Here is a 115,343-nt window from a genome sequence, read left to right as displayed (position 1 = left end):
TACCTATCAAACTACACTTATGAAGGAGCTTCTTATGCAAGTATCGAGCCTCTGACAGGGTTAGAGCCACTAGCAATAGTACATCGCTTTTTCAATCGCGATTCGGGAACGCATTTATACACTACCGATGAAAACGAACGTAACATCGTACAGCAAACCCTAAGTAACTTTAACTATGAAGGAGAAGCTTTTTACGCCTACAACATTCCAATAGAAGGAGCAACTCCTATTTATCGTTTTTATAATCCTTCTACTGGCGCACATTTTTACACACCTTCAACCATTGAAAGGGACTATGTAACCAACGAATTATCCAACTTTCAATCAGAGGGAATTGCATATTATGCCTTACCTGTAGATTCTTCTGCTGTGGTGTAGATAATTTGGATAGAAGCGATCGCAATGGCTTCTAATTAATTGAACTAAGAATTTGACTGAATTTTCTGGCGATCGCTTTGCATAATATACTCTTTCAAAGCTTCTAAAATATTATTTGTACTTGTCGTCCAACCCACAATTCCTCCTTGAGCGCGAACCATTTCTAAGGTGGCTTGTTTGAATTTAGGAAAATAACTGGCGGTGGCATCTTCTACCAGTAAACATTCATAACCGCGATCGTTGGCTTCGCGCATGGTTGTCTGCACGCAAACTTCAGTAGTAACTCCAGTAATAATTAGGTGAGTTATACTCTGTTTTTGCAGCAAAGTTTCTAAATCGGTATTATAAAAAGCTCCTTTACCTGGTTTGAAGATTACTGTTTCATTATCGCGGGGATGTAGTTCGGGAATAATCTCGTTGCCTGGTTCGCCTAAAATTAAGATTCGTCCCATTGTACCTTTGTCGCCTATTTTTAAATTACCTTTGCCACGTCGTAGTTTGGCTGGCGGACAATCCGATAAGTCGGAACGATGTCCTTCTATCGTATAAATAATCGGTAAGTTGCGAGCGCGAAATGTATCTAATAACTGCTTTAATGCTGGTACGATCGCCCGAAGTTGACTGACATCATTACCCAAAGCTTCTCCAAAACCACCCGATTCTAAAAAATCTCGCTGCATATCGATAATTACTAACGCCATGCGATCGCGACTTGGTAGTTCGTAGTCATAAGGTTGTGCGGAGATCGAAACCATAGCTTACTTATTACCTATTACTTATTACTTCACTAAACCAGGGGATTGATAACCTTTGCCTACTAATGTCCCGCCATGCGTTGACCGATAATATTCAAGTCGGCTTCGGCAGTTAGACTTTGATAGACTAATTCTCCCTCACTGATGACAACTAGGCGATCGCTGAGTTCCATCAGTTCGTCTAAATCTTCGCTAACTAGAAGCACTGCTACACCTCTGTTTCTCGCTTCAATAATCGAGCGATGAATAAAATCAACCGCGCCAAAATCCAAACCAAAACAGGGATTTGCGGCAATTAGTAACTCTATTTTATTAGAAGATAATTCTCTGGCTAACACTGCCCGTTGAATATTGCCTCCCGAAAGATTTTCTATTGGAGTTTCGGGAGCAGGTGTACGTACTGAGAAGGTTTCAATTAGTTTTTTAGCAGCATTGCGAATGGCACTTAAAATTAAAAACCCTTTTTGTGACTGAGGATGGCGATCGAAGGTTCGCAGTGCCATATTTTCGGCTACGCTCATGTTGGGAACACAAGCATTTCGTAGTGGTTCTTCTGGCAATGAAAAAACTCGATGGCGATCCATTTCCTGGCGAGTTGCACGATAGATTTCACCATTAACTAATATTTCTCCCGACGTAGGCGATCGCTGTCCCGATAAGACTTCTACTAGTTCTTTTTGCCCGTTACCAGATATACCTGCAATACCTACAATTTCACCGCTATTAACTGTCAGATTAACCTCTTTGACTGCTGGCAGTCCGTTATCTTTATCGGCACAAACATTTTTAATTTGCAAAACGGATTTACTAGCAGGTGTTTGACTCTTTTCTATTTTGTGGAGTTCGCGTTTTTCTCCCATCATCATTTCAGCTAAGTCGGAAATTTCTAAATCTCTAACCAAACCATTTCCAGCTAGCTTACCTTTACGCAAGACGGTAATTTCATCGCAAAAAGCCATTACTTCTCGAAACTTATGACTAATTAGCAAAATACTTAACTTACCAGCAGCTACTTCTTCTTGCAACAAACCTAATACCTCATCGGCTTCTTGGGGAGTTAGTACCGAAGTAGGTTCGTCTAAAATCAAAATGCGACTCTTTAGATAAATCTGTTTGAGAATTTCTAGTTTCTGTTTTTGTCCCGCTGCTAGTTGGGCGACGGGAATATCTAAAGGCACCTGAAACGGTGCAGTTGCCATGAACTCTGTCAAACGTTCTGTTTCTAGTTTCCAGTTAATCACGTTGGTTTTGTCGAAACGGGAAAGTACGAGGTTTTCCGCTACGGTCATGGCGGGAACGGAGGTAAAGTGTTGGTAAACCATACCGATCCCGTGTTTATGGGCATCGCGAGGACTAGCAATCTGCTGCGATCGCTCGTCGATAACTACTTTGCCCTCTGTAGGCTGATAAAAACCCATCACACACTTAACCAAAGTGCTTTTACCCGCACCGTTTTCTCCTAATAAAGCGTGAACGGTTCCTGGTTTGACCGTCAGCGAAACGCGATCGAGAGCTACTAAACTGCCAAACCGCTTAGACATATTAACTACTGATAGTTCTGGCGGTAGCTTGGCAGAAATTTGGTTACTTATGGTTATGGTATCCATTAACTTACCTCGATCGCTAACTGTAATCGGATAAACTTAGATTGACAAAGTCGGGCTAACAATTAAGTATTTAAAATTACTTTTTGAGGCGATCGATGTATTAAACTTAATTGTTTAAATCACATACTCTCGATCGCCTCAATTAAAGCTTGAGAATCTGCTACCGTTCCAAATACACCACCCTGCATTTTAACCATCTTCAACGCTGCTAAATAATTATCGTAATCCGTCGCCCCCGTACAATCAGACAGCAGCAAACATTCATAACCGCGATCGTTTGCGTCTCGCATGGTGGTATGAACGCAGACATCGGTAGTAATTCCCGTCAAAATAATATTTTGAACGCCTTTGCCTTTTAAAATTAAGTCTAAATCGGTGGCATAAAATGAACCTTTTCCTGGCTTATCGATAACGGTTTCTTCTGGCAGCGGTGCAAGTTCGGGAATAATTTCCCATCCAGGTTCGCCCCGTACTAAAATTTTGCCACAGGGTCCAGGATCGCCAATCCCCGCCCCAATTTGACGACTGCGCCAGCGTTTGTTTGCTGGTAAATCTGCTAGATCGGCTCGATGTCCCTCGCGAGTGTGCATAATGTGAAAATCTTTCTCTCGCATGATTTCTAAAACTTTAGCAATTGGCGCGATCGGCGCACGGGTTAGAGATAAGTCATAGCCCATCTTATCGACATAGCCCCCAATACCGCAGAAGTCTGTCTGCATATCGATAATTAGCAACACGGTATTGTCGGGTCGCAAGTCGCCATTATAGGGATAGGGATAGGGGTCTGCTGAAATAAACATAAGTAATATGAGTTTGACGAATTGAAACAGTTGAAATTTAGAAGATTACTATAGATGAAGTTACAATAAGTCCGAGTTTTTTTGACTTCTTCTCTAAAGATTATGCAGGTTAGCGATCTAAGCAGAAAAGTCTTGTCTTATTATATTTTTTATATGTAACAATCTTCTGCAATATTATTGAGGTATGATTAAATCATTCCGTCATGTGCTTGTGTTGAGCATAATGATGGGGATGGGCGTAAGCCTATCGATGCTCGCTTCGTTTTGGGTTTATCGCTGGGAAATTTCTCAACAACAAAACCGTTTTCAACAGCGAATTGACAACTTAGCGATCGCGCTCCAACGTAGTTTGAATCGCTATACAAACGTGCTTACTTTTTTAGGCGACTATTATGCAGTAACCCAAGATCGAGTGCAGCGTCAAGAGTTTGCTAATTTTGTGGCGCGTTCTCTCGCAACCTATCCAGGAATTAAAGCTTTGGAGTGGGCACCCGTAGTCCAAAACCACCAGCGGGTTACTTACGAACGAGCGATTCGAGCCGAAGGCTATCCAACTTTTCAAATTACTGAGTTAACAGATAACTATCGCTTAATTCCAGCAAAAAATCGCCCTTACTATATTCCCGTTACCTATATCGCTCCTTTTGTCGGCAACGAAGTAGCATTAGGGTTCGACCTCAACTCCAGTAACGCTAGAGTTGCCGCCATAGAACCCTCTAGAGAAACGGGTAAGGTGCAGGCTACAGGTCGGATTCGCCTGGTACAAGAACAGCGCGACCAATATGGATTTTTGATGGTCTTGCCTCTCTATCAAACCGCTGAAGTGCCGATAGAAATAGCAGCCCGACAAACTCAGTTTGAGGGGGTGTTGCTTGGTGTTTTTCGCATTTCGGATGTCGTAGAAGAATCGCTTCAAGGTTTGAGTTATGCGGTTAACTTTACCCTTTACGATCTAGATGCACCTTCAGATAAACAATTTTTGGGTCGCTACTATGCAGACAAACGAACGGTAATGGCGACCGAGAATAGATCTTTAAGACGGGTTCGGCAACCGCAATCCCTTTGTCCGAAACCAACACACTGTACCCGTACTCTAGAGATTGGGCAACGACAATGGCTAATTGATTTTTTACCCTGGGAAAACCGTCCTTTCAGGATCGGCTACCGCACTTTAATCGTCTTGTTAACGGGATTGTTTCTGACAGGCAGTTTAGTACTGTTTTTACATAACTTGCAACGAGAGTTGAGCCGCACTAAAGCTTTGAACGACCTAAAACAGAGGTTTTTTTCTATTGCCTCCCACGAACTACGCACCCCCCTAAGCACCATTCTTTTGTCGACAGAATCACTGCAAGCCAATCATCATCAGCTTTCTGAAGTCCAAAAGCAAACCAATATTCAGCGTATTCATCGGACTGCCAGACAAATGAGCCAACAAATTACCGATCTACTTACCCTGGCACGGGCAGAGGCAGGAAAGTTAGAGTTTCATCCAGAATTGTTGGATGTCGCTATTTTTTGTCAAACGGTAATTGATGAGGTGCAAGGAGGAATTAGCCAATCGATTGTTTTCACAAGTTCCAACTCGGCTCCTAAAGCGTTTTGGGATAAGAAATTAGTGCGATCGCTCCTGAGCAACTTATTGAGCAATGCTGCCAAATATTCCCCAAAAGATACCACAATTGAGGTTATGCTAAGTAGCAATGTTTATACGGCAACATTCGAGATTCGCGATCGCGGTAAGGGCATTCCCGTCTCAGAGCTAGCCCATGTTAGAGAGGCTTTTCAACGAGGTAGTAATGTAGGAAACATTGCGGGTACGGGATTGGGGTTAACGATTGTCAAAGTCTGTGTGGATCTGCATCGAGGAGAATGGCACATCAAGAGCATAGAGGGTCGAGGTACTACAGTTATCGTAAGTTTGCCCCTAGAGTAATCGCCATCTTACGGACTACAAACTCTCTACTCTCGACTGCCAGGCACGACTATATTGAGAATGAGGGCTGCTATGCCTCCAGTAGCAATGCCAGAAGAGAAAACGCTGTTAATTAAATAGGGCGTATTTTCTAAAATTTCTGGTACGAACGAAACTCCCATACCGAGTCCTAGAGAAACAATTAAGATTAGCGTATTGCGCTGACTCAGATTTACACCATGTAGAATCTTGATACCAGATGCTACTACCGAGCTAAACATCAGCAAGGTTGCGCCTCCTAAAACGGGTTGAGGCATAGCTTGAAACAATCCCCCAACGATCGGAAATACTCCTAGCAACACCAAAATTCCCGCAATAAAATATCCCACATAGCGACTTCCCACACCCGTCAATTGAATCACCCCGTTATTTTGACTGAAAGTCGTGTTGGGAAAGGTGTTAAAACAAGCTGCAATTAAAGAATTTACTCCATCTCCTAAAATTCCACCCTTAACTCTCCTTAAATAAATTTCTCCCTCGATGGGTTCTCCCACTAACATTGAAGTTGCAGTCAAATCGCCAATGGATTCAATAGTCGTAATTACATATAAAAAAGCTAAAGGAATAAATCCAGCAAAGCCAAAGTCAAATCCGTATCGAAATGGAATTGGCACGGTGACAAAAGAAAGCTGACCTATTCCTTCAAAGTTCAACATACCTAGGGGCAATGCTACGAGATAGCCTACTACTAAGCCAATTAAAATTGCTGACATACGGAGCAAGTTACTGCCAGTACAGTTGAGAACGACAATCACGGTTAAGACCAGTAGGGAGACACCAAGGTTTTCTAGGCTGGCAAAAGTACCCGCTTCCTGTGAACCAGGACCACCTGCCATTGCTGTAACTGCAACCCGAATTAAAACCAACCCAATCAACACAACAACAATACCGCTCACTAGGGGAGTCATGACTTTTTTTAGGGGTTTAATAAACTGGCTGAGAATAATTTCAATAAACGAACCCAACAGACAGATAGTCAGTAAGTAAGCAAGAGTTTGTGTTGGCGAACGCCCCGACTCAATTGCTGCGGTGCCAACCGTTACAATTGTCCCCACAAAGGCAAAACTAGTTCCTTGAATACTTAACAGTCCCGACCCAATTGGACCGATACGATGAATTTGAATAAATGTGGCAATACCAGAGATAAACAGGGACATGCTAATTAAAAAGCTAATATCATTAGCTTCTAATCCGATACTGTTTCCGACTACAAGGGCAGGGGCGATAATATTGACAAAGGCTGCCAGCACGTGTTGTAGAGCAGCAGCAAGGGTTTCCTGTAGGGCAGGTCTAGCCTCCAATCCATAAATCATATCTGTGGGTTGAGATCCTGTCAGTGGAGATTCAGGTACGCCAGCAGTTTCAGCAGAGGTAGTTAATGGCAATGGATTTCGATCGCTCATTGGAGTTTAACTCATTTTAATTAACATTAAGATAGTGACCGCATTCGCTCTTAACTACACTCATTACAAGGCAGCGATCGGCAAATACGCTTCTTAGTTCAAAATTAAGTTTGCGCTAAAATTGCATCAAAAGTTACAATTAGTTTTGAATTTTTGTGCGCTAAAAATATAATTTATTTTTGAACTTTAAAATCTAAGTTACACAAGAGAAGTGTTAATTTTAGAGATGAAATTGTAGAGAAATCGTGCAAAATGTCATCTTTTCTTAATTTTAAAACGAGTTTTGCTAGCGTTTAATCTAAAGCTTTCAAACGATATCCCACTCCATGAACCGTTTCGATTAAATCTCTGGGTGCGCCAACTGCTTTGAGTTTAGCTCGAAGGTTTTTAATATAGCTTTTAATGGTCTTTTGTTCGGGTGCTTCTCGAACGTGCCAAACCTGTTCGATGATAGCGTTGCAGCTTAACACTCGTCTACCCGAGCTTAACAAGGCTTCTATCATGACGAATTCTTTGGGAGTTAGATGAATGGGTAAGCGCTCATAACTGACTTCATAAGTAATAGGATTTAGTTGTAATTTACCCCAAGTTAGTACGGGCATGGGTTTAGCCTGACCTCTCCGCAGTAAGGCTCGAATTTGTGCTAAGAGTTCTTGAAGATTAAACGGCTTAACCATGTAAGCATCGGCACCAGAATCAAGACCCGCAATTTTATCCAAGCTGGTATCGCGAGCGGTAAGCATCAATACGGGGATGAAATAGTTGCAAGCGCGCAGTCTTTGACAAAAACGAATACCATCTAACTTCGGCAGAGTTACATCTAATAGCACCAGGTCGTAGGAAAATAGGCTAATACGCTCCCATGCTGATTCTCCATCCCAGACCCAATCGACTGAATAATGCTGTGCTATTAGTGCTTCAGTCAGAGATTCTGACAAGTATGTATCGTCTTCTACCAGCAAAATTTGCATTACTTCAATCGTGACTTACTTTACTGATGTTAGGCACAAGCTCTATTTGTGATTAGCCTTTCGACTTCTCTCAGGGCTAACGTTGAGCATAGTCGAAACGTTAGCGGGTAGTGGTTAATGGTTACTGGTTAGCAGATATTCAACCAATAACAACTAACAACTAACAAACAACAATTTTCGATACGTACTGCGTAAGGTCAGTTACTTTAGCTTAAAGCTTACTTTGAGAAGTCAATATAATTGCGCCAACCGCCATACTGGGTAATGTCTTTACTGTTTTCGCAACAAATTGACTCACCAACTACGCCGAGAACTTCAGCACCGTCAGCGAGTCGTACTTTCCCAATACATAAGCCAGGGGGTTCTTGTAGCAGAATTGTTGCCAAGCCTGCGGGGGGAACCGCCCAAACCTCAACGGCGATCGCCCTACCGCCAGTCTCTACCCGCATCATCGCAGGATGGATATCGTTAATGGAAAACAGACGATAAATTGGTTTTGTTTTTGCTTCTTTGACGAAGGTGGCATTGACATCAAGAAGATTTTTATTATCTTTAAAACCTCGCATCAAGCCCCCATTTACCGCTAAATTTAGAGTTTTATCCATAACAATTAGGTAAACAAAAATATTTTTAGATCGACCAATTACATTTGGAGTTGTCTTACCTGCTCTGCCTCCTCTGCTTCACTTCGTTCAAACTAGAGTTTTTAAATAGTTTCGCCAACCGCCGTATTGAGTAATTTCTTTACCGCGATCGCAGCAAATCGACTCGCCGACAACGCCGAGAACCTCAGCACCGTCAGCGAGTCKTACTTTMCCAATACAYAAGCCAGGGGGTTCTTGTAGCAGAATTKTTGCCAARCCTGCGGGRGGAACAGCCCAAACCTCAACGGCGATCGCCTCTCCCCCAGTTGTTACCCGCATCATCGCTGGATGGATATCATCGAGCGAAAATAACCGATAGGTTGGTTCGGTAGTTGCTTCACGGACAAAAGTTGCTCCTACTGCTAAAAGATTGTTATTGAGTTCCAATCCCCGCATCAAAGTTCCATTGACAGCTAGAGCGATAGTTTCGCTCATGACTCTACTGGCGTAGAAATAGGTGACTGTTGGTATTCTCTAGTCGGTGCGGCAAAACCACAGGATGTACCATCTTTATGAACTACCTCATCTTCCCAGGGTAGGCGATAATTGCCATCAACCATATCTTGCATATAGGTGTAGGGACAATCTTGGGCACCGCCTTTGACCGCCACATAACCTCGATGTCCGAACTGATAGATATTGTTTTCTACCGCCCAGTGGAGGCGTGCTTCTCGTACTAAATCGGGTCGAACTTCGGCGGTGATAATTTCATTGGGACGATTGCTGCCCGTAACCAAAGGTACGCCATCGAAGTTAACAATAGAACCCTCTCCCATCGAGTCAAAAGTGCCATCCGTACCGCACATACAAACCGAAGCGGTATACATCAAATTGCAAAAAGCATTGGCTTGGTTGGTAATGCGCCAGGAATGCCGAATGGGAGCGGTATAACCTGCGGTACGCAGCATAATTTCTGCCCCCTTGTAGGCACATTCTCGCGCCATTTCGGGAAACATGCCATCGTGACAGATAATGAGGGCTATGGTGCTGCCGTTTGGTCCTTCACAGACGGGAATGCCTAAATTTCCAGGTTCCCAAGGTTCTACTGGCACCCAGGGATGCAGCTTGCGATAGTAAAGCTTTAATTCGCCGCGATCGTCGATAATAATGCCACTGTTGTAAGGATTACCATGAGGATTGTATTCCATAATCGAAAAGCAGCCCCAGATTTTATGCTCCCGACAAGCCGCACTAAAAGCCGCTACTTCTTTACCATCCAAGCGACACATAATTTCGGAATTGGTATCCATCGATAAGCCATGTAAGGCATATTCAGGAAACACTACTAAATCCATAGTTGGCATATTGCGTCTGGCTTTACCCACTAAATCACAAATTCTCTGAGTCTGCGCCGCCAAATCGTCGGGCGTTACCACGTTGGGTAGCTGAAGCTGTACCATACCGAGGACGACTCCAGCAGGAGATTTATTTAAGCCACCAAGTCCATTCATAGTTAGTCATAGGTTATTAGTTTTTGCTTCCCCCCTGCTGCTTTTTTTGCTCTTTCTGTTCCTATTACAGAGATTAAATTTAGATCGATATCTCGAATGGAAACAAGCGATCGGTCAAAGAGCCTTAAATCTCAGTTTACCGCAAGATTATTGATTGATTTAGTTAACGAGCGGCTATTTAATGAAACAATTTGCTGCGATCGCGCTTTCGTAGCTAAGTAAAAGGCGATCGCCATTCACCGTAGACTTAAAATTAAAATTGAGAAAAGCAAGTATATTTTTGAACAAAACAATAACAGAAAATGTCTCAGATAATTAAAGCAATTAAGCGAATAGGAATTGTTGCACAAAAACGAAATAGGAAAAATTTACCAGCAACGTTAGTCAGTTATTTTCCTCCTTATGAATCCGTTCGTGATGCCACGCCTGAAAATCTTACACCCAAACAATTAAAACTAGTTAACCAATATTGAGGTAACTATCAACCTCGATTAAATCTCGAACAAATTGAAGAAATTATTAAACCTTACCGATTTCAGCTTCCGCAAGAATTTTATGATTTATATCTAATGGGTAATGGCTGTTTACCAATTGGAATACTTCAAGAAAACGAATTAAATTCAATTTATAATTATTGTTATTTTCCCGATTATCCTGCCAGATTTTCCACTTTACAAGAAGCGATCGCTTGTTACCAAAATCTTTTGATTGATGATAACCCTCATGTGTTACCATTTTGTTCTTCTTATAGAGAAGACATCGTTCTATCAATAGTTGGTAGCAAAGAACAACAAGAAACGTCTCCCGTATATGTAACTTATAGCGATTATTTGTGTGAAGAAGATCCATCCGGAATGAACGTGTTATTCCCTAGTCTCACGAATATGATGCTTGCTTACGCTGAGTTGTACGAATACAAAGGAAGATCGACAGAAACCTGGTTGAAAGACATTATTTCAAAGTATGGTGGAAATTATAAATGGTTTTATTGGTAGATTTAATAGGATACAGCAGTTTGCGTATTAATCCTATGATTATGATTAGTAAGACTACTTGTTAGCAAGAGCGATGATAGAAATTGTTTTTTTGGTAGAAGACGATCCAGATGGTGGCTATACAGCAAGAGCTTTAGGTGAGTTTATATTTACTCAAGCAGACGATCTAGAAGATCTTAAAGAAATGATTCGTGATGCAGTTAATTGTCATTTTACAGAAGAACAAAAACCCAAAGTTATTCGATTACACATCGTACGCGACGAGGTTATTGCTTCGTGAAGTTACCGCGAGACATATCGGGAAAAGATTTAATTAAGGCTCTTTCTCGTTTGGACTATGAGGCAACTCGCCAAACAGGTAGTCATATTAGACTGACAAGTCAACGTAACGGAGAACATAACATTACAATACCCGCACACGACCCAATTAAGGTAGGAACTCTAAACGTTATTCTCAGAGTAGTTGGCGAACACGTTAATATGAGCCGTAATGAACTAATCAAATTTTTGTTTGACTGAATTATTTATGATTTTTAATTGGTTCATTTTAATGGGCAACAAGCTATTTCCGAAACGATTTGCTTCGATCGCTTTTTGCCTACTCTATAAAGGCGCAATCGCTCTATTTACCAATACTAATAATTTCATACTGTTTATAAATTTCAAAAAGCTTCTGTCTACAATATTCCCAAATCAAAAGGCAAATTATCAGCATCGGAAATATGCAGATCCGCTTATTTATCCGTTCCTAATGCCCCTGGTGCGCCTGTTAACCTACGTTTGGGAGAGCAGGTAATAATCATAATTGCCAAGGTTAAGACATAGGGAACCGCGTTAAAGAGATAGTAGCCCCAATCGATACCTACCGATTGTAGGGCAGGTCCTAGAGATTGCGCGCCGCCAAATAAGAGCGCGGCATAGAGACACTGAATGGGATTCCAGCGAGCGAAGATTACTAAGGCTACTGCTATTAACCCTTGTCCGCTAGAAATTCTCTCCGTCCAGACTCCAGGATAGTAAAGTGACAGGGAAGCACCGCCAATTCCCGCCAAAAAACTGCCGATAGTAATACTCAGCATTCTAACTTTAAACACTGAAATTCCCATCGCTCTAGCAGCATCGGGATTATCTCCTACCGCACGAATGTATAGTCCCCAACGAGTAGCTTTTAAAAACCACTGCATCAGAAAAGCGATCGCAATGCCTAAAATAAATAAAGGACTAATTTCTAGTGCTGCTCTAATTTGAGGAATACTACTCCAATTGCCTAAGTCAATAGTTGAAAGTTGAGGGGCGGCAGGTTTGATAAAAGGTTTGCCCAAAAAAAAAGCCACTCCACTACCAAAGATAATCATGGCGATGCCGACAGCAACATCATTAACTCGCGGTTGTTGGGCAAGCCAACCGTGAATTACACCCAAAGCCATTCCCGCCAGTCCTGCTGCTAATACTCCCAGCCAAGGCAAACCCGTGAGATAAGAAATAGCATAGGAACTCATTGCCCCTGTTAAGAGAGTTCCTTCTAGTCCCAAATTAATTTTGCCGCTTTTTTCGGTAAGGCATTCTCCCAAGCTGACAAATAAAAAGGGTACGCTACCCCTAAATGTGCCTGCAATAATGCCTAACGGTACGCCCCACCAACCTAATGCTCCTGTTGCCATTTTTTATTGTTAGTCGTTAGTTGTTAATAATTTGTTATTAGGTAGGGGCAATTTGCGAATTGCCCTTACTAGAAAGTGTTTCTCGCTCTTGAAAGAAAGCAAAACGTCCATAAAGTGAATCGCCATACAGTACCATCAAGAAAACCAAGCCCTGAAAAACTAAAACTGTAGCATCAGGCAAATTATGCGATCGCTGGAGAATGCCGCCACTAGCTAAAATACCGCCTAGCAAAGTTGCCACTAATGCCGCCGCTAAAGGATTTTGGCGAGCTACAAAAGCCACCAGAATTCCTCCATAGCCATAGCCGACATTGAGAGATTCATTGGCAACTCCATGAACTGCTGCTACTTCTACCATACCTGCCAAACCAGCACAAGAACCTGCCAGAAAACAGATGATAATAGTCAATTTACCCACTGGAAGTCCTGCTATCTGTGCGGCGCGAACATTTCCACCAGCAGTACGGGCAGCAAAACCAAAGGTAGTACGCTGAATCAAAATATAGGAAATAATACAGGCAATTAGCCCATAGAGTAAGCCATAGTGAATGCGAGTTCCAGGGATATCTCCCAGGCGGTTGATTTCGGCAATGGGAAAAGTTGAAGGTTTATTAAGGGAACTGGGATCGCGCATGGGACCTCCGACTAGATGATTGAGTAGAGCGATCGCGATATAGTTTAATAACAAACTGCTAATGGTTTCATTTACCCCCCGATAATGGCGCAAGGCTCCTGCTAAGGCAATCCACACCCCCCCAAACACTATTCCTCCAAGTGCCATACCGATTTGAACTAACAAGGGGGGTAAAGATTCACCCAAAGAAAGCCCGACGATAACTGCACCCAACCCCCCTATGACTAATGCCCCTTCATTACCAATAATTACCAAACCCAAACGGGCTGGCAGGACAGTACATAAAGCAGTCAGCATCAAAGGTGAAGCCTGAATTAAAGTCCTCTGCCACGCACTCCAACCATCAAAAGCTGCCTTGTAAATCGAGCCATATACGCTCAGAGGATTTGCTCCCACTATCCCACAAAAGATCCCAAAGATAATCAGTGCCACCAAGACTGCACCTACGGGAATACAAATTGCTTCTAGAGTTTTACGCCAGTTATATCGACCAGTCATTCTTTATAGTTTATAAGTATTATTATTTACGAATTTAGTTTTTGATTGAGACTGAAACAAAGTATAAAAAATTAGGGTTAAAGGATTTATTTTTTCCCCTGCTACCTTACACCCTGCCCCCTGCCTGGAAAAATTCTACTTTTCCTATTCTGCTTGGCTTCAAACGCTACCCTGTACTCCTTCTACCAGCCAATCTGTTTTTTCTAGCTCGATCGCGGACTGTTTATAAGTTTCGCCTTCAGCCAGAATAGTGTCTCCCTGATTATTTTTAAGTTCGCCCGTATAAATTACCATCGAGGCATCAGCAAATTTATCTTTTACCGCTTCGGCATCGGATTGGGTTTGTTCGCTTACAGCAGGTCCATAGGGAGATAGTTTCCAAAATTTTTCTTCATAGCCGCCGCGAACGATGTGAGGGATCTCGCCGTTCATTAAAGTTTTGCCTTCTTTGACCCAGTTGGCATATTGCGTATAAATACTTTCCCAATCCCACTCGGCTCCAGTAAGATAGGCTTCGGGAGCTAATGCCGACTGATCCGTATGGTATCCCGAACAGTAGACACCACGTTTGGCTGCGGTTTCCATGACCACTTTGGGACTATCGACATGGCAGGTAATTACATCGGCTCCCTGATTGACCATACTGTTGACCGCTTCTGCTTCTTTTACAGGTGCCGCCCAGTCTCCCGTAAACACCACTTGAGTAGTGATGTCGGGTTTGATACTTTTTGCTCCTAACGTAAAACCATTGATGTTGCGTAACACTTGGGGAATTGGTTTGGCAGCTACAAAACCCAATTTTCCTGTTTTGGTGTTGTGTGCGGCAACAATTCCTGCAACGTACTGTCCTTCGTCTATGTAGCCAAAGTAACTCCCAACATTGGCTGGCATTCCCTCTTGATAGAGTCCTCCAGCATGAAAAAACTGCACGTCGGGAAATTCCTCTGCTATTTCCAGAATGTGAGGATCGAAATAGCCAAATGAAGTAGGAAACAATATCGTCGCCCCGTCGATCTCGATCATTTCTCGCATCGTCTCTTGTACGGCTTGAGTTTCTGGAACGTTAGCCTGTTCGACGATTTTAAACCCAGGCAGTTTGGCAACTGCTGCTGCACCTTCAGCATGAGATTGATTGTAGCCAAAATCATCTTTAGGACCGACATAAATAAAGCCGACAATAATAGGATCTGATTCAGAAGCGGTTTCATTTGATGCGGTACGATCGCTACATCCAGTGCCAAATTTTGAGGTTAAGCCAAAGGCTGTAGTTGCCAAGGCACCTCTAATGATTTGACGGCGGGATAGTTTAAAACCTTTTTTATTCATTATTTATTCTTACTCCCGAGCCTAAAATTACTAAAAATAATTCTGTTAGCAGAGTCGCTCGCGGTTTGCATCTTAATCAAAAACCACACCAAATTCTGAGTATTTTCATACATAAAAAGCGATCGCGCTTTTGGTATAGAGCAATATTTATAAAATGCAAAATGCAGCCAAAAGAATAAGGGCGATCGCGCGATCGCCCCTTAATAAATAAAAATAAAGTTTGCTAATTGAAATTTTAGCCAGCGTTTAATGCCGCATCTTTCTGATCGTAAGCTTCTAAGGAAATTTGTACGGGGTCGATATCCCAAATTTCATCGCAGTATTCTTGAATGCTGCGATCGCTAGAAAATTTGCCCATACGCGCGGAATTGAGAATTGACATCCGCGTCCATTTATCTACGTCTTTATAGGTTTGTGAAACTTCTTCCTGGCATTCACTATATGACTGGAAGTCTGCCATTAGCATATAGGTATCTTCATACAGCAAGTAGTTCACAATTGGTTTGAACAGTTCGGTGTCGCCATGACTAAAATCGCCTTTGGCAATGCGATCGATTACTGCTTTAAGTTCGCGATTGCTTTGGTAATACTTAATCGGTTTGTAGCCTTGAGTTCTATTTTGATAGACTTCTTCAGCCGTCAGACCGAATAAAAAGAAGTTTTCTGCCCCTGCTTCTTCGCGAATTTCGATATTTGCCCCATCTAAAGTACCGATAGTCAATGCGCCGTTCATGGCAAATTTCATATTACCAGTACCAGAAGCTTCCTTCCCTGCGGTAGAAATCTGTTCGGACAAGTCCGCAGCAGGATAGATTCTTTGACCCAAAGATACGTTAAAGTTTGGTAAAAAGACAACTTTAAGGCGATTTCTCACATCGGGATCTTTGTTGACTACTTCACCGACGGCGTTAATCAGTTTGATAATTAACTTAGCCATAAAGTAACCAGGTGCAGCCTTACCACCAAAAATAAAAGTACGCGGCACGATATCGACACTGGGATTTTCTTTGATGCGGTTGTAAAGAGCGACAATATACAGTGCCATCAAGTGTTGGCGTTTGTATTCATGAATGCGCTTTACCTGAACGTCAAAGATCGAATCTACGCTTACATTAATATTACGAGTCTTTTTAATGTATTTAGCCAGTTCGCTTTTGTTTTGTCGTTTAATTTTGCGCCAACGCTGGCAAAATTCGGGATCGTCAACAAATTTTTCGATCGCCCGCATTTCGTTTAAATGCTTTAACCAGCTAGTATTTCCCGTTTTTTCGGTAACTAGTTTTGCCAGTTCGGGGTTGCTTAACAAAATCCAGCGACGGGGTGTAACGCCATTGGTTTTGTTGTAGAATTTTTCGGGCCAGAGTTTGGCAAAGGCTTTAAGAGTATCTTGCTTGAGAAGTTTGGTATGCAGTGCTGCTACCCCATTGATGGCATGGCTGCCAACGCAGGCTAAATGTGCCATTCTAACCTTTTTCTCGTTTCCTTCTTCAATAATAGAAAGTTCGGCAGCTAATTCATCATCGTCGGGAAACCAGGTGCGAACGTCTTCTAGAAAGCGGTGATTGATTTCGTAAATAATTTCCAAATGTCTGGGCAGCATTTTACCAAACAAACTTACCGACCATCTTTCTAAAGCTTCTGGGAGCAAGGTATGGTTGGTGTATGCCAGGGTTTTTTGGGTAATATCCCAGGCTGTGTCCCAATACATACCGTGTATGTCTACAAATAGTCGCATTAGTTCTGCTACGGCTACTGCGGGGTGAGTATCGTTAAGCTGAATGGCTGCGCGTTCGTGGAAGTTGTTTAAGGTGGGGTGAGTATGCAGATGGATGCGAATTAAATCCTGTAAGGATGCAGATACAAAGAAATATTGTTGAGCCAGACGTAGTTCTTTACCTTGAGGGGTATTGTCGTTGGGATAGAGAACTTTAGAAATTGTCTCCGAACTCATTTTTTCGGCGACAGCGCGATCGTAATTACCAGCATTAAACGCTTCAAAGTTAAATACTTCACTAGCTTCGGCTTTCCATAATCGCAAGGCGTTTACGGTATTGGTTTGATATCCAGGTACGGGAGTGTCGTAAGGTACGGCTTTTACCTGGCGATCGCAAATCCAGCTAACGCGAAAATTACCTTCGGCATCGCGATATTCTTCGGTGTGTCCGCCCAACTTAACTATAACCGAATCTTCGGGACGAATTATTTCCCAGGGATTGCGATACATCAGCCAGTTGTCGGGAACCTCAGCTTGCCAACCATCTTTTAAAGCCTGATGGAAAATACCAAATTCATAGCGAATCCCGTAACCAATTGCGGGCATTTCTAAGTTGGCTAGAGAGTCGAGAAAACAGGCGGCAAGTCTGCCCAAACCGCCATTGCCCAAACCAGGATCTGGTTCTTGTTCGATTAAGTCTTGAATATCCAAACCAGACTCGGCAACTACCTGACGCATTTTGTCATAGATTCCCAGGCTAACCATATTGTTTGCCAGGTGGCGACCCATTAGAAATTCGGCTGAAAGGTAACTGACTACTTTGACGTCTTCTTCGTAATAGGTACGACCCGTTTTGATAAAGCGATGCAGCAGGCGATCGCGAACTGTATATGCTAGTGCCTGATAGTAATCTTTTAAAGTAGCATTAGATTCGTCTTTGCCTTGAAGATAAAACAGGTTATCGGCGAAAGCTCGTTTGAGAGTTTCCAGTCCCATTCCCGTGCGATCGTCTTCAATTTGAACGTTGCTTTCAATACCAGAGTTTGTTATCTGACTATTATTTTCTACAGATTTTTCTTCTGGTGTCTGTTGTAAAACTTTGATGTCCATATTTACTCTTGTTTGGGATGTTAACGTCTAATTGAATACATTTAGGGTGGAACGACAAGTTTATTTTAACTGTGTCTTTGAATGAGGCTGTTGTCTCAAACACCTCAAGGATTCCAATAAATGCTCGTTTTTTTTATTTACACTGCGGACAAAGACCAATTTTGCTGGCAAAAATGGCACTTTTGCCTAATTCTTCTTCGATTCTAAGCAAGCGATTGTATTTGGCTACTCGTTCGCTCCGACAAAGCGAACCTGTTTTAATTTGTCCCGCACGAGTGGCTACAGCCAGATCGGCAATGGTAGTGTCTTCGGTTTCTCCCGAACGGTGACTGATAACGGAACGATAGCCGCTCCGAGTTGCCAGATCGATAGTTTCTAAAGTTTCGCTCAGGGTTCCAATCTGATTGAGCTTAATTAAAATGGCATTTCCTACCCCTAGTTCGATGCCTTTTTTCAGGCGAGTGGGATTGGTGACAAACAAATCGTCTCCTACTAACTGAATGCGCTTGCCTAGCTTTTCTGTGAGGGTTTTCCAGCTACTCCAGTCTTCTTCATGGAGTCCGTCTTCAATCGAAACAATAGGATAATCGCCAACTAGCTTATCGAGATAACTAATAAACTCTTCTGGTGCATGAGCCGCGCCGTCATAGTGATATTGTCCGTCTTGATAGAATTCACTGGCAGCTACGTCCATTGCCAGTGCTACTTGCTGTCCTGGCATATATCCCGCCTTTTCAATCGCTACCATTAACAGATCTAAAGCTTCCTGGTTAGAACCCAGGTTAGGCGCGTAACCTCCTTCATCTCCTACCCCAGACAGCAGATTTTTGTCTTTTAAAACTTTACTTAAAGAGGCAAAAATTTCTGCACCCCAACGTAAAGCTTCTTTAAAAGAGTCCGCACCTACGGGCATAATCATAAATTCTTGAAAATCGACGTTATTATCCGCATGAGAACCACCATTGATCACGTTCATCATCGGTACTGGCAAAACGTTAGATAGCGGTCCTCCTAAGTAGCGATATAGAGGCAATTCTAGTTCTTCTGCTGCCGCTTTTGCCGTTGCCAGAGAAACTGCCAAAATTGCGTTGGCACCCAAATTCTTCTTGTTGGGCGAACCGTCGCGATCGAGCATGATGCGGTCGATGGTTGCTTGATCTAAAGCATCCATTTCTAACAGTTCGGGGGTGATTTTTTCTTTGATGTTGCGAACTGCTGTCAATACCCCTTTGCCGTTGTAGCGATGTCGGTCGTCATCTCGTAGTTCGTGCGCTTCAAAACTACCAGTAGAAGCACCGCTAGGCACTTGCGCCAATCCTACCGTACCGCTTTCCAAGCGTACTTCGGCTTCAACTGTGGGACGACCGCGAGAATCTAAGATTTCTCTAGCGGCGATCGCTTCAATAGCTGCTTCTGTTTGATTTAACATCGATTCTCCTCTTGAACTCCTGAAATTTTGTGACGCGTTTGCAATGATATATCTTTTCGCGACATTGTATTGTTTATTGATAACCAGCAAAGGTATTTTTTGTACATTCAGTGCAGCATAAGAATGTTATACGGTTGCTGGCACTTGAGATTCTTTAGCTGCCATCGCCAAAACTAAATCGATCGCTCGATTGGAATAACCCCATTCATTGTCATACCAGGCTACTACTTTAAAAAAGTTAGCATTTAATTCCATTCCCGCACCAGCATCAAAAATACTGGAGTGGGGATCGCCTGTAAAATCAGTAGAAACTACGGGATCTTCTGTATAACCTAAAACTCCTTTCATTTCCCCTGTAGCAGCTTGCTTCATTGCGGCGCATATTTCTTCATAGCTGGTGGCTTTTTCGGTACGAAAGGTCAGATCGACTACGGAAACATCGGGTGTAGGTACGCGCAGAGCCATTCCCGTTAATTTACCTTCAAGTTCTGGCAACACCAATGTAACGGCTTTAGCGGCTCCCGTAGAAGCAGGAATGATATTTTGGGTCGCGCTGCGTCCAGCGCGTAAATCTTTTTTACTCGGTCCGTCTACAGTCGGTTGGGTAGCGGTCATAGCGTGTACGGTAGTCATTAAGCCTTCTACCAAACCAAAATTATCGTTAATGACTTTGGCAATGGGTGCCAAACAGTTTGTCGTACAGCTAGCATTAGAAACTATGCGATCTTGGCTGGGATCGAAGCGGTCGTGATTGACTCCTACCAACAGGGTTTTTACTCGATCGGGATCTTTAGTTGGTGCAGAAATGACTACTCTTTTAGCTCCTGCGGTGAGATGTTTGCTCGCACCTTCGTAATTAGTAAAAATGCCTGTAGATTCGATAACATAATCTACGCCATATTTTTGCCAGGGTAATTCTTCGGGATTTTTTACCGAAACACAGGGAATTTGTTTGTCGTCAACTATAATGCTATCTTCTGTAGCTTCTACCTTGCCAGCAAAGCGTCCGTGTGTAGAATCGTATTTTAGTAAATAGGCGATCGCTTTAGGGGCTACAAGATCGTTAATGCAGACAAATTCAATATTGGGGTTATTTAAACCGACGCGAAATACAAGTCTGCCAATACGTCCAAAACCGTTGATAGCTACTTTGACAGTTGCCATAAATACTACTCCTTGTAAAAAATATCGTTTCGCCCTTTAGTATCTTTTTACCTCGTAGTTAGTTTTTGGGGCTTTATCTTAATTAAATCTGCAACTTCTCTGTTGTCACCAGCTAAAAAGTTAAAAAAGGCTTAAAAAAAATCAATCTCACTTTAAATGTTTATAGTTGACAGTAAAGCTAGTTGAAAATGTTTGTAGTATAGAGCTTATTCGTATAGAAATATAGTGAGACTACTTTCAAAGTGTCTGAATCTTCGCATTCTCAGACCACCTGAACCACTGAAAAATGCAAGATTTTTTAAATCGATATTCATGATACCTTAGTTTTGTTTTATTTCAAACATTACTATGTTTTTTAGAGAAATAGATCGCGAGCTTAAGTTGAGTTTGTCTATACCACAGTATGCTGAAGAACTGTTTGAACTTACAAACAAAAACAGAGATTTTCTCAAACAATGGCTTCCTTGGTTAGATAATGTTCGAGAAATATCGGATACTAAAGAATTTATCGAATCACAGCTACTTAGATTTCAAAAAGCAGAAGCATTACACATTACTATTTTCTATCGAGAGCGAATTTCGGGAGTATTGGGCTATAACCAGATCGAGCGCGTTAATAATATTGGACATATAGGTTATTGGTTAGGACAGGAATATAACGGTAAAGGAATTATGACTAAAAGTGTAAGAGAGTTAATTGAAATTGGTCATAAATATTATTCGCTTCATCGCTTTGATATTCGATGTGCAGTTGAAAATAGTCGTAGTCGCGCTATTCCCGAACGTCTAGGTTTCAAAAATGAAGGAACTATTCGTCAGGCTGAAAAAGTGTACGATAATTATTTCGACCATGTTGTTTATGGGTTATTAAAAAGTAATAGCTTGTATAATGATTGAGCGTTCGCTATTGCATTTATTATTGATGTTCTGTTAACTAACACAATGCTCTATAATCTAATATTTTAATTAAACCCTTTTTAAATAATGCAGATTACTCTCGATCTTTCTGAAGAACTAGTATTTCGTCTTAATTCTCTTGAAGATAAACTACCACAGGTTATAGAATTAGGATTGCGAGAGCTAAATGCTAGTTCTAAAGAAGGATTTAATGGGATTGCTGAAGTTTTGAAGTTTTTGGCTACTTTACCCACACCAGAGGAAATTATTGCTTTACGTCCTTCAGAAGCATTGCAAAACCAAATTAGTGATTTGTTGAAAAAGCATCGCGATCGCAATTTAACAGATGCAAAAGTTCAAATATGGGAACAATATCAATATCTCGAACATTTAATCCGCAAAGCTAAAGCTAAAGCCTATTTAAAACTAAAAGAAACAGAAAATGAGCAGTAGTTATATTTCTACTGCATTAAGGCGTGTAGTGTGCGGTGCGAACGTGCTAATGATTGTTGTGAATATTGTTTAGTCCCTGAAGCTTTTACTTTTGCTTCCCACGAAATCGACCATATTATTGCTAGAAAACACGGAGGAAAAACTAAAGCAGAAAATTTAGCTCTCAGTTGCACAAATTGCAATCGACATAAAGGCAGTGATATAGCTTCTATCGATCCAGAAATGAATGAACTTACTCCTTTATACCATCCTCGCAAACATAGGTGGCAAAAGCATTTTAGGATACAAGATAATCAAATTATTCCTTTGACTTCCAAAGGTAGAGTAACAGTTCTTTTGCTACAGTTTAATCTTCAAGAAAGAATTGAAGAACGGAAGTTATTGATAGAAGCGGATATTTTGAAATTATCAGATACATAATAACGCGATATAAAGCGATCGCCCTTCACCACATAATTATAAAAAACTAATCAAAAAGCGATCGCTAATACACTTTTGTATCTTTTACCCTCTTTAGCTCTGTAGTAAGCGCAATTTACTATTGCCCAACTGTATTTAAACTACCTGAGAAACAGGCGGTTCTACTGGCTTATTTGCCAAATATTCTGCTAATTGCGTTTCAATTTGTTCGCGGACGATCGAGCGATATTCGGTAAAGTGTTCGAGATAGGCACAAAGGGTTATATAGCGGCTGAGTTGGTCTGGTTTGTGTCGAATTACCCGTGCTAAGTTACGCCAAAATAGCCAACGAGTTTCGGGTAATACTCCTTGTCGCCAAAGAATGATTGATAAAGCGCGGATGCTAATCCACAAAGTACGAGATGACTGAGCTTTTTTAGCTTTACCTAATTTCATAAAATAGCGAAAGACGCGATCTAAATAAGCAGCAGGATCGTATAGTTGCCAAAACGCATCGACGTATTCGCGAGCAATATCTTCAATATCTCTAGTAGGGACAAAATTCATCAAGCTAGTCTGGTTGATGTTGGCACTTTTGTCTGCATTGAGCAATCTTCCTTCTTTTTCTAATCTGTCCCATAGAGCAGTTTTCGGTAAAGCTTGCAGCATACTAAACATTGCCAAAGGAATTTCGGTTTGTTCGACAAAGCGCACGATGCGATCGCCCGCACCAGATTTTTCGCCGTCAAAACCAATAATAAAGCCTGCCATAACCATCAATCCCGCTTTGGTGATTTTATCGATCGATTCAGTTAGAGGATCGCGAGTGTTTTGAAATTTCTGGGTTAGAGTCAGGCTGTCTTCATCAGGTGTTTCTATACCCAGAAAAACCTTATTAAAACCACACTCGATCATTAATTCCATCAATTCTTCATCTTGAGCCAGATCTACGGAAGCTTCAGTAGTAAAACCAAAAGGATAATTCTTCTCTGCTACCCAGCCTTTTAATTCTTTTAATAGCAGCTTGACGTTGCGCTTGTTGCCGATAAAGTTATCGTCCACCATAAAGACTGCGCCGCGCCAGCCCAAATCGTATAAGCATTCTAGTTCTTTAATCAGTTGCTGCGGCGTTTTAGTTCGAGGTTTGCGTCCGTAAAGAACGATGATATCGCAAAATTCACACTGAAAAGGACAACCGCGAGAAAACTGAATCGACATATTGTCATAGTCAGCAAAATTCAATAAGTCGTAGCGAGGAATAGGAGTTTCGGTAACGGCTGGTTTTTCTGTAGCTCTAAAAATGCCGCTAGTGCTACCGTTTTGTATAGCTTCGACGAATTGGGGTAGAGTAATTTCTCCTTCATCGAGAATTAAAAAGTCTGCCCCTGCATCGAGGGGTTCGTTAGGAGAAGTAGTAGCATAAGGACCACCTACAGCCACCAATTTATTTCTGCTTTTGGCTGCTGTAATTAAACTCAAAAAGTCATCACTTTGGACGATCATACCCGACAGTAGTACGAGTTCTGCCCAATCCCATTCCGATTCTGTAACTTGACGCACGTTGCAATCGACTAGCTTAAATTCCCAATCTTGGGGCAAAATAGCCGCTACGGTAATCAAGCCTAAAGGAGGCATTAGAGACTTGCACTTTACTAGAGAGATCGTTTTATCGAAAGACCAGAAGCTTTGGGGAAACCGAGGATAGAGTAATAAAACTCGCATTTAAAAAAATCGCTCCTCACACTAAAAATTCAAAGTTATTTAAGCTTACCGTGTTATTGAGAATTTATAGCTAAAGTAAGTGTTTGGTTTGGTTGAATTATTTCTATTGACATAAATCTTTAGACCAATTGCTGTGACCGCGATTAGACCGACATTTATATTGTTCTCCCGCCCAGACTAGTCGCCATAGTTGCTTTTCAACTTCACCATACGGTGCAAATTCTGCTCGGTAGCGTCTACCAAACACCGAATCATCGGCTAAATTGGTTTGCGTAAGGGTTACTATAGCTAAATTTTCATCAGGATAGTTTACTGATACGGTTTCTCGTTCTGATTCTGTTGTCTCCGTCAAACCAAATGCTTCTAAGGAAATAATTAGAGGATTTTCTCCTATGGGAGACACTTTATTCGCAGCGATCGCTTTTTCTCCGTCAACCTGTCTCTTGTTCCAAAAGTTTTTTAGATTCAAAAACACATATTCGTTTCTTGCTGTTCTCAACGGCGATGACTGCAAATTTTTTACTCCCTCAGGCTGCCATAAAAAAATAACGGGATTGGGATAAGTAGGTGGCTGTCCAGCCCAGGCTAAAACTGCTTCTTGTGGACTAAAGGCAATCGCGCTAGCTTGTTCTTGCTGGGGTAAAGATACCGAAGTTTCTAGAGGTAAACCAGTAGTTAAATTAGCGATCGCCGAATTAGGAAAGTTACTGGCAATTAGATTGCCGTTTGCATTAAGACTAAAGGCACTAGTTTGGCTATTTAAAGATACGGCTGCTGTATTGACTTCAGTTTGCCAATTCCAAACTTTAATTTTGCCGTCATAACTACTACTTACTAGCTTGCGATCGTCAGTAGTAAATGCGAGTTGGGCAATCGGGTTATGATGCTCTAAGACTTTGTTTGTTGGAGTAGCCCGATTTTCATCTAGCTGCCATAGCTGAATTTTGTAACTATTGTCCGATTTTTGGGCAACATTAGAACTTGCTGTAGCCATAACTTTACCATCATGACTTAAAGCGATCGCACCGATGGGATATTCACCAGCAAAACTAAATAATTTTTTACTTGTTGCCAAATCCCAAACTTCTACTCCCGAATCACAAGCTCCATACAATTTATTACCTTCAGAACCAAATAAAATTTGTTGACAACCTGTAGCTTCTTTGAGACTAGTAACTTCTTCTCCTGTCTCTATGTCCCAAATTACAATTGCTTTGTCTGGAATTAAACCACCTTCACTCCAGGTAGTAGTAGCTAAATAATTACCGTCTAAGCTAAAAGCAACGTCTGTAGGAGCAAGATTAATTGATGAAGTGCTGCTATTATGCCCTGGTAAAATACGCAGTAATCGACCTGTTTTTACTTGCCAAATTGCGATCGCTTCTGGTTCGACACTGGCAAGCAAACGTCCGTCAGGACTAAAACGCAGTAAACTAATCGGTCGGTGATGGGCTTCTAAAACGTTGACTCGTTCGGCATTTGTCCAAGGCGATCTACTTTCTGAGTTAATTTTCTGCGTAGTGTCAATAGCTTGAGAGTGCAAAACATTAGAGTTAAGGCGATCGCTAGCTGCCGATGGTAAACTAAACCCGATAGCTATAGTGCATATACAGGAATATTTTAATAAGCGGTTGAATATTATCTTGTCCATTTAAAAGAGGTTGACAAAAGGATTTAACTTAGCTAACTAACTCAAACTTACAACTAAGCAATTTATCAAGAGACTATATTAAACCAAACCTGCTTGCTGAAAAATTTGTTGGGAAGATAATTTTCTATTTAGTTAACTAATTTTGGATTACTGATTTGTTTACATTTTTTAAACCGTGTTCTTGGCGTTATCGTCGAACATCGAGAAAATTAATTAAATTATTTATCGTTAATTTTAATTCGTTCAGTCTAATTAAGCTATTTAATTCTTGTAAAATATCGTCAATATTGTCTTTTGTTTGCTTATCAAAAATTTTATTTTTCTATCTTGCTTGTTTAGTTGCAATTGTAATTTTCCTAGTTCTTTGTTAGTGCCATCGCTATACGACCAAAGTAAACACTTCATTTAAAAATGACGTATTGCCAAAAAAATTAATTGAGTTAAAATCGAGTAAGCAAATTTTGTTTTTTTGATATTTTAGCTTTTATTTAGTCAAACCGAGATTTTCTTTTACTGTAGTGTTTAGTTTTTCTAATATTAAAGTTGAGCGATCGGCTGGTGACGAGCTAGTTATAAAAATCAGATCGCTCATTTTTTGTTTTTTTATAATGATCCCAATAGGGCTAGCATGTCTTTTTCTTTTAGTTTCGCTTTATGCTCCTTTTTCAATAAATTTCACTTGTAATAAAAATTTATCACAGGCATCTAGCGTTATCAGTTGTAGACTAGTTAAATATTATTGTTGGGGAATGCTGAAAAAAGAGAGGACAACATTTACTAATTCTTTGCAATCGGTCATAGAAGAAACTAACGTTGAGTTTTTGAAAAACCCAGATTATGAAGTATTAGTGTTAGCTAATCAAGAAAAAATAAAGATAGCCAATAACAATAATTATAATTATGAACTATGGAAAAGACAAAGTCAGCAAATTAATGATTTTGTGGAAAATGATAAATTAACCAGTATATCAGTAGGCGAAAATAATGCTTCTTTTATTTGTACAACAATTTATTATATTGTCATTCTTATTGCAATTATTGCAATAATTTGGAGTGTCAAAATTAATTTGAAATATACGCTGACAAAAAAAACAAATACGCTATCGATCGCCCGATACAATCGTTTCACTCAAACAACGCGAGAAATTTCTTTAGATGAAATTAAAAACGTAGTCTTAGAAAAGAGCGAGGGAATTGAGGACATGACATCTAGAATTGTTTTTAAGCTAAAGTCTGGTGAGGATATACCACTGACTTCATGGTTAGATTCTTTTGATGGCAAGGATGAAGTTACTAAGTGTATTAGACAGTTTTTGAAATAATTTTTATGTTGACAAGCTACATAAAAAAAAGCTCTACCAAATCTATATAGTATTTATCTATTATCAAAATCACCAACTTCGATTTCGTTTCAGTCAATAGTTAGATATTGTACTAGATACGGATAGTAAGGAAATTTAGATTGATGTCGGATAATCGTAGAAGTAAAGTAGTTACTCAAGGCAACCAGCGATCGCCAAATCGCGCTATGTTACGGGCGGTGGGTTTTAGAGATGATGACTTTAATAAACCCATAGTAGGACTGGCGAATGGCTACAGTACCATTACCCCCTGCAATATGGGAATCAATACCCTGGCGCAACGTGCCGAAACCGCTTTAAAACAAGCGGGGGCAATGCCGCAGATGTTTGGCACTATTACCATTAGCGACGGTATCTCTATGGGAACCGAAGGAATGAAATATTCTTTGGTATCTCGTGAAGTAATTGCCGACTCAATTGAAACCGTCTGTAACGGACAGAGTATGGATGGGGTGTTAGCAATTGGCGGTTGTGATAAAAATATGCCTGGGGCGATGATTGCCATGGCGCGTCTGAACATCCCTGCAATCTTTGTTTATGGGGGTACGATTAAGCCAGGAAAATATAACGGTGAAGATTTAACCGTAGTTAGTTCCTTTGAAGCTGTGGGACAGTTTAGTGCGGGCAAAATCGATAAGGAAAGGTTGGAAGCAATCGAACATAATGCCTGTCCTGGTGCTGGTTCCTGTGGCGGTATGTTTACTGCTAATACCATGTCCTCGGCTTTTGAAGCGATGGGGATGAGTTTGCCCTACTCCTCGACAATGGCGGCAGAAGACACGGAAAAAGCTAACAGTACCGAAAAATCGGCTTTTGCTTTAGTTGAAGCAATTCGCCAGCAAATTTTACCCAAAGATTTGTTAACTCGTAAGGCGTTTGAAAATGCCATTAGTGTGATTATGGCGGTAGGTGGTTCTACTAATGCCGTACTGCACTTACTAGCGATCGCTAATACCATCGGCGTAAAACTAACCCTAGATGACTTTGAAGAGATTCGTAAGCGGGTACCAGTATTTTGCGACCTCAAGCCTTCTGGTAAATATGTCACTGTAGATTTACATCAGGCTGGCGGCATTCCCCAGGTTATGAAGATGCTGTTAGTCAACGGTTTACTACATGGCGACGCTCTAACGATTACTGGTAAAACTCTTGCCGAAGTCCTCGCCGAGGTTCCCGATACTCCTCCAGCTAACCAAGACGTAATTCGTACCTGGGATAATCCATTATACAAACAGGGACATTTAGCCATTCTCAAAGGTAACTTAGCTGAAGAAGGAGCCGTTGCTAAGATTACGGGAGTCAAAAAACCTCAAATTACTGGTTCTGCAAGAGTATTTGAATCGGAAGAAGACTGTCTCGATGCGATTCTTTCAGGCAAAATTAAACCGGGAGATATTATCGTCGTGCGCTACGAAGGACCCAAAGGAGGTCCAGGTATGCGAGAAATGCTCGCGCCTACTTCGGCAATTATTGGTGCGGGGTTGGGGGACTCTGTCGGCTTGATTACCGATGGTAGATTTTCTGGCGGTACCTATGGTATGGTTGTCGGTCACGTGGCACCAGAAGCAGCAGTTGGTGGCGCGATCGCATTAGTTAAAGAAGGGGATAGTATTACAATTGATGCCCAGCAAAAATTATTACATCTCGACGTTTCCAATGAAGAATTAGCTAAAAGAAAAGCAGCGTGGCAACCCATTCCCCCACGCTATCGACGGGGGATGCTGGCAAAATACGCTAAATTGGTTTCTTCTAGTAGTTTGGGTGCAGTTACCGATCTCGATCTATTTGAATAGACTAAGCTGTAAGTTAAGTTTTGAGGATATGCGGTGTCATATTCTCAAACCCTAGCTACGAATACCTAGTTCACGTTGGATAAATATTTTTTCCCACCAAAGAGCGAGGGGATAACACAAAATTGGACTCCAGAGACTACTGAGAATTGCTGAGGCGATCGCAATTTGCTGATAATTATGCCAAACTTCTGTCAGGGGAAGAATTCTCATCCAGGCATATTGCAGGGCAAATACAGTTTCTGCCACAATTGTCATAAAAAAAACAATTAACGCTATTGAGATAAAATCTTCTTTAATATACTTCTGTTTTTGCAGGCTCGATGTCAATACACCGACGATAACCAAGCTGAGAATATGAGAGGGAGAAGCTACAGTAAGACTATCGTAAATGCAGCCCATTGCCACTCCAGCGATCGCACCCTGCCAGATACCACGTTTGCTACTCCAGGCAACTACCCAAATCAACAGCCAGTTAGGACTTATTCCCAATAGTTCCATCCCAGGAAGTCTCAAGAACATTAATATACTGCATAGAGCGACAGAAACAACAATTACTAAAATGTCTAATAACTTTAGCCTACTCATATATGTTTCTTAAGTAATTCCACTTTATTAAATGTTAAATATTTAGGTAAGGTAAAAGGCAAAAGCATACTAATTCTCGAAACTAGCTATATAGATAAGTACATTTTTCCCGTTCCCCGTTCCCTATTCTTTATTTTCTAATACCTAAAACTATTGATTTTTGGATTAACTGCGTAAGTCCTATTACTTTGTTTTGAGAGAAAGAGATTGAGACTCGTCTTCAACTGGTTTAGCTTCAAAGGGTATGACAGTTACCCACTCCAAAAGATCGATCGGTGCGGACAATTCGATTTCTGCTTCTGGTGCGGGAGTGCTTTCGAGGTTTAGCGATTTGACTTTACCTATCGGCAAACCAGCAGGATAGAGATTGCTAAGAGGAGAAGTTGCAATACTATCTCCAGGCTTGATATCGACAACTTTAGTAAAAAAGCGCATGACTACAGTTTGAGTGTCTTTGCCGCGAATCGAACCCAGCTTACGATTGCGACTGACAACTGCACCAACGCCACTGCTAGGATCGCTAATTAATAAAACTCTACTGGTATGAGGAGTGACAAAGACAACTCTACCAACCACTCCCCCGATACCCATAACCACGTATCCTTGTTCGATTCCATCTAAGCTGCCTTTACCAAGAGTTACCTGATTCCACCAGCGATCGGCACTACGTCCAATAACTGGTGCGGTAATTCCTGCTGAATCCTGAGAATGCGAAAAATCTAAAAGTTGCTTGAGATTTTGATTTTGTCGTTCTAACTCTAGAACTCGCTGTTCTAACTCTAGAATACGGGCATTAGTTAGTTTGTTTTGTATTTTTAGCTGTTGTTGGGATTGAAATGGTCTGATTAGAAAGTAATATGCTTCGGCAATCGTGCCTCCCTGTGTTTCTTTAATTGCAATTGTAGTACTCAAGGCTAAAATCGTCAGAGTCGCCGAAAAGCTATTTTTTGACCACCATCGATACATATTTTTAAAATATTGTTTAGCTGCAACTCAGTTATAAATTATTTTTTCTAATAATTAATCGTTTCTTGTCGATTGAGTTAAGTCAACAGGGAGCGATCGCAAAATACCCGATCTAGCTCTTTGTCTTCTAAAACCCTGCCAGTACCCAGAACGACGCATTTTAAAGGCTCTGCCGCAATATGAGTGACAACTCCCGTTTCATGGGCGATTAAAGTATCCAAGCCTCTTAACATTGCCCCTCCTCCTGCTAGCATAATGCCGCGATCGATAATATCTGCTGCCAGATCGGGAGGAGTTTGTTCTAAAGTGCGTTTTACGGCATCGACAATATTATTTATCGGTTCGGCGATAAATCCCCGAACTTCTGATTCGCTAATGTTTATCGTTTTGGGTAATCCCGATAGAATGTGTAAGCCTCTAACTTCCATAGTTTGTTCCTGGCGATCGGAACTATAAAGGGAAGCCAGCCTGAATTTAATGTTTTCGGCGGTAACTTCTCCAATTGATAGCTTGTGTTCTTTCTTAATCCGATTGACGATCGCTTGAGTAAGTTCGTCTCCCGCAATTCTCACCGACTCGCTGAGTACCTTGCCTTGGGAACTAATTACCGCTACTTCTGTGGTTCCTCCGCCAATATCAACGATCATATTGCCCGTTGGTTCGGCTACGGGTAAACCCGCACCAATTGCTGCCGCGATTGGTTCTTCAATTAAGTCTACTTCTCTAGCACCAGCCTGTACTGCCGCCTCCATAACGGCGCGACGCTCTACCTTAGTTACGCCACTGGGAATGCCGATTACCATACGCGGATGTACTAAAGGACTGCCTTCATAGACTCGCCGTACGAATTCTTTGAGCATTGCTTCGGTTGCTTCAAAATCGGCAATAACGCCATCTTTAAGCGGACGTAAAGCTTCAATGTTTTCAGGTGCGCGTCCGAGCAACAGTTTTGCTTCTTTGCCTACCGCTATAACTTCTTCTGTGTGGCGTTCTAGTGCTACTACAGAAGGTTCCTCTAAAACAATTCCTTTGCCAGAGACATATACTAAGGTATTTGCCGTTCCCAAATCTATACCCATATCCCTTGAAAGGGAAAAACGATTAAAAAAACGCACTTTATTTTACTGCTCCTCAAAGAATACCGCTGCTTTAACAAAGCGATCGAATAGTTGCGTTTTCTTTGGCGATCTATAGACTGCAAAAACTACAGTATATTTTCACCGTTTTTACGTCAACCAAACAACTCTAACTAAAGCCGATTCTAATTTACTCTTAATATAGCAATTGTGTCGAAGCGGATTATACTTAGTCTGTTCTTATGCTCTTACACCTTTCTCAGTACAACTACTGTTTGAAAGTTTAAATATTATTACCGATCGCGAGCATAAACTTTCAACTGGAGGCTTTTAAATAATAACCTTCAGATGTTGTTTGGCATTTTTGCAGTTGACCTAGTAACAAAACTATCTCATCGATCGCCTGTCGTAGTTCTTTACTCGCTCGCTCGGAATTGTTAACAATAATAGTAAATACTAAAGGTTGGTATCGAGAAAGATATAAATAACCAGACAGTGCGGCAACTCCCGATAGAGTACCCGTTTTACCCCAGAGCTTATTTTGGATTGGGGTATGTTGAAAACGCCGTTTTAAAGTGCCATTAGTTCCTGCTACAGCTAAAGAATTTTTATAGGAAGTAAATAAATGCGATCGCGACATGACGAACAAAACATCAACTACAGCTTGCGGCGTAATCAAATTGTGGCGAGACAAACCAGAACCATCTATTAGTTGATAGTTGTGAGGCTCGATCCCCAATTTATTTAGACCAAATTCTATAGGGTTTGTCTTTAGATTGTGGTGACGACGCTCTAAAATTCTCCAAAGACTTTCGGCATAAAGATTATTACTTTCTCGGTTTATCGTCGTAATTATTTCGGTTAGAGGCGGCGAAACAATTGCCGTTATTTCTCTCTCCAAAATATTTTTAGCTCGACTATTACTAACTGTAGTTTTAGCGACATCAATACCTTCAACAGTCAGTAAGTGTCGCCATGTTTCTAAAAAATATTGCGGCGGATCGGCTATGGCTAAATCCCAAACATCTGGTGGTTCGTCTATGGCTAACTCTCCGCGAACGTTGAGTACTGGCTTGCCTAAAACTCCTGCAATGTTTATGTTATATGGTGTATCTTTAGGTGCGGTTACGGCATTATTTTCTACTTGCCATTGTCTAGCGGCGATCGCATCGCTCCATCTCAGTTTTACTTTTTGCCCCACATGTTGGGGTAATAGGGTTAGAGTAACGCTATTTTCATTCAAAATCGCACTATTAACGGCTGTACCGTAATAACTATATACATCCGACCATTCCCAGGTAGGATTAATCGCCTCAAGTGTGAAATAACTGTCTTCTAAAATTAAGTTTTCTATACGTTCGATCCCTCTAGCTCGCAACAGGTGTACTATCTTTTTTAAAGATATAGATGATATGGTGGGATCTCCTCTGCCTTCTAGCCGTAAGTAAGTCAAATTTGGCGGGTTGCCCAAACCAAAAATGGGAGTGTGAATTCGATAATTAACACCCAATTCGATTAAGGCTGCGGCAGTAGTAAACAGCTTGGTAGTAGAAGCAGGAATAAAAAATTTGTTGGCGTGGCGACTATAAAGAGTATGTTGAGAATCTAGAGTTTGTACGATAATTCCCCAGTGCGATCGCGCTATTTTTGGTCGAGCGATGATTTTATTTATAGCTGCGCTCAAGTTTTGGGGACAAACGCGACCGCGATCGGCAGCAAGTAAAACTTGTGTATCTGTAAGTGCGGCTACTGGTACGCTAATTAAGCTCAGTAATAAGTAGATCGCTCCTAAAGTAAACCAGCGCAATATTTATTATTTTCTAATCTCAATTCAATTTTTTTAGTATAAACTGCGAAATAGCCAAATGACCCAATCCTCGATCGATTAAGATGTCGTCCTCTATTAAAAATGCTCTTGGTATAGAAGCCATCGTTCCCACGCAGCTAGATTTATCAATAGTCGTACCGATATACAATGAAGCAGAAAGCATCTCGACCTTAATTGAAGCGATCGCCAAAGCTGCTGCCGCCACTCAACTCAATTACGAAATTGTCTGTGTCGATGACGGTTCGCGAGATGGTTCGACTCAGATTTTAAGCGATCTTGCCCGACAGCGTAGAGATCTTAAAGCAGTAATTTTGCGACGCAACTATGGTCAAACTCCAGCGATGGCGGCTGGTTTTGAGTGCGCCGCAGGCAAAACCATTGTTACTCTCGATGGCGATTTACAAAACGACCCCGCAGATATTCCCTTATTATTAGCCAAATTAGCCGAAGGATACGACTTAGTAAGCGGTTGGCGACAGCAAAGACATGATAAAGCTCTAACTAGACTGCTGCCTTCTAAAATTGCCAACTGGCTGATCGGTAAAGTAACGGGAGTTAAAATTCACGATTACGGCTGTTCTCTCAAAGCCTATCGTGGCGAATTGCTTGCAGACATGAACCTATATGGCGAACTACATCGCTTTTTACCCGCACTAGCCTATATTGAAGGAGCGAGAATCACTGAAATCCCCGTCAGACACCATCCGCGTCGCTTTGGACGGAGTAAGTATGGTCTGGGTAGAACCATCCGAGTAGTGATGGATTTGCTAACGGTCTTCTTTATGAAGAAGTTCTTGACTCGCCCGATGCACGTATTTGGCTTATGGGGTTTGATTTCTTTAGTGGCTGGTGTGGCAATGGGCTTGTATTTAACAATCGTTAAATTGGTCTTTCAGCAAAACATAGGCGATCGCCCCCTGTTAATTCTGGCAGTTTTATTAGTAATTACGGGGATACAGTTATTTTCTTTTGGTTTGGTAACGGAATTATTAATGCGAACCTATCACGAATCGCAAAAAAGACCTATTTATAGAATTAGAGATGTTATTAAACATTGAACAATGAACAGTGAGCAATGAACAATGCTAAATGCTAAATGTCTTTTAAACTACGCTGCTAAATGTTGTCGAACTACGCTAACTAAGTTATTCGTCCAGTAATTGGTTAACTCTAAATTAATTGCTTCGACCATAACTCGAATTACGGGTTCGGTTCCAGAGGCGCGAACTAAAACTCTGCCCTGTTTTCCCATAGCAGTTTCGGCTTGAGATATTGCCTGTTGCAAAGGTTCGCATTCTTGCCAGCAACTGCGGCGATCGCTATCTTCGACTCTAACATTTTGCAGAATTTGGGGATAGGTTTGAAAACTACCGTCAACTAATTCTGTTAGAGAAACTTTAGACTGGCGCACCAATGCAGATAGATGCAGCGCGGTTTGAATGCCGTCTCCCGTAACGCCATGATGGTGACAGAGAATATGTCCCGATTGTTCTCCTCCCAACATAGCTCCCGTACGCCACATAGCCGCTTGTACGTGGCGATCGCCAACAGAAGTTCTTTGTAGTTTACCACCAGAACCCAGCCAGGCTCTTTCAAAACCTAAGTTTGCCATTACCGTAGCAATAATTAAATTATCTGGTAGCTGCTGCTGCTGTTTGAGACAATTGCCCCAAAGATAGAGAATATAATCGCCGTCTACGACCCTACCGCAACCATCTACCGCAATAACGCGATCGGCATCTCCATCAAAGGCAAATCCCAAATCTGCCTGATATGCTGTTACTGCCTGCTGAAGCAAATCGAGATGAGTCGAGCCACAGCCAACGTTGATACAGTCGCCATCGGGTAATTGATGCAGGCTAATAACTTCTGCTCCTAGCTGTTTAAACATAGCTGGTGCGATATTTACCGCCGCACCCCAAGCCAAATCTAAAACCACTCGCATTCCCGTCAGATCGAGGGCAGCAGGCAGAGATTGTCTGAGGATTTGACTGTAGTTTTCCAATAATTTTGGGCGATAGTAGTGTTTGCCCCAACTGCGATCGCTATTTTCTGGCTCTGTTGCTCTCAGTTGCTGTTCGATTTTTTGAGTTAGTAGATCGTCAAGTTTGGTGCCTTTGCTGCTAAAAAATTTAATGCCGTTATCTTCTGGAGGATTGTGACTGGCAGAAATCATAATTCCCCCTGCTGCCCCACTATCTTTGGTTAGAGTAGCAACGCCAGGAGTGGGGCATAAACCCAAGTGCCAGACATCCAAACCTGCCGCAGTCAAACCCGCCGAGATCGCCATAGCTAGAGTATCGCTGGAGTTACGAGAATCTTGCCCGATAATTACGGGCGCATCATCGGCAGTGGTTTCTCGTAAAACTTTGCCCGCACAGTAACCCAAATGTAAAGCAAAAGGAGCAGTGAGCAGTTTCCCTGCTTTGCCCCGAATACCATCAGTACCAAATAAAGGTGTTTTGGGTAATAAATTAGTATCTACGTCCGCTCTGACAAATAACTGCATTGAATCACTCACACCTACAGACTCCTCATTTAAAAAAATCAGTTTAATCGAACAATACCTTATATCGCCTAAGCGAAAAAAATTTAAAAATCGAACTACGTACCATAGTTTATCAGCAGGAATAGACCAAGGATAACGAATAGATCGGAAATTCGTCTAGCATTAAATATTGTTTACCTGTCTGCAAGTCCAATCTAGTTATGTCAAAAAAAATGTTTGTAGACCGCCTGATCGAGCAAATTAAAGCCAAAAATACTCCTTTTATCGTAGGTTTAGATCCATCTCTAAGCAAAATGCCTCCTTGGTTTCTTACCCAACAGCAAATCGATCGCTACAGCACCGCTGCTCAATGCGCCGAAGCAATTTATCAGTACAATTTAATGGTTTTAGAGGCAGTTGCCGATCTCGTACCTGCGGTCAAACCTCAGTGTGCTTATTACGAGCTTTTTGGGGCTGAAGGATTTCGGGCATTAGAAAAAACTATCGTGGCAGCACGCGAGCGAGGATTACTAATAATATTGGATGCCAAACGTGGTGATATTGCTTCTACAGCCGAAGCTTACGCTAAAAGCTATCTTCCCAGTCAGCCGTCACCACCCTTAGAAGCAGACGCTTTGACTATCGTGCCTTATTTGGGAACCGATTGCCTGGAGCCATTTATCTCCGAAGCGAATAACTGGGGGAAAGGAATTTTTGTCTGTGTAAAAACATCTAATCCTGGCGGAGCGGTAGTTCAAGATTGTACGATTGGCGATCGCTATTTATATGAAATTGTTGGCGATTTAGTACGAGATGAAGCAGAAAAAAGTCTGGGAAGTAACGGCTATAGCAGTATTGGGGCTGTCGTAGGCGCGACTCATCCCGATGCCGCCTGTCGCTTGCGATCGCAACTGCCCAATAGCTTTTTTCTCGTTCCTGGTATAGGTGCTCAAGGTGGAAGTAAAGCTGGAATTCAGGCTTGTTTTAACTCCGATGGTTTGGGAGCGGTTATTAACAGTTCTAGAGCTATTATGTATCCTCATTTATATGGCGAACGAGAATCCAATCTAGCTTCTATTAGAGATGCAGCCCAACGTGCGATCGCTCAAATCCGTGACAGTCTGTAAAATGATTTTTTTGGACTTTATAGTTGACAATTTTCCCTATATTATTGTTAATATATTTAAGGCAGATATTGGGGTGTCGCCAAGCGGTAAGGCAGCGGGTTTTGGTCTCGCCATTCCTAGGTTCGAATCCTAGCACCCCAGTTAACATAGTCTATTGGCATTGCATTATCATAGAATGGTTTAGGCTGACTAGGGGACGGTAGCAAGCTTCTGCCTGGCATCGCTTAATCGAAGCAGGCTTCAAAGAAGCCAAGTCGCGCCGCAGAAGCGATGCGGCACAGTTCTGCGCCCTGTAGAGTAAAATCTTTTCAGTCTCCCCGTCTTCTTTTCGCCTTATTAGCCCGCAACTATACAATGCCCATTTATTTATTTATTAGATCTCATATCCTCTAAGTGGCAATTCAACAATAAAAGTCGCTCCTCTGTCCATTCCTTCGCTGCGAGCTACAATTATGCCGCCATGAAGTTCTACTAAGTAACGTGCGACTACTAGTCCAAAACCCAAACTTGACTCCGATTCTGTTTCTGTAAACTCGAACTGAGTTTTACCAAAGCGAACGAAAATGTAAGGTAGATCGTCAGGTGAAATTCCCTTACCAGAATCAGATACGCTAACCCGAACGCGATCGCTAAGTTTTTTGAGAGTTATACTAACTTTGCTTCCAGGAGGGCTAAATTTAATTGCATTAGTCAACAAATTCCAGAACACTTGCTGTAGGCGTTGCGGATCGCCATCAATTTCTGCTGAATCTTGCTTTAAGTCTGGCTGTAATTCGATTTGTTTTGCCTCAGCTAGCAGTCTAACGCTATCGATCGCCATAGATATTGTTGCTGAGAGTGGCACTGGCAACCAGATTAATTTTAAATCGCCGCGAATGACTCTAGCCACGTCTAGCGAACGCTCGATTAGTTGATGTTGAGTTTTAGCATTACGTTCGATGATTTTTATTGCCTTTTGCGTTTGCTCGCCAGCAAGCTGACCACTACTTAATAGCTGTACCCAACCCAATACAGCATTTAAGGGAGTTCGCAACTCGCGAGAAAGAGTAGCAAAAAGTTTGTTTTTTAGGGAGTTAGCAATTTCGGCTTCTTCTCTAGCTTGGCGTTCGCGCTGTAATAATTCTGCCCGCTCGCGCTCTGCTTGGTGGTAAATGGTTATGTCTTCAACCGCGCCTTCATAATAAATGATTTCACCAGTCAAATTTTTGACAGCGATAGCATTATGTCTCAATAAAATAGTTTTGCCATTTTGACAGCGAGCCTGGACTTCAAAATTTTCAATTGCGACATCTTCTTCTAACTGTTTTTGCCAATCTCGTTCTTGTTGGTAATTTAAATAAAACTTAGATAAATTGCAGTTTAATAATTCTTCTCGACTTTTATAGCCAAACATTTTGACTAAGGTTGAATTAGCTTCTAAAATTTCTCCTTGAGGATTGAGGCGATATAGTCCTACTGGTGCGCGCTCGAAAAGGCGATCGTATCGCTGCTTTAGTTCTGATAGAGCTTGTTGCTGGTTTATTTTATTCCAAATAGAGCCGACTGCGGCCGCTAACTTAGCATAGTGTAAAGAAGTCTTGATTATGTAATCATCAAGTCCAGCTTTCATAGCTCGAACCGCAACTTCTTCGCTACCAGTTCCAGTAAACATAATTACAGGACACTCTGGTTGTTGCTGTTTGATAGTGTGTAAAATATCTATTCCCGTCGTCCAGCAAAGTTGATAATCGGTGACGACAAAATTGAAGTCATTTGCCTGTAGTGCTAGAGCCAGGCTAGCATTTTCATTAATTTCCCAATATTTAAGCTCAGGAAAAATGCGCTTCAGTTCTCGTAGAACTAATAAGCGGTCGTCGGGATTATCATCAATTATCAGTATTCGTAGCTCAGACATTATTAATAGAGAATGAAGCTTATGCTATTTACGATATCCCTGATTTTAATCTCCTACTAAATGATAGTTTAGCAAACGTAGAGCGATCGCAGCTAAAATGTCAATCAATCCAGATTATTTCCGTTTCTTCAAAAGATTCTGTTAGAGAAATATTTTCTTGGTTCTCATAAATATTCTCAAAGCCTTTGAGATTTGAATTTTCTCTAGTAGATTGCTGCTCTATGTTGTAGTTGGGCTGGTGTTTGCTTAACAAAGGTGAGGCATTGACTTCTTGAGGAAATAAATAGGTTAAAAAGAAATCGAGTGTTTTAGATTTAAGTAATCCTTGAAGAACGGCAACGGTACCAAAGCGAACTCCCGTATGTTTGTGTTCTTTTAATATGGTTTCTATGTGTTTGGTTTCTAAGAGTGCCGACTTTTGTAAATAGTAACCGAGAGGCTTTCTAATTTGTTTTCTCGTTAATTCCAACCAGTCTTCAGCAAAAAAGTCAGCAGTTTCGGACTTGAGCCAACCTCGCATAGCCAAAATTTCTCCCAAACGAAAATCGGGATAGGCAAGGCGATCGTGTAATGCCACATCGAGTTGAGGAGGGGAAACTAAATCGGCTTCTAGCAAAACCCGTCCAATAAGTTTGGGTCGAACAATAAAAGAACGATCTTGAGTCATAGCGTTTTGGTAATAAAGAATAAACTATGATTTTTACTTGGTTCTTTTATGATGTAGCCTAAGTTAAAGTTTCAGGTTTATTTTATGTAAATTCTCGGAAATGAAATTTAAATAATAGATGAAAATTAGCGATCGCATAGAAAAAATTACTAGTTGGCAACCCGTTCGGTATTGCCATTTTTAACCCACCCTTCTTGTTCATTCCAGGGAAGAAGCACTCTTTGCCAATTACTATCTGCCGATACTTCTAAAACTATAATTTCAGCATCATAGCCAATACCACCAATCCTTTCAGCATCGAGACTGGGTTCGGCTCGCAAGCTCAAACCTTCCGACCAAGTTACTTTAGCTTTATAGGCATTTGGTGGTAATTCTGGCTCTGGCTCTGGTTCTGGCTCTGGTTCTGATGCTACCGCTTCCTCTTTAGAGTTGCTTTTAGCAGCAGCGGCATTTTGTTGCTGTATTTCTTTTTGTCCTTCAGCAGTTTCTTCGTAAAAAATGGGTTTTTTGGGACGTACTGACATACTTTTAAAGTATAAGTAACCAACACCTCCGATCGCTCCAGTAATTAGAGCGACTCCCAAAAAAAAGCCGAGAATTAATTGAGCGGCAACCGATAAACGGCTAGTCCAGATATTTTTAGTCATGGTTTAATTTAAGTGACTTTGAATGCGATCGCTCAAGCTAGTATTTTTTGAAGCCAGACGCGCTTTTCCTGCCTCTACCCACTGTTGCAAAAACTGAATCTGCTCTTGAGCGGTTTTGGCAAGCGGGATAATCTGACTGGCTGCCTCAAGAATATCATCGGTAACAAAGTCACGGTTTTGACTAAAGCCGATGTGCATCGCTTCAATAATAGTTTGTTCGATTTCGGCACCAGAAAATTCTGGAGTTTCATATGCCAGTCGCTGAATATCGTAACTTCCCAAATTGTGGGGACGCAACCTGGCTAAATGAACTTTAAAGATTGCCTCTCTTTCTTCGCGACTTGGTAAGCCGACAAAAAATACTTCGTCAAATCTGCCTTTACGCAGCATTTCGGGAGGTAAAGCACGAATATTGTTGGCTGTGGCAACTACAAACACGGGAGATTGTTTTTCTGCCAACCAGTTAATAAACGTACCAAAAACGCGGCTGGTAGTACCAGAATCGCCCTTCCCATCGATACCCGCAAATCCTTTATCGATTTCATCAATCCATAAAATACAGGGAGAGAGTGCCTCTGCTAGTTCTACAGTTTGTCTGGTACGCGATTCCGACTCGCCAACCAAGCCACCAAACAAGCGCCCAACATCCAAGCGCAGTAAGGGTAAATGCCAGTGGTGAGCGATCGCTTTAGCCGTTAGAGATTTACCCGTACCCTGGATTCCTACCAGTAATAAACCTCTGGGATGGGGCAACCCATAGGCTCTGGCACGTTCGCCAAATGCCCCACCCCGTCTGAGCAACCAATCTTTGAGATTGTCCAAACCGCCAATGTCGGAAATTTGTTCGGTAGCGGGATAAAAATCGAGAATTTGTGTTTGGCGAATTGACTGACGTTTTTCTTCTAAAATTAGTTCGGCATCTTCGGGTTCGAGTCTACCATGAGTGGCGATCGCCATAGTTAAAACTCTTCTAATTCTTTCTAAAGATAGTCCCCGAGCCGATCGCACCAGTTCATCCAAGAGTTGTTCCGAGAGATTTTGCTCTGTCGCCCCAATCAATCTTTGAATTTCGGTTCTAATTTCTGGTGCTGTAGGCAAAGGAAAATCGACCACGGTTAAAACTTCAGTTAGTTCGGCAGGGATTTCAATCTGTGGCGCGACGATAACAATATTTTTGGGTTGGGATTTTAGGTTACGCGCTAAGTTTCTCAACTGACGAGAAACCGAAATATCTTCTAGAAAGCGGTGAAAATCTCTGAGAATAAAAATACCGCCTGCCCTTTCTGGAACTTTATCGGTGATAAATTCTAATGCCTGTAGGGGGTTGCGTTTGCCAAAACCCTTAAAGTTAGGATTATCCTGATAACCGCTTACGAAATCCCAAACATAAACATTGCGGTTGCCTAATTTTTGTGCCACTGTGGCGATCGCTTTTTCTAATCTTTCTTCTTCCGTAGTAGGAATATAAATTAGCGGATAACAGGCTCTTAGTAGTAAACCAAACTCTTTGTAAAAATTCATGGTTAAAGTTGGGGAACGGGGAACAGGGAATAGCGATTTGCAGCTAGTTTGTCTAAATCCTAGTGACTAGTGCTTAGTGCCTCTTTGTTAAAAATCAGCATTGAGAGGAGTTCTAGGAAAAGGAATAACATCGCGAATATTGGTCATGCCCGTCATAAACTGAACTAGTCTTTCAAACCCCAAACCAAAACCAGCATGAGGTACGCTACCGTAGCGGCGCAAGTCTAAATACCACCAGAGATCGTCGGCAATAATATTAGCTTCCGCGATGCGTTTTTCTAAAATATCCAGTCTTTCTTCCCGTTGGGAACCGCCGATGATTTCGCCAATACCAGGGGCGATAACGTCCATTGCAGCAACAGTTTTCTCATCATCGTCCAAACGCATATAAAAAGCTTTGATTTCTTTGGGATAGTTGGTAATAATTGCGGGTTTGTGAAACAGTTCTTCTGCTAAATAGCGTTCGTGTTCTGACTGGAGATCGATACCCCAGGAAACGGGAAATTCAAACTTTTTCTTAGCTTTTTCTAATAAAGCAACAGCTTCGGTGTAGGTAACGCGCTCGAACTCGCTGTTAATAATATTTTCGGCTTTAGCCAGTAGAGTTTTATCGACCCACTTGTTAAAAAACTCCATATCTTCGGGACAGTTATCTAAGACATATTTAAAAATATATTTGAGAAACTCCTCTGCCAGGTTTTGGTCGCCTTCTAAGTCACAAAAAGCCATTTCTGGTTCTACCATCCAAAACTCTGCTAAATGTCTGGAGGTGTTAGAATTTTCGGCGCGAAACGTAGGACCAAAAGTATAGACATTTTGAAACGCTAACGCCATTACTTCAGCCTGTAACTGTCCGCTAACAGTAAGATAGGCAGGCTTGCCAAAAAAGTCCTGGGTGTAGTCTACTTCTCCCGACTCGGTCTTGGGTACGTCTTTTAAATTTAAATTGGTGACGGTAAATAGTTCTCCCGCCCCCTCACAGTCACTGGCGGTAATAATTGGGCTATGTATCCATAAAAAATGCCGTTCTTGAAAAAACTGATGGATGGCGTTAGCACAGGCATTTCTAACACGAAACACCGCACCTAAAGTATTGGTACGCGATCGCAAATGGCTAATAGTACGTAAAAACTCAAACGAGTGACGTTTTTTTTGTAAAGGATAGGTTTCAGGATCGGCTTCGCCATAGACGGTGACGGAATTAGCTTTAAGCTCGATTTTTTGTCCTTTTCCTGGCGACTCTACCAGCGTTCCCGTAACTTCAACCGCAGCACCAGTAGCTAACTGTTTGAGAATAGTGTCATAGTTTGGCAAGTCGGCATCGAGAACTACCTGCAAACCTGCTAGAGACGAACCATCGTTAATTTCGCTAAAGGCAAAGTTTTTTAGTTCTCGCTTGGTTCTTACCCAACCTTTAATAGTTGCGGTTTCATCTGGTTGTCCGTGTTTGAGTATTTCTGCAATGCGTCTGGTTGCCATATCTTACTGTTAGTTAAGAGCAATTTAAAATTGAAGGTTAGTCCGATCTGATACCTAAATATTTGTTTATAAGGGTTTTCAAAGAGAGCGAGAACCAAATTAAAACATAGAAAAAGTTCTCAAGCGATCGATCTATATTTATAGTGCTTAGTGTCTATAAAGAACTACACAGCTCTCGTTCGATCGAAAACTACCGTATTTAAATTATTTTATAGTGGTTCCTCGGTTAAATGTGCTTCAAAATCGATTAACTCGTGACCAAAGTAAAGCGCGAACTAAAGCAATTGTAAAAAAAATCAACCTCACTAAAGCTCGACTTAATTAGTCAAAACCGCCATAAAAGCGAAATTACGCCCAAATTTGCTAATATTCAAATATTTTTAAGTTTTGCCAGGGAACAATGGTTTGCTTGTCTAGTCTACACACACAGTTAGTTTTATATCAAACAGGGGTAAATGAACCAAGAATATCAACAAGAATTTATGCGGTATGAAAGTACTAAAGAACAGGCAACCAAGCTACTTTGCAATTATCTCAACCCCAGACGTGATATAGATTGCGATGAGGAAATTATTGAAATAATCGATTTATTCTTTGAGGCGATCGCCAGTCGTATTAAATGTATAAATCTTTTATCTCAGCTAGAAATAGAAGAGTGTATGGAACACGAAGAAAACGAATTAGAATGAATATTATTTTTATGTAACTATAGTAGAATTTTTGCCTAAATTTGGCGATGCTAGTATGTAGCGATCGCCAAATTTGAAATAAGAAATAGATATTATTTGTTATCTACATAGGAGTAGCTGAAAAAAGAAGAAAGCGCACCAATTTACAGAGACAAACCCGTTTGCAGCCAAAAAAGATTGCAAAACACTCAAGCAATTTGAGACTTTATTTGCTATTTTTTCTACCGAAAAACAACGTTTTGTGTTATTCTTACTTAGTACGAACAAATTGGGATTGTAGTTCAGCTGGTTAGAATGCCTGCCTGTCACGCAGGAGGTCGCGGGTTCGAGTCCCGTCAGTCCCGTTTTAGCACTACTGTATAAACTAGCATTTACAAACAAAAATTTTAGACATCTGAGAATGAGAGCTTTCTATTATTTTTCTAGTAAAAGTGCTGGTTCTATACGAACACATTCTTATTGTCCACTGTTCGCTGTTTACCCGTCTTATGAATCTAACAAACTTTCTTTGGTATTACGGCGAGTGAAAGGATTCCAAGTGTTCAACTCATTACCAGGATAGTTTAATAAGGCGGCGCGATCGCCTTCGCTCAATCCCTGCACCATGCCAAAATCGGCTCCAGCAATATTTTGCAAATTGTCTAGATTGGCATTAGTAAGATCGGCAGCGCGAAGATCTGCACCTTTTAATTCTGCACCACCTAAGAAAGCACTACGCAGACTCGCGCCAGTCAAAAAAGCTTTTTGTAAGTTAGCACTACCCAAAGCAACATCATCTAGAATTGCTTCGGTCAAGTCTGCACCGCTGAGATATGCCGCAATCATTTTAGCTCCCGACAGATCCACACCTCGCAGGTTAGCAGTGTTGAGATAAGCTCCATTGAGCATTGCACCAGGTCCGATAGCTCCCGAATTTTTGTAGTCAAATCCTTCAGGGAAAACAGTTTCTCTGTCGTATAAAGCGAGTTTGAGATTTATATTTTCTAGATTGGTTTGACTTAAATTGGCTCTACGAAGATCGGCACGATAGAGATAAGCTTCTTTTAAATTAGCTTCTGTCAGATTTGCCCCTTTCAAATCTGCATTACGCAAATCGGCTTTTTCTAAATTTCCTTTACTAAGATTGATCTCTCTTAGATCTGCATTAGTTAAAATAGTTCGAGCTAAATTAACCTCGATCAAATTCGCTCCTTTTAACGCGATCGCATATAAATCTTGTTGGCTGAAATCGGCTGCTACTAAACTATCTCCTGACTTCAGTTTGGTCAGAATTACAGTAGATGCAGAAGCAGAAGTTGTCATTTCATTTATCATTGGTTTGGAAGCAAGCTTTTCACTGTTCAATCTTCGGCGATCGGTCGTAATCTCTTATACTTACCTTATCGATCGTTTATTATTTATTTTTATCGCTGAATGTTCGTTTGGTTTCATTCTTAGATAGTGATTTTGCTAATTTACAATTTTGCACGGCGTTTAGCAATACCAATCTCTCAATCGAAAAAGTGTGTCTGTTAGTTTATAGCTCGAACTTACTGCGTTTTCACATAAGTAAACCCCATATAGATCTGACTCAAAAGAGCTTAAAGCTTATGGCTACACCGCTTCGCGGAAGCGCGCTACGAATAAGCTAATTTTAAACGTAGTCCATACAACTAAAAACGGCTGTAAAATCTTTCCTATTTACTTATCTCAGTCTGCTAAACATCTTTAGAGTAGCTATACCCGATAAACCAATCAAAGAGATACCGCCGAAAAAAAACACCAAATGAGCAATTGGTCCCAAACCCAAATGCAGCGTAAACAGCCAGCAAAATAAGCTCGTGGATACTAGTAGAACTAAAATTGAGATAATAAAATTCATGACTAAAAAATGTTATTTTATATACAAACAATAGCGGAATTGACATACGTTTGTAAAAAAATAGTTGGTTTGTTTGGTCAAAAATTATTACGAAAAGTTACTAATACGCTAAATTAAGTAGGGCAAAACAGAAACTAAAACAGCAGCAATTATTTAAGCTGCTTCAGTTGAAGAAAATGCGGGAACGATTCTAGCTCAAACATGGATTTGAGCTTTTTAGCACTTGTAGGTTTGGCAAATAAGTATCCCTGTGCGTATTTACAATCTAAATTTCTCAGTCGGTTGAATTGTTGGATAGTTTCTACTCCTTCAGCGATCGTATCCATACCAAGAGTATGCGCCAAGGTGATAATAGTTTTAATAATCTCGAAGCTTTCGCGATCGCTATTGAGTTTGCTGACAAAAGAGCGATCGATTTTTAGATTGTCTATTGGCAAACGCTGTAAATAACTTAGAGATGAATAACCAGTACCAAAATCATCGATACTAAGCTTAACTTGACGGCGTTTAATTTCTGTCAAAATCTTGTAGGTTTTTTTGCCCGAATCTACTAATGCTCTTTCAATAATTTCCAATCTCAAACACCTACCATCTAAACCCGTTTCGGCTAAAATTCGCTCTAACTTTTTGACGAAGTTAGGTTCTTGTATTTGTTGACTGGCTACATTGACGTTTATTTTTAATGAATCGATTCGAGGAAGATGGGCAAAATTTTGCTGCCAAATACGGAGTTGCCGACAGGCTTCTGTCATGACCCAATCGCCAATCGCTACTATCAGACCCGTATCTTCGGCAACGGAGACAAAATCTACAGGATGAATTAAACCTTTTTCTGGATGTCGCCAACGAATTAAAGCTTCAAAACCCGCTAATGCTCCATCTGTTAGAGACACGATTGGTTGATAGAACATGGTAAATTCATTTCGTTCCAAAGCTAGATGGAGATCGCGCTCTAGATCGATCGCCTTAAGCGTTTCCAGGTACATAACTCGATCGAATACTTCATAACAGGCTTTTCCTTTAGCTTTGGCTCGATACATAGCAATATCGGCATCGCGTAAAATATCGGAACTATTCTCATAACCCGTAGAACTAAGAGCAATGCCAATACTGGCACTGGTAAAAACCGTTTGACCCTGTAAGTTAAAAGTCGATTGCAGTTGCTGATTGATGCGATCGCCAACAATAGTAGCATCTTTTAGGTGTGTGATGTTATCGAGTAAAATGACAAACTCATCGCCGCCTAGACGCGCTAAAGTATCGGTATCGCGTAGATTTTTGGTTAATAATTTAGAGATGGCAACTAGCAAGCGATCTCCTACTAGATGACCCTGACTGTCGTTAATAATTTTAAAGCGATCGAGATCGATAAACAGCAAGGCGAAAAGATAATCGGGATTGCGTTTGGCAATTTGCAAAGAACGCTCGATGCGATCCATTAACAGGCTGCGATTGGGTAGTCCTGTCAATCCATCATACAGAGCATCTTGCATTAGCTTTTGTTCGGCTTTTTGGCGTTCTTTAATTTCTTGCTGTAGTTCGCGATTGATAAGTTCTAACTTTTGATTTGCCGCTCGTAATTCAGCAGTGCGATCGCTTATTTTTTGTTCTAGTTGCTGATTTAACTGCGTTATTTCTGCTTTGGCTGACTGGAGAGCGAGTTGATTTTTGACTCTAGCCAAAACTTCTTCGATTTGAAAAGGTTTGGTAACATAGTCTACGCCTCCAACTTCAAAAGCTCTAACTTTATCCAAAACATCATCTAAAGCACTGAGAAAGATTACGGGAATATCTTTGGTGGCAGCATTGGCTTTGAGTTTTTGACATACCGTATAGCCATCCATATCTGGCATTTTAATATCTAGCAAAATTAAATCGGGAGTAATTTTCTGTGCCACTTTCAAAGCTACAGCACCGTTTTTAGCACAGCGAACTTTATAACCTCGTTCGTTGAGGGTGTCAGATAGAACTCGTAAATTATCCGCGATATCGTCTACAACTAGAATATTGTTCATTATTAATTCTTAATTTTGACTGTTTGCTCCACGAGTTTGACAATGTCATCAAAATCAAAATCATTAACTTTGTCTTGCAGTGCCCTTGCTAGTAAAGCGTGTTTGTCTGGTATTTGCTGAAGTAATTCTGCAACGATCTCTTCGTCCAGTTCGGCAGCGGCTTGCTCTAGCCGAGCCAACCAGTCACCAGGCATAATTGTTAACGCCGCAGGTTCGAGAACGAAATTGGAGTTGAGATTGGTTAGAATGTCTTCCGATTCGGTATTTTCGGCGTAGATATAGCGAACCCCCAAATATTCCGCCATCTTGTCGAATAAAACTTCCTCTCGAAATGGTTTGCGAACAAAGTCATCACATCCTGCCGATAGCACGATGGCTTGCTCTTCCTCAAAGGTAGATGCGGTTAGAGCGATAATATAGGTAGCCTGACCTTTGAGGTGTGATTTGATGTATTCGGTGGTTTCATAACCGTTCATGACGGGCATCCGCATATCCATCCAAATTAGATGGGGCTGCCACTGTTCCCATATAGCGATCGCTTCTTTACCATTAACGGCTTCTCTAACTTCAAAGCCAATCGGTTTGAGAAGTTTTAAGACTATTTGGCGATTTTCCCAGCGATCGTCTACAACTAAAATGCGATAATTGGGCTGGTTGGGTTCTAGAGCGATAACTTTTTGGTAGCGTTTTTGCGGCTGAAGTTCTTCTGTAAGAGCGGGTTTGGCGATGATATTGAATCTAAATACCGTTCCCATTCCCAATTGACTGCTAACGACAATATCTCCCCCCATCAACTGCACGAATTTACGACTGATAGGTAAACCCAAACCCGTTCCTTCTTCTGATTGTCTGCCCGTTTCGGTTTGGGTAAAAGTTTCAAAGAGAGTATCTAATTCTTCAGGGGCAATACCCGCGCCAGTGTCTTCAATTTCAAACAATAAAGTATAGGTATCTACTAGATCTGGTTTGACCCGCAGAGTTACGCCACCTTCGGAGGTGAATTTAAGAGCGTTGTTGAGTAAATTAATTAATACCTGACGTAGTTTGCGTTCGTCGGTACGAATATATCGTGGTGTATCGGGATGCTTATCGAATAAAAGCTGTAAATTTTGAGCGTCGGCTTTAAACTCTAGCATTTCTTGAGTAGTGTCGAGCAGTCGATATAAGTCGAAGCTGTGGGGATTGAGAGTAATACGTCCCGCTTCGATTTTTGACATATCTAAAACATCGTTGATTAGAGCTAGCAAATGTTCGCCACTGCGATTGACAATGGCTAAATTTTCTAACTGCGATCGCGATGCGGTTTTGTCTCGCTGCATAATTTGAGTAAAGCCGAGAATAGCGTTGAGAGGAGTCCGCAATTCGTGACTCATGTTTGCCAGAAAAGTGCTTTTAGCTTTATTGGCTACTTCGGCTTTTTCTTTGGCTACCTGTAGTTCGTGAGTACGTTCGTCAACACGATTTTCTAATTGTTGATTATTTTTTTCTAACTCTTTATTGGCTGTATCTAATTGAGCGAAGGAATATCGTAATTGCTCTGTCATACTATTGAAAGATTGGGCTAGAACGTTGAGTTCGTTGACTCCTCTGACTTTTACAGCTCGCTCGAAATCTCCGTTGGCGATCGCACTACTGGCAGCACTCAAGCGACGAATGGGTTTGGTTATCCAACGAGAGGTACTACTGCCTATTAAAATTGCTACTAACAAAGAGGCGATGCAAAGCAAAACTGTAGTGCGGTTGTTGGCGTGAATTTTTGCCATAAAGTCAGATTCTGGCACGGTCACTACTACTAGCCAATCTAAACCCAGTTCATCTCGCCAGGGGGTTACTTGGGTAAAATGACGTTCGCCTTCAATCTCAAACTCAAGCTGTTGTGAAGCATCGATGTTTTGGAAACTACCAAATTTAGTTTTTAAAAATTTAGCCGTGGATTTAACTATAGAATCGCTACTGTTTTCTACATTAAGTCGCTGTGCTTCTTCTGCCACCATTTTGTATGGTAGTTCGTCGATAGAGCTAGCAACCACCGCACCATTCCGCTCGAAAATAACTACTTCAGCCGCAGGACTAATTTCAATATCGCGTAAAAACTCGCTAATACCTTTTAGCTGCAAATCGGCTCCCGTGGTAGCAACTAACTCATTGGTTCGATTGTAAATAGGAAAAGTGATCGCAACGGATAAAATATCGGGAAAGCCATCCCAGGCATAAATCTCATTCCAAATTGGTTTTTTGGCTTTTACTACTTCTGCATACCAAGATTCCTCAAACGGATTGTATTCAGCCTCATCCACAACTTCTAGGCGATTTCCTCTATCATCGGTAGAAAAAGTGTCGGCTTGCCAATTAGTTTCTGGTGAAATTTCGTCGATAGTTACGCCAGCACCTTCTAACCAACGTCCCGCACCAACATACTCTCCTGTAGATACGATGAGATAATCGATATATCCTACATTTTGGTGTACCTGTAATTGATTCCAAAAATAGCGTCCAGAGGTTTTGTAATCGTATAGGTCGATTATGCCTAGCTCGATCGCTCTAGCATTAATTCGAGCAATATTTTCTGCCGTCGCCAAATAATTATCTAAATGTAGAGATACGCGATCGCTTACTTCTTCCTGTAAGTCTGTAGCTAGATCGTTGACTGCTTTTTGTCCGTTACGAAACGATAGATAACCAGTAATACTTACGGCAGCCACAATTTGCAATACAAACGGCACTACTAAAACTAAAGGCAAAGAAATCCCTTTTATGGCTTTAGATAGAGAACCGCTGTCAGTGACAGATATTTTTTTTTCTCGATTTGAGTTCATAAAGAATCTAACTTTTAGGCTTTGGCAGAAAACTTTTAAGATCGAGCCACTATTTTACTGTTCCCTTTTATTGCCTAAAAATTCAACCTCAATATCTTAATAGTTGAGAAATATTTTTCTAGCATTGGCAAATAATTTGAATACATCCTCAAACACATTAATTTTTTAAATGCTCAAATTTGATGACTTAATCAATTAAAAATGACAAAAAACGTTTTAACTACTTCAGTATATTTACTGAATTTAACAGCAATGTGTTAGCAAGTAAAAATTAAAAATTATCGTTGACAAAAAACTTTAAAACAACTTACTTTTTAAAAAAATTAGGTTGATGAAGACTAGGCTTATTACCAGAAAATTGTCGCCGTATTGTAGTTAATGCAACCACAAAGATCTTGAGTTTTTAACGAGCATTTGAAGTAATGCTATAAAAATGCAACAAGAATAACTTTAATGTATCGATCTTGTTTCGTTAGATAGAGTACGACAAGTTTTAATTCTGCTATTTATTTACATAGTTGATAATTGCGGTAATTTTTAAACATTTTTCTGTTATTAGCAATTACGACATAAGATGAAACACAATTTTCGATAATATAATATGGCTAACAAACAACCCAACTACATAAATCGCGAAAAAGACGAATTTGATAAAGACCTCAATCCTCAGCCAATGGCTGGTCAGAACGTCGGTGCAGAAGCCAACCAGCCAGGAAGATTTGAGAGAACGGCTATGGATGTTGATGGGTTACAGCAAAAGTTGGAAGGTTTTAGTAATGACGAGCTAAGTCAAATTCCGATATTAAAACCAGGGACTCGCCTCAAACAGGGTGCTACCTATATCAATCTTAACGATCCTGCCCGTCAAGAATTTACGGCAATGGGAGACATGGAAGCCGACGACAATAACTTGTTCGTACCTAAAGACGAAGTAGGTTATTTAATTTGGAATCGTTTGACAGGGGTGGAAAGGTAGTTTCAAATTGCAATGAGCAATGAGCAATGAGCAATGAATTTTGACTGCTGAGTTTAAAAATTAGTAAATGAAAAATTGTTCACTGTTCATTGTTGTGAAGGTTCTAGTCTGAATGTTTGTGGAAACTCGGTTTGAGAACACAGGCACAATTAGAATCCTCAGTTTCTATCTGTATAGTGGCGTGTTCGATCGCAAAATGTTCGTGTAGTCTGTAGCGAATATCATTTAAGAAGCGATCGCCAGGAAAACCATCGGGCATTACTAAATGTGCGGTAAGCGCGATTTCAGTAGTACTCATCGCCCAAATATGCAGATCGTGGACTCGAATGACTCCAGGTAGTTCTGTTAAAAATGTTTCTACCGCTCGTGGTTCGATTGCTTGAGGTACGGCATCAAGTGATAGTTTCAGCGAATCTAAAAATAGTTGCCAGGTACTAACAATTACTACCACGACAATAATTAGACTAATGACGGGATCGAACCAGGTCCAACCCGTAACCAGAATGGCAATACCTGCCAAAACCACTCCCAAAGACACCAGTGCGTCTGCTGCCATGTGCAGAAACGCCCCACGAATGTTGAGATTTTCTCGACGACCAGACATAAACAATAGGGCAGTTACGGTATTAATTACCACTCCTATTGCCGCTACTACGATAATTGTCGTACCCGCAACCGAACTAGGATTGGCAAAACGTCGAATAGCCTCAGTTGCAATACCTCCCATCGCCAACAGCAGAATAGAAGCATTTAACAATGCCGCCAAAATAGAAGAACGCCGCCAGCCATAGGTAAAACGTTTTGATGGCGGACGCTGCGCCAACCAGCTAGCACCCCAAGCAATTAAAAGTCCTAAAACATCGCTAAGATTGTGTCCCGCATCGGCAAGTAGTGCCAAAGACTGAGTTAAAAATCCAAACCCGCCTTCAATTATTACGAATGCTACATTGAGCAAAGTGCCGATAATAAAAGCGCGATTGTAATTATCGGGCTGATGATGGTGATGGTGATGATTATGGCTGTGACCGTGATGGTGCGTCATGTCGATATTTATACTAAATCCTGTTTAGATATGCCACTTATAAATTATGTAAGGTAAAAGGATTTTAAACTGTTTTTACGTTTATGTTTATCAAGCATTTTTTGCAAATTAACTTGAGTATTATAGGCGCGATCGCGCTTTGTCTGAGTTAATTATAAATAAGTTTGATGAGAATAAAATTAGCTGGAGACATCCATCGAGCTATTGGCTATTATTGGATTTCTCATGTCAGACAGTAAAGTAAGATGCTATTATTCTTGGAAAAATGGCGATCGCAAATTTACTAAAACGCACATGTTGAAGATAACTTCCTGGTTATAAGTTTATAATTGTCTAGCTAATTTTTATCTGGTGAATCGCAATCTTGCTATTTTTATTTCAATCTTAATTATCGTTCCTTTAGGTTTATTCTCTAAAGTTTATACGGGAATCGGTCAAACCTGGGTTCGTGATTATTCAGGGGATATTTTATACGAAGTCCTCTGGTGTTTGGTATTTTTCTGGTTTTTTTCTAGTAAACGAGCTACTGTGATAATTCCTATTTGGGTCTTTATCGTTACTAGCATCATTGAAGTATCGCAGTTATTCTTTCACCACGTACCTGTTGCCCTACGCAAGACAATTACCTGGAAGTTATTATTAGGCTCTAGTTTTGTTTGGTGGGATTTTCTTTATTATGCGATCGGCTGTTTGTTGGGTTGGTTAATATTAAACAGGATTTACAGGCTTACAAACAAAATTTAGCTCGACATATTGTTTTTTACTGAAAATATTTTCAAATTCAATCTTATTAATGTAGTGTAATATCTTACTATTTTGATTAATGCCTAATATTCCAAATTTGAACGATTAACGAGATTAATCCAAATACCAATCCTATTAGCCCAAAAGGAATTGAAACCAACATAAACCAGCCAGATACTGCCATACTATAAAGAAGACCACCTAGATCGACCGAACCTATTTTACAGGGATTGACGTTTCCTTCGTGAAGTATGCAGTCATTGGCATTAGCGATAATACTAGCTATCAATACAGATAATACTGGAGCAAGTCCTAGTGTCAGGCTAAAAATAATTATTAATAATGATAATTTGTAGCGACGAAAAAATTGTTTCATTCAAACATCCAATCTTCACCTTTTTATATATAGAACGGTCGCAAATTAAACAATAAGAAACATTAAAAGTTCGTGCTACAGAAAGACTTAAATACAACTTATTGTTATATCAAAGAACTCAAACGCTGCACCAACTGAGGTGCTTGCAATACGCCTTCAATACGCTCTACTGGTTGACCGTTTTTAAACAAAACCAAAGTAGGCAAGGCTTCAATGCGATACTGTGAAGCCAGTTTCGGATATTTGTCCGTATCAATCTTAACTACTTGCAGGCGATCGCGTAATTGCGTTCCTACCTGTTCTAAAATCGGACTCATCATCTGACAGGGACCGCACCAAGTAGCATAAAAGTCTACCAATACTGGTTTGGGTGAATTATCTAACAGCTCTTGGAAACTAGAGAATTGCTTTTTAACTGCCATAGTGATTTGTAGTTACTAATTTGTAAATGACTGATGCTCAACCTAGTCTTAGGTACCGATCGAACTATATGATAGCTAAGTTGCAGTGCGATCGACCAAAGATAATTTATTGATGAGGGGCAAGTTATGAAATTATTACCAGAAAATTTACAACATCTCAAAGACAAAGTTGCCATTGTTACTGGTGCTTCACGAGGTATTGGTAAGGCAGCGGCTTTAGCTTTAGCCAGTCAGGGAGCTAAAGTGGTAGTAAACTATGCTCGTTCTAGCGATGCAGCAGAAGCAGTAGTCAGTGCGATCGCTGAAGCTGGAGGAGAAGCAATTGCTTTACAGGCAGATGTTTCCCAAAGCGAAGCTGTCGATAATTTAATTAAGCAAACCCAAGATAAATTCGGGCGTATCGATATTTTAGTCAACAATGCAGGTATTACTAAAGACACTCTTTTATTACGAATGAAGCCCGAACAGTGGCAAGCCGTGATCGATCTCAATCTTACGGGGGTTTTTCTCTGTACCAAAGCCGTCAGTAAAATTATGCTCAAACAGCGTAGCGGCAGAATAATTAATATTGCCTCGGTAGCAGGGCAAATGGGCAACCCAGGACAAGCCAACTACAGTGCGGCTAAAGCGGGTGTAATTGGCTTTACCAAAACCGTTGCTAAAGAACTAGCCAATCGTGGCGTTACGGTTAATGCGGTGGCACCAGGGTTTATCGAAACCGATATGACTGAAGATCTTAAGTCAGATGAGATAATCAAATTCATTCCTCTAGGTCGCTATGGCAAACCAGAGGAGGTAGCAGGCACGATTCGCTTTCTCGCTGCCGATCCTGCCGCAGCATATATTACAGGACAGGTATTTAATGTAGATGGTGGTATGGTAATGGCGTAAAAAAACGCAAGGTAGCATCTTGCTTCTACTGGGGATTGGAAAAGTCTTTGAACCAACCACGCTGCCAAAAGAAATAAATTAATCCTACAGAGATCGCTACCATCAACAACCAACAAAGCGGATAGCCCCAATACCAGTCTAATTCTGGCATATTCCAGGGAGAAACCTGAGTGTTAAAATTCATGCCGTAGATACCAGCAATAAATGTTAGGGGTATAAAAATACTGGAAATTACCGTCAGCAACTTCATGATTTCATTCATTTTATTGCTAATGGACGAGAGATAGATATCGGTCAAACTCGATGCCAGTTCGCGATAGGTTTCAATGATATCGATAATTTGGACGCTGCGATCGTAACAGTCTCTAAGATAGACTAATATTTCTGGGTCGAGCAGTTCGCTACCATCTCGAATTAAGGTATTTAAGGCACTTCTTTGAGGCCAGATAGCGCGGCGTAAAGCCAGTAGTTCCCGTTTGATCTTATAGATTTCCGACAAGTTGCGATTGCTAGGATTAAAAATAACCTCATCTTCTAAATCTTCGATTTTTTCGCCATATACTTCTAAAACGGGGAAAAAACCATCAATAATTGCATCCCATAGGGCATAGGCTAAATATCCGCTTCCTTCATTTCTAATATTGCCTTTTTTAAATCTGATGCGCTGACGTACTCCCTGAAAACAGTCTCGATTTGGTTCTTCCTGTACGGTGAGTAGATAATTTTTGCCGACAATTAAACTAACCTGTTCCAGCCAAAAACTGGTTTTTTTGGGTTTGGGAAGCACCATTTGAGCGATAATTACCAGTTGTTCGGGATATTCTTCTACCTTTGGGCGTTGGGGAACGTTGACAATATCTTCTAATACCAGAGGGTGTAAGTTAAATACCGCACCCAGTCTTTGTAGAACATCTTCACTACCCAAACCACCGACATCGACCCAGGATACAGAAGCTGTGGTCAAATGTTTGGCACAGGCCTCGGGAGTCAAATTTTCTTGACGATGAGCGCGATCGCGATTATAGTCGATTAAAACAATTTGCGGATGTTTGGCATCTGGCTTGATATTAAGCGTACCTGGCATACTACCAGGCTTTTCGTAAGCGTAGTCAAACAACTCTTCTATATCTATATCTTCATCGGAGAGCGATCGCACATTGGTATTTAAATCGTTTTCGTAGCTCATCTAGAAAAAATTTTCCTGGCGGTGGGAGTATTTATCCTAATTATTCTAGCCGTACGGTTTTAAATTTTGCCCACACCAATTTCAGCTAAAAAAAATATCGGTAGTGCGTTACCGATATTAAGCTAAATAATGTTGTTGTTTATTTGTGGAAAATCTTAGTTGCGCGTTCCCTGGCACTACAACTCTCGATTACCTTACTAAGAATTGTAACAGACGATACGGCTTATTTGTAAACAAAAAATAAAAATATCAAATCTTTTACTCTTTTTTCATGCTTTTTCGCTATCATTACATATTTTTATTTGCCATATAGATAACAGTAGCTTAAACTTTAAACTTTTTGAGAACGTTTGCCCGGTCTGATATCCGAGCCATACATTCTGGCATAGACCTGAGTAAATTCTGCTCCAATTAAAATAATTAGTGCCGAGTAATAAACCCAGGCTAAAAAGACAGCCAGAGAACCTGCCGCACCATAAGCCGAACCAAGACTACCAGTAGAAAAATACAGTCCTAATAAAAATTTACCAAAGATAAATAATAAGGCTGTAATTAAAGCTCCGACAAAAACATCTTTCCAAACAATTTTGGCATCGGGAACGTATTTGAACATCAAGCCAAATAAAAAAGTCAACAAACCCAATGACACGATAAAGTCTAAATTTTCCCAAAGCACTGCCGATCCTGGTAAAAAATCAGTTCTGTAATTGCTCATGGTAGAAACAACCGTACTAATTATTAAAGACAGCATCAATAAAACTCCGATCGCCAGTACCATAAAGAAACAAAACAACCGTTTGCGAATAAATAGCCCGATTCCTTGTCCTGGCTTGGGTTTTACACTCCAGACAGTGTTGAGGGCATCTTGCAGCTGCACGAAAATTCCCGAAGCACCAATTAACAATACGCCAATACTTATTAAAGAAGCCATTCCTCTTATTTGGGGTTCGGTAATATTATCCAGGGCGAGAATAATTGGTTGAATGGCATCTTCGCTGACAAAGGCACTAATCTGATTGACAAGTTCTTCTTTAGCAGCATCTTCTCCAAAAAACCTGCCAGCGATCGCTATAACAATTACTAATAAAGGTGAAATCGAAAATACAGTATAATACGCTAAAGCTGCTGCCAAACGCGGGGCGTTATCTTGCTGCCATTCCTGGAATGTTCCCTTTAATAGCTGAAAAATTTTTTTAACGTTCATTGGTTCGCTACACTAAGATTTTGCCGATGCTCGAAGAAACAATTGCTGTAGATAGTATATCTACCAATTTATATTTGAGCAGTGGCAGAATAGATTATCTTTCAATCGCGATAATTTTGTCTCGGTTGAGGCGATTTTGCTCGATACAATTGCCAACCCAGTCAAACCATACAGGCAATCCTTCCCCAGTCTTAGCAGATAAAAGAATAATGCTGACATGGGGATTCATTTGCCGTACGTTGTCGCTGAGGCGATCTAAGTCTATATCTAAATAGGGTGCCAGATCGGTTTTAGTAACCAATAAGCAATCTGCTTCTTGAAACATCACGGGATATTTCAAGGGTTTGTCTTCTCCTTCGGTGAGGCTAAGTAAAGCTACTTTAGCGTGTTCTCCTACCTCAAATTCGGCAGGACAGACCAAATTGCCTACGTTTTCTACTAAAACTAAGTCCAGATCTGTAGGATTATACTGATGTTCTAAAGTATGAATACCTCCTGCAACCATCTTGGAATCTAAATGGCAAGAACGCCCTGTATTAATTGGGATTACAGGCACATCGTATTGACGCAGGCGATCGGCATCGAGTTCTGTAGTCATATCTCCCTCAATCACTGCCATTTTGAATTTAGCTTTTAAAGCTTTTAGAGTTTGTTCGAGCAGAACAGTTTTACCTGCCCCAGGACTACTCATAATATTGAGACAGGTAATTCCCCAGCGATCGAAATGCTGGCGATTGTGGTCTGCGCCTTCTTGATTGGCATGGAGTAAATTGAGTTCTAAAGCTGCGTCAAATGTTTGGTGCATTGTTTCAGTTATCAGTAAACAGTCATCAATTATCAATGATTGGTAAGGGCGATTCGCGAATCGCCCTTACAGTTATCAGTTATGGGTAGGGGCTGTACGAGAAGAATATTCGATGCGATCGATTTTGAGTTCTCGACCCGATTTGATATCTTCCATTGGCGAGTTACAGTCGGGACAGCTATATTGCAATCCGATTTCTGGCTTGTATTCCTGTTGGCAACGATGGCAAAAAGCAATTAAAGGAATATCTCTAATTACTAGTTCTACTCCTTCTAAAAAAGTGTTGCGGGTTTGAACTTCAAAGGCAAATTGTAAGCTTACTGGTTCGACACAGGTAAACTGACCGACTACTAGATGAATTTTTTCGATCTTGGGTTGTTCTGGTTGTGAGTAATACCAATTCCTAATCGTTACGATTAAAGCTTTGGTCATATCGGTTTCGTGCATTTTTCATTTAGCATTTAGCATTAAACATTTATCAGAAAAAATTTCAATCATCTTTGACAATCAAAATGAATCGGTAATTTTAATATGTCTGGGTTGAGATTCAATTCTTTTTAACCAAGCATTAATAGCGGTAAACTTAGTTAGATCGAAGCCTCCTTCTTCGGCAACATGGGTATAGGCATAAAGAGCAATATCGGCAATGGTATATTTATCTGCTACGAAAAAATTATGGTTTTTAAGATGCTGTTCCATAACATTTAAAGCGGCATAACCTAGTTTTCGCTTTTGTTCGATCTGTTTCGAATACTTATCGGCTTGTTTGAGTTCGGTAATCCAAAAACGAGGCGTAGCAATATTAGGTTCGTGACTGTATTGTTCAAAAAATAGCCACTGCATCACTTTTGCTTGCTGGTATTTATCTTGAGGGAAATATTCTGTTCCTTGACTGAGATAGTACAAAATCGCATTAGATTCAGAAATGAATTTATTTGGTTCGATTTCTAATAAAGGGATTTTACCATTAGGGTTTTTGGCTAAAAATTCAGGACTGTGAGTAATTCCCTCTAAAATATTTAGCTCGACTCTTTCAAAAGAAATTTGCAATTGAGTCAACAATAAACGAACTTTGTAACCATTACCTGAAGGCAGAAAGTCGTAAAGTTTGTACATCTCAATCCTTGATGAAGATTTATTTGGTACACATCGCCAAACGGCAATGCTATCTCGTTTATTTTAAGGGCGTTACATAGTTACGGAATGATTTTGAGAAAATAGTAGAATTGTTCATCTACTTACTAGTAATATTTACCAGGCAAGTAAGTAAGAATAAAATTTGCTACTCGCTACTTCCGCTTTACCATTCCATAATGATGCAACACCATTTTAAGTAATAGTTAATTCCAAGGTTCGTCTACAACTTGGGCTTCTTCGTGGATGTAAGCTGGTTTTTCTTGTCGTGGTAATTGACCCGACAACACCAAATGCGCCATCGTGTCGCAAATTACGCGAGTTGCCATCAAAGCCGTCATATCGCTAACGTCATAAGGGGGGGAAACTTCTACAACCTCTATGCCGCAAACGGTAGTGTTTTGCACGATTTTTTTAAGTAAATACAAAACTTCACGGGGTAATAAACCACCTGGTTCGGGCCAGCCAGTACCTGGAACAAATCCCGCATCAATGCAGTCGATATCAAAACTGATCCAAACGCAATCAGTGCCGTCGGTGGCTTTTTCTATGGCAAAATCTGCGGCAGCATCTAGTCCCATTTCGGTAATATCGGTTACGGTCAAAATGTTAGTGGCGCGTTCGCGACAGACCTTGACTCCAGGACGGGGAACCTGCCAGCCACCAATGCCCATTTGTACTAAATTTTTAGCCTGAGCGTTAGCCATATTAGTGGCGTGAAACCAAGGACAAGTGTGCATCCTTTCGTCTAAGTCGGTTTCTTGAGTGTCGGCGTGGCGATCGAAGTGAATAATGCCGACTTTTTTATCTCCTAAGTGACGGCAAATTCCTCTAACGGTAGGAAAACCAATGGAATGATCGCCACCTAAAATGATGGGAAAAGCACCCGAACTAAAAACGTGGGCAATTCCTTTAGAAATTTGATCGAAGGACTTTTCGTTATTGCCAGGAATAGTAAAGATATCTCCCACATCGCAAAGGGTAATTTGTTCGCGCAAATCTACGCCAAATTCAAAGTTGTAGGGCGTGTATAAAGCCGAAATTTTGCGAATGCCCTGGGGACCAAAACGGGTACCAGGACGATAGGTAGTGCCAGAGTCGTGAGGAACGCCTATAATCGCTACGTCATAATTACCTACTTCCTTAACATCTTCGAGATAGGGAGCTTTCAAAAAAGTATTAATACCTGCGTAGTGGGGTAGCTCTCCGCGAGAAAAAGTAGAAATAGTGCGATCGCGGATGCTTTCTGCTGCTTCTAAACCGCGATCTAAACCGAGATCTACTTCTTGTTGCCATCCTGTGAGAGGAAGCTCTCGTTCTCGTTCTAAAGCTCGTTGTGCCTCACTAGAATTATCATTATTATCTGGCGATCGCCTTGGAGATTGACTCATGGTTATTTCCTGTATAAATTGCCCTAAAATTTTGGGGAATTAACGAAGTCAGAGGAAGCTTCGTCGTATTACAGCGTGGTCTTTCTAACCAACGCACATAGATTACTCCGTCGTAAAATAACGCAGCAATCTGACATTTCATTTAACCATCAAATCGCCTTTTGTTTAAGTATTAAAATATTGCCAACCACGAACAAATAGCTCGTTAACTGGTTTTTCTGCTTACTGTTGTCAAGGTTTAATTAAAGCACAATTGTCAATTTGCAAGCTCGGACAATCGCCAAAACATTTCCTGGTGTTGCTTTTTAGAAAGGTAAGAGTTTATTACCCGTACATTTTTAGATTTTGTAGCTAGCGTAGCAGATTGCATCTTTGCTTGTTAGCTATATCTATGTGATCCCAATAATTTTAGGGAGCGAAAATAACAATGAAATGGCGTTCGCTTTTACCCTACTGTATTGTTTTTATCGTTACACTGACACTCACTCTCAGCTGCACTAATCCGGCAGTCTATATTCAAACCAAAAACGAAGCCGATACTGCTACCTCACCGATAGCTGGTGCAGTTAGCATTGGCTACAGTGCCTGGCCTGGTTGGTTGCCATGGAAAATTACTCAAGAGCAAAACATCTTTGCTACCAAAAATGTTCCTGTAGAGTTGAAGTGGTTCGATGGCTATTTAGAATCGATTAGCACTTTGACTGCAGGACAAATTAATGCCAACAGCCAAACCTTGGGAGATACCGTAAATTCTGTATCTGGTGGTGCAGAGCAAGTGATTGTTTTAGTTAACGATAACTCTACAGGCAATGACAAAGTGATTGTTGCCAAAGAAATAAATTCAGTTGCAGATCTAAAAGGGAAAAAAGTAGCCGCCGAAGAAGGCACAGTAGACCATTTTCTGTTGCTTCAGGGATTAAAACGAGCAGGCTTATCACCTGAGGATATTCAGTTCGTGCCGTTAGAAACGGGTCAAGCAGCAGCAGCGTTTGTAGGCGAACAAGTAGATGCGGTAGCCGTGTTTGCACCTTTTACTACTCAGGCATTAAAGCGTCAGGGGAGTAAGGAACTTTTTAGTTCTAAAGAGTTTCCAGGTGCAATTTCAGATCACCTGGTTTTCTCACGCCAATTTATCGAGGAAAATCCCGCTAAGGTGCAAGAAATTGTAAATTCTTGGTTTGCTACGCTCGACTACATGAAAGCTAACCCAGGCAAGGCTTATGAAATCATGGCACAACGGGCAGGTGTTAGCGTTGATGAATACAAAGACTATGCCGATGGTACTCAGATCTTTTCGATTGAGGAGAACTTAAAAGCCTTTCAACCAGGCAACGATATGACCTCATTAATATTTGCGGCAAATAAAATGGCTGATTTTCTTGTAGAAACTGGTTTAACTGCTCAAAAACCAGATACCAGTCAATTATTTGACGATCGCTTTGTCAAAGCCTATGCCGAGACAAAAACTTAGCCGCAATAATTTTATTTTTAAGCAACTATACTTTTTTAAACTGTTGCATCAACTATGAGCCAAAGCAATACTTCTTTTCAATCTATTCAGTCCCATATCAAGCCAAAAACGATTCGTCCAACTGTTTTTTGGCGGCTGGCTGAAGATATTCCCAAACCGCTTTATACGGCATTAGTAATTACTTCAATCGCATTTCCCTTACTGATATGGTGGGCAGTAACAGCATTTGGGAACGTAGATCCTAAATTTTTACCCTCACCGAGCCAGGTAATTGAAGCCTTCGCACGATTGTGGGGTACTCGCGAACTTCTTAAAGATACGGTAGCAAGCCTTTGGCGAGTTGGCGTTGGCTTCCTGCTTGCTGTCGCCCTGTCAATTCCCATTGGTGTGCTGATGGGCAGTTTTCCAAGTATTCGCGCTCTATTGGAACCACTCTTTGGCTTAATGCGCTATATGCCCGCACCTGCCTTCATTCCCCTGTTAATTTTGTATTTAGGAATTGGTGAAGAACCTAAAATTACTCTTATTTTTATCGGAGTATTTTTCTTTAACTCTCTAATGGTCATGGATACAGTTAAATTTGTGCCCAAAGATCTGATCGAAGCTACCTATATGTTGGGCGGTAATCGCTGGGAAACTCTGACTCAGGTAATTTTACCCTACGTTTTGCCAGGAATCATTGATGCCTGCCGCATTAACTTAGCGGCAGCTTGGCAGTTAGTAATTGTTTCAGAATTGATTGCCGCCACAGAAGGTTTGGGTCGTCGAATTAGCGTTGCAGGTCGTTTTCTCAAAACAGACGAAATCTTTGTGGGCTTGATTGTCATTGGCGCGATCGGACTGTTGTTTGACTTGTTTTTTCAGTATCTTTTAAAAGTTTCCTGTAAGTGGGCAAGTCAGAAGCGTTGAAAAAAGTTAACTAAATCCTTAAGTGGAGGTTTCGAGCAATGTTTCTAGAAATTAATAAACTCAATAAACATTTCAATACCAAGAAAGGAAACTTGGTAGTTCTCAAAGATATCAACATTTCCATCGATAAAAGCGAATTTGTTTGTGCTGTAGGAGCATCTGGTTCTGGCAAATCTACCTTATTGCGACAGATTGCTGGCTTAGATAGTCCAACCAGCGGCGAGGTCAAGCTTGATGGCAAAACCATCAAAGGACCTGGACCCGATCGCGGCATGGTGTTTCAACACTACACCCTTTATCCCTGGATGAGCGTACAGGAAAATACCGAATTTGGACTCAAGCTACAAAGCGTCCCTGGCAAGATTCGTAGAGAGCAAGCTAGCTATTATTTGAGCGTCGTGGGACTCGCTAAATTTGCTCAATCCTTGCCGAATGAGCTATCGGGTGGAATGAAACAACGAGTGGCGATCGCTCGCGCCCTAGTCTCCGAACCAAAAGTACTGTTGATGGACGAACCGTTTGGTGCTTTGGATATCCATACTAAAGAATCGATGCACGAATTCATGCTCGATCTTTGGCAGCGCACGGGCATTACTATTTTTATGATTACCCATGATGTCGAGGAAGCCGTTTTTCTCTCAAATCGGATCTTTGCCTTGGGTTCTCGTCCCGGTACGGTAAGAAAGGTAGTTACTGTTAATCTGCCCAATCGCACTCCCATCGTCAAACGTCATTCTATTTTTCACGACTACCGCGACGAAATGATGGAGCTGTTGCGACAGCACGGGAAAGAAGCTTTAGCAGTAGTTTAGATACCAAAAATTACTCGACTTTGGTTGCATATATCAACAGTAACTCGTTAAAATCAATGACTCTGGTTCATTTTACAGCCATACGACGCTAGTAATCTTATTCAGATACGCCAAAGGCATAGTAAGCAATTCCCTCAGAGTCATAGTTAAGTAAATTTTCTCTAACAAAATCTCGTTCTACAACTGAGGGGGTGTAAAAATGCGCTCCCGTCTCGGTATTATAAAAACGATAGACTGGAATCGTTCCTGGCTGCTGTTCTTCGTAAGCAGCAAATGATTCACTTTCTAGATTGAAGTTGCTTAAGTTCTCTTCTACTGACTCTTTTTCTACTTCAGAAGTAGTATATAAATGAGTACCCGTATCCCGATTGAGAAAGCGATATACTGTTTGGGGTTCTGGATCTCCTGTTAGAGGATCGACGCTAACATAAGATTTTCCTTCGGAAGTATAGTTAGGCAAGTTGTCTATTATATTTTGTCGTTCCGCTTCAGAAGTAGTATACAGATGGGTTCCCGTATCTTGATTGAGAAAGCGATATACTGTCGAACCCAAGTTTGGAGTTACCGTCACTTCAAAAGTTTCTTCCACAGAATCTCCAAGCAAATCCGTAGCTCGAATTATAATTTCTGCTTCACCAGCAATATCTTCGGCATAATCGAGATCGAGTTTGCCTTCATCAACCGTTACGTTTACTAAGTCGGGATTGGAGTTACTGACGACCTCAAATTCAAGTTCATCTTCTTGTCGTAGAGTAACATTATTAAAGCGTACTAAATCGCTGTCATCATCTACAGTAGGATTATCTGTATCTTCTATATTTAGAGGTAAATCGGTTAGAGCGGGCTGACCAAAAAAACTGCTGCCGTCAAACACAGGGAGTTCGGCTATAGCATCGACGGTAGCTAAATATTCTTCACTCAGTACCTCGCCAAAAACGGTAAATCCACTATTTTGACTGTCAAGATTAGCTGAATTATCTGCTAGATTAAAAAACCATTGGCTGGTAGCACTATTGGGATCGCTGCCCAATTTTGCCATTGCAATAGTTCCTCTGACATTAGACCTATCGGCACTAAATTCATTGGCTACAGGGGGATCGGTGGGAATTGGTTCTATTGCCAGATTTTCAACTGTAAATCCTCCCCCCTGAATTACAAAGTCGGGAATAGAACGATGGATGATGGAATTGGCATAATCACCATCGTTGACGTAGTTAATAAAGTTTTCTACTGTCTGAGGCGCACCCTCATCAGCTTGGTCGAACAATAGTACATCGGTTACGCCATTATTGCCTAAAGAGCGATCGCCAAGTACAAAACGTGCTACCTGACCTGTAGTAAAAGGATCGTCAAAATACTGTAATAGATTGAGCGTGGTATTGGCAGCGTTTTCAGCAACAACCAGATCTTTAAGAGGTTGGGTAACTATTGGGTTGGTAGCCATGAAAGTTTTTTCACCAAAACAAATTTATCGCTACCAATTTATACGAGTAAATTAAGAATGGGTAGATCTAAGCGGTAAAAATGCTTTTTAGTTTCTTATAAGGGCTATCATCAAAACAGGACATAAAAGCTAATTGAACATATTCTCCGTTTTTTTGGCGATCGCTATGTAATTAATTTCCCATAAGTACTTAAAAAAACATCTAACAAGTTTATAGCGGACAATCGATGAACCAGGATTTGATATTGTTTTTTGCAGGCGTAGCCGTTCTGATTCTCTATCTCGTATTCTCGGCACTTACAGAAATGGGAACCAAATTACCCTGGAAAAAGTAGTATCTATATTTTTTTTAGGCGATCGCATTTTGTATTGATTTAGCCAGTTCTTTTATAGCCATACAAAGTCGAACACCTCAATCTATCGTTCGCAATACTGCGCGATTGCGTCCGCGTTCTTTTGCTTCGTAAAGACAGCGATCGGCAGCTTCTAAAAGCTGTACTCGGTTGTAGCTCGGACTGGGAACGACACTTGCTACTCCCAAACTAAGAGAGACATATTGACTGGCAGAAGATTGAGGATGGTTTAACTTTAGTTTTTCAACACTTAAACGAATTTTTTCTGCTACATTCAGAGCATTTTTACCTATTGTCTTGGGTAGAATTACCACAAATTCTTCTCCCCCGTAGCGAGCAACTAAATCGGCAGGACGATTGACTGCATTAAATATAGTGCGAGCAACTTGCTTCAAACATTCATCTCCTGCTTGATGACCGAAATAGTCATTGTATCGTTTGAAATGATCGATGTCACAAAGAATTATAGCGAGAGGCAGTTTTTCTCTTTGCAAACGCCGCCATTCTCGCTCGAAAAACTCATCAAAACGACGACGGTTAGCTACTTGAGTCAAACCATCGAGAGTAGCCAAAGCACTCAATTTTTGATTTAATTCTAATAATTTACTTTCAACTGCTTGTCGCTGACGAATTTCGTGTTCTAAACTTGAATTTTTTACTTTTAGTTCTGTTTGTAAGCGATATAGTTCTAATTGATTTTTAACTCTGGCGATAACTTCTTCTACTTGAAAAGGCTTGGTAATATAATCGCTACCACCAGACTCAAAAGCTTCTATTTTGTCTAGAGCTTCGGTCGATGCACTAATAAAAATTACGGGAATATTGTTAGTATGGGGATTGTTTTTAAGTAGTCTACATACTTCATAGCCGCTCATTTCAGGCATACTTATATCTAGCAAAATGAGGTCGGGTGGTGCTATCTTAATCTGTTCGAGAGCCAGGCTACCGCTACTTACTAACTTGACTTGGTATCCATATAAGTCAAGTAACATTGAAAGCAATTGTAAATTATCTTCTCGATCGTCAATTACTAAAATCTTTTCATGATGGGATTGCAAGCTCTGTGACATTTAAGTAAGACGGTATGGTAGTTATAATATAAGAAGTATGTTTGCTTTTCAATGTTAATGCTACTAAATAAACTGCTTTTCTCTCCTCTATCTTAAGTTAGCAACGGCAATATTTTACACGAGTCTTAGTTTGCAAACAAAACTAGTGTTCCGTTAAATCTAGATATCTGTTGGAATTTTTTAGCTTCTTATTTAGAAAATTAGCTTCGATCTTTTGTGTTATATTGAATGACCATTTCTAAACGGGATAAGGCACTAGTAGCAGACTCACGGATATAAGTATCGGCAGTTTCGTCTTGACTTAAATTACTCAACACTTCAATGGCACGGCTATCTCCCATAGAACCAAGAGCATTGAGAATGGCTACGGCTACTGCTAAATTGTCGGTAGTGTTGAGAGTCTCAACTAAAATCTCAAAAGCAGTAGTGCCAATTTCTCCTAGTGCCATTACAGCAGGAATATTAACTATAGGGTTGGGATCGTCAAGTGCCTGTTTTAAACCTATAATACCTTCCTCGGGAAAAGGCAGATCGGGATGATGTGCGGATATTTGAGCTAGAGCTTTAGCACAGCTAGACTTTACCGTAACATTATCACTATTCAATAAAGATTTTACAACAAAAGGTACTGCGTCAGTACCAATTACTCCCAAAGTCTTGACCGCCGTACGACGATAGGTGACATCTTCCTCACTTAAAATACTCATCAGGCGAGGTATGGTATTTTCGTCACGAGCCGCAGCTAATTCCCTCATTGCTTTTTTTCTCAAATTAGGATTGGGATGTTTTAATCTTTCAAATAGAGAGTCGGTGGTCATAAAAAATGTGGGTGAGTTTAAATCTTACTGGAGCCAGAACTTTATTCCATTTAAAGCTATTAAATACTAGCAAAAAATAATGAAGGCTCTCAGGCTGCAACTCAAACCGTTGTTAGGTTATAAACTATTTCGTTGAAAACAACGAATTTAGCCACAACTAGCGGTCAAAGCAACAGATCGAGAGCCTTCATTGACATGAATCAATTATTCGATCGCACTAAAAATAATGCTTTTAGCACGTTACTTTTATCTTTTAAGATAAAGACTCGATTACATAGTCTAGGTAGTAGCGGAATTCTACTAAAGCCTGCTCTGATAAGTCGCGAGGAGCGCAAGCGCGATCGCGAGTATAGCGCATAGCTTCGACGTAAGGACCTGTAGGAAGGTTCAAAGAGCGATATACTTCGCGCTGTCCTGCAATACCCCATTCGTCTAAAGGACCAGTACCACCGACAATTAGACAGTAGTTAATTAGACGCATGTAGTGCTTGATATCGCGCATGCACTTATCTTTTTTAACTTGAGTATCTCCTGCTTCACCCGAATCGGTGAGGTAGGAATATTTTTTAAATACTACGTCGTAAGCTTCTTGAGCGACTTTGTCGATACCGCTTGCAAGCTTTTCAGCAGCCTCCATACGGGCGGCAGAACGCTGTAAGCTTCCTTGAACTGACTGTAGGTCAGAGGAACTGGGGAAGCGTCCTGCGGCATCAGCAGCAGATACGACTGTGGTAACAACAGATTTCATAATCTAGATTTCTCCATCAATAACTTTTTAACAAAATTAAACTGGCAATTGGCAATTAGGTATATCTTTTGCAGATCGTTCCCATAGCCTCCACAAACTAGCTAAGACCAGAAATTACGCGATCGAAATAGCTAGCAGCTTCAGAACTGATTGCCGAACAATCGCCGTCCTTCATTTCCATTCTGCGGAATCTTTTACCAGCTTGCTCTTCAGTGTTGGTGTTGTTGATGTGAGCGATCGCAGATGCTTTCATAATTGCCACAGCGCGACCAGAAGACTGAAGGGGTACGCCAAGAGCAGTGTAGGTTTCTTTTAAACCATTCAAACAACGATCTTCTAACACAGAAGCATCACCAGCTAGCAAAGCGTAAGTGATATAGCGAAGAATGATTTCGCCATCGCGCAAGCAAGCAGCCATGCGACGGTTGGGATAGCAGTTTCCGCCTGGTTGAATCAAACCCTGGTTTTCGCAAACGATTCCTGCTACAGCATCGGAAACGATACAGCTAGCATTACTAGCAATAGTATTAACTGCGTCTAAACGTTTGTTACCTTCGGAAATAAAGTTTTTTAGAGATTGTAGTTCTTCACCACCAATGCAAGCAGTTTTGCTATCAGCACTAACTACGGATCTGGAAAAAGCGTCAAGCATTGAGCTCTCCTTTGTTGACAACAATATTTTTGTATTATCTAGTTTGGTGGATGCGAAAATGCATCAACCAAGATAAAACATAAAAGATGAACGTCACCACAGTCTCTTTTATTAAAAACAAAGTAATAATCTGTAACTTTTAACTAAATTTCGTTACATCCAGAGTCGATCCTACTGTGTTTTTTAGCCGAAGTCAGCCCGAAGGAAAAGCGATCGCTACATAATATTATCTATTTTTAAGTGGGTTTAAAGATTGTGGTTTGACCTGACAATAGTTACTCAACCAGGACAAACCTTCTAGAGAACGTAGCGGTACGACAAATAGATCGTCAGTTGTGGCAGTTTGAAGTTGTAATGGTTGTGATGGTAAATTCACGCCAAGCAACTGTAAAAAAGGTCGCCAGTCATCGGGATTGAGATTAAATTGACAAAAACTGCCAAGCCATGCCAGCTGATTTTGTAGGGGATTTATCGCTTCAGCACGAATTGCTTCAATAGTCGCTCGTACTTCTGGAGATTCTCGATCGAGCGCGTTTTCTTGCCCCGTTGCCAACCCTACCGCCAATTCTGTAGTTTCATAAAACATGGGCAAGACAAAATACTCGACCAAACCAATTACTCCATTGACAATGGAAACAAACTGACCTGCTTGCAGTTCGATCGCTATTTCGCCATTAGCATTTTTAACTTTGACCAAACCTGCGGGACTTTCGGTTAAAACCCCAACCAGAGAAGCGTTACGTTGGCGATCGTGTCGGACAAATAAAGCTGTTCCCTGAGTAACTATTCTGGCTTCGGGAGTAACAATAGTACTTTCTCCTTGTTGGGGACGGATCATAATCAAAGCTGCGCCGCTGGTTAATTCAAAACGGCGTTTTCCTAGAGGAAACCGAAAAACTGTTCCCGCAGCAGTTCGAACTAAAGTTCCCTCATTAAACAGCAGTTCGGCACGAGAATTAGCCCCAGTTTTAACACTGTCTTGAGGAACGACAGTATCGCCAGTCTGAGCGGGTTTCCAGTTGGTATTGCCACGGTTGAGTTCTACTTGATTGCGTACCCGATAGATTTCGGCACTGTCGATCGCAGAATCGGCAAAAGCGCGTTCGCAGCTTAAGCAAACTGCCACAATGCTAATCGCTAGCTTCTGCCAGAAAACAATTTTTTGTGGAGTGATTGGCATAGACTCATTAATAAATAGACAAAACGCTAGATAGTAATTTCACTTTTTTATATTTTATACTACAGGCGTAGCTAAATATATAATGACACCCACATACACAAAGCTGGAAACCTCGAACCTTCATAAGCCCTGTCCTTATTAAAGCGCTTTACTTTGCGTTTAACGAAAATTTATTTAATGGGAACTTATAATCTCCCAATTAAATTTTTGCTGCTTTCTGCCTTTTGCCTTCGTTAATGGTATAAGTGTCAAAAAAATTACTATTCTCTTTTCGCTCTATATATACGATCGAAAGTAAATTAAGGTTGTTTTAACGATTGTCCTGTAACTTACTAAGAAAATATTTAAAATTAGTCAGATTGAGATCGAATATATGAATTCAAACTGGATAGATTTGCTTCAAACTCAAACAATATTTGCTTTTACCTATTTAAAAGCCGAAGATATAGTTGCACTATTACACCCTTTGCTTGCCGTTGTTTTTGTTTTTCCATTAATTGGTATGGTTGCTAACTTTGCCTGGCAAACCCGCCAACGTAGATTGCAAACTAAAAATGGTAAAAGCAAAATTCCTCCAGTAGTCGGACGCGAACACGTCCAAATTGGACGCTGGCTAACTTCGGGTGTAGTGGGAGTTACGCTAGTAGCACTAGCGTATTCTGTAGTGTTTGGCAGTGGTGGCTTCGCCGAACAAAAAGCCTTAAATTGGTTTCAGGTTGCCTTAGTTACTTTATTGTTTATTGTCACCATTGCCTCGATGATTTTGCTATATCGCGCTAGAACTAAGCTCGGACGAGGAGTATTTGCCACGCTAGCAGGAATGGGTTTGGTAATCTTGGGCTGTCAAAACGGGGTCTATCGTCTGGGTAACGAGTGGTATTGGTCGCATTACTATATAGGAATTACGGCGGCATTATTAATGATTTTTTCGGTGGCGATTGTCGAAGATATTTATAAAGACCGTAAAAATCGTTGGCGTTATGCCCATGTAGCTTTAAACTGCTTTGCTCTGCTGCTGTTTATCGGACAGGGAATAACAGGCACTAGGGATTTATTAGAAGTTCCTTTGAGTTGGCAAAAACCAGCGGTGTATGGCTGCAATTTTCAAAAAAGATCTTGCAAAGCCTCAAATATTGATGAAACGACTGTAGGAGTGATGTACGAATCACCCCTACAGAGTTTAACCAATTTTCAATAGTTCCACATCAAAAATTAAGGTTGCGTTGGGAGGAATTACCCCACCAGCACCTCTTTCACCATAGCCCAATTCGGGAGGAATAATTAGAGTGCGTCTTTCTCCTACTTGCATATCGGCAACTCCTTCATCCCAACCTTTAATAACTTGACCGACACCAATTTTAAAAGAAAAAGGACGATTGCGATCGCGCGAACTATCAAATTTGGTACCGTCTTCTAAAGTACCCGTATAGTGTACGGTTACTTTTTGTCCCGTTTCGGGACTCGCACCATTACCTTCTTCCAGGACGATATATTTTAGTCCCGAATCAGTAGTAACGGCATTGGACATATCCATATTGTTTTCCTCTAGTGAACTAGCATTTTGAGTAGCGCTCGTTCGCATGCGCTGGAGATCTCCTCCAGCGACCGAACGAGCAATTAACTGAGGAGAATTATAAGTAGACTGTCGTTGGTCTGCAAGTGCCTGTTGCGAAGAACTATTGCCAACTAAAACAGAAACTATTAGCACTACTCCACAAATTACGACTACAGCCAGACTGACTAAGATTTCGTTACTCAACTTTTTAACCACCTTAACTAATCCCTATGAATTTCTCCAGAGTTATTGTAAAAGAAAGTGGCGCAATGATAAATTAATCCTCGCTATCGATCGCCTGCTGTTGTCTGTAGATAATAGCGCGATCGCCGACTACGGGACTGCGGGCAATCAGATTATCGTCAGCATCTTTAAGTTCTAATTTTTGAAAATCTAATTTGCGCGATCGCTCCAATATTTCATCTGCTAGTTTACTCTGACGAGAATCGCTAAGTTCGTACCAGTCATTACCAACATTGATTAATAACTTACTGTCGATAAAATCGGCTCGCACTGATAAAATCAGGTTTTCTGAATAGTCTTGAGTTATTTCGGTAACTCTTTCTCTTACCGCAGCAACCAAACTTTGCTCTGGCGTTAACTGTAGCTGCGGTTCGACAGTTTTAAGCAATAGTTCTTCTGAATCTCCAGGGGCAGTTAGTTCTAAAGGAATAGTAGTGTTAGGAATTTCTGGTTCGCGTTCTTCAATAGGTTCTGTAGCAGGAGGGGGTTCTGGGGTTGGAACAACAGGATTTTCGGCAATTTCTGGAGCGGGTACAGTTGCTTCGGGAAGATCTTTAACTTCCTCGATAATTTCTGGCTGTGGAGACTGCCGAGTTAAAAACCCGAGGGGTTCTGGCGATAGCCAAAACCAAAACCCTGCCACGATAATGATAACTACACCAGACAAAATTGCAATGTTACGCCGATTATTTCTTGCATGCTTACGAGACGGTAGTGGTTTTTGCTTTGACACCCGCGACTGAGGTGGCGGTGCAACCCTATTAGCAAGTTCGGGGTTTTGAGGATTTTTAACCGCAACTTCAAAATTTTCAATAGTTTGCGCCAAAGTTTTTACCGATGCCAAATTTGGTAACTCTTCAGAAGATTTGGTTTCGATCTCTCTGGCAATAGTTTGTAAGCGATCGATTGTATCGTTTAATAGACTGAGCGTTTCTATTTTAGACATAGAGCGATCGTTCTGATATTCTTCTGATTCCATAACCCCAAAACTCGATTGAATAACTAAATTTCTAACATATTGAATAATAATCTTTTATCATCTATATAAAAATTCTCAGCTAAAGCGAGTGAATAAAATTCCACCTGTCGATTTAACCAGACAACATCAGTTAATTAGTGAAGAAGCTACGGAAGCTGTATTAAAAATTCTTAGTTCGGGGCGTTATATTGGCGGAGAGGCGATAACTACTTTTGAATCACAATTTGCCCAATATTTGGGCGTAAACGAATGTGTGGGCTGTAATTCTGGTACCGACGCACTTTATATGGCATTGAGAGCCTTAAATATAGGTGCGGGAGATGAAGTAATAACTACATCTTTTACTTTTATCGCCACCTCAGAAGTAATTGTTCGAGTTGGTGCCAAACCCGTATTTGTCGATATCGACAATACGTTTAACTTTAATTTAAATTTGGTGCGACAGGCAATTACCAAAAAGACTAAAGCTATTATTGCCGTTCATTTATTCGGACAGCCAGTCGATATGACTGGTTTAATGAAGATTGCCAGAGAATACAATCTTAAAGTTATTGAAGACTGCGCTCAGGCGACAGGAGCAGAATGGCAGCAGCAAAAAGTAGGTAGTATTGGCGATGTGGGCTGCTTTAGCTTTTTCCCTACTAAAAATTTGGGTGCTTGTGGTGACGCTGGGGCATTGACTACTAACGATGGTGCGATCTCCCGACAGGTAAAAGTTCTTAGAGAACATGGCTGTCATACACGCTATCTTCACGAAGTTACGGGAATCAATAGCCGCCTCGATGCCCTACAGGCTGCGATTCTAAGTATTAAATTACGCTATTTAGATAATTGGAACCAACAGCGTATTACCGCCGCTGCTTACTATCAGAAGTTGTTACAGCCTGTTACTGAAATCAAACTACCCTCTGCCCTGCCAGAAGGTAAAAACGTCTGGAATCAATATACAATTTGTGTCGCAGTTAGAGGAGAAGACAGCAGACGCGATCGCCTGCGAGAACTGCTACAAAATAAGGGCGTAACTGCAATGGTTTATTATCCCCTACCCCTACATTTACAGCCCGTCTATCAAAATTTGGGCTACAAAGAAGGGCAACTGTCCGTTAGCGAACGAGCTGCCCGTGAAGTATTATCTTTACCGCTGTTCCCTGGTATTACCCCCGAAGAACAACAGCAGGTTGCTTATAGTTTGAAAGATTGTTTGTTAGAAATAGGCTCTAGGCTCTAAGCTTTAGGAAAATAGTAAAGTCAAGATAATTACTTATTACCTATTACCCATTACCCATTACCTTTTAATTACTAGCAACAGAAACAGGAGTTTGTCGGAGTGCTTCAACCAAACTGCGAACTGCGGCAATCATTGCCACTTCGCTATTTAGCTGGTTAATTGCCGAACCAACACCAACGCCAGAAGCACCTGCGGCGATCGCCATAGGTACGGTAACGCTAGACAAACCCGAAGCACAAAGTACGGGTACTTCTACAGCGTGAGAGATGCTGTGAGCCGCTGCCAGAGTTGGGGCAGCTTTTTCTATTAACCCCCTAACCCCTGGATGAACGGGTTTAATACTCGTACCGCCTTCAGTTTGGATTAGATCTGCACCAGCTTTTACTAAATCTTCTGCTAATTTTACCTGTTCGTCTAAAGCTAAAATGTGAGGCACCGTAACTGAAAGAGTAATTTCGGGTAGTAAGGCGCGAGTTTTTTGGGTTAACTCTAATACTTCTGGGGCTTCAAAACGTCTTCCCGACGCATAAAAGCTATCAAAATTACCAATTTCAATTAAATCAGCCCCCGCTGCTACTGCACCGACAAATAGTTCTGGTTCGACGGCGGATACACAAATCGGTAAATCGGTTAAACCGCGAATATATTTTACTAGAGTAGGTTCGGCAGCAATATCGACAAAAGTTGCTCCTCCTGCTGTTGCCGCGCTAACAACTGCTGCTACTCGTTGGCGATCGAAGTTATTTAAACCGCTAATTACTTTGAGGGCTTTTTTTTGTTTGAAAGCTGATGCTAGTTGAGAATTAACAATCATGTTTGTTTCCTTTTAAAATCTCATAGGGCTGCGAATGCAATTATTTTAAAGCTTACTTAGCTTTCAGTATCGCTCGATTCATGAGACTTAGCCGCCAACTGTGCTTCTAAAGATTGTTTCTGCTGCTTGAGAGTTTTTAGTTTTTCCCAGAGTAGATCGACTTCTGTTTTTAAATGTAGATATTTAATTTCTCGGTCTGCTCGATCGCTTTGACTCACTTTCGAGTCGAGCCGCTCTCTTTCGGTAGTAGTGAAGCTAGAACGTTGTTCGGATGGCAAAAGAGTTGTCATAAAATGTTGGTTATAAATTGTTGTAAATATTATCAATTTGACATCTTAGCTCAAACTAAGACAAACAGATTGTAGCCAATATTTTTATTGGCAGATAATTTTACTTGTAAAAATAGCTAAAACTATTGCTAGATGCAAGCTTGACATTTATGTTCAAAAATTGTTTTTACAACTATTGGTTTTTTCAATCAATAATATAAATTGTGTAAGTTTTTCTTGTGTAAATAGTCAGAGATTACTCCGTCGTTTCGCGACCTAGCCGTTCTGCTCTGACTGTCAATCGAGAAGCAAACGACATAGTAATAAGCGATCGGAACAAAGTATGGTGACACTATCTAAAGGTTTTGAAATAGAAATGTACACTGGCACGCCTCAAGGTGATGTCGTAGGTTTGTCAGATAAAATAGTTAGAGCTTTAGATGGCTTCGTACGCGAACCTGATAGCCGTAATGTCGAATATACTACCGCTCCTTTTTGTAGTTACGATCGCCTGTTATGTGCCTTACTCAAACCAAGGCAAAAATTAAGAGCTTATTTACAAAGTTTGGGCGACTATACTTTGATTCCAGGCAGTACTTTATCTCTGGCTAAAAGCGATCGCTTCTATCGTTCCGATCCCAATAATCCCTATCACGACTACATCGAACAGACTTACGGCATTAAAGTCGTCACCGCAAGCGTTCATATCAATCTGGGTATTAGCGATCCCGATCTGCTAATTAGAGCTTGCCGTTTAATTCGAGTTGAAGCTCCACTATATTTGGCTTTGAGTGCTTCTTCCCCCTTTCTTTTAGGTCGGGCTACTGGCTACCATTCGACTCGCTGGCAGATGTTTCCTAAAACTCCCGACAACGTACCATTATTTGAAAGCCACGCTCATTTTATACGCTGGACGGAAGAACAGTTAGCCGCGAAAACCATGCAAAATGTTCGCCATCTATGGAGTTCCGTACGTCCTAATGGCGATCGTCGTCCCTACAAGCTCAATCGTTTGGAATTAAGAATTTGCGATCTCATCGTCGATCCACTGGCATTATTAGCAGTTACCGCACTTTTAGAAGCCAGATTGTTGCAAATGTTTGGCGATCCCTCCCTCGAACCGCTTGCCGTCAGTCACGAGCGCGATTTAGTTGCTCTTACCGATGCTAATGAAGCTGCTGCTGCCAAATCTAGCTTAGATGCCGAGTTACACCATTGGCAAGACGGCAGCAAAATTATTGCTAGAGATTGGATCGAGCAGATTTATAAAGAGGTTTATCCTGTAGCTAAAGCAAACGGTATTAGCTGTTTTCTCTCTCCGTTGAAAAAAATCTTGCGATCGGGTAACAAAGCTCAACAGTGGCTCAAACTTCATCAACAGGGAATGGATGTTCGTACTATAATTCAGCAGGACATTCAAGATATTGCTAGACAGGAAAAAGATTTAGAAGATGCCGTCTGCCGAGAAATTTTAGTAGCCTAACTATATTTATTTATTTGATTGTATGCCTCGCGTCGTACTCGTTCACCCTCAAATACCTCCCAATACTGGTAATATTGCCCGCACCTGTGCCGCTACCAAAACCGAACTACATTTAGTCGCTCCTTTAGGATTTGAAATTAGCGATCGCTATCTAAAAAGAGCGGGTCTAGATTATTGGCCCCATGTCAATTTACACTACCATCAAGACTTAGTCGCGTTCAAACAAACTTGCCAACAACGAGGTGGCAGATTAATCGGCTTTAGCGTAAGAGGTCAAAGTAATTATTTAGACTGTCAGTATCGAGACGATGACTGGTTATTGTTTGGTTGTGAAACGGCAGGTTTACCCAAAGAGTTACTTCAAACTTGCGATCTTACTCTCCAAATTGCGATCGCCCAACCTGAAGTACGCAGTCTCAATCTCTCTGTTAGCGTTGCCGTTGGTTTGTTTGAATCACTGCGACAGTTAGGGAACATAAAAGGATAAGTTTTTTCTGTACTCGTACATTTCTGTCTGAATGATTTAGTAACTTTTGCCTTTTGCCTCTCACTTTACTGACTCAAGGCTTTCAAAAAACTCTGCAAATTACTCAAAATCCCCGATTTTTTGGGTTTAGTTGAAGCTTTATCTCCATCTGGTTGTGAACTAGTCAGTTTTGTCAACAATAATTCTAAATCTTCTCCAATTGGTTTGTTATTTAACTCTGTAGCTAGTTCGTAGCCCGTTTCTGTTTCCAACCAAACTTGCCATTTAGCAGGATAGCAGCGCAAAATTGCCGCTCCATCTAAAAGACGAAAGTAATAGCTCGTATGAATCGTACTAATAAAACGCTCGCGAATTTGTCTGGCTGCATAGCCAATTCCTACTACAGATACGTCTTCTAATTGGGGAATCAAAAAAACTACGGGGCGATCGCCTGCTAAATTACAGAGTTTTTCTGCCCGTCCGACTTCCACTGCTGAAGGCGCAACGACAATAAACAGCTTATCTTCTGGACTAACTTGCGTCTCGATATCGGTAAAGCGGCTACCCATATCGGTTACTTGAAAAGGTTTGTCTCCCCAGTCACGCCTTGCTAACATCGCTGCCCCCGTATCGGGAAACATTACTTTGACACCAGTACCATATTCTTCAAACATCTCAGCAAATTCGATTGCTAATAACTGAGCCTTAAGAGCAATTTCGGCGACTACCAATTCTACTTGAATGCGTTGATAACCGTCGGCGATCGCACTTTTAGTCGCTGCTTTAGCTTGTTTTACTACTTCGTCTAAATTTTGGGGAAATGTATTCATAAACAAATATTAATTAAGAAGTCGAGCGATCGAACATAAAACTTTTATTGAAGATGTTACCAATAAGCTAGCTGATTTCGTAAATAACCGTAGAATGATATACATAAAATTTATTGGTAAAAAGAGGAGGCTGAACCTTGAAAAAAATTGAAGCTATTATTAGACCATTCAAATTAGATGAAGTCAAAATTGCTCTAGTCAATGCAGGTGTAGTTGGAATGACCGTTTCTGAGGTTAGAGGCTTTGGTCGCCAAAAAGGACAAACAGAACGTTATCGAGGTTCTGAATATACCGTAGAATTTCTACAAAAACTCAAAATTGAAATTGTTATTGAAGATGCTCAAGTAGATATGGTAGTAGATAAAATTATCGCTGCGGCTAGAACGGGCGAAATTGGAGATGGCAAAATTTTTGTCCATCCCGTAGACCAAATTGTGCGAATTCGTACGGGCGAAAAAAATCTAGAGGCTGTCTAATTTAGCCTATTGTATTGGGAGTAAGGAACAAAATACTATCCTTGTCTCCCTTTATTTCAGAACCAAGTACTATCCAAAGACTATTTATGTTAGAATAATTTTTGCTAAGTGCATACACTTTAACGCTGCGGGCGAATGGCGAAATTGGTAGACGCACCACACTCAAAATGTGGCGTAGCAATACGTGTCGGTTCGAGTCCGACTTTGCCCATACATTAAGTTATAGCGATTCCTGATTTGACTGATTAAAGTCTAAGCTACCAAAACGCTACCAAATAAGCAAGCAAACCATTAGGTTGTATTTAGCGAGTTAAGTTTCCTAACTAACTTAGTCTTGTCTCTGCTCGACACTGCTGTAAATTCGATACTTATTTTTGTGCTTACCACATCTTTTAAGATTAAAACCCAATTCCTGTTTTAACATTTGCCAAAACCAACGCTCATCTTTAGCTTCTTCTTTATTCATTTCTTGTTTTATTTGAGCAAAAAGTGGATGAGAGTATACATCACTTTTAACTAATTCAAAAGGCTTATTTACTGAGTCAAACTCTCTACTTGACAAATCTTTTAGCAAATTTCTTATCAGCGATCAATTAATGTAGGCATCTTTAGTGTTAGGCTGAGGTGCTTTATTAACTCTTCTTAGCGTGCTGAATTGAAAATGTACGTTCAATAGCTCGTCAAAAGTAAAAGCAAACCATTCACGGTTTTTATCAACTCTGTTTCTGTCGAATAATTTGTGTAAATAAAGCTCGGCATCAAACTTGAGTTGATTAAGTATACGGTATTCAAATATGTTTCCTTGACTGAGTTGATTGAGTCTATTAAAAATATTTACCGAACGCCCTATTTTATAAAGTGGTTGAGTTAAAAAATCACTGCTTATTTCTATTAAATAAGTGTGTATGGTGGTCATAAATACAGATGAAGCTATTAAATTATTATATTACTATTATAAATTTTAAATACTACAATGTAAATGAATTTAGATAGCCGTAACTATTGCTATTTATTGCTCGTAGCCATTGACATTAGTTTTGGTGTATTCTACCATAATTATAGAAAAAGTATTATACAAAACTACATTTTTAGATAATTACATGGCTAAGAAAATTACACCAGAACAAATAGGACTAGCTAATGATGCTATAGCCAATGGAAGAAGTATTCCAGAAGCGGCAGAAATAGCAAAAATGAGTGTGTCATCGGTAAAAAAATATTGTAAAGATGCGATCGCTTCAATGCTAGCTTCAATCAATAATGAGCTAGCTTGCCCAACACCGATTGAGAAGGGTCAGCAAGAAGCATTAACGTTCGCTCAATTTTTGACTTATATCGAGCATGAGTTCTCAGAATGTGAACGAGATGTATTAGCTCTTAAAGAATTATTTTATGAACTCAGAGCCGAATATGAAGGCGATTATGACTACGTAATAGCTATAAGAAATGCTTACGAAAAAGCTTTAAATAATCTAAGTAGGCCAACCAAGGTAGTTGTCACTAACAAAGATGTTATTAAAAGTTACAGAGACAAATTTAAATGCCGAATGACAGTATCACGTAATGCTAATGAATGGAGCGAACAACAACTATACGGCTTCATAACATTTCACGTAGTAATGTTTCATCTCAAGAAAAGCTTTGTAGATGTACTGGCTACTCTCGACCAGTACCACACGATAGAGCAGAGAAAACATTACTTAGAATCGCTGTAATTAGCTCTACACAAGGATTTAACCGTAGACAACTATTGTGTAGTATGAGATAATAGAGATAACTACAAATCTAAAAGGCTCATACTACAACATGAATTCTAACACTATTAATAATGGACAGCAAACAAATACTTGGGAACACCCACAAAGAGTAAAAATAATTAGGTGGACTAAAGCAAGACCCAATCGTGATGGCAATGGCTCTAATCGTGGAGTAGAAATACAAGCTCAAAATAGTGAAACAAGATGGGTTAGCGAATGGTCTAACTCAGAAATTTTCAGATTGGCTCAATGGGGACATGAGGTGTGGTACTACGGTAAAAACCAACAACCAAGTATTGGCTTACACTCTCCAGCCAAACAAGCAGGTATAGAACCACAAATTAATCTCAGTCAAGCTCAAGCCGATTACTATTCGAGAGTGGCTGAAAAACCACTCTATGACCAAATAGAAAACAACATAAACAATACTAGACCTCATGGCTATCAGCCAGAATTACAACCAATAGCAGAATCCAATATTGACATAGATGAAGAACTTATTAACAGGCTTGCCTTGGTAATGAGTAATTGTATGAATATGGCTGAAGAAATTTGCCCTCAGACATACACGACTGAAGATCGTAGAGCGATAGCCATCTCAATGGCTATTACCTATCACAAACAAAAAAACGATATACCTTACTAAAAATGAATAAAGAACAACAAAAGCGATTTTACCAACATTGGTTTGACAATGCCTTTGCTATAAAGATAGTAAAACCTGATGATGTAAAGCAAAAAGACCGCGATCGCAAACCTAACTAATACCTCAACCAGCCTAAAAAGCTGGTATTTTTACATTTGACATACTACAAAGCATAAATACAATAGTACTATAGATAGAAAAAGAACACTACAGAAAACTATCTACAGCACCACAAAAATGAATAGCATACAAGCTTTAGAAATTACTCTCTACATTTTAATTTCTGCTTTCTTTCTACCACTAATTCTCCAATCAATAGCTCTAGCAGTTACAAGCCATATTGAGAAATGTAAGAGGATTAATAGCATACCTACAATGACTGTAAAACAGCTACGAGAACTAGCAAAAGATTACAAAATCAAAAACTATTCACGATTGAATAAATACGATTTAGCAAATGTGCTTATCTCTCATATTTAGCTGACTCTATAAAGTAGCAAAGCTCTTTTGCTTACTCTTACGATAAGCTCTCATCTGCTTTCTGGCTTGCTCTGTTGGTCTATGGCGGAGCAATTCTTTAAAATAATATAACTGTATTAATGCTTGCTCGTCTAAATCAAAACAAATAATTTTTAACGGCACATCGCTAACAAACTCAGTAGCAGTCTCGTATTCTACAAATAATTCTTGATTGTGTGGGTAATAACGAATTGGTACGACTAATCCCAAACTATTAATGCTTCTAATTTCATATTCTAATGATTTATCGATAAGTGTTTTTACATCATCACTTACCGATTCATAGAAAGTATCAATAAAAATTACACCAATGCCAGCAAGTATTTCATCATCTTTTAAATTGAGATTGAAGCTATGGTTGACAGATTGAGTAGATAAAGCACACAGTATACTATCATCTGAAAATCTACATTTGATAGCGTTAAGCTTGCTGGTATCAATTGTAATAGTTGTACGTATTAGCTCTAGTAAAGTTAATTGGGAGCATCCCATTTTGGAAGAAAAACAGAAGAAGTAGAGAAATAGAAGCAATGGCGGTCAAACTATAAGAAGACTTGAGTAGATAAAAAGATTAATGACTCCATCAGAAAAAGCTCGTGTTCAAGAGTGCGTTCAAGAACTATCAGAGATTTTGTATCGTAATACTCCATCAGACAATCGCGCTTCGCGATTCGCCGTTCCTTTGGAACGTCGGCGGACTCCAGTCCGCGCCAAACTTTGGAGGATATAGAAAAATCAGTCAGAGAACATCTCTTGGAATCAGTTGGACCTAAAATGGCATTTGTCTTGGTGCGCGTTCCCTAGCTGCGGAAACCGCAGCGGGGTCGCACCGCTTTTTTGTCAAACAAAAAACTCAAACAAACATCGGGAAAGAGCGAATAATTAAAAGCTCTGTAGGAAAACTACGTCTACGTCACAGACAATTAGAAAAGCAAGCTGTAGAAGCAAGAACTCGTATTAGTCCTTTACTTCAAAAATGTTGTCTATGTTTGAGTGCTAATGAATCGTTCTCTCAAGCAGAACAAGATCTATTTTTGCTGACAGGAATGAAAGTAGGACATAGCACCTTACAAAGACAAGTTTATACAAAACAAAAGCATTTAGATTTTCCCGATAGCCCAATAGCCATTCATGAGGTATGTCTTGATGGAGGTAAAGTAAGATTGAGAACTCAACGCCGAGGAGAAAAATGTGAATGGCGAGACTATCAAGCAGCGCGTTTGTCGGGAGTATATTACGGGGCAACATTCCGAAGGAAAGAAGAGTTAACTGCATGGATTAATTCTCAAGTATTAACAAATCCCCTAATCTGTCTGGGAGATGGACATTCAGGAGTGTGGAATCTTTTTAGTCAAATTTCTACCACACAACAACGATATGAAATTCTAGATTGGTTTCATCTCAAAGAAAACTTGTTCAAAGTTGGTGGTTCATTAAAACGCCTGAGACAGGCAGAAACATTTTTATGGCAAGGAGAAGTCGAGCAAGCGATCTCTTTATTTCAACAAGAATGTCCTAAACGAGCGCGGAAATTTATTGCTTATGTTGAAAAACACCGTCATCGTCTAGTTAATTACGAGCTATTACAAGCTGAAGATTATATTTCAATTGGTTCTGGGGCAGTCGAATCAGCTATTAAACAACTCGATCGCCGTTTAAAAATTTCAGGAGCGCAATGGAATTTTAATTCAGTCAGTCCAATGTTGCGATTGCGCTGTGCTTATCTTAATAGACAAATTGCTGCTTAGTCTATTTGCCAAAATGGGATGCTCCCAAGCTTCTTCCAGATAATCTTTACAGTTTATTTGTCTTTTCTAACAAAACGCGACCGCAATGGCATTTCCTCAACGTAAAATACGAAGATTCGCCACAAAAGAGAAAACTATTTCGCCGTATTAAAGTTGAAGCTGGCGACAATCAATTAAGAACTGCTACAGAACAACTAAGTTTATTAGACCTCGAATCATTTGATTCCAACTCGCCTTTAGAAATACAAAAACATCATGACGAAGCTTTTGATGTTGAAGTAGTTACAGATAAGTTTTTTAGAAAATATCGCCAAGTATTTGAAGAAGTCGAAGGATTAATTGAGGGTATTGGTGAGAGCGATCGCAAACGATTATTTACTCAAAAGTTATTTAACCGTTTGATGTTCGTTTATTTCGTTCAGAAAAAAGGTTGGCTGCAATATAACGACGAGACTGATTATCTCTCAGCTTTATGGAAAGCTTACTGCAATGAACGAACTAAAAAAAGCAATTTCTATCGCGATCGCCTTTCTCATTTGTTTTTTGCTGGACTTAACAACCCACAGCAGCAAGATGTTATTGGCATTAATAACGGCGGTTATCTCAAAGATTTAATCGGAACTGTTCCTTATCTTAATGGTGGTTTGTTTGAACAGGATGATGAAAATAAAAACTCAAAGATAGTCATTCCCGATGATTGTATAGATTCAATCCTGCACGATTTGTTTCAAAGTTTTGCTTTTACGGTTACTGAGAGTACGCCGCTAGATGTTGAAGTGGCTGTCGATCCTGAGATGCTAGGTAAGGTGTTCGAGGAGTTGGTAACAGGAAGACACGAAAGTGGTAGTTACTATACTCCCAACCCGATTGTGTCTTTCATGTGTCGGGAGTCTTTGAAAGGATATCTTAAAACTCAAAACTTTGCTCAAACCCTTCCAAATAAAGAGAAAGAAAATGCTATTGCAAAATTCGTGGACGATCGCGATCCATCGGATTTAACTAATTCTGAAGCTGTACTAGAAGCGTTAAAGAAAGTCAGAGCTTGCGATTTGGCTTGTGGAAGCGGTGCGTATCTTTTAGGAATGCTGCACGAGTTACTAGATTTACGAGAGTGTTTGTTTAGGGCTGAAGGAATTGATTCTAATACAATTTACCAGCGCAAACTAGAAATTATTGAAAACAATCTTTATGGCGTAGATATAGATGTTTTTGCCGTTAACATCGCAAGGTTGAGACTTTGGCTGTCTTTGGCAGTAGATTATGAAGGAGAAAAACCAAATCCACTACCAAATTTAAAATACAAGATTGAAGTAGGCGATAGTTTAATTTCGCCCAATCCTTCAGAAATCAAGCTTTCTAATGTTTTAATCGAGCAGTTTAGAGACGTTAAAGCTCAATATATTAGAACTCATGAAGGTAATCAAAAGAAAAAGTTAGAAGCAGAAATTACCAGATTGAAGAAAGAAATTTCTTTACTGACTTATGGCAGTGATGAAGTAGACAAGTTCGATTGGAGTTTAGATTTTGCTGAAGTTTTTGCTGATGGAGGTTTTGACATTGTAGTTGCCAATTCTCCTTACGTGGTAGTTGCCAATTCTCCTTACGTGCGTCAAGAACTAATTAAGCATTTAAAACCAACCCTTAAGAAAGTTTATCCAGAAATTTATACAGGAACAGCTGATTTGTATTGTTTCTTCTATGCTCGTGCTTTAGAGTTACTAAAAATATGGCTTGTGATAGAAGTAAAAGAGATAATGCAATAAATAGATAACCAAGTAGAATCCTACTATGCAACCAGCTTTACACCTGACAACCAAAGTTTTACCAGGAAACAAGATTGAAATAGAAATTCCCGAAAGTGAGATTGGCGATACTGTTGACGTATTCGTTGTTTTACCAGAAAAAAATAAGCCTCAAAAACGTTCTGTATTGGAATTAATAGAAGAAAGTCGTAGTAGACATGCTTGTAGAAGTGCAGAAGATATAGATCGACAATTACGAGAGGAAAGAGAATCATGGGACAGTTAGCGATCCCATCTGATAGCAAAGTTTATGTAGATACTGCGGTGCTAATTTACACGCTTGAGGAGAATACAGATTACTTTTCCTTATTACAACCGTTATGGACTAAGTTTCAAGCGCAAGAAATAGATCTTATTAGCAGCGATCTAATTTTAATGGAAGTGTTAGTTTTACCTCTACGAAGTAATAATCAATCTTTGGTTTCCGATTACGAACAACTGTTACTAAATTCAGCAATGCAACTCGTTCCGATAAGTCAGTCTATACTTCGGCAAGCAGCCAATTTACGGGCAAATACTAACCTCAAAACGCCTGACGCTATTCATGCTGCTTCAGCTATATCTGTCAATTGCGATCTTTTTATAACTAACGATCTAGGCTTCCGAAATTTATCCAATTTATCTGCAGTTATTCTCAGCGAAGTCTTAGCTTCTTAATAATTTAAATATTTATTACTTATTTTCATGCCTAGCCACGACATTATTGATAATCGTAATCAAAAATTAGTAGACAAAATCAACTGTATTCTCGAAACCTCTGAAGCCGCCCATTTTGCTGTCGGTTACTTCTTCATTTCTGGCTTTACAGCAATTGGCGATCGCCTGAACCATGTCAAACAACTGCGCTTATTAATTGGCAATACTTCCAATCGCGAAACTATCGAACAAATCGCCCAAGGATATAAAAGATTAGAGCTAATTAGCGATCGCCTCGAAGCCGAAAGTTATCCTAAACGCAGCGAAAGACGGCAAATAACAGAAGAAACTGCTGCTAATGTTCGTTCTAGTATCGAACTTATCGACCAAACAGATGAAGCACAGACACTAATTAATAATCTGGTGCGGATGATTAAAGAAAAGCGGCTTGAAGTGAAAGTTTACACCAAAGGGATACTACACGCTAAAGCCTATATTTTTGACTACGGCAAAGTTTATGACGATCGAGGTAGAGAAGTAGCAAGAACCGAAAATGGTATTGCTGTAGTTGGTTCGTCTAATCTCAGTCTCTCTGGAATCGAACACAATACAGAACTCAATGTGATGGTTCATGGCAATGATAATCACGAAGCATTAACCAACTGGTTTGAAGAACTTTGGGATGAAGCAGAGGACTTCGACGAAGCTTTAATGGAAGAGATGAAGCAGTCTTGGGCAGTTTCTCTAGCTACTCCCTACGATATCTACATGAAAACGCTCTACACATTGGTACGCGATCGCCTCGAAGATGTCACGCCAAAAGATTTAATTGTAGATAACGAAATCAGCCAACAATTAGCAGACTTTCAAAAAATTGCAGTCAAACACGCGATTCAGAACATTCGCGATTATGATGGTACATTTGTCGCCGACGTAGTAGGACTCGGAAAAAGTTTTATCGGCGCGGCGATCGTCAAGCATTTTGAACAAATAGAAAATGCTCGTCCCTTGATTGTCTGTCCTCCACCACTAATAGATATGTGGGAACGCTATAACGAAATTTATCATTTAAATGCTCGCGTTCTCTCAATGGGAATGTTAAGGCAAGATGACGACAATACTTTTAGAACTTTATTAGAGAATTATCGCTACAAAGATCGAGATTTTATATTATAGGACTTACGCAAAAGAAAAATTTGAGCGGGGAAGTGCAAACGAGTTAAGGTCAGAGTATGGCAAATAAAATGACTTGTTTGGACTACTGCCAATATCTTCTAGTAAGTCAGATTAACTATACGCTGACTAACTTCGCAGACCATAGTCATGAGTTCAGTCATGACAAAATAAATCGTTTTCTCAAAGGAGAAAAAATTACACCAAGACTGATCTGGGAAAATGTCAAATCACAACTGATAACTAGTGAGTCAGGATATTTAATATTTGATGATACGGTACTAGACAAAAATTTTTCAGATCGTATCGAGCTAGTCCGAAGACAGTATAGTGGTAATGCCAAGAAGGTAATTAAAGGTATTGGAGTAGTTACCTGTATTTACGTGAATCCAGCTATCGACCAGTTTTGGCTAATTGATTATCGTGTTTACGACTGTCCTCTTAAAAATAATCGTCAAGTAGATGATGCGAGCGATCTTCAGTCATATCAAAGAGTTGATAGTTTGGAGTGGAACAATGAAGAATTAGACCAGGGTAAAATAATTAAAATCAAGGGTTTTCCTAAAGAACACAAGGTGAAACTGTTTCGGGTTGAGGTGTCTACCCACCGCACGGATTATGTCGTCACCAACGATTTTACTCAAGACTCTACTGAGGCAACACATCAAACGTGTGGCTTTCGATGGAAAATTGAGCAGCTACACCGTGAAGGAAAACAATTAACTGGGTGGGAAAAATGCCAGTGTCGTAAGGCTAGAATTCAGCGTAATGCAGCGCGTACGCGCAGACCGCCGCAAGGCGGCTGGGAAGCTTTGCTTCCGCTTGGTTGTTCATTGCTTGTTTGGGTTCGTTTGAAATATTTAGCGATCGCCAATAATTCTACTGTCTATCAACTGAAAAATGATCTTCTCGATCGCTACTTGATTCAGCAGCTTAAAAATCCTTCTCTAAAGATGGCTCTTGCGTAAGTCCTAAAATTCAGAAAAAACACAGAGGTACTTAATAATGTTCCTACTTAACTTTGCTACCAATGGTAGTATAGTTTTGTAGCAATTATTGGAAACGGTCTCGTGAGTAAAATTTCAATCAACTTAGACGATTCTTCACTTGAATTTCTAGACAGAGTAACGAAAAATCGGAGCCAATACATTAACGAACTTATTCAACAACAGAGAAGAAAAGCGTTTGAGGCCAAGCTTGAGGCTGACTATCGAGAACAAAGTAACGACCCAGAATGGCAAGCAGAGATAGAGCTTTGGGATTCTACTGCTGGTGATGGGTTAGACGATTCTGTTGAAGGGATGGTCGCTGATGAATAGCACTTCATCAAATTATCGGCGAGGAGATATTTGGTGGGTGAAGCTAGATCCTGGTGTGGGAGTGGAAGCTAGGAAGACTAGAGCCTGTCTAATTTTACAAAACGATTTAGGTAATAGAGCTAGTAAAATCACAACTATAGTTCCCTTTTTAGCCAAGAGGAATTACTCATTTGTAGTCAATGTTTTACCGACACCCGAAAATGGCTTGGACAAGGAAAGAGGATTGCACTTCAATCAAATCCGCAGCGTCGATCGCTACAGACTTACCTCTAAGATAGGTAAACTAGAAGAGCTTTACTGGAACGATATTAAAGCTGCAATAGACGTTCAGCTAGGTTTTTACTGATTTACAGGCTAATGAAACTAACCTTTCCCGAACTATCTTTAATCGTCTTAATTGGCGCATCGGGTTCTGGTAAGTCCACCTTTGCCCGTACTCATTTTAAAGAAACGGAAATTCTTTCTTCAGACTATTTTCGCGGTGTAGTCTCCGATGACGAAACCAATCAAGCCGCTACTAAAATTAGCCAAACAATTTCACTGCTTTGCGGTAGCCATAGTTTTAGATTTACCAGAGTCTATTTGTCACCAACGAAATCGACAAAGAGCAGACCGTCAGTTTGGCTCTCATGTAGTTCGCAATCAGGTTAGTAGTTTGAAGCGTTCGCTCCGTAACTTAAAACGAGAAGGCTTTCGCTTTATCTACACCCTAGCTTCGGAAGCAGAAATTGAGGCATTGGAAGTAATGAGTCGTTTTGCGGTCAATCCCAAGTGGCTTATCTATCTACCACCTACCATGTCTCCCGTAGCTACTTCCAAGCAGCTTAGTTTATTGGAACTGTTTATTCAGCTAGTAATGCTGGTAAAAAATTCAGTTACAGTACAGAAGGAAAAACAGGCAAAGAATATATACGCTGTGTGCAACTTTAGATTTGAAAATGAAAATCCCATCTGAGAAGATAATGTTTTTAATTTCGATGGGACAATGTTTAGTACTGAAGATTTTATCATTGCTGTCTTTTGCTGTGTAGATGATCTATGGAGTCAAATTACTCAAGGTAATCAAGTTAGAGCCAGAGGATTTGCTCCTTGTTTAAACGATARTGAAGTTATTAYCATGGAAATCGTAGGCGAATTTTTGAGGATTGATGCAGACAAAGGTATCGGGAATTATTTTCGAGGTCATTGGCAAGAATTATTTCCCGAAATTAAAAGCCGTTCAGCTTTTGTGAGACGCGGACTGGAGCGTTTGCTAACTTATGGTGCTATGAGCAGCAGTTACARCAACTTCTGGCGCGAGAGTYAGGAGGTTTYGAGGATTCAATTCATCTAATTGACGGTTTTCCGATTCCTTTGTGCCATTACCAAAGAGCGAAAAATTGCCGACTGTTTTCAGCAGAAGCGAGTTTCGGATACTGTGCAGCTAAAGATGAGAAGTACTATGGTTTTCGAGGACACTTGGTTATCAGCACTAATGGGGTTATTACTGGTTTCAGCTTGACTTCTGCTAATGTCTCCGAGCGAGAAGCATTGTGGGATGTTATTCATGGAATTAGTAGATTACTAATTGGAGACAAAGGTTATCTTAGTTCTTCATTACAGCAAGAGTTATTAGAACAAAATCTTAATCTTCAAACTCCAAAGCGTTCTAATCTGATTGATTCTCGCGACCGCCACTGGGTTCAAACATTAGTCAAAACCCGCCGTTTAGTTGAAACAACTGGAGAGCTTCGACGTGCTTCGCACGGCAGAGTGCCTTCGGCACTCATTGGACAACGTGAGCTCGACGAAAAAATTAGAGAAAAGAAAGGCTGAGATGTAAACTCAGAATAAGCAAAAATACTGAGCATCTCAGCTAGTTCTATGATGACATCGAGATTGGACATTACACAAATATTTTGGGATGTAGATTACTTGTGCAACCAATGGTCAAGACTATGGCAGAGACAAAAGCAACTACCATCAATGCCATGTGAAAAAAGATGTCGTTCTAGAATGTCGTTGAGTGAAGTGATGACTATAGCGATCGCTTCTTGATGCAGTCGCTGCACGAGCAAGGCTCGAAGTCGCGTCTAGCGACGCTTGGAAGCTTTGCTTCCTGCGGGGAAACCCCGCAAGTAAGGTCGGGGTAGCTGTTACCAGCTTATCCCTCCTATCCGAAACCGAGCGTGATAGTTTTCCCATCACTCGGCTACTCAAACGTATCCACTTTGTCATTAACTGACCTCTCAACTTTCGACCAATACAGGGATATCATCTATCCCGTTGAATTTGACTTGTGACCATTCAAAAAATAATTTCTTGATAAAGTCTGTAGCCCTTTTTTCCCTGATTTTAATTAGGTCAATTGCCGTTTTTTCGTTGTGACATTTTCCACCGTGAAGTAATTGATAGTTAGCAAACTCATTCTTGCCACCTAATGCGGTAGCCAGAATGTGGTCTTTTTCTAACAAGTCTCCGTTACGAAAATAAAGTCCGCACCAGTTACATTTACCTTTTTGTTTTTTAAGCAATAAAGACTTTATATTGGGCATTTCTGGATTCCTACCCATTCTGGTACTCCAATAAACTAGGTCGCCATCGTAGGGGCTTTTATCGCTTTTAACTTTCGCATGGCTTATTTGAAAGCAGTTCAACTAAGCCATGCGAAAGTAGTCGAAGAGGGTTCGCATTCCCTTCTTTGACTGCGAATACCCAGTTTCTACCACCAATTTTACGAAAATATTTCTCGTAGGCGGTTTTAAGACCTTTACATCGGTGTCTACCCCATGCTCTTAATTTTTGAAAGACCATATGGTCTTGCCTTGAAAAATCTCTTGTTGTTTTTGCATCACTAAAGCTAAAGTAATTGCACCATCCCCTGATGATGGGGTTCAAATCGTTAATTAAATCGATTTGTGAGGCATATTTATGCTTCTTAATGGTCTTTTTAATGCTTTCTTTATGTTTAACAAGGGATTGTTTGGAAGGGGTTATGAGTGTGTTAAAACCCAGGATTTGACCCGCTCCGTTTCTGGCAGATTTGTGTCTGCCTGATGGATATTGTCGGATGTAATATCCAAGAAAATCAAACCCAACCTTTCCATCTTCACTTTGCTCTGGGACGAGCGTATGAGCGATTCTGGTTTTAGATGGTTTTAACTCTAAGCCGATATCATTTAACCATTGGGAAATTACTTCCCGACACTTTTGGATTACTTCCAGGTTTTTGTGTATCACCACAAAATCATCAGCATACCTCACGAATGCTAGGGTTTGAATCTTTCGAGCTTTGCTTAATGTACGATGAGGGTATTTATCTTCCCTCATCTTAAGAGTCTCTACGTATTCTTCTAGCATTCTTTCGATACCATGTAAAGCGATATTAGCTAGAAGCGGACTAAATAGAGTAGGCACAAAGCGCACTTTCCAATCTTGCGATTGATGTGTTTCTTCATACCTCTCTCCAAACCGTACGTGACAATTTCTCGTCATACGGCTTTCCATCATTGTTACCTCCGACCAAACGAGGGTGTTAAGGCATGACAAGAGCGACATAGTAGCTGAAGATTATCTTCAGTGTCTTTACCCTTGCTTTTGCGCGGTATGATGTGGTGCAGGTCTAGTTTTCCTAGTGCGCCACAACATTCGCATTTTGCGCCCCTCTCAGCTTTAATTTTCTCTTTGAGTTCGCGCCATGTGACGTTCTCGGCATTTCCCATCCAGATTATTTGGGATAAAGGTATTTCTGGCTGTGCTGCTGATAATGTTCCAAACCCTTCTAAATAAGGGTTTTCTGGTGAACGAGAACGGTATTTCTTTAGGGGTAAATCGCTCATCCTATAAAGAAAAAGGTGATTATCCCCGTTGAGTACACCAAAGTTCCATCTCTTCCCGTTCTCACGGAGTTTGAATCTATCTAGTACTTTTCGTTTGGATACTTTATGCCGTTTACTTAACCAGAGAAACAGCCTTTCGTTAACCCAGAAGTCTAGATCTTTGGCTAATTTCTTGGTGTTAGTATGGCGATAGTAATTAATCCATCCTCTGAGTACTGCGTTTAAAGCTGAGATTTTGAGCAATGGTGAATCTTGAAACCACTTGCGTCGCGTCATCTCTTTAATCTTGAGCTTCAACTTTTTAATGTTTTCCTGGGCTGGAGTGACCAGCATTTTAGGTCGGTCATTAGATTTTACGTATCTTTGAACGTGAAAACCTAAAAAGTCAAAACCTTGATTTACATGAGTTATGTGCGTTTTTTCTGGTGAAAGTTCGAGCTTTAGTTCTTTCCAGAGGAAGGCTTGAAACTCTTCTTTTAGCCTGATGGCTTCTGCTTTCCCACCGTTGGTAAGTAGTAGCCAATCATCAGCATATCGAATCAGCGCACAGTTTCCCATGTGGTTTATTCGACGACGTTCTTTCTGTTTGCGGTGAAGATTGCCGTATTTGTTCCACCAGTAGAGGTCTAGCTGATGTAAGTAGATGTTCGCCAAAATTGGCGAGCAGATTGCACCCTGCGGTGTTCCCGTTTCGGTGCGTTTGAACAAACAACCTTCCATAATTCCCGCTTCAAGAAATCGTTCTATTAGTTTTAAGAACTTTTCATCAGAGATTCTTTGAGCCAGCAGTTTTATCAATATTTGATGGTGAATGCTGTCAAATGCTCCTTTGATATCCCCTTCGATAACCCAATAGTATTTGTTGCGTCGGTTGATGTAGCTATCTAATCGGGCGATACAGTCCTGTGTTCTGCGTCCTGGTCGAAAACCGTTGGAGCAGTTCAAGAAGTCGCTTTCATAAATAGGTTCTAACACCATTTTGACAAGCATTTGTACTACTCGGTCTTTGATTGTAGGAATACCCAATGGGCGAGTTTTACCGTTAGACTTAGGAATGTATATTCGACGAACGGGCATTGGGCGGAACTGTTTTTGACGCAGTTCGCTTTCAAGCTCTTTCACAAATTTAGACTTTGCTACCTCTGATTCTAGAGCCTTTTTGCTTATTCCATCGACTCCTGGTGTCTTAGACCCTTTATTTGAGAGAATTGTCTTTAGGACATCGGCAATCCAATCTCGACGGCAAATGAGCCGATAGAGATGGTCAAATTGATGTTYCTTCTGGAACTTTGCTTTTATGGCGAGACTACGTTGGGTTTTGATGATATCGGACATACTTCTTAGTCCTCTCTACTTCCTATGTGTATCTCTAACAATGACTGCCATCCTTCGCCATGTACCAGACTATTTTCTGGCTCGGACTACTACGATGGCTCTGCCACGCAATAACTACTTCAGTTGCAGTTAACCCAGTCTGTGACCAGACCAGCTATTGCGCTTCCTACGTTCATACTTCGGTAAGTGGTTACATTTAACCGTGGGCTTCTTCTTTACTCCGTAAGGATACAGACCTAGTATCCCCGACATCAGTTGATAATTTGTACCCTTATAATTAGAGCAATTTGAACCGCGTCGAAAGTTCTTTTCAGTCAAACGAGTGCAACATTGACTTACCTGATGTCTCACGCCATCTCTGTTGTTTAGCGGCGTGTCCAAGGTGTAGGAGCGTCGGACGAAGATTCCTTTCGTAGCCATAGTTAAATTCAGGCTCGAAGCCTCATACTGTAACAGAGTGCCAGTATTTTGCCCCTTGTTCCCCAGGCTTCAAACAGGTTTTTACTCATTGTCCCCTGCCTGCTGGGTCAGCCTTAGTACATTAGGGAATGTACTATCTCTTGGTAGTTTTCACTCTCCTTGAGCATTACCAAAGTACGCTTCGCAGCGCACCCACGCCACCTTGAGGTGTTCCTTCAGATATAGCAGTAAATACCCCTTTGTCTATGACCCCAGATTTTAACCAAGCTTTAATTTGTTTCCTGACTTTTCCTCTGTGGTTAAGTCTTTGGAGTAATGTATTGTGGTTGATGCGGTCAAAGCATTTTGCAATGTCGGCATCTAAAACGTACTTGGCTTTAGATTGAATTGCGTTCTTAATGTGCTTTATCGCATCTTGGCAGGCTCTTCCTGGTCGGAAACCATAGCTTGAGGCTTCAAACTTTGCCTCCCATTCTGGTTCTAGGGCAGCTTTGACTACCCCTTGTAAGGCGCGGTCGTATATGGTAGGTATTCCTAATGGACGTTTTTCATCCTTCCCTGGTTTTGGTATCCAAACTCTTCGAGTAGGTTTACTTCTACCTGTAAGTTTGAGTTGTCCTACGAGTTTCATACGAGCTGCTGGGGATAGGGATTTTTCCCCGTCCACTCCTGCTGTCTTTTTGCCTCGATTTTCTTGTGTTACCCTGCGAACCGCTAGCACTTTGCATGACCAGGAATTCATTAATGTTTTTTGAAGTTTTCGGACTTTTTTGATCTCTCCACGACGAGAGGCAGCATAAATGCGCGTTTGCAGCTTGTAGACATATTTATCGACTTGTTGCCAATCAATACTGTCCCATCCCACAGTCTTCGACTTTGAATCTGTATTAGGCTTGTTCACTGTTAATTACACCTTTAGCTTTGATACATTTGCGGGTCACGTCTGCTTATCCTGGGCATTACCCCATCCTTTTTCTGGCTTTACCTGTCGTTTCAGATTAGGCTTTTGCTTCTTGACCCATCTCTTCCATTTACACCATACGGGTCGATCCCTACCAGTTAATTTTGGGGATGTAATTGGGTTACTTCGTTCCTACAGTCATTGTTTGAGTTCTTTAGGACTCATCTTTCCACCTGTTGTACTAGTTGTGCATTGCTAAATTCGCCCAAATTAGCAAACTTTGGTACTGTCTGATGTTCCAGACGCAGGGTGTGGCATGATCCACAAGCTTATATCCCCTGCTTGAGCCTTAAGATGGTTCAGTAGATGATTCGTTTATCTATCCCACGATGTCCTGTTCCTTGAAATTATCTCAGTCTAGGGTCGGTTATAGAACTCTTGCTTGCGGTGAGGCGTTTTCAGCGCAGAGCGCGAATGCGCCCTGCGCTTCAAGCTTCATCTGATTATTAGCGATCGCGGTGAGTTATTAGCGTTCAAGTTAACTCTTGGGAATGTGGATGATAGAAAACCCCTGCCAGAAATGGCTAAGGGTATCTTTGGTAAATTATTTGGCGACCGTGGTTATATCTCTCAAGACTTGTTTGAAAAGCTCTACGAGCAACAACTTCAGTTGATTACTCGATACAAAAAAAACATGAAACAGCGGTGCAGCGCGTTGGGCGGGTTCCCCGACTTGAAGCGACTGCACCAAGAAGAAGTTAGTCAAACTAATAGACAAAATTCTTTTGCGTAAAAGAGCTTTAATTGAGACAGTTAACGACCAACTCAAGAATATATTTCAAATCGAACATTCAAGACACCGTAGTATCTGGAATTTCTTAGTCAATTTGATGGCTGGGTTGATTGCTTATACCTATCTACCTAACAAACCTTCTCTCGATTTAGAGCCGAAAGAATTATTAGCACTACCTTCTGCTACTTTCTAACTTTGTCGAACTCACGTATCACAATAAAATTGCAAACTGATAGGGTTCGAGAACCAGTTCTCTTACAGCTGAAATAGTCTTACCAGAGACAATATCGGTCAAAATTTTTCGCATACCCAATAATCTAAGCTGTTTGGCGACGATCTCTTGTTCGCGATCGCTAAAATTAGCCAAAACTAAGACATTTTGCTCCTGTTGGGTGCGAAAATAGCCAAAGATACAATCATTACCAGTATCGATAATTTCGGTTTCGGCACGAGTAAAAGCACGATTTTGTTGGCGAATTTGAATCAGCTTCAGCAGTCCAGGGTAAATCGTACCAGGTACGCTAGAACTATCCCGTCGCCGCTCTGCACGTTCCCAGTTAAATGCCGAACGATGAACCCAACGACTGTCGCCGTCTTTTTCGGGAAATTCGGTGTAAGTATAATCATTTAAAGTTCCGATTTCGTCTCCCAAATAAATTAGCGGAATACCGCCAATAGTGAGAATAACTCCATGTAATAGAAGAATGCGCCGAACTGCTAGATCGATCTCTGACAAATCGCTATCGCTGGTTAACTTTTCTAAACCACACAGAGAGGCAGTAGTACCAGAAATTCGGGCTTCTCCCGTTTCGGGTTTTTCTTGAAAAGGAACTCCTTTAGCAAAACTGCCTTCAAACCGACCAGTATAAAAGGCAGTTAAAAATCGCCGATGATCGTAAGGGTTTATTTGTAACTCTCGTAGATCTTCATCGGCAATTCCCCAGCCAATATCATCATGACAGCGAATATAGTTTACCCAGGCACAGTTTTCTGCTATAGCAAATCGCTTTGCCATTCCATAACGCAGCAGACGGACATTTTTCACGGCTAAAGCATCCCACAATAGCGCCATTAACTGGGGATTGTAAGATAGGGGACATTCTTCTTGACTGATATAACGAGTTACTTCATCGGGATGCACGATCGCTTCTGATTTAAATGCCATTGCTGGAGCAGCAATTTTAGTCAGGGCGTTAAAAGCTTGAATTAATATATGTGCTTCGGGTAAATTTTCACAACTCGTACCCAATTTTTTCCATAAAAACGCTACTGCATCTAACCGCAAGATTTCTACACCGACATTTGCCAAGAACAGCATTTCTTCTGTCATACGGCAAAATACGCTCGGATTTTCGTAGTTTAAATCCCACTGGAAGTTATAAAAAGTCGTCCAAACCCACTTACGAATTTTGTTTTTGTAGGTAAAGCAGCCAGGGCGTTCGTCGGGAAATACCGAATTAATTGTTCTTTCAAAAGCATCGGGTAGTTCTCGGTCGGGATACATCCGATAATATTCCTGGTAGTCTGAATCACCTGCTAGAGCGAGTTTTGCCCATTCATGTTCGTCGGAGGTGTGATTGAAGACAAAATCGATAACTAAGCTAATGCCGTGTTGTCTTAATTCGGTAGCAAGCTCTGCTAGATCGTCCATCGTTCCCAAAGCAGGGTTGACCTCTCGATAGCTGCTAACGGCATAACCGCCATCGTTATCGCCTTGGGGAGATTTAAATAAAGGCATTAAATGTAGATAGGTAATACCCATTTCAGTTAAATAGGGAATGCGATCGCGCAATTTTTGAAGATTGCCAGCAAAAAGATCGACATAGCACATCGCTCCGACCATGCGATGGGACTGATACCATTGAGGATCGGCTTGCCGCATCATATCGAGAGCTTTAAGATCGTCAGACCGCTCTAACCACATCTTGGTAGCGGTAACTAAAATATTTTCTAAATGATAGAAGAAATCGTAGCGATCGCTATAAAGCTGATAGAGTAGCCGAAATAAAAGCGGAAAATGTGTTTCGATGCGTTCTATGTAACCTTGCCACTCCACTGGCTCTACTCTAGCACTAAAGCGTTCTTCCAATCTCGGCAGTAGGCGTGATAGTGAAGTCGCACTCTGTCTTTCTAAAGAATCAACCCTAACCATACTTGCGATCGCCATCCTTATTAATAATAATTAGCAAAATATCTATATTTTCGCCTTATTTAAGGTTTTTGGCTCTGATAAAATGTTGAACGGTATGTTGGGTTTGTCCTTTCAACTGTAAAACTTTATACTACTTTGGTAAGATTTGAAGAAACCCTTAAATTAACAATTGTGCTAAGAATTACCTGCGGCATTTAAAACGTACACAGGGCGATCTATCTCTCCGAAACGATTGAGAGGCCAAAAGCGAAATACTGCCTTACCAATAATATTTTTACGCGGCACAAAACCCCAGTAATGACTATCATAACTATTGTTGCGGTTATCTCCCAAAACTAAATAAGAATTAGCAGGAACAATTATAGGACCCCATTGATAATTTGGTTTGGCTTCGAGATATTTTTCTTTTAAAGGAATGTTATTGACGTATGCCTTGCCATTTTTTACTTCAACTCGATCTCCAGGTAAACCAATAACTCGTTTGATAAAAGCTTCATGAAAATTTTGTTGCTCTAAGGTTGCAGTCGGATTGAATACAACAATATCTCCGCGTTTCGGTGTAGTAAAATCGTAGCTAATTTTATCAATAATCAGGCGATCGTTAATTTGTAGCGTAGGTAACATCGAACCTGAAGGTATATAACGCGCTTCGGCAACAAAGGTACGAATTCCCAAAGCTAAAAATAAACTAAGACCTAAAGTTTCAAAAGTTTCAAGCCAAATATTTTTAGTTTTTGATTGGGTTTGTCGCTCTAGCTTTTTTTTGGTTAAAGACATAATTGATTTTCTCTAAATCTTTGATTTTATCTTATAGTTTAGATATTTATTAAGTCAGTATTGTGTCAATTTTATGTCGATCGCCAGACAAAGCAAAAGTTCGATGGGAGTTTTAAAAGCAATATTCTCGTTCGAGTAAATTTTTGCTCACTTTATTTCCCAATACCCGATAATTGAGATCGGCATATATAAAATCACATCTGTTTGGTATGCTGACCAAAAAAACCCGCCTACGGTTTGCCCGCTGGTTACTCGGTAAAGAACGCTACACTAAAAACGCGCTTCATCAAACTCATCCCTGGTGGCAAGTCATGTGCTTGACTGGTGTTGATTACTTTTCTACGCTGGGTTATCAGCCAGGAATTGCCGCACTGGCAGCAGGTACATTGTCTCCTATCGCCACTTTAATTTTAATTTTACTAACGCTGTTTGGAGCCTTGCCTATATATCGTAGAGTAGCATCACTCAGTCCTCACGGCGAAGGATCGATCGCCATGCTAGAACATCTGCTTCCCTGGTGGCAGGGTAAGTTATTAGTGCTTTTTCTACTGGGTTTTGTAGCAACCGATTTTATTATTACCATTACCCTCTCAGCCGCCGATGCTACGGCACATATTATTGAAAACCCTTTCGTGCCTGAGTTTTTGTCAAGACAACATTTAGGTTTAACCTTAGTTTTAATTACTTTACTCGCCGCTGTCTTTCTTAAAGGTTTTGAAGAGGCAATTGGTATTGCTGTAGTTTTAGTTGCTGTTTATTTAGTATTAAATTTTATCGTAATTAGCGTTGGCATCGAGCAGGTATTACAACATCCCGAATCGATCGCTAATTGGCAGAAGAATTTGTTGCAAGCTCATGGCAATCCTCTATTAATGTTTGGCATCGCAGCTTTATTGTTTCCCAAACTAGCATTGGGATTATCTGGGTTTGAAACTGGAGTTGCCGTAATGCCTTTAGTAACGGGAAATGCTAGCGATACAGAAGAAAATCTCAGAGGCAGAATTCATCACACTTACAATCTACTCACCGCTGCCGCCGTAACTATGAGTTTTTTTCTACTCTTGAGTAGCATAGTGACAATTATGCTCATACCATCAGTAGAATTTCAACCTGGAGGTGCAGCTAATGGACGCGCTCTTGCCTATCTCAGCCATCAATATTTAGGTAATGCTTTTGGCACCATATACGATCTCAGTACAATTTTGATTCTTTGGTTTGCTGGTGCTTCGGCAATGGCAGGACTGCTTAATATCGTGCCGCGCTATCTACCCCGCTATGGTATGGCACCCGACTGGGCGAGAAAGAGGCGACCTTTAGTTTTAGTCTATACGGCGATCGCTTTTGTAGTGACAATTATTTTTAATGCCAACGTGGATGCTCAAGGAGGGGCATACGCTACGGGAGTTTTAGTTTTGATGAGTTCTGCTGCCTATGCCGTTACCCTATCAGTCCGCGATCGCCGTAGAGGAAAAATTGCTTTTGGTTTAATTACCTTAGTTTTTATCTATACCACAGTCGTCAATATTATCGAACGACCCGATGGGGTCAAAATTGCGGCATTTTTTATCGGTGCAATTATTGTTACTTCTCTGATTTCTAGAATCTGGCGATCGACCGAACTACGGGTAGAGCGAATCGAACTAGATGAAACCGCACGTCGTTTTCTTACCGAGGAAAGCTGTCACGTTATTAGATTGATTGCCAACCGCAAACAAAAGGGAGATGTAGCAGAATATCAGGCAAAAGAAAAAGAAGTACGCGAAGATAACCACATTCCTGCTTCCGACCCAATTTTGTTTTTGGAAATAGAAATTATCGATGCTTCTGATTTTGCAGAAACAGTTAAAGTAAGAGGGTTACAGGTTAATAACTATCGAATTCTACGCGCTCGTGGTGCTGCCATTCCCAATACTATTGCCGCTATTCTACTTCAGATTCGCGATCTAACTGGCATACTGCCCCATGCCTATTTTGGTTGGGTAGAAGGCAATCCCTTGCAATACCTCTTACGATTTTTATTATTTGGCGAGGGAGATACTGCCGTAGTGACTCGTGAAGTGCTGCGCCGTGCCGAGCATAATCCAGAAAGACGACCTGGAGTTCATGTTGGTGGCTGAAAAATACTTACCGCATTTTTTAGAGCAAGCAAAAAATCAGGTAAGCTTCGATCGCCTTTTTGGCAAGGGTGCCGTCAGCAGTAAAATCAGATTTAGCAACCAAGGAGCGAGTCGCTGGCACCATAAGGCTAGGTAACTCTGCCATCCTACTAAAATTTCTTCTCTGTCACGTTTTAATCCGGCTATCAAAGCCAAAGCAACTTGGCGAGACGTAAGAGGTTTGACAAAACGAAATCGTTGGAATTCTCTGACCATATCTGTATCTGTTAGAGAAGGAAGCAACGTTACTACTCGCACGTTGTCGGGAGCTAATTCTGCCCTCAAGGCTTGGGTAAATCCAACTAAAGCAAATTTGGTAGCCGAATAAGTAGCCATAGTAGGAGCGGCAATTTTTCCCATCAGACTACAAACATTGACTATAGTTCCCTCTTGCTGACAAACCATCCGTTTGGCAATTAATTGGGTAATGGTATAAGTTCCCTTAAGATTGAGAGAAATTTCTGCATCTATGTGGGAGAGATTGGTTTGTAAAAATGTACGTTGATGTGCTACTCCCGCACAGTTGATTAGTATCTGAATTGGTCCAAATTCCCTCCAGGCTTTAGTAAGAGTCATACTAACGCGATCTATTTGAGTTATATCTACAGAAAAAAATATAACTTTGGTGCGGGGATTAAAGGCTTGAATTTCTCCTGCCAATTCTTCTAACTTAGTTGTGTTACGAGCTACTAACAATAAAGTTTTGCAGTTTTGTCGAGCTAATTCTAAAGCGATCGCTCGTCCGATACCACGAGAAGCTCCAGTAATTAGAGCAGTTTTATCTAAAAGTTTCATAGTTAAAACCTTTATTAATAACAATTGTAGTACTAAAAAAATGCGAAGTGCGCCAATTGACAAAGGCTCTTAAGTTAGTAAATATTTAGAAAAGAAAACAATTATTACTAAAATTTAATTCATAGGTCGTAGCCTAACAAATCTAACTAATAATTGCCAATATTTTTCTACAAAAAACCTTTTCCTTTGGGATCGCTTTCGTTTTGCTTGTATTAGAAAACACAAAAATTTCTGTCATTAGATTTTCACTTATTTGACACATCAGCGACATAACAAAAAAATAAACTGACAAGTTTTTTGTTGGAATTTTAAAACCACATAATATTTTAAAAATAAAAAGAAGTTTTAGATAATTTCAATTTGCTTGGCTATTTTTTAAAAAACACTTCTTTAGATACACATAAAAACAATCTTTTTATGTGTCCTTTGACTTAAAAGGATGTTTGGAAAGTAAAAATAAACACAAGTATTGAATAGAAAAGCTTCCTAGACTATAAATTGAATGTCGGCAACCATCTAGGAAGCGATGACTTCAGCCTACAATACAGAACTAACTACCAAACAGTACAAATTGAAGAAAAACTCGATTTGTCTTGATTTACTTTTTTGTTTAACTTTAGTGGTTTAATTTAATAGCATCCCTCGACTCTAAATGACAGCTTTGCTGGTTTCTCCCCATAAGGCTTGATGTAGATTAGCTTCGGTATCAGCTTGAGAAAACTATACTTAATCCTATGAAGTCAAGATCGATAATTATTTTGGTGCTACTTATAAGCGTAGCGGCGACCGTGTTGCAAGTTAATAGGGTTAGCGATCGCAGCCTGGATAGCAAGTTAGTCAATAACTCATTAATATTCCAGCACACTATTATCGATCCTGCGCCTCCTTCGGGTAACGGTTGCTGTTTGGACATATTGGCGATTGGAGATCTTGACAGCGATAAAAAGGCAGATATTATGGTAGCTTCTCAAGAATCTATAGGTGCAGTTTGGTATCAATATCCCGACTGGCAGCATTATCCAATTAGCGATGGTGAATTTACTACCGATGGTGAAATTGCCGACATCGATGGCGATGGCGATGGTGACGTAATTTTAAGCGATTACAGAAGTGATGCGATCGCCTGGTGGGAAAATACTAACGATCCTTTTCAGGCTGAGGGCTGGATAAGACACCAAATTGGTACGCGCTTCGCTCACGATTTAGCAGTAAAAGACATTAACGGCGATGGCAAACTCGATGTTGCTATGTTTCGCAAAGATCGACCACGACAGTTAACTTGGTTTGCCGCACCTCAAGATCATACTCAGCCTTGGATTCGTCACCAGATCGATACTCCACCAGGAGAAGGTTTAGACCTGGGCGATCTTGATGGTGACGGAGATATCGACATTGCAGCCAGTCATTACTGGTATGAAAATCGAGATAGTCTAGGACTCAAATGGCGAAAACACCAGGTAACTGCAAAGTGGGGTCAGGATACTCGCGCCATTATTGCCGATCTGAACGATGATGGCAAGCAAGATATAGTTTTGAGCCACTCTGAAGGTGCGGGTAGAGTTTCCTGGTTTGCCAATCCTACCTGGACGGAAGGTGTTATCGAGCTAAATTCTCTTCAAGGCTGTCATAGCTTGGAGGTAGGAGATTTCGACTATGACGGCGATCTTGATGTGTTTGCAGGAGAGATGAACACTGGTGGCAAGGGAGTAATGGTTTATGAAAACTTAGGCAAAGGCGATCTCTGGAAGCCTATGGTTCTCTCTAAACAAGGTACGCATAACGCTCGTGTTGGCGATGTTGGCAGCGACGGTAGTTTAGATATAGTCGGCAAAAACTATACAGGGAAAAAGGTAGTAGAACTTTGGTCGAATTTGTCTACCAAACCAAGGCTAACTCTAGACGATTGGATTTATATTCGGGTAGATGATAAGAGAAAAACTTTTAACCAGGAGGTACGCTTTTTTGGATTAGCTACGGGCGATCTAACAGGAGATGGTTTTCCAGACATTGTTTCGGGACGCTATTTCTATCGCAATCCAGGGGGAGATTTAACCGATAATTGGGAGCGAGTTACCTTTCCTCTCAATGTAGATGCCATGTTAATTGTAGATGTTGATGACGATGAATTTGGAGATGCGATCGCTGAGGCTCTACCAAACATTTATTGGTTGGAAGCTCAAGACTCTCAGGGTAGTTCTTGGTCGATTACTAAAGTTGCCACCATGCCAGCAACATCCCACGTCAACGGACAGGGCTATCAGTTAGCTCAAATCGTTCCTGGTGGCAAACCAGAAATTTTGTTGGCTGGTGGTAATGAAGATAGAGAAATTTATTACTTTGAAATTTCCGACGATCCTACTGCTGGCAATTGGCAACCCACTCTAATTACTAATGAAGCTACCGATGAAGGAATTGGCGATGGCGACATCGATCGCGATGGCGACATCGATATTGCTGTGGGAGATATGTATACGGGTGTCAAAAAAGTTTCCTGGTGGGAAAACCCCGGTAATAATGAAGGCAACTGGATTAAGCATAAAATCGGTCGTATTTCTCAATGGCCCGATCGCTTTTCTTTAGTAGATTTAAATAATGACGGGCGTTTGGATTTAGTGGTAAGTGAAGAAAGTGAAAGCGAAAAACCCAACGCCCATGTTTATTGGTTCGAGCAACCAGAACAACTTCAGTTTTCTTGGCTGCGTCATCTGGTTGCAACTCAATACACTACTAATAGCATGAATGCTGCCGATTTAGACGGCGATGGCGAAGTCGATATTGTGACGGGAGAACATCGAGGCGACAAACAAGTTGCCATTTGGAAAAATATCAATCGCGGTTCTAGCTGGATGAAATATTTAGTTGCTGAAAATAAAGAGAGTCATTTAGGAACCAAACTTGCCGATTTAGACAACGATGGCGATTTAGAGATTATTAGTATTGCCTGGGATGATTATCCACTTCTCCATCTCTGGCGCAATGATGCCAAAAGACTGACGGATAAACCTGTTAATGACAATTTTAAACATTTGTAAATAGAGGTATAGCGATGGACAGAAGAATTATGGCACCCCTGTATCAATGAACAATTTTTCAATTAACCCGACATTCCGCAGAAATAAAAAAATAACTGAATAATTATCGGAAGAATCAAGTCTGGATATCAAATCAAGTTAAATTAAAGAAAAAGTTGATGGTATGTTAAAAATCATGACACCATCAACAGCAGAAGTAAAAGTTAAAGACCTAAATCACTGTGGAATAATCGCAGGAATAATTGATGAAATTGGGCTAGTAGAGGAAATAGACAAAATTATCGCTTCTCATGGCAACCAAAAAGTAACAACAGGGCAAGCAGTGAAAGCCATGATTATCAATGGCTTGGGCATGATTAGCTCTCCATTATATCTGTTCCCAAAATTCTTTGAGGGTAAAGCTACAGAACATTTACTGGGGGAAGGAATATTACCAGAACATCTTAATGACGATATGATGTGAAACTAATTCCACATTTTAGTCACGGCAAATCTGGTAGACCCCCTCAAAATCAACTCCCAACTCAGGTTCATTACCAAATTGATGCTAGTTTGATTCCTAATCTAAATGCTATTGCTCTAGAAGAACGAAAAGCAGGAAGATTTATTCTGGCAACTAATGTCTTGGACAAACATCAGTTGAGCAATGACCAATTGTTGATTGAGTATAAAGCACAACAATCTACTGAGCGAGGTTTTCGATTTCTCAAAGAGCCTTTGTTCTTTACCAGTAGTGTTTTTCTTAAATCCCCAAAACGGATTGCTGCTTTGGCAATRGTTATGGGCTTATCTCTTTTAGTTTATAGTCTGGGTCAACGTGCTTTACGACTAGCTTTGGCAACCGCAGGGCAAACTATTCCTAATCAGTTGGGCAAACCGACTACTTCCCCTACTCTACGTTGGGTTTTTCAATGCTTTATGTCGGTTCATCTTGTTTCCTTCGGTGGAGTCAAACAAATTAGTAATCTTACTAGTGAACGAAGTCACATTCTTCAGTTTTTTAATTCCTATTGTCGTCAATATTATCTGCTCTCTTAAACTTTTCTGCGGAATGTCGGTTAACAATGAATAATGAACAGTAAATAATTTTCACCGACCACTGAATATCTGCTCATTGTTCATTTTAATTTTTGGCTAAACTTGAAATATTTCGGTCGGTTTTAGTGTTACCTGTTGCAAATATCTGATGTTCGAGGTTATTTTTACCATTTTGTTTGACTCGATACATTAAACTATCTGCCACTTCCAGCATTTTATCAGTTGAATCGGGGAAATTTTGGAAAGTAACCGCTCCTATACTAAGGCTTACTGAAGGAAAGTAAGCTTCAATGGATGTTCTAAGTTGTTGCTGAAGACGAGACAAAACGAACTGACCAGCTTCATAGTTCGTTTCTGGTAAAAGCAAAGCAAATTCGTCTCCCCCCAAACGAGCGACAGTATCCGTTTCACGAATTTGTTGTTTGACAGTTTGAGCAATAAATCTTAATAATTTATCTCCCAGATCGTGTCCTTGGCGATCGTTGACTTGTTTAAAGTTATCTAGATCGAAATAAGCCAAAGTTAGAAAATGACCGTAACGAACAGAGCGTATAGATTCGCTTCGCAATAATTCGATAAAAAATCGTCGATTTGCTATTCCTGTTAAGGGGTCTATACGAGACAGAACTTTTTCTTTTTCGTAAGCTGTTTTGAGACTAGATATTAAATAAGCTATGGTAAAAAATACAATTAATCTTACTAATGTATTCCATAGAACTATTAGTAGATACACATGATGTTTTACTTGAAATTCGCCAATAAAACTACCAATGGTACTTAGCAATACTAAAAAATAGGAAAACTGCTTTTTTCCGTACCAACTCGCAAAAAAGATAGGTAACAAATAAAAAAGTGATAGAGAAATATCAATAAAGACTAAATGATCGATAATACTAAAAAATAGAATTGCCGCAGAACTAATTATAATTGCCAAATAATTTAGTATTTTTTCACGATCTATTTTGAGATTCATAATTGAGTATTGCCAAAAGCAACAGACAGGCGAACCAAGGTTTTAGCTAGGAAGGCGGTCGAAGTGGAGAAAGCAATATGAAGCGAGACTTGAATTTCATTAGCGTACATATTCTTGTTTATAAAAAGTAAAAATTACTTTAACTTTAGATTTAAAAAGAATATGTATAAAGCATGATTTAGCTTAACAGTCTTTCTCTTCCAGGCTATGACAAATCTATGTCAGTTTTGTGTCACTTTTACCGCTCCCTCTCACCTGCCGCATTCTTTTGCTATAACTGCATTTCCTTACTTCATAAACCAATCGGTGTTGAGTTAATGCCCATTGTAGAAAGGGACTAAACTAATTAGTTTCAGCTTGAGCGGTAGGATAAGCACCAGCTTTGACTGCCAGATTCATCTCTTGTCCATTGCGTTTTAAACCTAATTCGAGATTTTTACCTACACCACTATTTTCTACTGCTTCCTGTAAAGCATCAGCATCTTCAACTGGTTGACCGTTAACTTGCTCGATAACATCGCCAGCCCTCAAACCAGCTTTATCGGCAGGAGAATCTGGAACTACTCTGACTACCAATACTCCTTTATCTTCATAAACGCTCAAACCACTGTTGGGATTAGAATTAATTTCTTGTTTAACTTCTGGGGTTAGTGTAACCATTTGAATGCCCAGGAAAGGATGTTCGACTTTACCCGAAGCAATCAACTGGTCGGAAATACGTCGAGCCGTATCGATAGGAATGGCAAAACCAAGTCCCTGCGCTCCTTGAATGATAGCGGTATTGATGCCGATGACTTCACCTCTCTGGTTTAACAACGGACCGCCAGAGTTACCAGGATTAATTGCAGCATCGGTTTGAATAAAATCTACTCGTTTATCGGGAACACCTACTTGCCCTGCCGTACGTCCCGTAGCACTGATAATGCCTTCGGTAACGGTGTTATCGAGTCCCATCGGGTTGCCAATGGCGATCGCCATTTCTCCTGGCTGTAGTGAGTTACTGTCACCAATTTTTAGCGTTGGTAAATTATTGGCGGCAATTTTTACTACTGCTACGTCAGTAACAGGGTCTTTACCCATTACTTTTCCTTCAAAAGTGCGACCATCTTTGAGCGTCACCGTAACCTGTTCTGCCCCATCAACTACGTGAGCGTTAGTCAGAATCGTACCGTTGTCGTTAATAATAAAACCCGATCCAGTTCCTTTCTGCACTTCTTTATCCGGCATTTGTGGCATTTGTGAACCAAAAAAGTTGCGGAAAAAAGGCTCGTTAAATAGATCGGCATTAGGATTATTTACCGTACGCGAAGAGTCGATTCGCACTACCGCAGGACCTACCTGTTGCACTATCTCTGCAATGCGATTGTATGGTTGGGCATCATCGCTCGGTTGCGACTGGGTAGCTTTTTTATTGGCTTCGGGCGAATTAGATTGAGCAACGGCTGAAGTTCCCGTAACCATACTATTATGAGCGAATAAGTAGTCTCCACCAACACCTACGCCTACGCCTAAAAGAACCAGAGCCAAAGCTGCGGCAGATTGTTTGGCTACTTTTCGACGATGGGAGCGAGGAGCAGAATTTAGAGTTTCGTTAGGATTGGATTGTGGTTGGGGATAAGTAGACATAATTTTTACCTTAGAACTTAACTTATAGAAACTCTGATAATTTAAAAATTTGTTTTGTCGCTCGTGTGTCAAAAAGATAGATTTTTGGAGGCAATGCTCGCGATCTTATCAATCCGAGCGGAATTAAATTTCACACTAACGCCATTCCTAAATCATAGTTTTCCCATAGAAATTTTCTAAGCTGTTGATATCAACTATCCTTGCGTATTTTTAGTTGGCAGATTGACCGAGTAAAATTAGAGGAAAATAATAATCAAATGTCATACAGCATTGACTTACACAAACGGGTAGTAGAATTTGTATGTCGAGGTGATTCTAAAGCAGAAGCATCGAGACGACACGAAATAAGTTTATGGGGTGTAAATAATTAATGATTGGTGTAAACGAGACAATTTGACTCCAAAAGTGTCAAGAAGAAGCCGAAAGCTTGACTGGGGGTCAACTTTCGCGCCATATATAGCAATTTGCCGATGCTTTACTAAGAGAATGCGCTCAACACTTTGGGGTTAGGGAAAACGCAATTTGATATGCTAATCATTGACAAAGAAGCAAAGGTGCTGGAAGAAAACCTCATCTCAAAACAGTAGAGTCAAAACTGATTTACATTTTGTTCTACAAATCTATTTAGCTATATGAATTAAAATTTTCTCGGCGAAAAAAAAGTTTTAATAATAACATTCATTTTGTTAAAGCGACACTAATTTTTTACTGATGACAAATAATTAGTCAAGACGACATCAATTTGAAAAAGGTGACAAATAATGTGGCAATCGACACAAAAACTACAAAGCCCTATCGCTGAGAGGGTTTGAATTAAATCGGAGCGGCGGGATTTGAACCCACGACCCCCACTACCCCAAAGTGAACAAATAATTCTTAAATCCCTTTACTTGAGAGATTTTGAGCTATTGTCAATAACTTTGTCTACCAATTTTCTACCAATATTGAGTTTATTAAAATATGTAAAGCTATAAGTTACTGATTTTTTGCTCGCTCAAACATCTGCAAAAGCGAATTTAATAAATTGGGATTAACGAAAAAACTGGTATTTTGAAGAGCTTTCAACTTTTGTGCGAGATCGATTTTGTCAGCTAAAGCTGCATCGTACAAAACTCCTAATAGTCCCGTGATTTTCAAGCCTCTTTTTCTAGCAATGGTTCTTGCCAAGCGATCGTCAACAATTAGCAAGTCAGACTGACATCTTTCCGCTAAGATAATAGCCTCTATCTCCCCTTTGTCCAGCCTGTCTAGCTCATAGTTCATAATCATCTCAACAGATTCAACTTTTAGCCATTGAGGGTAATCTTGAATCCATTGTTTGACTCGAACAGGGGTGTTATCTGCTTGTAACTCTAAATAGACAGCATTGGGAATAATGACACTTCCGTATAATTGTGACAGAAGCTCAATACAATCGATTAAGATTAAATAGCAAATGCAAGAAGTATCAGCTACAACTATCATTAATCATTTATTTCTTAATTGTTTTATTGTTTCTATATCTTCTTCCAAATCTTCTCGCTCGTAATTGAGATAAACTCCAGACTTTTTCAAAAAATCATAAATTTCTAAACGGGAGGAAAAACCAAGGATTTCTCCAAGCTCTGCCGTACTGATAATCTTACTTTTATAAGCTTCTAAAGCGATATTATCTAAAACTTTTTTGGATAAATCTCCCCACTGTTGTCCAATCTTTTCTGTTAGTTTATCGGGTAGATCGACAGTAATTTTCATAATATTTTTTCTTTCTTTAGTCTCTATACAACCCTTCCTTTTCTTATCCTAAGTTAACCAACCTAACTTTATGTGGTCGCTTCGCGTATTGTCTTTCATGACCCCCTTGCGCTAATCGTCCCCCTTGGGGTGACGGCTAAAGTCGTGCCTGCGGCGCACAACAACAGCATTCCTATTGTAACTACGCGGTACAAGGGAAATTTGGTTATTAATGTGGGGATACCCCACACCCCATTTTGTGTAGAAAATTTGCCTGGCGGCAGACCCTTGACTCGCTCCGTTCCTTAGAGAGCGTAAATTGTTTTTATTTTCTTTAAGGAGTTTTATTCCATGACTATTAATCACAATGCTCTATCTTCTAGATTTCAAGTTCCTACACTTAAAGAACAAGAAAGAAAAGCTGCTTTTCGTAAGTGGCAGGCAGTATTCTATAGCTTACGCCAGTTAATTTGGGACAGAACCAAAAACAATATTCTCTCCGACGCGATCGCATCGGGTGCAGTAGAAAGAGGCGATATTCCCGAAGAGATCATTCGACAGCTTTACTCGGAAGCCTGGCAAGAATTTATCTCTGAATATGACGCAGCTTTTGTCAAAGCTAGCGTCGAAGAAATGGTTGAATATGCCAAAGAGCGAATTGAGAAAACTCTAACTCTAGAACGTTTGCTGGAACTAAATAGAGAGCGTAGTGCTAAAAGATTCAACAGATAGATAACTATAAGCTCAGGGCATAAACCCTGAGTTTTTTTCTTAGTTTCAGAAGTACCGACCATGCCTAAAGTAAGCTGTCGCGCATTTAATTTGTAGGTTGAGATTGGGTGTAGGTGTTAGGGTTAGGAAATGTTGACAATATCTAGAAGTGAGGCTCTATCCCTGCTCATAAATGACTTGTGCCGTTTTGAGAATTTCGTGGCGACGAATCCAGTTTTCGCTGTCCTCAACCGCTTCTTTTAGTGCAATGTCGATTGCACAAAACCTAGTTTATTCTAATGCTGCTGCTGCCAGAATATTAAATATAGATCCTTTACTTATTAAGAATCTCGAAATTTGGCAGAATATTATCCTCGTCAGAATCTGCGCTCGCCGAGCCAAGTTTATCTCCAAGAAAGATTTTTGCCAGCACTTTGCCGATTGGCGTAGAGCTGAAGCAAAAACTTAGAAGTAACATCTTCAGGACTTACGCAGCTGACTAAACGTTGTTTTGCTAGCCGTCGAGCCAAAGCCGATTATCATGACCAGTTATTCTTTTCTCGTGTTCACTCTCTGCACTGTGTTACTTAGCTTTTAGTTTTGATTGAGATGTGTCTATCAGTCAGCTTACGCAGTTCAATGGAAAATTGAAATTGAGCTTTTGAGAGGGGGAATAGGAAAGGACAAAGGGAAAAATAAATCCAGGGCGCACCTGCGCCGCATCTCTTTTTTGTCTTAAATAAAGAGATGCGCGGCGGTAGCCGCCTACCCTTGCCCCTTAACCTTTTTACCAGTCTTAACCGAAAACTGAGTGCGTAAGTCCTGACCTTATCTCTACAACAAAGAAGTATTTACCGTTCGTAATCCCTTTAAAGATACTTGCTTGCTATAGAGTTCTAGCTGCTGTTCAATCGCGAGCCGAGCCTTGACAATCTGCATCTACTAGCAATACAGTAAATTTTTTCATCGCCAAAGTTTGAGCTATATGTATTACTAAAGTAGTTTTCCCAACTCCTCCCTTTTGATTCTGTACCGCAATAATCATTCTTTATTTACGATTACTAACAAATAAAGAAATACAGAAATATGGCAATAGCTAAGTTTATTCAAATTAACTCGATTTAAACTCTTTAAAAGCTCTAATAATAAGTCTCGCAGAAAAAATTCCCCGAAAAGTGAATAACGGGGAATTGGTCCCATAACAGCTTTTAAACTTTTCTTTTAAAATTAAATGTCAAGCTACCTTTAATATCTTTTTCTACTCCTGAGCCATGAAGCACTAGGTTTCCATCTGCTGATACCTCAGCAGATACAGAAAAATCGGTGGCGTTGGTGAATTTTAGCAATACGCATTCACCAACGCCAAGAAATGAAACGACAAAATCTTACTACGTCAAAGATGGCAGAGCTAATGCAGACATCTTTGACGTAGTTAGACCGAATACTCTTGGCAACACTAGGATTTAACAGGCAACGCCAGTATCTTCTTATACAAATCCTCTAAGTAAAGTTCTCTATTATCTGACTGCCTGAGTATACAGGTATTTTCCCGCTGTGAGCTCACATTAATACAGGAAAAAATTATGGCGCAAACGTTTATCACATCAGCTCCAACTCAATTCAATCTGATAGAGGCAACAGTTGATGAGATTACAAAAGCCTTTGAATTTGGTGCTCTCACAGCGGAGGAGTTGGTTCAACTCTATCGCAACCGCATCGAAGCTTACGATGACTCAGGACCGAAGCTCAATTCCATTATTAATCTCAACCCCAATGCCCTGGAAATTGCCAGGGAAATCGACCGAGAACGCTTCGTCGGAAAAGACTTAGGAGCCTTGGCTGGAATTCCCGTACTCCTGAAAGATAACTACGATACTTTCGACGTACCAACAACAGGTGGCTCTGATGCTCTTGCTGGCTCAGTTCCGCCGGATGATGCCTTTGCAGTCGCCAATTTGCGAGATGCTGGAGCCGTCATCTTTGGCAAAGCGAATTTAGATGAGTTTGCCATCTCTGGACAGGGATACGGTTCTCTAGAAGGGCAGGTGCTCGATCCCTATCAGTTAAATCGCCAGTCGGGTGGCTCGAGTGGGGGTACGGGAGCGGCGATCGCTGCTAATTTTGCGACTGTCGGAACGGGAAGCGATACGGGCGGCTCTATTCGCACACCATCGTCATTTCAGGGTCTAGTAGGCGTTCGACCCACCCGTGGCTTAGTCAGTACAGATGGCATTATCCCCTTTACCCCCTCGCGGGATATGGGCGGACCAATGGCGCGCACGGTGACAGATGCCGCAATAACCTTGGGTGCTATGGTGGGATTCGATCCCGACAATCCCAGTACTAGTACTAAAATTGCCCCTCCTACCGTTCGACGCGATCGCTTCTACAAAGACTACACTCAATTTTTAGACTTAGACGATCTTGAAGGAGCCCGCCTAGGGGTCGTGAGCAATTTTTTTGGCGATGCTGCCGACCCAGAAGTCAATCGGCTAGCTGAGGAAGCTCTGAACGAGATGGAAGAGCTGGGGGCAACGACTGTTGACATCTCCTTCGATGAAAGCTTTCTTTCCGACGTAGACATCACTTACGGAACAGCAACTGAAGCAGAACTAAAACCCTATTTCGACGATTACTTGGCGACACTAGGAGCTGAGTATCCTAAAACGGTAGAAGAACTGATTGCGGTTCTTGAGTCTCCAGAAATCGCTAATTCTGAAACTCCATCAACTATAGTAGACACCCTCCGCTCTAGCTTGTCGGGCAGCTTGTCCGCTCCAGATTATCTCGATGTAGCAGAAAACGTGACTCCTTCGATAAGGAACACTTTACTAGAAGTCTTAGATAGCAACGATTTAGATGCTTTTGTCTTTCCAACCATCGGAACCTTCGCTCGTCCTCTACCAGAAACAACCGATCCTACCTTTGTCAGTCCCCTAGAAGATCCTCCGACCCGACAAGTGGAGTTGGCAAGCTCTACTGGTCTTCCCGATGTTACGGTTCCAACCGGAACTAGCGAAGGGGGATTGCCAGTTACTATGTCCTTTACGGGTCGTCCTTACAGCGAACCGACCATCCTGGGCTTAGCCTATTCCTACGAGCAGGCAACCAAATTTCGAGTTGCTCCTGAAAGTACGCCCCCATTGCCTGGGGAAGAGTTTGAATATCTCACTGAGGTGACTGTTTATGGGGACGCAGAGGATGATGAGATCGCTCCAGAGTTACTAGCAGATTTCGATGGCAACGGCGATCTCGTCTTTGCTGGTGCGGGGGAAGATCTCGTCGATACTTCCCAGGCTCTTACTGGCAGTAATCGCATCTATGGTGGTGCTGGTGATGATGAAGTTATTGTCGGCATAGAGGATTTCGCCGTCGGTGGTAAGGGTGACGATTTGCTAGATGCTTCTGTAGGCAGAGGGAAAAATCGCCTCTATGGAGGTGCTGGTAAAGATGAATTTTTTCTCGGCAGTGGCGATCGCGCTTTTGGTGGTTCGGGAAATGACAGCTTTTTCGTTCTAGCTGGGGGTAACAACTCTCTAACTGGCGGTGCTGGTGCCGATCGCTTCTGGATTGCTAATGCCGAGCTTCCAACATCGGCTAACACGATCGCTGACTTTACCCCAGGTGAGGACGTTATCGGTCTGGGAGGCTTAAACCTGAGTTTTGAAGACTTCAACTTACGGCAAGATGGCTCGGATACAACGCTCAACGCTTTCGAGCGAGACCTGGCAGTTCTTTCAGGAATTAATGCCAACGACCTTAGTGCCGATAATTTTGTCTTTGCCAACGAAGCATTGGGTTAGAAGAAAATAAGCACGAACGTGACATGAGGGGCAATTATTTTGCAGATGAGTGATGTTTGGGACGACTAAAAATGCTCTTTAAGCATAATTGCTGTAATACATACAGTTTCCCTTTGATAATGTGGCATTTTACTTGCCCGACATGTCAGCTTCGCTAGTTTTAGACCGAGAAGCCGAATCAAGTAAAGGCGAAATCTGCTGCTGTTAAGGCAGTGGCTTCAGTGTTTAAAAACGTTGCAACTGCTAGATCTCCAACACTAATTGACGTGTCAGAACCAATTTGCTCTATGGAAAGGTCTTCAAATTTCAGTCCAGTCTCTTTGAATCCTATGACATCAACTCCGTCTTCAAAATCAGCCACTTCACTTGGAGCCATCGGAAGGAACTCGTTCGCAATCCAGAATTGGTCTGCCTCCGAACCTCCTGTTAGAAGAACGTCGCCCTCCTCACCAACAAATAGCTTGTCATCACCTTCATCGCCAAAGAGCCGATCTCCTGTAGTTGCATAAAGTTCATCATCGTCCAATCCTCCAGAGAGAAGATTTCCTCCCCGACCCCGAGCAGCATCTAAAACATCCTCGCCACTCTCGCCATAAGCTTCGTCGTTGAGGTCTACCAAAATGGTATCGTCGCCATCGCCGCCATAGATTCGATTTCCGCCACTTATTGCAGCAGTAGTGTCAATCAAGTCATCTCCGACATCGGCAACAACCGTATCGGCATTACCGTCAAAATTGGTAAGCTCGCCAGCAACAATTGTGTCATCAGTTGCTTCGCCCAGTGCCAACACCTCAGTGACATATTCAAACTCTTCACCCTCTAGGGCGGGTAACAGGGGTGGTGGTTCCCGTAACATAGTTTCCTGCTCGTAGTCGTAGGCGTAGCTTATCAATTTTCCTTCTTCGTAAGGGCGTCCTAAGAAACCGAGGGAGGTAGGTAATCCTTGGGAGCCAAAACCCATAGGTACTACCATACTAGGAAATCCAGGTGAACTATAACCCGCAAGAATTGCCGATTGGGGAACATCCGAGTCCACAAAATCGGGGTCTTCGACTGAATAAACAGGGTTGCTGATAGGAGGAGCAAACGTGGGCTGATAGGGAAAAACCAGCGCATCCAGTTCAAAAGAATCGAAGAGAGCTAATTTTAGCTCGGCGGCTGTAGGCAGAACATTTTCAAGGAGATTCGCATAGGCTGGGTCGTCGGTAGAATTATCCAGGGAACGCTCTAACAAATCAATAACGCTCTCTGCTGGTGGCAGTGAAGAGTTGCTCACCTC

Annotated in this window: 103 protein-coding genes, 3 tRNA genes and 8 pseudogenes (2 of these 114 cut by a window edge); 48 read left to right on the top strand and 66 right to left on the bottom strand. The window is 40.8% G+C overall.

Features of this window, described 5'->3' with window-relative positions; translation table 11 throughout:
• Positions 1 to 378, top strand: partial view of a hypothetical protein gene (locus tag KV40_RS05745; RefSeq protein WP_036478739.1) — the end only. Its footprint begins 1,251 nt before the window's first position; the window shows 378 of its 1,629 coding nt (coding positions 1,252-1,629); its start codon lies beyond the left edge, outside the window; its stop codon occupies positions 376 to 378.
• A gap of 44 nt (positions 379 to 422) precedes the next feature.
• Here KV40_RS05745 and KV40_RS05740 read toward each other — a convergent pair whose 3' ends face one another.
• The 3 genes from KV40_RS05740 to KV40_RS05730 form a co-directional block, all read right to left on the bottom strand.
• On the bottom strand, positions 423 to 1,133 hold the full coding sequence (locus tag KV40_RS05740) for a cysteine hydrolase family protein (protein ID WP_052055394.1): 711 nt from the start codon (positions 1,131 to 1,133) through the stop codon (positions 423 to 425).
• Between the two features lie 62 nt (positions 1,134 to 1,195).
• Positions 1,196 to 2,740: an ABC transporter ATP-binding protein gene (locus KV40_RS05735; protein ID WP_036478736.1), complete on the bottom strand. Its 1,545-nt coding sequence runs from the start codon at positions 2,738 to 2,740 to the stop codon at positions 1,196 to 1,198.
• A 119-nt stretch (positions 2,741 to 2,859) separates the two neighbouring features.
• Positions 2,860 to 3,540 carry a cysteine hydrolase family protein gene (locus tag KV40_RS05730; RefSeq protein ID WP_036478733.1) on the bottom strand — a complete coding sequence of 227 codons (681 nt, stop codon included), beginning with the start codon at positions 3,538 to 3,540 and terminating at the stop codon, positions 2,860 to 2,862.
• Positions 3,541 to 3,724: 184 nt separating this feature from the next.
• Here KV40_RS05730 and KV40_RS05725 point away from each other — a divergent pair, with 184 nt between their 5' ends.
• Positions 3,725 to 5,476, top strand: a complete 1,752-nt coding sequence (locus tag KV40_RS05725) for a CHASE domain-containing protein (protein WP_036478732.1) — start codon at positions 3,725 to 3,727, stop codon at positions 5,474 to 5,476.
• Between the two features lie 26 nt (positions 5,477 to 5,502).
• Here the strand turns inward: KV40_RS05725 and KV40_RS05720 are convergent, their stop codons facing one another.
• The 5 genes from KV40_RS05720 to KV40_RS05700 form a co-directional block, all read right to left on the bottom strand.
• Positions 5,503 to 6,918, bottom strand: a complete 1,416-nt coding sequence (locus KV40_RS05720; protein WP_052055393.1) for a uracil-xanthine permease family protein — start codon at positions 6,916 to 6,918, stop codon at positions 5,503 to 5,505.
• A gap of 293 nt (positions 6,919 to 7,211) precedes the next feature.
• Positions 7,212 to 7,889 carry a response regulator transcription factor gene (locus KV40_RS05715; protein WP_036478729.1) on the bottom strand — a complete coding sequence of 226 codons (678 nt, stop codon included), beginning with the start codon at positions 7,887 to 7,889 and terminating at the stop codon, positions 7,212 to 7,214.
• Between the two features lie 218 nt (positions 7,890 to 8,107).
• Positions 8,108 to 8,494 carry a glutamyl-tRNA amidotransferase gene (locus KV40_RS05710; RefSeq protein WP_036478726.1) on the bottom strand — a complete coding sequence of 129 codons (387 nt, stop codon included), beginning with the start codon at positions 8,492 to 8,494 and terminating at the stop codon, positions 8,108 to 8,110.
• Positions 8,495 to 8,581: 87 nt separating this feature from the next.
• Positions 8,582 to 8,968 (bottom strand): gamma-glutamylcyclotransferase, encoded by a 387-nt coding sequence (locus tag KV40_RS05705; protein ID WP_036478724.1) that lies wholly within the window; start codon positions 8,966 to 8,968, stop codon positions 8,582 to 8,584.
• Entirely contained in the window at positions 8,965 to 9,984 is a 1,020-nt protein-coding gene (locus tag KV40_RS05700) for a formamidase (RefSeq protein WP_036478722.1), read from the bottom strand. The genes KV40_RS05705 and KV40_RS05700 overlap by 4 nt, the downstream gene beginning before the upstream one ends.
• 506 nt (positions 9,985 to 10,490) lie before the next feature.
• On the opposite strand from KV40_RS05700, the gene KV40_RS05695 reads away from it, so the two are divergent.
• From KV40_RS05695 to KV40_RS05685, 3 genes are all read left to right on the top strand, one after another.
• On the top strand, positions 10,491 to 10,979 hold the full coding sequence (locus tag KV40_RS05695; protein WP_371260768.1) for a hypothetical protein: 489 nt from the start codon (positions 10,491 to 10,493) through the stop codon (positions 10,977 to 10,979).
• 73 nt (positions 10,980 to 11,052) lie between these two features.
• Entirely contained in the window at positions 11,053 to 11,259 is a 207-nt protein-coding gene (locus tag KV40_RS05690) for a hypothetical protein (RefSeq protein ID WP_036478719.1), read from the top strand.
• Positions 11,256 to 11,498 carry a type II toxin-antitoxin system HicA family toxin gene (locus KV40_RS05685; RefSeq protein WP_036478715.1) on the top strand — a complete coding sequence of 81 codons (243 nt, stop codon included), beginning with the start codon at positions 11,256 to 11,258 and terminating at the stop codon, positions 11,496 to 11,498. Before KV40_RS05690 ends, KV40_RS05685 begins: the two co-directional genes overlap by 4 nt.
• A 215-nt stretch (positions 11,499 to 11,713) precedes the next feature.
• On the opposite strand, the gene KV40_RS05680 is transcribed toward KV40_RS05685, so the two are convergent.
• From KV40_RS05680 to gap, 6 genes are all read right to left on the bottom strand, one after another.
• On the bottom strand, positions 11,714 to 12,640 hold the full coding sequence (locus KV40_RS05680; RefSeq protein WP_036478711.1) for an ABC transporter permease: 927 nt from the start codon (positions 12,638 to 12,640) through the stop codon (positions 11,714 to 11,716).
• A gap of 37 nt (positions 12,641 to 12,677) precedes the next feature.
• Positions 12,678 to 13,772 (bottom strand): ABC transporter permease, encoded by a 1,095-nt coding sequence (locus tag KV40_RS05675; RefSeq protein ID WP_036478709.1) that lies wholly within the window; start codon positions 13,770 to 13,772, stop codon positions 12,678 to 12,680.
• Between the two features lie 159 nt (positions 13,773 to 13,931).
• Complete coding sequence (locus tag KV40_RS05670; protein WP_036478708.1) at positions 13,932 to 15,098, bottom strand: BMP family ABC transporter substrate-binding protein; 1,167 nt, start codon at positions 15,096 to 15,098, stop codon at positions 13,932 to 13,934.
• A gap of 235 nt (positions 15,099 to 15,333) precedes the next feature.
• Positions 15,334 to 17,922, bottom strand: a complete 2,589-nt coding sequence (locus KV40_RS05665) for a glycogen/starch/alpha-glucan phosphorylase (protein WP_081942775.1) — start codon at positions 17,920 to 17,922, stop codon at positions 15,334 to 15,336.
• Positions 17,923 to 18,055: 133 nt separating this feature from the next.
• Positions 18,056 to 19,351 (bottom strand): phosphopyruvate hydratase, encoded by a 1,296-nt coding sequence (eno, locus tag KV40_RS05660; protein WP_036478705.1) that lies wholly within the window; start codon positions 19,349 to 19,351, stop codon positions 18,056 to 18,058.
• A 126-nt stretch (positions 19,352 to 19,477) separates the two neighbouring features.
• Positions 19,478 to 20,515 carry a type I glyceraldehyde-3-phosphate dehydrogenase gene (gene gap, locus KV40_RS05655; RefSeq protein WP_036478703.1) on the bottom strand — a complete coding sequence of 346 codons (1,038 nt, stop codon included), beginning with the start codon at positions 20,513 to 20,515 and terminating at the stop codon, positions 19,478 to 19,480.
• 348 nt (positions 20,516 to 20,863) lie between these two features.
• On the opposite strand from gap, the gene KV40_RS05650 reads away from it, so the two are divergent.
• The 3 genes from KV40_RS05650 (at position 20,864) to KV40_RS05640 (ending at position 22,285) form a co-directional block, all read left to right on the top strand.
• On the top strand, positions 20,864 to 21,412 hold the full coding sequence (locus KV40_RS05650) for a GNAT family N-acetyltransferase (protein WP_036478701.1): 549 nt from the start codon (positions 20,864 to 20,866) through the stop codon (positions 21,410 to 21,412).
• Between the two features lie 87 nt (positions 21,413 to 21,499).
• Positions 21,500 to 21,865 (top strand): hypothetical protein, encoded by a 366-nt coding sequence (locus KV40_RS05645; RefSeq protein WP_036478699.1) that lies wholly within the window; start codon positions 21,500 to 21,502, stop codon positions 21,863 to 21,865.
• A 30-nt stretch (positions 21,866 to 21,895) separates the two neighbouring features.
• Entirely contained in the window at positions 21,896 to 22,285 is a 390-nt protein-coding gene (locus tag KV40_RS05640) for an HNH endonuclease (protein ID WP_216595536.1), read from the top strand.
• 135 nt (positions 22,286 to 22,420) lie between these two features.
• On the opposite strand, the gene KV40_RS05635 is transcribed toward KV40_RS05640, so the two are convergent.
• Positions 22,421 to 23,986 carry a B12-binding domain-containing radical SAM protein gene (locus tag KV40_RS05635; protein WP_036478697.1) on the bottom strand — a complete coding sequence of 522 codons (1,566 nt, stop codon included), beginning with the start codon at positions 23,984 to 23,986 and terminating at the stop codon, positions 22,421 to 22,423.
• A 103-nt stretch (positions 23,987 to 24,089) separates the two neighbouring features.
• Entirely contained in the window at positions 24,090 to 25,637 is a 1,548-nt protein-coding gene (locus tag KV40_RS05630) for a WD40 repeat domain-containing protein (protein ID WP_036478694.1), read from the bottom strand.
• 518 nt (positions 25,638 to 26,155) lie between these two features.
• Here KV40_RS05630 and KV40_RS05625 point away from each other — a divergent pair.
• A complete protein-coding gene (locus KV40_RS05625) occupies positions 26,156 to 26,959 on the top strand; it encodes a hypothetical protein (protein WP_156113955.1) in 804 nt (267 codons plus the stop codon).
• Between the two features lie 143 nt (positions 26,960 to 27,102).
• Positions 27,103 to 28,791: a dihydroxy-acid dehydratase gene (gene ilvD / locus KV40_RS05620; RefSeq protein WP_036478690.1), complete on the top strand. Its 1,689-nt coding sequence runs from the start codon at positions 27,103 to 27,105 to the stop codon at positions 28,789 to 28,791.
• 51 nt (positions 28,792 to 28,842) lie between these two features.
• Here the strand turns inward: ilvD and mreD are convergent, their stop codons facing one another.
• The 4 genes from mreD to dacB all read right to left on the bottom strand — a co-directional run bounded on the left by mreD (position 28,843) and on the right by dacB (position 33,225).
• Positions 28,843 to 29,376 carry a rod shape-determining protein MreD gene (mreD, locus tag KV40_RS05615; RefSeq protein ID WP_036478688.1) on the bottom strand — a complete coding sequence of 178 codons (534 nt, stop codon included), beginning with the start codon at positions 29,374 to 29,376 and terminating at the stop codon, positions 28,843 to 28,845.
• A 183-nt stretch (positions 29,377 to 29,559) separates the two neighbouring features.
• Complete coding sequence (gene mreC / locus KV40_RS05610; protein ID WP_036478686.1) at positions 29,560 to 30,342, bottom strand: rod shape-determining protein MreC; 783 nt, start codon at positions 30,340 to 30,342, stop codon at positions 29,560 to 29,562.
• A 77-nt stretch (positions 30,343 to 30,419) separates the two neighbouring features.
• Entirely contained in the window at positions 30,420 to 31,457 is a 1,038-nt protein-coding gene (locus KV40_RS05605; protein WP_156113954.1) for a rod shape-determining protein, read from the bottom strand.
• Between the two features lie 277 nt (positions 31,458 to 31,734).
• Positions 31,735 to 33,225, bottom strand: coding sequence for a D-alanyl-D-alanine carboxypeptidase/D-alanyl-D-alanine-endopeptidase (dacB, locus tag KV40_RS05600; RefSeq protein ID WP_052055392.1), 1,491 nt, complete (start codon positions 33,223 to 33,225; stop codon positions 31,735 to 31,737).
• Positions 33,226 to 33,308: 83 nt separating this feature from the next.
• Here dacB and KV40_RS05595 point away from each other — a divergent pair, with 83 nt between their 5' ends.
• On the top strand, positions 33,309 to 34,304 hold the full coding sequence (locus tag KV40_RS05595; protein ID WP_036478682.1) for a glycosyltransferase family 2 protein: 996 nt from the start codon (positions 33,309 to 33,311) through the stop codon (positions 34,302 to 34,304).
• 50 nt (positions 34,305 to 34,354) lie between these two features.
• On the opposite strand, the gene glmM is transcribed toward KV40_RS05595, so the two are convergent.
• Positions 34,355 to 35,755 (bottom strand): phosphoglucosamine mutase, encoded by a 1,401-nt coding sequence (glmM, locus tag KV40_RS05590; RefSeq protein WP_052055391.1) that lies wholly within the window; start codon positions 35,753 to 35,755, stop codon positions 34,355 to 34,357.
• A gap of 200 nt (positions 35,756 to 35,955) precedes the next feature.
• Between glmM and pyrF the strand changes: the two genes are divergently transcribed.
• Together pyrF and KV40_RS05580 are read left to right on the top strand one after the other, a co-directional pair.
• On the top strand, positions 35,956 to 36,861 hold the full coding sequence (gene pyrF / locus KV40_RS05585) for an orotidine-5'-phosphate decarboxylase (protein ID WP_081942774.1): 906 nt from the start codon (positions 35,956 to 35,958) through the stop codon (positions 36,859 to 36,861).
• Positions 36,862 to 36,930: 69 nt separating this feature from the next.
• Positions 36,931 to 37,002 (top strand) — tRNA-Gln (locus tag KV40_RS05580).
• A 232-nt stretch (positions 37,003 to 37,234) separates the two neighbouring features.
• Here KV40_RS05580 and KV40_RS05575 read toward each other — a convergent pair.
• The 5 genes from KV40_RS05575 to asnS all read right to left on the bottom strand — a co-directional run bounded on the left by KV40_RS05575 (position 37,235) and on the right by asnS (position 43,069).
• On the bottom strand, positions 37,235 to 38,755 hold the full coding sequence (locus KV40_RS05575; RefSeq protein ID WP_052055390.1) for an ATP-binding protein: 1,521 nt from the start codon (positions 38,753 to 38,755) through the stop codon (positions 37,235 to 37,237).
• 100 nt (positions 38,756 to 38,855) lie between these two features.
• Positions 38,856 to 39,422: a hypothetical protein gene (locus KV40_RS05570; RefSeq protein ID WP_036478675.1), complete on the bottom strand. Its 567-nt coding sequence runs from the start codon at positions 39,420 to 39,422 to the stop codon at positions 38,856 to 38,858.
• A 149-nt stretch (positions 39,423 to 39,571) separates the two neighbouring features.
• Positions 39,572 to 40,069: an SH3 domain-containing protein gene (locus tag KV40_RS05565; RefSeq protein WP_036478673.1), complete on the bottom strand. Its 498-nt coding sequence runs from the start codon at positions 40,067 to 40,069 to the stop codon at positions 39,572 to 39,574.
• Between the two features lie 3 nt (positions 40,070 to 40,072).
• Positions 40,073 to 41,590: an AAA family ATPase gene (locus KV40_RS05560; protein ID WP_036478670.1), complete on the bottom strand. Its 1,518-nt coding sequence runs from the start codon at positions 41,588 to 41,590 to the stop codon at positions 40,073 to 40,075.
• Positions 41,591 to 41,677: 87 nt separating this feature from the next.
• Positions 41,678 to 43,069 carry an asparagine--tRNA ligase gene (gene asnS / locus KV40_RS05555; RefSeq protein ID WP_036478667.1) on the bottom strand — a complete coding sequence of 464 codons (1,392 nt, stop codon included), beginning with the start codon at positions 43,067 to 43,069 and terminating at the stop codon, positions 41,678 to 41,680.
• A 455-nt stretch (positions 43,070 to 43,524) separates the two neighbouring features.
• Between asnS and KV40_RS05550 the strand changes: the two genes are divergently transcribed.
• Positions 43,525 to 43,758 carry a hypothetical protein gene (locus tag KV40_RS05550; RefSeq protein ID WP_036478665.1) on the top strand — a complete coding sequence of 78 codons (234 nt, stop codon included), beginning with the start codon at positions 43,525 to 43,527 and terminating at the stop codon, positions 43,756 to 43,758.
• Between the two features lie 270 nt (positions 43,759 to 44,028).
• Positions 44,029 to 44,102: transfer RNA gene (locus tag KV40_RS05545), tRNA-Asp, on the top strand.
• 142 nt (positions 44,103 to 44,244) lie between these two features.
• On the opposite strand, the gene KV40_RS05540 is transcribed toward KV40_RS05545, so the two are convergent.
• The 3 genes from KV40_RS05540 to KV40_RS05530 all read right to left on the bottom strand — a co-directional run bounded on the left by KV40_RS05540 (position 44,245) and on the right by KV40_RS05530 (position 50,450).
• Complete coding sequence (locus KV40_RS05540; protein WP_036478662.1) at positions 44,245 to 45,060, bottom strand: pentapeptide repeat-containing protein; 816 nt, start codon at positions 45,058 to 45,060, stop codon at positions 44,245 to 44,247.
• A 708-nt stretch (positions 45,061 to 45,768) separates the two neighbouring features.
• Positions 45,769 to 47,634: an EAL domain-containing response regulator gene (locus tag KV40_RS05535; protein ID WP_036478659.1), complete on the bottom strand. Its 1,866-nt coding sequence runs from the start codon at positions 47,632 to 47,634 to the stop codon at positions 45,769 to 45,771.
• Positions 47,635 to 47,636: 2 nt separating this feature from the next.
• On the bottom strand, positions 47,637 to 50,450 hold the full coding sequence (locus tag KV40_RS05530) for a hybrid sensor histidine kinase/response regulator (protein WP_052055389.1): 2,814 nt from the start codon (positions 50,448 to 50,450) through the stop codon (positions 47,637 to 47,639).
• 601 nt (positions 50,451 to 51,051) lie between these two features.
• Here KV40_RS05530 and KV40_RS05525 point away from each other — a divergent pair.
• Positions 51,052 to 51,426, top strand: coding sequence for a hypothetical protein (locus KV40_RS05525; protein ID WP_036478657.1), 375 nt, complete (start codon positions 51,052 to 51,054; stop codon positions 51,424 to 51,426).
• A 103-nt stretch (positions 51,427 to 51,529) separates the two neighbouring features.
• Here the strand turns inward: KV40_RS05525 and KV40_RS05520 are convergent, their stop codons facing one another.
• The gene (locus KV40_RS05520; RefSeq protein ID WP_036478655.1) at positions 51,530 to 52,468 is read right to left on the bottom strand and encodes a cation diffusion facilitator family transporter; all 939 of its coding nucleotides are present in this window, start codon (positions 52,466 to 52,468) and stop codon (positions 51,530 to 51,532) included.
• Between the two features lie 351 nt (positions 52,469 to 52,819).
• On the opposite strand from KV40_RS05520, the gene KV40_RS05515 reads away from it, so the two are divergent.
• Positions 52,820 to 53,212 carry a DUF2809 domain-containing protein gene (locus KV40_RS05515; RefSeq protein ID WP_253274168.1) on the top strand — a complete coding sequence of 131 codons (393 nt, stop codon included), beginning with the start codon at positions 52,820 to 52,822 and terminating at the stop codon, positions 53,210 to 53,212.
• A gap of 76 nt (positions 53,213 to 53,288) precedes the next feature.
• On the opposite strand, the gene KV40_RS05510 is transcribed toward KV40_RS05515, so the two are convergent.
• Positions 53,289 to 53,588 carry a hypothetical protein gene (locus tag KV40_RS05510; RefSeq protein ID WP_052055388.1) on the bottom strand — a complete coding sequence of 100 codons (300 nt, stop codon included), beginning with the start codon at positions 53,586 to 53,588 and terminating at the stop codon, positions 53,289 to 53,291.
• 104 nt (positions 53,589 to 53,692) lie between these two features.
• Complete coding sequence (trxA, locus tag KV40_RS05505) at positions 53,693 to 54,010, bottom strand: thioredoxin (RefSeq protein ID WP_036478650.1); 318 nt, start codon at positions 54,008 to 54,010, stop codon at positions 53,693 to 53,695.
• Between the two features lie 126 nt (positions 54,011 to 54,136).
• Between trxA and fabG the strand changes: the two genes are divergently transcribed.
• Positions 54,137 to 54,901 (top strand): 3-oxoacyl-[acyl-carrier-protein] reductase, encoded by a 765-nt coding sequence (gene fabG / locus KV40_RS05500; RefSeq protein ID WP_036478648.1) that lies wholly within the window; start codon positions 54,137 to 54,139, stop codon positions 54,899 to 54,901.
• A 25-nt stretch (positions 54,902 to 54,926) separates the two neighbouring features.
• Here fabG and corA read toward each other — a convergent pair whose 3' ends face one another.
• The 7 genes from corA to KV40_RS34680 form a co-directional block, all read right to left on the bottom strand.
• Positions 54,927 to 56,087 carry a magnesium/cobalt transporter CorA gene (gene corA, locus KV40_RS05495; protein ID WP_036478646.1) on the bottom strand — a complete coding sequence of 387 codons (1,161 nt, stop codon included), beginning with the start codon at positions 56,085 to 56,087 and terminating at the stop codon, positions 54,927 to 54,929.
• A 331-nt stretch (positions 56,088 to 56,418) separates the two neighbouring features.
• The gene (locus tag KV40_RS05490; RefSeq protein ID WP_036478643.1) at positions 56,419 to 57,291 is read right to left on the bottom strand and encodes a YihY/virulence factor BrkB family protein; all 873 of its coding nucleotides are present in this window, start codon (positions 57,289 to 57,291) and stop codon (positions 56,419 to 56,421) included.
• A gap of 94 nt (positions 57,292 to 57,385) precedes the next feature.
• On the bottom strand, positions 57,386 to 58,096 hold the full coding sequence (hypB, locus tag KV40_RS05485; RefSeq protein WP_072013780.1) for a hydrogenase nickel incorporation protein HypB: 711 nt from the start codon (positions 58,094 to 58,096) through the stop codon (positions 57,386 to 57,388).
• 75 nt (positions 58,097 to 58,171) lie between these two features.
• Positions 58,172 to 58,543 (bottom strand): hydrogenase maturation nickel metallochaperone HypA, encoded by a 372-nt coding sequence (gene hypA, locus KV40_RS05480; RefSeq protein ID WP_036478640.1) that lies wholly within the window; start codon positions 58,541 to 58,543, stop codon positions 58,172 to 58,174.
• 60 nt (positions 58,544 to 58,603) lie between these two features.
• Positions 58,604 to 59,212 (bottom strand): glutathione S-transferase family protein, encoded by a 609-nt coding sequence (locus KV40_RS05475; RefSeq protein WP_036478637.1) that lies wholly within the window; start codon positions 59,210 to 59,212, stop codon positions 58,604 to 58,606.
• Positions 59,213 to 59,436: 224 nt separating this feature from the next.
• Positions 59,437 to 60,621 (bottom strand): agmatinase, encoded by a 1,185-nt coding sequence (gene speB, locus KV40_RS05470; RefSeq protein WP_036478634.1) that lies wholly within the window; start codon positions 60,619 to 60,621, stop codon positions 59,437 to 59,439.
• Complete coding sequence (locus KV40_RS34680; RefSeq protein WP_156113953.1) at positions 60,590 to 60,763, bottom strand: hypothetical protein; 174 nt, start codon at positions 60,761 to 60,763, stop codon at positions 60,590 to 60,592. The genes speB and KV40_RS34680 overlap by 32 nt, the downstream gene beginning before the upstream one ends.
• A gap of 285 nt (positions 60,764 to 61,048) precedes the next feature.
• Between KV40_RS34680 and KV40_RS05465 the strand changes: the two genes are divergently transcribed.
• From KV40_RS05465 to KV40_RS05455, 3 genes are read left to right on the top strand one after another with little or no spacing between them, the layout of a single operon-like run.
• On the top strand, positions 61,049 to 62,092 hold the full coding sequence (locus KV40_RS05465; protein ID WP_036478632.1) for an ABC transporter substrate-binding protein: 1,044 nt from the start codon (positions 61,049 to 61,051) through the stop codon (positions 62,090 to 62,092).
• Between the two features lie 54 nt (positions 62,093 to 62,146).
• The gene (locus tag KV40_RS05460) at positions 62,147 to 63,001 is read left to right on the top strand and encodes an ABC transporter permease (protein WP_036478630.1); all 855 of its coding nucleotides are present in this window, start codon (positions 62,147 to 62,149) and stop codon (positions 62,999 to 63,001) included.
• 38 nt (positions 63,002 to 63,039) lie between these two features.
• Positions 63,040 to 63,813 carry an ABC transporter ATP-binding protein gene (locus KV40_RS05455; RefSeq protein WP_036478628.1) on the top strand — a complete coding sequence of 258 codons (774 nt, stop codon included), beginning with the start codon at positions 63,040 to 63,042 and terminating at the stop codon, positions 63,811 to 63,813.
• Between the two features lie 97 nt (positions 63,814 to 63,910).
• Here the strand turns inward: KV40_RS05455 and KV40_RS05450 are convergent, their stop codons facing one another.
• The 6 genes from KV40_RS05450 to KV40_RS05425 all read right to left on the bottom strand — a co-directional run bounded on the left by KV40_RS05450 (position 63,911) and on the right by KV40_RS05425 (position 70,078).
• Positions 63,911 to 65,257 (bottom strand): peptidylprolyl isomerase, encoded by a 1,347-nt coding sequence (locus tag KV40_RS05450; protein WP_052055387.1) that lies wholly within the window; start codon positions 65,255 to 65,257, stop codon positions 63,911 to 63,913.
• 412 nt (positions 65,258 to 65,669) lie between these two features.
• Positions 65,670 to 66,680 carry a diguanylate cyclase gene (locus tag KV40_RS05445; RefSeq protein WP_036478626.1) on the bottom strand — a complete coding sequence of 337 codons (1,011 nt, stop codon included), beginning with the start codon at positions 66,678 to 66,680 and terminating at the stop codon, positions 65,670 to 65,672.
• A 200-nt stretch (positions 66,681 to 66,880) separates the two neighbouring features.
• Entirely contained in the window at positions 66,881 to 67,498 is a 618-nt protein-coding gene (locus KV40_RS05440; protein ID WP_036478624.1) for a HEAT repeat domain-containing protein, read from the bottom strand.
• 253 nt (positions 67,499 to 67,751) lie between these two features.
• Positions 67,752 to 68,246 (bottom strand): bleomycin hydrolase, encoded by a 495-nt coding sequence (locus KV40_RS05435; protein ID WP_036478622.1) that lies wholly within the window; start codon positions 68,244 to 68,246, stop codon positions 67,752 to 67,754.
• A gap of 97 nt (positions 68,247 to 68,343) precedes the next feature.
• A complete protein-coding gene (locus KV40_RS05430) occupies positions 68,344 to 68,898 on the bottom strand; it encodes a bleomycin hydrolase (protein WP_036478620.1) in 555 nt (184 codons plus the stop codon).
• 226 nt (positions 68,899 to 69,124) lie between these two features.
• The gene (locus tag KV40_RS05425) at positions 69,125 to 70,078 is read right to left on the bottom strand and encodes a FecR family protein (RefSeq protein ID WP_081942773.1); all 954 of its coding nucleotides are present in this window, start codon (positions 70,076 to 70,078) and stop codon (positions 69,125 to 69,127) included.
• A gap of 373 nt (positions 70,079 to 70,451) precedes the next feature.
• Here KV40_RS05425 and KV40_RS05420 point away from each other — a divergent pair, with 373 nt between their 5' ends.
• On the top strand, positions 70,452 to 71,276 hold the full coding sequence (locus KV40_RS05420) for a DUF4079 domain-containing protein (RefSeq protein WP_081942772.1): 825 nt from the start codon (positions 70,452 to 70,454) through the stop codon (positions 71,274 to 71,276).
• Here KV40_RS05420 and KV40_RS05415 read toward each other — a convergent pair.
• Together KV40_RS05415 and KV40_RS31890 are read right to left on the bottom strand one after the other, a co-directional pair.
• Positions 71,259 to 71,837 (bottom strand): FKBP-type peptidyl-prolyl cis-trans isomerase, encoded by a 579-nt coding sequence (locus tag KV40_RS05415; RefSeq protein WP_036478811.1) that lies wholly within the window; start codon positions 71,835 to 71,837, stop codon positions 71,259 to 71,261. The two genes, KV40_RS05420 and KV40_RS05415, sit on opposite strands and share 18 nt — an antisense overlap.
• Before the next feature lie 73 nt (positions 71,838 to 71,910).
• Complete coding sequence (locus KV40_RS31890) at positions 71,911 to 72,855, bottom strand: hypothetical protein (RefSeq protein WP_052055386.1); 945 nt, start codon at positions 72,853 to 72,855, stop codon at positions 71,911 to 71,913.
• 88 nt (positions 72,856 to 72,943) lie between these two features.
• Here KV40_RS31890 and KV40_RS05405 point away from each other — a divergent pair, with 88 nt between their 5' ends.
• On the top strand, positions 72,944 to 74,083 hold the full coding sequence (locus KV40_RS05405) for a DegT/DnrJ/EryC1/StrS aminotransferase family protein (protein ID WP_036478615.1): 1,140 nt from the start codon (positions 72,944 to 72,946) through the stop codon (positions 74,081 to 74,083).
• 64 nt (positions 74,084 to 74,147) lie between these two features.
• On the opposite strand, the gene KV40_RS05400 is transcribed toward KV40_RS05405, so the two are convergent.
• Both KV40_RS05400 and KV40_RS05395 read right to left on the bottom strand, forming a co-directional pair.
• Entirely contained in the window at positions 74,148 to 74,897 is a 750-nt protein-coding gene (locus tag KV40_RS05400) for a DUF561 domain-containing protein (RefSeq protein ID WP_036478612.1), read from the bottom strand.
• A gap of 56 nt (positions 74,898 to 74,953) precedes the next feature.
• Positions 74,954 to 75,187, bottom strand: a complete 234-nt coding sequence (locus tag KV40_RS05395) for a hypothetical protein (protein WP_036478609.1) — start codon at positions 75,185 to 75,187, stop codon at positions 74,954 to 74,956.
• A 325-nt stretch (positions 75,188 to 75,512) separates the two neighbouring features.
• Between KV40_RS05395 and gshA the strand changes: the two genes are divergently transcribed.
• Both gshA and KV40_RS05385 read left to right on the top strand, forming a co-directional pair.
• Positions 75,513 to 76,649: a glutamate--cysteine ligase gene (gshA, locus tag KV40_RS05390; RefSeq protein ID WP_036478806.1), complete on the top strand. Its 1,137-nt coding sequence runs from the start codon at positions 75,513 to 75,515 to the stop codon at positions 76,647 to 76,649.
• Between the two features lie 22 nt (positions 76,650 to 76,671).
• Complete coding sequence (locus tag KV40_RS05385; RefSeq protein ID WP_036478607.1) at positions 76,672 to 77,136, top strand: tRNA (cytidine(34)-2'-O)-methyltransferase; 465 nt, start codon at positions 76,672 to 76,674, stop codon at positions 77,134 to 77,136.
• 65 nt (positions 77,137 to 77,201) lie between these two features.
• On the opposite strand, the gene KV40_RS05380 is transcribed toward KV40_RS05385, so the two are convergent.
• On the bottom strand, positions 77,202 to 77,945 hold the full coding sequence (locus KV40_RS05380; protein ID WP_036478605.1) for a DUF1995 family protein: 744 nt from the start codon (positions 77,943 to 77,945) through the stop codon (positions 77,202 to 77,204).
• Between the two features lie 137 nt (positions 77,946 to 78,082).
• Here KV40_RS05380 and KV40_RS05375 point away from each other — a divergent pair, with 137 nt between their 5' ends.
• Together KV40_RS05375 and KV40_RS05370 are read left to right on the top strand one after the other, a co-directional pair.
• Positions 78,083 to 78,421, top strand: a complete 339-nt coding sequence (locus KV40_RS05375; RefSeq protein WP_036478602.1) for a P-II family nitrogen regulator — start codon at positions 78,083 to 78,085, stop codon at positions 78,419 to 78,421.
• 129 nt (positions 78,422 to 78,550) lie between these two features.
• Positions 78,551 to 78,632: transfer RNA gene (locus KV40_RS05370), tRNA-Leu, on the top strand.
• A gap of 117 nt (positions 78,633 to 78,749) precedes the next feature.
• On the opposite strand, the gene KV40_RS05365 is transcribed toward KV40_RS05370, so the two are convergent.
• Together KV40_RS05365 and KV40_RS05360 are read right to left on the bottom strand one after the other, a co-directional pair.
• Positions 78,750 to 78,995, bottom strand: coding sequence for a hypothetical protein (locus KV40_RS05365; RefSeq protein WP_036478600.1), 246 nt, complete (start codon positions 78,993 to 78,995; stop codon positions 78,750 to 78,752).
• A 15-nt stretch (positions 78,996 to 79,010) separates the two neighbouring features.
• Positions 79,011 to 79,337, bottom strand: a complete 327-nt coding sequence (locus tag KV40_RS05360; protein ID WP_036478597.1) for a GIY-YIG nuclease family protein — start codon at positions 79,335 to 79,337, stop codon at positions 79,011 to 79,013.
• Between the two features lie 109 nt (positions 79,338 to 79,446).
• On the opposite strand from KV40_RS05360, the gene KV40_RS05355 reads away from it, so the two are divergent.
• The 3 genes from KV40_RS05355 (at position 79,447) to KV40_RS37240 (ending at position 81,304) form a co-directional block, all read left to right on the top strand.
• Positions 79,447 to 80,136, top strand: a complete 690-nt coding sequence (locus KV40_RS05355; protein WP_036478594.1) for a hypothetical protein — start codon at positions 79,447 to 79,449, stop codon at positions 80,134 to 80,136.
• 91 nt (positions 80,137 to 80,227) lie between these two features.
• The gene (locus KV40_RS05350; RefSeq protein ID WP_036478591.1) at positions 80,228 to 80,824 is read left to right on the top strand and encodes a hypothetical protein; all 597 of its coding nucleotides are present in this window, start codon (positions 80,228 to 80,230) and stop codon (positions 80,822 to 80,824) included.
• A gap of 237 nt (positions 80,825 to 81,061) precedes the next feature.
• Positions 81,062 to 81,304, top strand: coding sequence for a Rho termination factor N-terminal domain-containing protein (locus tag KV40_RS37240; protein ID WP_036478589.1), 243 nt, complete (start codon positions 81,062 to 81,064; stop codon positions 81,302 to 81,304).
• Between the two features lie 6 nt (positions 81,305 to 81,310).
• On the opposite strand, the gene KV40_RS05340 is transcribed toward KV40_RS37240, so the two are convergent.
• Complete coding sequence (locus KV40_RS05340; RefSeq protein WP_036478586.1) at positions 81,311 to 81,835, bottom strand: hypothetical protein; 525 nt, start codon at positions 81,833 to 81,835, stop codon at positions 81,311 to 81,313.
• Positions 81,836 to 81,917: 82 nt separating this feature from the next.
• Here KV40_RS05340 and KV40_RS05335 point away from each other — a divergent pair.
• From KV40_RS05335 to KV40_RS31880, 10 genes and pseudogenes are all read left to right on the top strand, one after another.
• Positions 81,918 to 83,091 (top strand): annotated as a pseudogene (locus KV40_RS05335) (ISKra4 family transposase).
• A gap of 5 nt (positions 83,092 to 83,096) precedes the next feature.
• On the top strand, positions 83,097 to 84,854 hold the full coding sequence (locus tag KV40_RS05330; protein WP_216595534.1) for an Eco57I restriction-modification methylase domain-containing protein: 1,758 nt from the start codon (positions 83,097 to 83,099) through the stop codon (positions 84,852 to 84,854).
• Between the two features lie 25 nt (positions 84,855 to 84,879).
• Positions 84,880 to 85,119 carry a hypothetical protein gene (locus KV40_RS05325; protein WP_036478581.1) on the top strand — a complete coding sequence of 80 codons (240 nt, stop codon included), beginning with the start codon at positions 84,880 to 84,882 and terminating at the stop codon, positions 85,117 to 85,119.
• Entirely contained in the window at positions 85,107 to 85,550 is a 444-nt protein-coding gene (locus tag KV40_RS05320; protein ID WP_036478580.1) for a type II toxin-antitoxin system VapC family toxin, read from the top strand. Before KV40_RS05325 ends, KV40_RS05320 begins: the two co-directional genes overlap by 13 nt.
• A 27-nt stretch (positions 85,551 to 85,577) precedes the next feature.
• A pseudogene (locus KV40_RS05315) lies at positions 85,578 to 86,702 on the top strand (phospholipase D-like domain-containing protein); the annotation flags it as partial.
• Positions 86,703 to 86,773: 71 nt separating this feature from the next.
• Positions 86,774 to 87,670 carry a transposase gene (locus tag KV40_RS05310; RefSeq protein ID WP_081942779.1) on the top strand — a complete coding sequence of 299 codons (897 nt, stop codon included), beginning with the start codon at positions 86,774 to 86,776 and terminating at the stop codon, positions 87,668 to 87,670.
• A 102-nt stretch (positions 87,671 to 87,772) separates the two neighbouring features.
• Positions 87,773 to 88,021 carry a hypothetical protein gene (locus tag KV40_RS05305; protein ID WP_036478573.1) on the top strand — a complete coding sequence of 83 codons (249 nt, stop codon included), beginning with the start codon at positions 87,773 to 87,775 and terminating at the stop codon, positions 88,019 to 88,021.
• Entirely contained in the window at positions 88,014 to 88,367 is a 354-nt protein-coding gene (locus tag KV40_RS05300) for a type II toxin-antitoxin system PemK/MazF family toxin (RefSeq protein WP_036478570.1), read from the top strand. Before KV40_RS05305 ends, KV40_RS05300 begins: the two co-directional genes overlap by 8 nt.
• A gap of 11 nt (positions 88,368 to 88,378) precedes the next feature.
• Positions 88,379 to 88,842, top strand: a pseudogene (locus KV40_RS36565) (AAA family ATPase); the annotation flags it as partial.
• A 442-nt stretch (positions 88,843 to 89,284) separates the two neighbouring features.
• Positions 89,285 to 89,836: pseudogene (locus tag KV40_RS31880) on the top strand (IS982 family transposase); the annotation flags it as partial.
• A 413-nt stretch (positions 89,837 to 90,249) separates the two neighbouring features.
• Here the strand turns inward: KV40_RS31880 and KV40_RS31875 are convergent.
• The 4 genes and pseudogenes from KV40_RS31875 to KV40_RS05270 form a co-directional block, all read right to left on the bottom strand.
• Entirely contained in the window at positions 90,250 to 90,573 is a 324-nt protein-coding gene (locus KV40_RS31875) for an HNH endonuclease (protein WP_052055382.1), read from the bottom strand.
• A gap of 49 nt (positions 90,574 to 90,622) precedes the next feature.
• On the bottom strand, positions 90,623 to 91,510 hold the full coding sequence (locus KV40_RS05280) for a group II intron maturase-specific domain-containing protein (protein ID WP_052055381.1): 888 nt from the start codon (positions 91,508 to 91,510) through the stop codon (positions 90,623 to 90,625).
• 2 nt (positions 91,511 to 91,512) lie between these two features.
• The gene (gene ltrA, locus KV40_RS05275; RefSeq protein WP_036478568.1) at positions 91,513 to 93,174 is read right to left on the bottom strand and encodes a group II intron reverse transcriptase/maturase; all 1,662 of its coding nucleotides are present in this window, start codon (positions 93,172 to 93,174) and stop codon (positions 91,513 to 91,515) included.
• A gap of 613 nt (positions 93,175 to 93,787) precedes the next feature.
• A pseudogene (locus tag KV40_RS05270) lies at positions 93,788 to 94,495 on the bottom strand (reverse transcriptase N-terminal domain-containing protein); the annotation flags it as partial.
• A gap of 487 nt (positions 94,496 to 94,982) precedes the next feature.
• Here KV40_RS05270 and KV40_RS33130 point away from each other — a divergent pair.
• Positions 94,983 to 95,481, top strand: a pseudogene (locus tag KV40_RS33130) (transposase); the annotation flags it as partial.
• An 18-nt stretch (positions 95,482 to 95,499) separates the two neighbouring features.
• Here KV40_RS33130 and KV40_RS05260 read toward each other — a convergent pair.
• Together KV40_RS05260 and lepB are read right to left on the bottom strand one after the other, a co-directional pair.
• Positions 95,500 to 97,440: an amylosucrase gene (locus KV40_RS05260; protein ID WP_036478795.1), complete on the bottom strand. Its 1,941-nt coding sequence runs from the start codon at positions 97,438 to 97,440 to the stop codon at positions 95,500 to 95,502.
• Between the two features lie 174 nt (positions 97,441 to 97,614).
• Positions 97,615 to 98,217 carry a signal peptidase I gene (gene lepB / locus KV40_RS05255; protein WP_036478561.1) on the bottom strand — a complete coding sequence of 201 codons (603 nt, stop codon included), beginning with the start codon at positions 98,215 to 98,217 and terminating at the stop codon, positions 97,615 to 97,617.
• Between the two features lie 209 nt (positions 98,218 to 98,426).
• Here lepB and KV40_RS05250 point away from each other — a divergent pair, with 209 nt between their 5' ends.
• Positions 98,427 to 100,334, top strand: a complete 1,908-nt coding sequence (locus KV40_RS05250) for an amino acid transporter (protein ID WP_036478560.1) — start codon at positions 98,427 to 98,429, stop codon at positions 100,332 to 100,334.
• A 36-nt stretch (positions 100,335 to 100,370) separates the two neighbouring features.
• On the opposite strand, the gene KV40_RS05245 is transcribed toward KV40_RS05250, so the two are convergent.
• Entirely contained in the window at positions 100,371 to 101,168 is a 798-nt protein-coding gene (locus KV40_RS05245) for an SDR family oxidoreductase (protein ID WP_036478559.1), read from the bottom strand.
• Between the two features lie 734 nt (positions 101,169 to 101,902).
• On the opposite strand from KV40_RS05245, the gene KV40_RS05240 reads away from it, so the two are divergent.
• Positions 101,903 to 104,200, top strand: coding sequence for a VCBS repeat-containing protein (locus KV40_RS05240; RefSeq protein ID WP_081942768.1), 2,298 nt, complete (start codon positions 101,903 to 101,905; stop codon positions 104,198 to 104,200).
• A gap of 175 nt (positions 104,201 to 104,375) precedes the next feature.
• Positions 104,376 to 105,238 (top strand): annotated as a pseudogene (locus KV40_RS05230) (IS1634 family transposase).
• An 85-nt stretch (positions 105,239 to 105,323) separates the two neighbouring features.
• On the opposite strand, the gene KV40_RS05225 reads toward KV40_RS05230, so the two are convergent.
• From KV40_RS05225 to KV40_RS05210, 4 genes are all read right to left on the bottom strand, one after another.
• Positions 105,324 to 106,211 (bottom strand): GGDEF domain-containing protein, encoded by an 888-nt coding sequence (locus tag KV40_RS05225; protein WP_072013776.1) that lies wholly within the window; start codon positions 106,209 to 106,211, stop codon positions 105,324 to 105,326.
• A 342-nt stretch (positions 106,212 to 106,553) separates the two neighbouring features.
• On the bottom strand, positions 106,554 to 107,837 hold the full coding sequence (locus tag KV40_RS05220; protein ID WP_036478557.1) for an HhoA/HhoB/HtrA family serine endopeptidase: 1,284 nt from the start codon (positions 107,835 to 107,837) through the stop codon (positions 106,554 to 106,556).
• Positions 107,838 to 108,812: 975 nt separating this feature from the next.
• Positions 108,813 to 109,301, bottom strand: coding sequence for a DNA-binding protein (locus KV40_RS05215; RefSeq protein WP_036478555.1), 489 nt, complete (start codon positions 109,299 to 109,301; stop codon positions 108,813 to 108,815).
• A 3-nt stretch (positions 109,302 to 109,304) separates the two neighbouring features.
• Positions 109,305 to 109,571 (bottom strand): UPF0175 family protein, encoded by a 267-nt coding sequence (locus KV40_RS05210; protein WP_036478552.1) that lies wholly within the window; start codon positions 109,569 to 109,571, stop codon positions 109,305 to 109,307.
• Positions 109,572 to 109,643: 72 nt separating this feature from the next.
• Here KV40_RS05210 and KV40_RS34665 point away from each other — a divergent pair, with 72 nt between their 5' ends.
• The 3 genes from KV40_RS34665 to KV40_RS05200 all read left to right on the top strand — a co-directional run bounded on the left by KV40_RS34665 (position 109,644) and on the right by KV40_RS05200 (position 110,730).
• Positions 109,644 to 109,859 carry a hypothetical protein gene (locus KV40_RS34665; RefSeq protein WP_156113949.1) on the top strand — a complete coding sequence of 72 codons (216 nt, stop codon included), beginning with the start codon at positions 109,644 to 109,646 and terminating at the stop codon, positions 109,857 to 109,859.
• Positions 109,860 to 109,901: 42 nt separating this feature from the next.
• Positions 109,902 to 110,282 (top strand): hypothetical protein, encoded by a 381-nt coding sequence (locus KV40_RS05205; RefSeq protein WP_036478551.1) that lies wholly within the window; start codon positions 109,902 to 109,904, stop codon positions 110,280 to 110,282.
• Positions 110,283 to 110,529: 247 nt separating this feature from the next.
• Complete coding sequence (locus tag KV40_RS05200; protein WP_052055378.1) at positions 110,530 to 110,730, top strand: hypothetical protein; 201 nt, start codon at positions 110,530 to 110,532, stop codon at positions 110,728 to 110,730.
• A gap of 441 nt (positions 110,731 to 111,171) precedes the next feature.
• On the opposite strand, the pseudogene KV40_RS33120 reads toward KV40_RS05200, so the two are convergent.
• A pseudogene (locus tag KV40_RS33120) lies at positions 111,172 to 111,306 on the bottom strand (AAA family ATPase); the annotation flags it as partial.
• A 538-nt stretch (positions 111,307 to 111,844) separates the two neighbouring features.
• Between KV40_RS33120 and KV40_RS05195 the strand changes: the two are divergent.
• Complete coding sequence (locus tag KV40_RS05195; protein WP_052055377.1) at positions 111,845 to 114,064, top strand: amidase family protein; 2,220 nt, start codon at positions 111,845 to 111,847, stop codon at positions 114,062 to 114,064.
• 178 nt (positions 114,065 to 114,242) lie between these two features.
• Here the strand turns inward: KV40_RS05195 and KV40_RS05190 are convergent, their stop codons facing one another.
• On the bottom strand, positions 114,243 to 115,343 hold the 3' portion of the coding sequence (locus KV40_RS05190) for an amidase family protein (protein WP_052055376.1). 1,098 nt of this gene lie beyond the right edge of the window; 1,101 of the gene's 2,199 nt are visible here — the last part of the coding sequence; the start codon falls outside the window, past its right edge — the gene reads right to left on this strand; it ends in the stop codon at positions 114,243 to 114,245.

Origin of the sequence: Myxosarcina sp. GI1, assembly GCF_000756305.1 — a bacterium.
GTDB lineage: Bacteria > Cyanobacteriota > Cyanobacteriia > Cyanobacteriales > Xenococcaceae > Myxosarcina.
The sequence above is the reverse complement of the archived record's forward strand: the minus strand, read 5'-3'. Positions and strand labels throughout refer to the sequence as shown.

Excerpts from the sequence above, each read along its gene's own strand:
- KV40_RS05595 (WP_036478682.1), top strand. The coding sequence starts at position 33,309 with ATGTCGTCCTCTATTAAAAATGCTCTTGGTATAGAAGCCATCGTTCCC.
- KV40_RS05215 (WP_036478555.1), bottom strand. The coding sequence starts at position 109,301 with ATGATAGTTGTAGCTGATACTTCTTGCATTTGCTATTTAATCTTAATC.
- KV40_RS05630 (WP_036478694.1), bottom strand. The coding sequence starts at position 25,637 with ATGGACAAGATAATATTCAACCGCTTATTAAAATATTCCTGTATATGC.
- KV40_RS05205 (WP_036478551.1), top strand. The coding sequence starts at position 109,902 with ATGACTATTAATCACAATGCTCTATCTTCTAGATTTCAAGTTCCTACA.
- KV40_RS05510 (WP_052055388.1), bottom strand. The coding sequence starts at position 53,588 with ATGAAACAATTTTTTCGTCGCTACAAATTATCATTATTAATAATTATT.
- corA (WP_036478646.1), bottom strand. The coding sequence starts at position 56,087 with ATGAGCTACGAAAACGATTTAAATACCAATGTGCGATCGCTCTCCGAT.
- KV40_RS05490 (WP_036478643.1), bottom strand. The coding sequence starts at position 57,291 with ATGAACGTTAAAAAAATTTTTCAGCTATTAAAGGGAACATTCCAGGAA.
- KV40_RS05400 (WP_036478612.1), bottom strand. The coding sequence starts at position 74,897 with ATGATTGTTAATTCTCAACTAGCATCAGCTTTCAAACAAAAAAAAGCC.
- hypA (WP_036478640.1), bottom strand. The coding sequence starts at position 58,543 with ATGCACGAAACCGATATGACCAAAGCTTTAATCGTAACGATTAGGAAT.
- KV40_RS05675 (WP_036478709.1), bottom strand. The coding sequence starts at position 13,772 with ATGACTGGTCGATATAACTGGCGTAAAACTCTAGAAGCAATTTGTATT.
- KV40_RS05525 (WP_036478657.1), top strand. The coding sequence starts at position 51,052 with ATGGCTAACAAACAACCCAACTACATAAATCGCGAAAAAGACGAATTT.
- KV40_RS05300 (WP_036478570.1), top strand. The coding sequence starts at position 88,014 with ATGAATAGCACTTCATCAAATTATCGGCGAGGAGATATTTGGTGGGTG.
- KV40_RS05340 (WP_036478586.1), bottom strand. The coding sequence starts at position 81,835 with ATGGGATGCTCCCAATTAACTTTACTAGAGCTAATACGTACAACTATT.
- KV40_RS05465 (WP_036478632.1), top strand. The coding sequence starts at position 61,049 with ATGAAATGGCGTTCGCTTTTACCCTACTGTATTGTTTTTATCGTTACA.
- KV40_RS05385 (WP_036478607.1), top strand. The coding sequence starts at position 76,672 with ATGCCTCGCGTCGTACTCGTTCACCCTCAAATACCTCCCAATACTGGT.
- KV40_RS31890 (WP_052055386.1), bottom strand. The coding sequence starts at position 72,855 with ATGGAATCAGAAGAATATCAGAACGATCGCTCTATGTCTAAAATAGAA.
- KV40_RS05350 (WP_036478591.1), top strand. The coding sequence starts at position 80,228 with ATGAATTCTAACACTATTAATAATGGACAGCAAACAAATACTTGGGAA.
- KV40_RS05425 (WP_081942773.1), bottom strand. The coding sequence starts at position 70,078 with ATGCCAATCACTCCACAAAAAATTGTTTTCTGGCAGAAGCTAGCGATT.
- KV40_RS05730 (WP_036478733.1), bottom strand. The coding sequence starts at position 3,540 with ATGTTTATTTCAGCAGACCCCTATCCCTATCCCTATAATGGCGACTTG.
- KV40_RS31875 (WP_052055382.1), bottom strand. The coding sequence starts at position 90,573 with ATGGGTAGGAATCCAGAAATGCCCAATATAAAGTCTTTATTGCTTAAA.
- KV40_RS05430 (WP_036478620.1), bottom strand. The coding sequence starts at position 68,898 with ATGCTTGACGCTTTTTCCAGATCCGTAGTTAGTGCTGATAGCAAAACT.
- lepB (WP_036478561.1), bottom strand. The coding sequence starts at position 98,217 with ATGTCTTTAACCAAAAAAAAGCTAGAGCGACAAACCCAATCAAAAACT.
- KV40_RS05460 (WP_036478630.1), top strand. The coding sequence starts at position 62,147 with ATGAGCCAAAGCAATACTTCTTTTCAATCTATTCAGTCCCATATCAAG.
- KV40_RS05325 (WP_036478581.1), top strand. The coding sequence starts at position 84,880 with ATGCAACCAGCTTTACACCTGACAACCAAAGTTTTACCAGGAAACAAG.
- KV40_RS05245 (WP_036478559.1), bottom strand. The coding sequence starts at position 101,168 with ATGAAACTTTTAGATAAAACTGCTCTAATTACTGGAGCTTCTCGTGGT.
- speB (WP_036478634.1), bottom strand. The coding sequence starts at position 60,621 with ATGAGTCAATCTCCAAGGCGATCGCCAGATAATAATGATAATTCTAGT.
- eno (WP_036478705.1), bottom strand. The coding sequence starts at position 19,351 with ATGTTAAATCAAACAGAAGCAGCTATTGAAGCGATCGCCGCTAGAGAA.
- pyrF (WP_081942774.1), top strand. The coding sequence starts at position 35,956 with ATGTCAAAAAAAATGTTTGTAGACCGCCTGATCGAGCAAATTAAAGCC.
- KV40_RS05670 (WP_036478708.1), bottom strand. The coding sequence starts at position 15,098 with ATGAATAAAAAAGGTTTTAAACTATCCCGCCGTCAAATCATTAGAGGT.
- KV40_RS05420 (WP_081942772.1), top strand. The coding sequence starts at position 70,452 with ATGAATTCAAACTGGATAGATTTGCTTCAAACTCAAACAATATTTGCT.
- KV40_RS05720 (WP_052055393.1), bottom strand. The coding sequence starts at position 6,918 with ATGAGCGATCGAAATCCATTGCCATTAACTACCTCTGCTGAAACTGCT.
- KV40_RS05680 (WP_036478711.1), bottom strand. The coding sequence starts at position 12,640 with ATGGCAACAGGAGCATTAGGTTGGTGGGGCGTACCGTTAGGCATTATT.
- KV40_RS05455 (WP_036478628.1), top strand. The coding sequence starts at position 63,040 with ATGTTTCTAGAAATTAATAAACTCAATAAACATTTCAATACCAAGAAA.
- fabG (WP_036478648.1), top strand. The coding sequence starts at position 54,137 with ATGAAATTATTACCAGAAAATTTACAACATCTCAAAGACAAAGTTGCC.
- KV40_RS05710 (WP_036478726.1), bottom strand. The coding sequence starts at position 8,494 with ATGGATAAAACTCTAAATTTAGCGGTAAATGGGGGCTTGATGCGAGGT.
- trxA (WP_036478650.1), bottom strand. The coding sequence starts at position 54,010 with ATGGCAGTTAAAAAGCAATTCTCTAGTTTCCAAGAGCTGTTAGATAAT.
- KV40_RS05250 (WP_036478560.1), top strand. The coding sequence starts at position 98,427 with ATGCTGACCAAAAAAACCCGCCTACGGTTTGCCCGCTGGTTACTCGGT.
- KV40_RS05560 (WP_036478670.1), bottom strand. The coding sequence starts at position 41,590 with ATGAATTTTTACAAAGAGTTTGGTTTACTACTAAGAGCCTGTTATCCG.
- KV40_RS05360 (WP_036478597.1), bottom strand. The coding sequence starts at position 79,337 with ATGACCACCATACACACTTATTTAATAGAAATAAGCAGTGATTTTTTA.
- KV40_RS05645 (WP_036478699.1), top strand. The coding sequence starts at position 21,500 with ATGCAGATTACTCTCGATCTTTCTGAAGAACTAGTATTTCGTCTTAAT.
- KV40_RS05520 (WP_036478655.1), bottom strand. The coding sequence starts at position 52,468 with ATGACGCACCATCACGGTCACAGCCATAATCATCACCATCACCATCAT.
- KV40_RS05570 (WP_036478675.1), bottom strand. The coding sequence starts at position 39,422 with ATGACTCAAGATCGTTCTTTTATTGTTCGACCCAAACTTATTGGACGG.
- KV40_RS05220 (WP_036478557.1), bottom strand. The coding sequence starts at position 107,837 with ATGTCTACTTATCCCCAACCACAATCCAATCCTAACGAAACTCTAAAT.
- ilvD (WP_036478690.1), top strand. The coding sequence starts at position 27,103 with ATGTCGGATAATCGTAGAAGTAAAGTAGTTACTCAAGGCAACCAGCGA.
- KV40_RS05550 (WP_036478665.1), top strand. The coding sequence starts at position 43,525 with ATGAACCAAGAATATCAACAAGAATTTATGCGGTATGAAAGTACTAAA.
- mreC (WP_036478686.1), bottom strand. The coding sequence starts at position 30,342 with ATGTATCGATGGTGGTCAAAAAATAGCTTTTCGGCGACTCTGACGATT.
- KV40_RS05735 (WP_036478736.1), bottom strand. The coding sequence starts at position 2,740 with ATGGATACCATAACCATAAGTAACCAAATTTCTGCCAAGCTACCGCCA.
- KV40_RS05310 (WP_081942779.1), top strand. The coding sequence starts at position 86,774 with ATGACTTGTTTGGACTACTGCCAATATCTTCTAGTAAGTCAGATTAAC.
- KV40_RS05700 (WP_036478722.1), bottom strand. The coding sequence starts at position 9,984 with ATGAATGGACTTGGTGGCTTAAATAAATCTCCTGCTGGAGTCGTCCTC.
- KV40_RS05395 (WP_036478609.1), bottom strand. The coding sequence starts at position 75,187 with ATGACAACTCTTTTGCCATCCGAACAACGTTCTAGCTTCACTACTACC.
- KV40_RS05665 (WP_081942775.1), bottom strand. The coding sequence starts at position 17,922 with ATGGACATCAAAGTTTTACAACAGACACCAGAAGAAAAATCTGTAGAA.
- KV40_RS05740 (WP_052055394.1), bottom strand. The coding sequence starts at position 1,133 with ATGGTTTCGATCTCCGCACAACCTTATGACTACGAACTACCAAGTCGC.
- KV40_RS37240 (WP_036478589.1), top strand. The coding sequence starts at position 81,062 with ATGAATAGCATACAAGCTTTAGAAATTACTCTCTACATTTTAATTTCT.
- KV40_RS05195 (WP_052055377.1), top strand. The coding sequence starts at position 111,845 with ATGGCGCAAACGTTTATCACATCAGCTCCAACTCAATTCAATCTGATA.
- KV40_RS05635 (WP_036478697.1), bottom strand. The coding sequence starts at position 23,986 with ATGCGAGTTTTATTACTCTATCCTCGGTTTCCCCAAAGCTTCTGGTCT.
- KV40_RS05475 (WP_036478637.1), bottom strand. The coding sequence starts at position 59,212 with ATGTACAAACTTTACGACTTTCTGCCTTCAGGTAATGGTTACAAAGTT.
- KV40_RS05380 (WP_036478605.1), bottom strand. The coding sequence starts at position 77,945 with ATGAATACATTTCCCCAAAATTTAGACGAAGTAGTAAAACAAGCTAAA.
- KV40_RS05225 (WP_072013776.1), bottom strand. The coding sequence starts at position 106,211 with ATGAATCTCAAAATAGATCGTGAAAAAATACTAAATTATTTGGCAATT.
- KV40_RS05240 (WP_081942768.1), top strand. The coding sequence starts at position 101,903 with ATGAAGTCAAGATCGATAATTATTTTGGTGCTACTTATAAGCGTAGCG.
- KV40_RS05210 (WP_036478552.1), bottom strand. The coding sequence starts at position 109,571 with ATGAAAATTACTGTCGATCTACCCGATAAACTAACAGAAAAGATTGGA.
- KV40_RS05535 (WP_036478659.1), bottom strand. The coding sequence starts at position 47,634 with ATGAACAATATTCTAGTTGTAGACGATATCGCGGATAATTTACGAGTT.
- KV40_RS05435 (WP_036478622.1), bottom strand. The coding sequence starts at position 68,246 with ATGAAATCTGTTGTTACCACAGTCGTATCTGCTGCTGATGCCGCAGGA.
- KV40_RS05200 (WP_052055378.1), top strand. The coding sequence starts at position 110,530 with ATGTCGATTGCACAAAACCTAGTTTATTCTAATGCTGCTGCTGCCAGA.
- asnS (WP_036478667.1), bottom strand. The coding sequence starts at position 43,069 with ATGGCAACCAGACGCATTGCAGAAATACTCAAACACGGACAACCAGAT.
- KV40_RS05280 (WP_052055381.1), bottom strand. The coding sequence starts at position 91,510 with ATGATGGAAAGCCGTATGACGAGAAATTGTCACGTACGGTTTGGAGAG.
- KV40_RS05540 (WP_036478662.1), bottom strand. The coding sequence starts at position 45,060 with ATGACAACTTCTGCTTCTGCATCTACTGTAATTCTGACCAAACTGAAG.
- KV40_RS05575 (WP_052055390.1), bottom strand. The coding sequence starts at position 38,755 with ATGTCTGAGCTACGAATACTGATAATTGATGATAATCCCGACGACCGC.
- hypB (WP_072013780.1), bottom strand. The coding sequence starts at position 58,096 with ATGCACCAAACATTTGACGCAGCTTTAGAACTCAATTTACTCCATGCC.
- KV40_RS05650 (WP_036478701.1), top strand. The coding sequence starts at position 20,864 with ATGTTTTTTAGAGAAATAGATCGCGAGCTTAAGTTGAGTTTGTCTATA.
- KV40_RS05530 (WP_052055389.1), bottom strand. The coding sequence starts at position 50,450 with ATGAACTCAAATCGAGAAAAAAAAATATCTGTCACTGACAGCGGTTCT.
- gap (WP_036478703.1), bottom strand. The coding sequence starts at position 20,515 with ATGGCAACTGTCAAAGTAGCTATCAACGGTTTTGGACGTATTGGCAGA.
- KV40_RS34680 (WP_156113953.1), bottom strand. The coding sequence starts at position 60,763 with ATGAAATGTCAGATTGCTGCGTTATTTTACGACGGAGTAATCTATGTG.
- KV40_RS05725 (WP_036478732.1), top strand. The coding sequence starts at position 3,725 with ATGATTAAATCATTCCGTCATGTGCTTGTGTTGAGCATAATGATGGGG.
- mreD (WP_036478688.1), bottom strand. The coding sequence starts at position 29,376 with ATGAGTAGGCTAAAGTTATTAGACATTTTAGTAATTGTTGTTTCTGTC.
- KV40_RS05440 (WP_036478624.1), bottom strand. The coding sequence starts at position 67,498 with ATGACCACCGACTCTCTATTTGAAAGATTAAAACATCCCAATCCTAAT.
- KV40_RS05690 (WP_036478719.1), top strand. The coding sequence starts at position 11,053 with ATGATAGAAATTGTTTTTTTGGTAGAAGACGATCCAGATGGTGGCTAT.
- glmM (WP_052055391.1), bottom strand. The coding sequence starts at position 35,755 with ATGCAGTTATTTGTCAGAGCGGACGTAGATACTAATTTATTACCCAAA.
- KV40_RS05715 (WP_036478729.1), bottom strand. The coding sequence starts at position 7,889 with ATGCAAATTTTGCTGGTAGAAGACGATACATACTTGTCAGAATCTCTG.
- KV40_RS05565 (WP_036478673.1), bottom strand. The coding sequence starts at position 40,069 with ATGACTAAAAATATCTGGACTAGCCGTTTATCGGTTGCCGCTCAATTA.
- KV40_RS05445 (WP_036478626.1), bottom strand. The coding sequence starts at position 66,680 with ATGTCACAGAGCTTGCAATCCCATCATGAAAAGATTTTAGTAATTGAC.
- KV40_RS05450 (WP_052055387.1), bottom strand. The coding sequence starts at position 65,257 with ATGGCTACCAACCCAATAGTTACCCAACCTCTTAAAGATCTGGTTGTT.
- KV40_RS05260 (WP_036478795.1), bottom strand. The coding sequence starts at position 97,440 with ATGGTTAGGGTTGATTCTTTAGAAAGACAGAGTGCGACTTCACTATCA.
- KV40_RS05320 (WP_036478580.1), top strand. The coding sequence starts at position 85,107 with ATGGGACAGTTAGCGATCCCATCTGATAGCAAAGTTTATGTAGATACT.